A 113781-nucleotide genomic window follows, 5' to 3' on the forward strand; every position below is an offset into this window, starting at 1 on the left:
ATCACCAAAATGGTGTTGCCCTGATCGACCAGCGTATGCAGCACTTCCAGCAGCTTGCGGACGTCTTCTGTGTGCAGACCTGTGGTAGGCTCATCAAGAATGTAGAGCGTGCGACCCGTAGCCCGTTTGGCGAGTTCCTTGGACAGTTTGACGCGCTGGGCTTCACCGCCTGAAAGCGTGGTTGCCTGTTGGCCCAGGGCGACATAGCCAAGACCAACCTGCTGGAGAATGGCGAGGCGGTCCCGAATTCTGGGCGCAGCCTGAAAGAACGGCAACGCCTCGTCCACAGTCATGGCAAGTACATCAGCGATGGAATTGCCACGGAACTTCACTTCCAGCGTTTCACGATTGTACCGCGCGCCTTTGCAGGTGTCACAGGTGACAAAGACGTCAGGCAGGAAGTGCATTTCGATTTTCAGGACGCCATCGCCCTGACAGGCTTCGCAGCGGCCGCCCTTTACATTGAAGGAGAAGCGGCCTGGTTTGTAACCGCGTGCCTTGGATTCCGGGAGTTCGGCAAACCAGTCCCGGATAGGGGCGAACAGGTCCGTGTAGGTGGCGGGGTTGGAACGGGGGGTACGGCCAATTGGAGACTGATCGATTTCGATGATTTTATCGAGGTTCTCTACGCCTTCCAGTCGGTCATAAGGGAGTGGAGACTGGCTCGATTTCATGAGCTGCCGGGACAGTGCTTTGTAAAGGGTATCCACGACCAGGGTGGACTTGCCGCCGCCTGATACACCAGTGACCGCAATAAAGGTCCCCAGTGGGAAATCCACGGTCAGATCCTTGAGATTGTTTCCCTTGGCTCCAACCAATGTGAGTGTTTTGTCCGAGGTGCGTCGATTTTCCGGAACTGGAATAAACTTCCGACCCGAAAGATAGGCACCAGTCAGGCTTTCTTTATTCTTGGCTACTTCCGCAGGTGTGCCGATTGCGATGACGTTTCCGCCCCGCGTGCCAGCACCAGGCCCCATATCGATAAGGTAATCAGCAGCACGGATGGCATCTTCGTCATGCTCGACGACGATGACCGTGTTTCCAAGGCGTTTGAGGCGCTCCAGTGTGCCGAGAAGGCGCTCGTTGTCGCGCTGATGCAGGCCGATGGACGGTTCATCAAGCACATACAGAACGCCTGTCAGACCCGAGCCAATCTGGGACGCCAGCCGGATACGCTGGCTTTCACCGCCAGAAAGTGTGGCGGATCCGCGGGAAAGGGTGAGGTAGTCCAGGCCAACATCATCGAGGAAGTGTAGGCGATCCGTGATTTCGCGAAGAATGCGGCGCGCGATTTCGGCACGTTGTGGGGTGAGGGTAACTTCAACACCGGAAAACCAGTCCAGTGCCTTGCGGATCTGCATATCTGATGCTTCGGCGATGTTCAGGTCATTGACCTTTACGCAGAGGGCTTCAGGTTTCAGGCGTGCGCCATGGCAGGTGTGGCAGGGCTTTTCTGACTGATAGCGCGACAGTTCCTCGCGGACCCACATGCTGTCTGTCTGCGCCATGCGTCGGCGCAGGTTTTTGAGCACGCCTTCAAAGGGTTTTGTAACGGTATGGACCTTGCTGCCATCACGATACGGAATGGCGATGGGCTCTTTGGAACCGTACAGGATCAAATCCCTGGTTTCGGCTTTTAGGTCTCGCCATGGCGTGTTCATGGTGTCCCCGCAATGGCGAGCAAGAGCTGCAAGAGTCTGGTCATACCAGTCCGTGCTGGCACCACTCCAAGGGGCAATCACACCTTCAGAAAGTGTCAGGGTGTCGTCACTGACGATCAGGTTCTCGTCAAAATGGGTTTCCGTACCGATACCATCGCAGGTCGGACAGGCGCCCATTGGTGCATTGAAGGAAAACAGACGGGGTTCGATTTCCTCAATCGTAAAGCCTGAAACAGGGCAGGCGAAACGTGAGGAGAAAACGATGTGGGCGGGGGCAGCTGTTTCTCCCGCACGCCTGACTTCTTCCGCGTAGGCGAGACCGTCGGAGAGTTCGAGGGCTGTCTCAAAGCTGTCTGCCAGACGGGATTCGAGGTCAGGTTTGACGACAATCCGGTCCACCACGACTTCGACATTGTGGCGGGTCTTGCGATTGAGTTCGGGGGCTTCGGCAATTTCGTAAAGCTCACCGTCAATTTTGACGCGCGTGAAGCCCTTGCGAGCCAGGTCTGCCAGTTCGCGTTTGCAATCCCCTTTACGGTCCCGGACGACCGGCGCCAGCAGCATGAGGCGCGTGCCTTCAGGAAGCGCCATGACGCGATCTACCATTTGGCTGACCGTCTGGGCTTCAATAGGAAGGCCGGTTGCGGGTGAATAAGGAACACCCACGCGCGCCCAGAGAAGGCGCATGTAGTCATGGATTTCCGTGATGGTGCCGACGGTGGAGCGGGGGTTCTTTGAGGTCGTTTTTTGTTCGATCGAGATGGCCGGGGAGAGACCCTCAATGGAGTCCACATCCGGCTTGCCCATCAGTTCAAGGAACTGGCGGGCGTAAGCGGAAAGACTTTCCACATATCGGCGCTGACCTTCGGCATAGATCGTATCGAAGGCGAGAGACGACTTTCCGGAGCCGGAGAGACCCGTGATGATCGTCAGGGAGTCACGGGGAATCGTGACATCGATATTCTTGAGATTGTGGGCGCGGGCACCACGGACACGGATCGAATGATTGTCTGGAAAGCTCACGAAAACCCCGGAATGTGCAGAAAAGCGATTGTTAAAAATCGGAACGCGCCTGAACGGCGCTGGATCAATTATAGATGGGCGTTTAGGATCATATGAAAAGAACAATTCGAGAAAATTGGTTGGTACGGAATGGCAGGCAGCGTCAATAAGGTGATTCTGGTCGGGAATCTGGGCAAGGACCCGGAAGTCCGGAACACGCAGTCAGGCGGGAAGGTTGTCAATCTGACGATCGCCACGTCTGAAACATGGAACGACCGTCAGTCCGGTGAGCGCCGCGAGCGTACGGAATGGCATCGCGTCGTCATTTTCAATGATCGCCTGGGCGATGTGGCTGAGCGTTTTCTGCGCAAGGGGCGCAAGGTTTACCTCGAAGGTGAGCTGCGGACCCGTAAGTGGACCGACCAGTCCGGCCAAGAGCGTTACACGACGGAAGTGACGATCGATCGCTTCCGCGGTGAGTTGGTGCTCCTCGACAGTAACCGCAGTGGCGGTGATGAAGGCGGTGGCTTCGACGGTGGTGGTTCGTCCTACGGTGGCGGAAGCAACAATGGCGGCGGCTTTGGTGGTGGAAGCCGGAGTGGTGGCAGTGAAGGTGGCTTCGGCGGCGGCTCTCGTAGTAGCGGTGGTAGCGCAGGTGGCGCGTCGGGCAGTCGTGGCGGTGGCTGGGATGCTCCGCCAGATAACGATCTGGATGATGAAATCCCGTTCTAAGGGATTTTCCGGAGAACCGGGCTGGCAGTGTCAGTCCGGTTTTTTTATGCGTGAAAGGCCCGTTTTAGAGCGACAGATGAAGGAACTGGTTGAACTCAGAGGCCTGATAGTCAGCGAAAGGTTCGCCGAGTTGAAAGCCTCGGGCCTTGTAGAGCTTTAGTGCGGATTCGAAAGAAGAATTCTGGCCGGTTTCAGGGCTGAGCTTTTTCAGGCCCAGAGAGCGTGCCCTGTGAATGAGATGATCCAGAAGAGTGCTGGCGATGCCCTGTCTTAAAAAATCCGGATGAGTCCGCATGGATTTGATTTCACCGTCGTGAGCACTCAATCGTTTTAGCGCACCAATGCCAGCAACGTGGCCGTGGTGATGGACAGTCCAGACCTCGATATCTGATGAGATGAGAGCAGCCAGATCCAAGGCGAAGACGTGTCCAGCAGGGGTGTTTTCGTGCATTCCGGCAAGGTGAAGGGTCAAAAGGTCGCATGTTTCTTGGTCGGCAAAGTCTGCTGGGCGGAGAATGTGGTTCGGGTTCATAAGGTGGAATCCGGAGTGGCCGTGCTTTTGGACAGAATGACGAGTTTATAGCCCGCATGAGCTGTCGGGATGAACGTTGTTTGATCGTAGTGGAGAAGGCCTTGTGTTGGATGTTGAAAGCTCCGGTGCCCTCCTTCTCTGGGGAGGACGCCTTGGTCTTCCCAGAAACGGTTAAATTCCGGACTTTCTCTCTGAAGGGTTGAGACAAGTGTCTGAAAAGGTTCGGTACGGGCAATAGAAACTGTATCGGCTCGAAATTCGGCCAGAAGCCGCTGGGCGCGGGGTAGCCAGTCCGTAAGGAAAATTCGGGCATGGGAGTTCAGAAAAACATAGCGCAGCTGATTGGTCTCTGAGCTGTTCAGTCAGACATCGAAAAGAATTTTGGCTGCGGAATTTGCGCTCAGAACATTCCACAAGGGATCGAGCAAATAAGCGGGGCTGGAGATCTGTTCTGGGAGGCTGAGAAGTGTGGCTGGTGCAGTTGGCGCAGTGTGATCCCGCTGAGGGTCTCGCAGTTCTGCCAAAGTGAAAAGGTAGCGTCTTTCCGTCGTGGACAGTTTCAAAGCCGCGGCAATGCGCGACAGTGTGGCGGATGAGCATGAGACGTCGCGTCCCTGTTCCAGCCACGTGTACCATGTCGTGCTGATCCCGCAGAGTTGAGCTGTTTCCTCGCGGCGCAGTCCTGGGGTGCGTCTGCGTCGTAATGGAATCAGCAATCCTGCTTCTGACGGAGAAAGCCTTTCGCGGTGCGTGCGAAGAAACAGACCAAGAGTTTTACGGCTGGACGTAGGCATGGTGCAATTTATACCATGATAAAATAGGATCTTATACCTGATTGCTTGTTGTCTGATGATGATCTCCAAGGGAGAAAAATCAGATGGTTATGCAGGCAGGACAATTTGCTGCGAAGCATTATGAAGACAGGGCCTCATCTTACGTAAATAGCGTGGTGCATAGTCAGGGCGGTGACCTGGACGTGATGGTTCGGGCTGTTCAGGGGCGCGGGTTTGAACGTGTGCTGGATCTTGGCTGTGGCGGGGGTCATGTCAGCTATGCTGTGGCGCCACATGTCGGGCCGGTTGTCGCCTGCGATGTCACGGCCGGAATGTTGGCTGCGGTAAGCCGGTCCGCTCAAGACCGTGGCCTTGGCAACATTGTTGTTGAACAGGGCGCCGCAGAAGCGCTTCCATTTAATGATTGTGTATTTGACGCTGTTTTATGCAGGTTTAGTGCCCATCATTGGGAAGGCTTTGAGGCTGGTCTGAGAGAAGTGCATCGCGTTCTGAGGCCCGGAGGTCTGGCTATTTTCGGCGATGTTACGGCTCCTGAAGACGCTATGTCCGATAGCTGGCTTCAGACGTTGGAATTGATGCGGGATATCTCTCACGTGAGGGATTATGCCGTGACAGAATGGGTGTCTGCTCTCGGAAGATCCGGTTTTGTTGTGGATGGCCTGAGACGCAGCCGTTTGCGGATGGAATTTGAGAGTTGGGTATCGCGAACACGAACACCGACGGAGCGTGTGGAGGGTATCCGGTCGTTGCAGCGTGGTGCGCCTGTAGCTGTCCGTGAAAGACTGGGGTTGGAAGAAGACGGCAGTTTCCTGCTGGACGTGACCGTTTTTCAGTTTCACAGGCCATAATGGGGTGGGTGTGGCATGTAGGCCGCGCATGGGCTATGCTGTGCGGACTGTATTTTAGCGTGGTGGACCTGTCTTGACCGAGCTGAACGAGCCGACTGATATTGTACCTTCCGATCGTCTTCCGGTGACGATCGAGGAGGAGATGCGCTCCTCCTATCTGGCCTATGCGATGTCGGTGATCGTCTCGCGTGCCTTGCCGGATGTGCGTGACGGCCTGAAACCCGTCCATCGCCGCATCCTGTACGCGATGCGCGAGAGTGGGTTTACGTCTGATAAGCCTTACCGCAAGTCTGCGCGTGCGGTCGGTGACGTGATGGGTAAATACCATCCGCACGGTGACAGCTCGATTTACGATGCCATGGTTCGTATGGCGCAGCATTGGTCAATGCGCGTCAAGCTGATTGATGGACAGGGTAACTTCGGTTCGGTCGATGGCGATAGCCCGGCTGCCATGCGTTACACCGAAGCCCGTTTGGCCAAGTCTGCGTCGTTCCTGCTGGATGATATTGAGCGGGACACGGTTGATTTTCAGCCGAACTACGACGAGAGCGAGCACGAGCCTAAGGTTCTGCCAGCGACGTTCCCAAATCTTCTGGTGAATGGCGCTTCGGGTATCGCGGTCGGTATGGCCACGAATATTCCGACGCATAATCCTGGCGAAGTCATTGATGCCACGCTGGCGATGATTGCAAATCCGGCGATTGAGCTGGATGAACTGATGCAGATCATCCCTGGTCCGGATTTCCCGACCGGCGGCATCATCATGGGCCGTAGCGGCATTCGCAAGGCGTTCGAGACAGGCCGTGGGTCTGTTCCGGTCCGGGCTCGTGCTGAGATCGAGGAGATCCGCAAGGATCGTCAGGCGATCATCATCACGGAAATCCCGTATCAGGTGAACAAGGCAACGCTTCAGGAGAAGATTGCCGATCTCGTCCGCGCCAAGGAAATCGAAGGCATTTCCGATATCCGCGATGAGAGTGACCGTTCAGGGATGCGGGTTGTCATCGAGCTGAAGCGCGATGCGACGCCGGAAGTGGTGTTGAACCAGCTCTATCGCTTCACGCAGCTTCAGACGTCCTTCAGTGTCAATATGCTGGCACTCGATGAGGGCAAGCCGCGCACGATGGGGCTGATGGACGTTCTGCAGGCGTTCATTCGTTTCCGCGAAGACGTCATTCTGCGTCGCGCACGCTTCGATCTGAACAAGGTTCGGGATCGTGGGCATCTGCTGGTTGGCCTTGTGCTGGCTGTTGCCAACATCGACGAAGTAATCGCGCTGATCCGCTCTGCCCCTGATGCCTCGACAGCGCGTGAGCTGCTTATGGCGCGCGAGTGGGATGCGAGCGAAGTTGTGCCGTTGCTGGAGCTGATCCAGGACGAAGGCAATGTCATCTATGATGGCAAGGTTCGCCTCACAGAAGCGCAGGCTCGCGGTATTCTCGAACTGCGTTTGCAGCGTTTAACCGGTCTGGAACGTGAGAAGATCCAGGGTGAGCTGAGCGAAGTTGCGGCCAAGATTGCTGACCTGCTCGATATCATTGGCAGTCACAGTCGTCGCATGGATGTCATGCGCAATGAATTGCTGGCGGCTCGGGCTGAAATTGCCACCCCACGTATGTCGGAAATCTCCGATGCGCTGGGCGATCAGTCTGACGAAAGCCTGATCGAGCCGGGGCAGATGGTTGTGACCATCACGCGTGACGGCTTCATCAAGCGGACGCCGCTTGAGATGTTCCGTTCGCAGAACCGCGGTGGGCGTGGTCGTACGGCGTCTGGCCGTCGTGGCGATGACGTCATTATTCGTAGCTTCAATGCTCATACCCATCAGTGGGTGCTGTTCTTCTCTTCGGGCGGCAAAGCTTATCGCACCAAGGTCTGGCATCTGCCGGAAGCATCTCCGACGTCCAAGGGGCGCGCACTGGTCAATCTGCTGCCGGAACTGGGTTCGGATGCCATTACAGCGGTTCTTCCGTTGCCGCAGGACGAGGAGCTGTGGGAAGATCTGCACCTCACCTTTGCGACGGCCAGCGGCAATGTTCGTCGTAACCGCCTGAATGATTTCCGGAATATCCGGGCGTCCGGTCTGATTGCGATGAAGCTGGATGAGGGCGATTCCCTCATTGGTGTGGCGACGTGTCGTGAAGGTCAGGACGTGTTCCTGGCAACGAAGAACGCGCGCTGTGTCCGCTTCCAGATCACCGATGATACGCTGCGTGTGTTTGCAGGCCGTGGCAGCTCGGGCGTGCGCGGTATCCGCCTTGGTGACGGGGATGCGGTGATTTCACTGTGCATCCTCAACCATGTGGATGCTAGCGTTGAAGAGCGTGCGGCCTATCTGCGGATGGCCAATGCAAAACGTCGCGCCGAGAATGCTGTGTTGGCAGAAGGTGCTGAAGAAGAGGTGGTGTCCGGTGACGAAGACACTGTGGAGATCGCTGGCGATCTGACACAGGAGCGCTTCGAGGAGCTGGAACAGCAGGAAGAAATTCTTCTGACCGTGACGGATGGCGGGTTTGGCCGTCGTTCCTCCGCCTATGATTATCGTGTGTCGGGCCGTGGCGGTCAGGGCATCACGAACATGACCTTCTCGGCCAATCGTCGTGGCAAGGAAGTGGTTGGAACGCTTCCAACGCTGGATGGTACGGATGTCATGCTTGTGACGGATACGGGCCGTCTGATTCGTCTTCCGGTATCGCAGGTGCGTGTCATGGCGCGTCAGGCCAGTGGTGTGACGCTGTTCCGCCTGAATGACACCGAGACGGTGATCTGTGTCTTCCCGGTTGTGGAAGATGACGGGGAAGAAGGCGACCTGATCGAAGGGGATGTTGTGGCAACGCCGGACGGTACAGCGCCTGTTGATGGCACTGTGACGGACGGTGAGGCTTCTGTGGGTGATGCAGCCCCTGATGCCTGAGTGGCAGACTGATCCGCGTGTCGGGTTTTATCCCGGCACGTTTGATCCGGTGACGTTCGGTCATTTGGATATTATCGATCGTGCGTCTGCTCTTTTTAATCGTCTACTGGTTGGTGTGGCGGTCAATGAAGGTAAGCATCCGCTCCTGACACTGGAAGAGCGTCTGAAGATGATGCGGCATGAGGTGTCGAAATTGCCTCATGCTGACCGGATTGAGGTTCTGGGGTTTGACACCCTACTGGTTGCTGCGGTGCGTAAGGCTGGCGCGGGGACAGTTGTGCGCGGTCTTCGCTCTGCGGGGGATTTCGACTTTGAGAGTCAGCTCTCTGGGGCGTTGCGTCGTCTGGCGCCGGAAATTGAGACGGTTTTTCTGCTGTCTTCCGAAGGGCATCGCACGACGGCCAGTCGGATTGTGAAGGAAATTGCCCGTCTTGATGGCGATATTTCCTCCTTTGTCAGCGAAGATGTTGCAAGTCTCGTCTTGTCGAAACTGGGTCGAGGGGCGACATAGGAACCTTCATTGATTTCTGGAAGGTTCCAAGATGTCTGAGACCGCAGTACCCGACGGCAACAAGCTGGTTTTCGAACTCAAGAACGGCAAGGTCGTCATTGAGCTGCGCCCTGATCTGGCGCCGCTGGCTGTGGAGCGTCTGAAGCTTCTGGCGAGCGAAGGTTTTTATGACGGTGTGAAGTTCCACCGTGTAATCGAAGGCTTCATGGCACAGGGCGGCGATCCGACTGGCACAGGCACCAGCGGTAGCAGCTACCCGGACCTGAAGGCCGAGTTCACGGACAAGGCAAAGTTCGAGCGTGGCACACTTGGCATGGCCCGTACGATGGCTCCGCACTCTGCAAACAGCCAGTTCTTCATCATGTTCCAGGACGTGCCGTCTCTGAACGGTCAGTACACGATCGCTGGCCAGGTTGTTGAAGGCATGGAGTATGTCGATCAGATCAAGCGTGGCGCTGGCTCGTCAGGCGTCGTCAAGGATCCGGACACCATCGTTAAGGCCTACGTCGAAGCCTGAACTGCTTAGGCAGCGCTGAGCGCCTCCTTAAAAGGTGTTCAGGCGGCCTTTTGATTGTTCCCTGGTGCGCGCAGGACCGTAGCTCTTGCCGCATCATGAGGATAGGGTGTCCCGCACTGTGCGGTATAGCGCTCTGAAAAAGCCTCTCGTTCAAGGCGTTCACAATAATCCAGATATTTGATCAGGGCTCGCTCGGCACGCGGAGTGCGGCCGTAAATGCGCTTGTAGTGCTTCCACAGGATCAATGCGTTGACGGACCAGGCATCATAGACGTGTTCGTTCAGGCGTCTGCGAATGGATGCTGGAAGCTGGTCGAATGCATCCCACTCGTTTCCCTCAAAGCGTTGCCAGATTTCATGCCGTACAGTGCGATCGTTTAAGGCGCAGTGATTGGTCAGGTTGCTGTTTTTGGAGCACATACGAGGGCTTTTTCAGGCTCTGAATCGGTAATGTTTAATACGTTATAACATAACAAAAAAAATTCTAGTGCTGTTTTCCGGCTGCTGGAGGTTGACCTCCCTAGTGGTTGTGGGGTAGCCATCCGCTCGGATGAACCGGTAGCTCAGTTGGTAGAGCATTCGACTTTTAATCGAATGGTCCTGGGTTCGAGTCCCAGCCGGTTCACCATTTTCCCCAGAGATCGAATGTGTTTGGAAACCTTCGCCTAGGGCGAGGCAGATCCGCATCATTAGCGCGGAAAGCCGTCAAGCTAATATGATCGCCCTATGCCGATATGGGCCGGCTACCTTACGGAACGAAAATCGAAGATTTGTCACGAAGCAGGTTTGCAGAGCGTGGTTTCATCTTTTTTCGAATACTCAGGGCTTTGTCGAGGTGCGTAAGATGCGCATCCATGATCTTTACGGCATCCTTTACCCTATTCTTACGCAGGGCATTCACCAGCCGCCTGTGATTGTCGCAGGATTGCTGCGCGTCCGCCTTGGATTGATACAAGGTAGCGATCAGGACGATTCGGGTTGTTAGTTCTTCAAGAATGTTGGCCAGAATAGAATTGCCGAGTGCTGCGGCTAGGTGGACGTGAAAGTGGCCTAGAAGGTAGCTGCGACGACCCAGATCATTCTCATCAATGGCGCGCTGTTGCTCCAGAACGTGTGCTTCAAGCTGTTTGATAGTCTCGGCACTGATATTTTTCTGTGTCATGAGAAGACCGATTTCTACGGATCGGCGTGCTTCAATTGTTTCGCGAGCCTGTTCAACGGTGGGTTCAATGACGAACCACCCCCTCCGAGGGGAAACCGCAACGATGCCCCGACTGCTGAGGCGCATCATTGCCTCCCGGACCAGTGTTCGTGAAACCCCGAAGATCTCTCCCAGATCTTTTTCTCCGAGCCGCTCTCCGGGGGAGATCTGTTCGGAAAGAACGGCCTGAATAATTTTGTTTTCGATGACATTGCTGCTGGCGGGCTGCATCGATTTTTTCCGTTCTTCCATGTCAGCTTTTATGCGCCTCCTTCTTTTGAGGGACAAGCGCGACATAAGATGTGGAAAAGGAATATTCCGGATTCGATCATTTTTAATGTGGAACAAACATGCTTTGTATTCTATCTGGTATACAAGATTCGCCAACATGGTGAATTGCGACACATCCTGACTGCTTCACATCGCTGATCTGGAAATGCCCGATGTCCCCTGTTTCGCCCTGTCGACCCCGTTTTATTCTCTCTCTGCGCGTGACGCTGCTGTCCACCGCTCTTCTGTCTTGTGTTGGAAGCGCTGATGCCGCTGCAGTGGCAGCGAAGCGGAACGTGCATCCGATCGCCAAGCATGGGGCTGGAGCAGCAAGGCATCGTACAGTTGATGCTTCAGCGGCGAGTAATGAGGTCGTTCACGTTAATGCCCGACGCGGTGTGACGGGCGCAGGTCAGCACGAGGCGCATTCTGAAACGGTACTGTCCCGTCAAGAGCTTCAGAACCGCAACGTCCGTCAGTTGACAGACATCGTTCGTGTTGCGCCAAATCTGACTATTCAGCCATCTTTTGGAAGCTCTGCACTGAACTTTGCATTGCGCGGCGTCGGGTTGATGGATTTCACCCAAAACAACACCCCGTCCGTCATGCCGTATGTCGATGGTGTGGCCTATCCGGTGAGTATCATGACGTCGGGTATGCTGTTTGACATGGATGACATTTCTGTCGCGCCTGGTGCATCTGGTTTCACGCATGGACAGTCTACCACCGGGGGTGAGATTAATTTCCATACCGGTGATCCTACCCCTGAGTTTCATGCGGGCCTGACGGAAGACATTGCCAGCTATGGTCGCAATCGGGTCGAGGGGTTTGTCTCCGGGCCAATTTCCAAGTCGGTTTCGTTCCGTTTGGCAGGGCAGTCCATGACGGGGGGCGGCTTCCAGCACAATTCGCTGGGCGAAGGGTACGGCAACTCCAATATCGGAGCGCTTCGCGGCAAGCTTCGCTGGAAAATTGACGCAACATCGACACTGGACATTGGTGGGCACTGGACGACTGACCAGTCCGAGACGTCTTCGGGGCATAATTTCTATAACAGCTACGGCGTTCCTGTGACGTCGGATATCATGCAGACCGAATGGGGACTTGATCCGCGGTTTGCGAAAATTATCGGTATCAACGGAGCCAATCAGAAGCCAAGGGAAGACAATATCTTCTGGGGGGCGAATGTCCGCTATACGAAAGACTTTAGCTGGGGCCGGTTGTGGACGCTGAGCGCTTTTGAAGCCGTTGACGAGCACGAACTGACCAATCAGACGAACTCGGTCGCGTCCTATGGCAATATGTTCCGCAATAACCAGACGAATGTCTTCTCTCAGGAAGTCAAGCTTGAGTCCCGGGATCCGCATGCTCGCTTCCACTGGGAAGTCGGCATGTATTACAGCCGTGCACGGATGGCGCAGAATTTCTGGTATGATTCATCAGACCGGCCTGGGACGACGCCGCTGAATGAGACGTCCTATCGTCAGAATCAGCAGAACTTCAATCAGTATGTTCAACTTTCATATCGCATTCTGCCGAAGCTGACCCTGATCGGAGCGATCAGCCATGAGTCGGACGACCGGCAGATGCTGAATGTTGTCAGTGCTGATTACGATCTGAATACGGGTGCCAGAACGCATGTTCAGAACTTCGGCAATTCAGGGGCACTGACAAATCAGTTCGCTGGACGTGTCGGGGCACAATACCAGTTCAATCCCAGCGTGATGGGCTATGTCATGTTCTCGCGTGGCTTCAAGCCAGGGGGATTTTCGGCCAACATCACCCAGCAGGCCAGCCAGCTAAAGCCGTTCAAGGCCGAGCAGGTTCTGACGTATGAGGGAGGTTTTAAAACGATGCTGTTCAACCGGCGTCTGCGCTTTAATGCAGCCGGTTTCTATTATGATTATCGGGACCAGCAGCTGCTCGGGACCATCCTTGTGCCACCGTACGGTGTGCTGGGCGGCTACGTAAATGCACCGCGCTCCAACATTTATGGCGCTGAGTTCGATATGGAAGCACATCCGTTTCATGGGCTCGTGCTGACACAGAATTTTGGATACCAGAACGGCTCTTACTCTCAGTTCCAGAGCCTGAATCGCAGTGCCACAACCGCCCAGTTTGCCTCAACGGGTGTCTGGTCGCCTGTGAATACGAACTATAATGGCTACAACATGGGGCTGGCCAATCTGACTCTTTCGGGAGCGGCTACCTACACCTGGTCCATGTTCCATGATTACAAGATGACTTTTGACGTCGATTATAATTATCGTGGCGCACAGACACAGCCGCAGCATATCGGAGATGGTGGGTTCTACCGTGCTCCAGCCTACTTCCTTGTGAATTCTTTCCTGACGTTTGCGGCGCCGAAACAGCATTGGTCCGTAACGGTTTACGGGCAAAATCTTGCAGATCGCCGTTACTGGCTTTCTGGCGGGACGCAGGCCACTTTCTATGGTGTCATGCCGGGTCTGCCCCGTTTCGTAGGCGCAAAAATGAACGTAACGTACTGAACGAATAATCAGGGCCTGAACCGGAGCGCAGAACCTCTAGCCGGCGTCAGGTTTTCTGAAGGAACGACGGGAAGAAGGTCTGGATGACGAGCAATACGAGCCTTTCGACAGATGCGAAACGCAGGTTTCGTCCAGGGATTTTCTCTCAGGTTGTGGTTGCAACTCTGATCGGGGTTCTGGTTGGTCTGTTCGCCCCGCATGTTGCAGGGCAATTTCGATGGCTCACCGACCTGTTCCTTCGTCTGATTCTGATGGCGGTCGGCCCACTGCTTTTCTGCATTGTCGTGACGGGTATTACGGGTGCGGGATCGCTAGGTGCTGTGGGACGACTGGGCTTTCGGTCCCTGATTTATTTCGAGGGTATGACCACGCTCGTCCTGCTGCTGTCGGTTGGGGCAGCAATGCTTATCCGGCCCGGGCAAGGACTGACTTTTACGCCTAGTCCTGAGGACGCCCATATCGTGGCATCCTACGCTGCGAACGCTCACCTTCTGCACGGACAGGGTTTTACCGGGTTCATCCTGAGTCTTGTTCCACGGTCTCCGGTTGCGGCTTTCGCCGAAGGGAACATTCTCCAGATCCTGTTTTTCGCCATTCTGACAGGATGTTGCCTGAGCCGGATTGGGGACGCTGGTGCACCTGTTACACGCCTGATTGAAAGTCTTTCGACGCTTTTTTCAAGAATGATGCGCCTGATTATCGCTCTGGCACCGCTAGGAGTTTTCGGGGCCGTTGCGACGACGGTAGCAGAGTACGGACTGGATGCTATCGGTCGGCTTGCGTCGTTCGTTGTGCTCTATTTCGCAGCTATTGCAGTTTTCATCGTTGTGCTTCTGGGGGGCTGTCTTTTGGCGTGCGGTGTTCATCCGTGGCGCTTTGCCCGTTATTTCCGTGAAGAGATCCTTATCGTCACGGCGACGACCAGCTCTGATTCAGTTCTGCCAAGCATCATGGCAAAGCTCGAAGCCATGGGCGTTTCCAGGCAGGTGGTTGGCTTGGTCGTTCCTGCCGGGTATTCGCTCAATCTGGATGCACTATCGATCTATCTTGGCTTTGCTATTGTGTTTCTGGCCGATGTGACTGGTACGCCTCTGACGCTGACGCAAATGCTCTCCATGCTGGCGACGGCACTGATTACGTCCAAAGGGGCTCATGGAGTTCCGGGGATTGCGATCGTCGTTCTGGCTGCCACGTTGGCTGCTGCTCCTTCCATTCCGCTCTCCAGTCTTGTGCTTCTTCTGGCGGTAGACTGGTTTATCGGAATTGCCCGGGCTGTTGGTAACCTTGCAGGAAACTGTGTTGCTCCTGTTGTTATGGCGGCCTGGACTGGGGCGCTGGATCGTGAGCAGGCCCGACATATTCTGGCTCCCCGTGCGAAAATGGAGCTTCAGTCATGAGCAGCATGACAAAGCTTTTGTATTATCCGGAAGCGTTGCTGTCTGAGCGTGTTCACGCGTGTCTGGTGGAAGCCGGAGCGCAGGATGCAGACGCCGAAGCCACGACCCGGGCCTTGCTTCATGCATCTCGTATCGGGGTCGATAGTCATGGTGTTCGGCTGGTAGGCCATTATGTAAGGCTTCTGCGGTCTGGTGGTGTGAATTCCCAGCCTGTTCCTGTCTTCACCCGAACAGGGCCGGCAACTGGGCAGTTGAATGCTGACGGCGGGCTGGCTCATTCTGCGGCCTATCGCGCCATGGATGAAGCTGTGTCGTTAGCTCGGGGCGCTGGAATTGGCGCGGTTGGAGTGCATCATTCCTCGCATTTCGGAGCCGCTGGCGCGTATGTCGTTGAGGCTGCGAGGCAGGGAATGATCGGTTTGATCATGAGTAACTCTGACGCAGCCGTGTCTCTGTTTGGGGGCGCCAAGCCATTTCACGGAACAAACCCTATTGCGATGGCCGCCCCGACCAGTGGTTCTGATCCGTGGCTTATGGACATTGCGACGTCTTCAATTCCATTCAACCGCGTTAAGCTCTATCGCTCTCTTGGCTTGTCGTTACCATCAGGTGTGGCTGCGAGTGATGACGGACTACCCACACGGGATGCACAGTCAGCTGCGTTTCTTCAGCCACTCGGTGGGGAAGAGTTTGGTTTCAAGGGGGCTGCACTGGCTGGGCTTGTTACCATACTGGCAGGCGTTCTGACGGGGGCGGCACTGGACCCGGTTATGGTTGGAACTGATGAAGAGCAGAGCGACCGGAAGCGACAGAATGTTGGTCACTTTGCAATCGCCATAGATCCAGCAAGGTTTATTGGCCAAGCGGCCTATGATCTTGCAATGGGCTCTTATCTTGATCTTTTAAGGAATGACCCGTCCGTTAATTCGCACAATCCTGTTATGGCGCCGGGTGACCGGGAGTGGCAGGAGGCTCGAAAGCGTGCCGAGACAGGGATTCCGGTTGATCCCGATACACAGCGAATTCTCGGTTTGATCTGAGGGCATAATTTATTCCCGAACAATAGCGATCGGCACGTCTTGGTTAAGATGTGCCGTTTTTTTTTTGGTTCGGAGAGGAGGCAGTCAAACCGAAGCACATACACCTCTTCCCATGTCATCAGTTTGCGCTCGTGCTGCTTTTTTCCTGGTCCATTTGTCCTTTTGGTGGAGAAGGGGACGAGATTGTGAGAAGGAGACACCATGGTTGCGCTCACTCCTTCTCAGAAAACGGCTCTCGATGAAATCATCAAGGCGCATGCTGAAAAGCGGCCTACGCATTTACTGACGGGGTATGCCGGGAGCGGTAAGACGACACTGATGCAGGAAGTGGCCAGGCATTTCCTTCGTTTGAATGTTGTGACCGTGATTACGGCGCCGACACACAAGGCCACGGCTGTACTGCGAAGCAAGGTGGACAAGACCGTCGAGTGCCGGACCATCCAGAGCCATTTGAGCCTTCAGCCGTCATCTCAGGGTGGTAAAACCACTCTTGTACGCGCGAAGCGGCCGCAAACCATTCCGGATGGCGTGGTGATTGTGGATGAGTGTTCCATGATTTCGCGTGAGCTGATGGGGTGGATCCGGGATTTGCTCAAATACTGCTTCGTGCTGTTTGTAGGGGATCCAGCGCAGCTTCCGCCGGTGGGGGAAGACGCTTCGCCGTCTTTTTCTGTCCCGTCGACATCGCATCTTGAGACGGTGGTTCGGCAGGCGGCGGGTAATCCCATTCTGGAAGCTGCTACGATCATCAGGCAGAGTCAGGGTGGCGATGTGGACTGGAGCTGGGTTCAGGATGCCCGGAAAGGCTCCTCCGGGCTATTCGTTCCCAAGGATGTGGAAAGCTGGGTTCGCAAGGCCTTCACGTCTGATGCATTTGACGCGGACAATGATAGTTTTCGTTACCTGTGCTGGACGAATGATCGGGTTCATCAAGTGAACCAGATGGTTCGACAATGGCGGTATGGGGAGACGATTGATCGTCCCTTTATGCCGGGGGAGCGTGCCGTCGCGCGCGCGCCTTTTAGTCGACAGAACGAAGACAAGAGCCGACAGCAGATTGCGACCAATGAAGAAGTTCTGGTCATGGATATTCAGGCGTCTCGTTTGTCGTACCGCTTTGACGCCTGTGGATCTCTGGCGGCATGGACAACGGATCTGCCAGCTTGGGAGCTGACTGTGCTCACGCTGGCAGGAGAAGAAATTACTGCGCATCTGGTGCAGGATCCGCGGGATCTTCAGAGTGTGGACCGTCGGCTTGTTCAGGAAGCCAAACAGGAGCGCAAACGCTGGCAGCAACGGTTTGCGTTTCAGAGTGCGCTGCTTAATTTGCAGGCCATTTATGCCATGACGGTGCATACGTCTCAGGGCAGTACGTTCCGGAATGTTTTTGTGGATCTGGGTGACCTCCGACGTCGGGCAGGAGGAAACCCTCTTGAGACCCAGCAGCTTTGTTATGTAGCCCTGACCCGCGCGACGGATATGGTCTTTCTCGTCAATACTGGCTCTGCGAACTGAAAACTGACGGTTGATTTACTGAGATTTCCGTTGGTGAGCTCGAACGAAACAAGGAATAGGGCGATGCGGGTAAAAGTTGGTCTGGCTCTGGCACTTCTGGTGGCTTTGGCTGCTTGCGGGCCGGATTATGGTGGGCAAGGCTCACGCCAATATCGGGGAGATGGGTTCGGTAATACGGGTTCAGGTCGAAGCAGCTATGGATATCAAGGCGGCCCAACCTGAAAAGCGTTTGCTGGCCTGAGCGTCAGGCCAGCGCGTCCTGCACCAGTTTTTCCTGCTGCGCCGCATGTGCACCAGGAAGACCGGTTGCAGGAGAGGCAGCACTTTCGCGGCCCACATAATCGGGGCGCTGTACCTTGTGACCGCACTCTCGAAGAGCGCGCTCGATCCGACGATCAACGAAAATCCAGGCACCATTATTCTGGGGCTCTTCCTGACACCAGACAATCTGTTCAGCATCCGGATAAAGCTCCAGTTGCTGGATCAGGGCGTGATGAGGGAACGGATAGAGCTGCTCCAGTCGGATGATGGCCACGTCCGTGCATGACTTCCGCGCCCGCTCGGCAGTCAGGTCATAGAAGACCTTACCGGAACACAGGATAATTTTTCTAGGATTGGTAATGGTTTGCGGGTCCGCCAGGACTGGCTGGAAACGCGTGTGTGGCCCCATCTCAGCAAGCGCAGAAACGGCTTCTTTATGGCGAAGCAGAGACTTGGGCGTGAAGATGATCAGCGGCTTGCGGCAGCGGCGCGCGATCTGGCGGCGCAGAGCATGGAAATAATTGGCCGGGCTTGTGATGTTGCAGACGCGCAGATTGTTTTCTGCACACAACTGAAGAATGCGCTCTGGTCGGGCAGATGAATGTTCAGGTCCGCCACCTTCATATCCATGAGGAAGAAGGAGCGTCAGGCTGGATGTACGAAGCCACTTGGTTTCCCCTGAGGCGATGAACTGATCCAGAATGACCTGTGCACCGTTGGCGAAGTCTCCGAACTGGGCTTCCCAGAGAACCAGTGTGTCCGGGTCGCCGAGGGAATAGCCGTATTCGAAGCCTAGCACCCCGAACTCGGAGAGGGGGGAATTCCAGAGGTGCAGCGGGGCCTGATGGGGGGCGATATGGGCGAGGAGCGTTTCTTCCCGTCCCGTTTCCTGATCAAACAGGACAGCATGACGCTGGCTGAAAGTGCCGCGTCGGCTATCCTGACCTGACAGGCGCACAGGATGCCCGTCCATTGAGAGCGTGCCAAACGCAAGGGCTTCGGCTGTGGCCCAATCGAGAGGGCCACCCTCCGCGACGGCCTTACCGCGGGCGATAATCTGCCGTGCAAGGCGGGGGTGAACGTTCAGGCCCTCTGGAATAGTGCCGATGGCCTCCCCGATCATGCGCAGACGTTCCATCGGAACGCCGGTCATGGGTTGGATGCGTTCAGGTTCATCCTGGAGGCGGGTCGAATCCTGCGGTCCGTCCAGCCAGTCAGTTGCGTTTGGACGGTAATGCTCGGAGGCTGAGAATTGTTCTTCCAGTCGTCTCTGGAAGTGCTGCCACATCTCTTCAACCTGATCCGACGTCAGAATGCCTTTACGGACTAGGGTATCGGCATAGAGACGACGCGTCGTGGGTCGGGACTGGATGGCATGGACCATGGCAGGCTGGGTGAAGGCGGGTTCGTCGGTTTCATTGTGGCCATGGCGACGATAGCAGACGACATCCAGTACGACGTCCGCATGAAAATCGCGGCGCCATTCATGTGCCAGCAGGGCCGCCCGCGCGACAGCGTCCGGGTCATCGCCATTGACATGCAGGATGGGAGCCTGAACGGATTTTGCGATATCCGTATTGTAGATGCCGGAATGGGCGTCTGACTGGACTGTCGTGAAGCCGATCTGATTGTTGATGATAACGTGGACGGTTCCGCCTGTGCGGTAGCCTTCAAGCTTGGAAAGGCCCAGCGTTTCATAAACAACGCCCTGCCCGGCGAACGCAGCGTCGCCATGAACAAGAATGCCGAGGTGGCGATTGCGATTTTTGTCTTTCTCGCGATCCTGGTCAGCGCGGACGCGACCGAGCACAACAGGGTCCACGGCTTCCAGGTGAGACGGATTGGGCAGGAGCGAGATACGCAGTGTGTGGCCTGCGTGTTCCATCGTGGTAGAGGTGCCGAGATGGTATTTAACGTCGCCAGACCCCTGGATGTCATCTGGTTTGAAGGATGTGCCCGCGAATTCACTGAAGATTGCCGCAAAGGGCTTCCGCAGAATATTGGCCATGACGTTTAGTCGGCCACGATGTGGCATACCTAGGGACACAGATTTTGCACCATCGCGTGCGGCAGCATCGATCAGGGTCCGAAGGGCGACAATAACACTCTCTCCACCTTCCAGTCCGAAACGGCGCATTCCCATGAAGCGCTTCTGACAGAATCCTTCAAACCCTTCCGCACGCGTCAGGGCCAGAAGGATCCGTTCCGGTTCCATCGCGGGTGTCGAGGAGGGGGTCTCAAGCCGGTCAATCCACCACTGTCTCTGTTGTGGATCCTGAATGTGCATGAATTCAGCGCTTAGGGTGCCAGAGTAGGCACGGCGCAAACGAGCGAGCAGATCCCGGTCTGCGTCGGGTGGGCTGAGTTCCGGGATGTGTGGAGTTGGGGCGAGGCCCAGCGGGTCCAGACGTGCGAGTGCATGGCCGCGCAGACGGTAGGCATTTTTCAAAGTCTCAGCGCTACTATCCGACGTATCAGTTAGTGGACGTTCAGCACCAAGGGTTTCGAACAGTGCGGCGAACGCTGGGTCCACAGACGCAGGGTCGGTCTGCCAGCGGGCATGAAGCTCGGCCAGATAGACAGTGTTTGCGCCATTAATGGCATCGCGGTCGTCGCGGTGATCGCCCATGAAAAATCAGTCTCCAGTCACAGGGGCGCGAACTCTAGCCCATCAGAGCATGTGGGGGAACGCATTTGGATAATGCATTCCGTGTCAGTCTCTAGATGGGGTGAAGAACCGCTTCATGGAAGTCACTCGTTTGTCGAGAGTGCGTTTTGCCACAGGAGTTTCCGTCACATCAAAGGCGTGAAAGGCTCCGGAGACGATTTCCAGTTCCACGGATACGCCGCTTCGGATCAGTCGTTGGGCGTAAAGCAGGTCTTCTTCAAGAAACAGATCCAATGAGCCGATCGTCATAATGACAGGGGGCAGCCCTGAGAGATCGCTGGCGCGGGAGGGCGCGGCATAGGGAGAAATATCGTCAGTGCCGGGCAGAGCGGGAGTGAGCAGAATCTCCCAAGCGTAAGTGTTACTGGCGCGTGTCCAGACGAATTCGCCTGCAACAGGGGAGGGGTTTGCCTCGTCGTTGATCGTCCGGTCATCCAGCATGGGGTAGATTAGGTTCTGGAAGAGGATGGCTGGCCCGTTGCGGTCTCTGGCCAGGAGGCAGATGGCGGCCGCAAGGTTTCCGCCTGCGCTTTCTCCAGTAACGGCGATCTGATCGCGGCGGATATTCAGGGTGTCAGCATTGTCATGGATCCAGCAGAGGGTCGCGTAGGCATCCTCGATGCCGCCTGGGAAAGGTGTTTCCGGTGTGAGGCGGTAATCCGGGGAAATGACAAGGCAGCTCAGATCCTGGGCGAAGCGGCAGAGTTCGCCGGTGTTCTGTTCGGGACGTCCAGCGCAGTGACCTCCCCCATGGAAGTGCAGCAGAACTGGACGCGGGGTGGAACTCTTTTCTTGAGGTTGGATGGTTAGGAGGCGGATGGTCCGGTCGTCGTCTTGGGGAGCGGGGATGTGTCGTTGTTCAATGGTGACCTGAAAATCTTCGGCTTTCTGAAAAGCCTGTGCAGCACGGTTTTCAAGGGCGTTTCGTAGATCCGGAAGTGTTTCTGCCGACAGGTCAGTAGCGGGGAACTGGTTGAGAGTAGGAAGGAGTTCCGGAAGGACAAGCGGCGCTGTGTTCATGAGGACAGTCCTGGAAAGATGAGAAACCTAATCTGTGGTGGCTTCAACGTCTGCCTGAAGAGGAGGTTTAAGGGACCATGTTTTCAGGTGAAGCAAAGTTTGCCATAAAATTGCCGCAACTTTTAAGCGCCGCGTAGCGTCATAGACACAGTGCCTTCTGGCAGTTTCTCGAAATTGCGAAGGACGTGTCGAGGAGTTCAGCTCATGCGTGCTCTGCTTGTCTGTCTTTTTTTAGCTGTTACAGCTTTGATAACGCCTGATGCCTCCGCTCAGGGGCCGGAAAGCGGTATGTTGTCCGTACGGATGAGACTTGCTGAAGATGCAGGGATGTCTGGTGTGGACAGGCGATTGATTGTCTGTCGGATCAATCCGCGCCTGTTGCATACGGTCTGGGTTCCGAACGTGAAGGAACCGCGCCAGCCGCAGCTTTGCACGGGTGGAGCTAACCGGCTTGGGGCAGGATATGTCCGCTATCTGTCAACCAGTCGCGTTTCCAAATCGCAGAAACCACTTCGTGGGTAAGTTTCTTTCGTCGGAGTTGGCGCTGGCATATGTGGAATAGGTCTTGCCGGGCCGTTGGGGCAGGGCTAGCCTCGATCACTATGTCCGACATTTCTCTCGATTATGATGCTTTGGCGCATACGCCGATTGCGGAGAAGCCTTTCCCGCATGTGGTTGTGCCGCATTTCATCAGCAATGATGATCTTCAGTCCATTGTGGCTAATCTGCCGGAGATGCAGTCCGGCGGGTCGTTCCCACCAGAGGCATTGAATCTGACGCCTCGTGTGAGAGGCATGATCGAGGAATTGCAGGGGCCTTTGCTTAAGGACCTGATAGCGGAGAAGTTTGGCCTGGACCTGGCGGATGCACCGACCATGCTGACGGTTCGTGGTCGGACGCGTGAAAAAGACGGACGTATTCACCGGGATTCTGAAGCCAAGCTGGTGACTGTGCTGTTGTACCTCAATCCGCGTGGAGAAGACTGGTCTTCCCGGGATGGGTGCCTGCGTCTGCTGAATGGCCCGGATGATGTCGAGGACTATGACGTCGAGGTCACGCCTGCTGAGGGAACGCTGCTGGTGTTTCCCAATGGTCCTACAACGTGGCACGGACATCGGCAGTTTGTCGGGACGCGGTATGCGATCCAGCTCAATTATATGGCAACGGGCCGGAAGGCTCGGTACGAACTGGGGCGGCATCGTCTTTCGGCGCTGGTCAAGCGCCTGCCTTTCGTAGGCTGATTTTTTACAAGGGAACGGAAAACATCATGGGTTATCGGGTTGCGGTTGCGGGCGCCACGGGAGCGGTGGGGCGCGAGCTGCTGCGGATTCTGGCAGAGCGTAATTTCCCTGTGGACGAGGTTGTGGCATTGGCGTCGCCGCGCTCTGTCGGCCGGGAAATTTCCTTTGGCGACAAGGCAGTGCTGAAGGTTCAAAACCTTGAGACGTTTGATTTCAAGGGGTGGGATCTGGCGCTGTTTTCGCCGGGCGGAGAAGTATCGGCGATTTATGCGCCGAAGGCTGCTGCTGCGGGTTGTGTCGTGATCGACAACACGTCCCATTTCCGTATGGAGCCTGGTATTCCTCTGGTGGTGCCAGAGGTGAATGCGTCTGCGCTGAAAAAGGCGCGTCGTGGCATCATCGCCAACCCGAACTGCTCCACGGCGCAGATGCTTGTAGCGCTGAAGCCGCTTCATGATCTGTTCAAGATCAAGCGGATTGTCGTCTCGACCTACCAGGCCGTTTCCGGTGCGGGCAAAGACGGAATGGACGAACTGTTTGGGCAGACCAAGGGCACCTTCGTGAACGACCCGCCGACGGTGGCTCAGTTTACCAAGCAGATCGCCTTTAACGTCATTCCGCACATTGATCGTTTCATGGAAGATGGAGCGACCAAGGAAGAGTGGAAAATGGCGGTTGAAACCCGCAAGATTCTGGATCCGGACATTCAGGTTCTGGCGACCTGTGTCCGTGTTCCGGTTTTCATCGGCCACTCCGAAGCGATCAGCATTGAGTGCGAGAAGCCGATTGACCTGAAGAAAGCTCGTGAGGCTCTGCGCAAGGCTCCCGGCGTCATTCTGCGCGATGTACGTGAAGACGGCGGCTATGTGACGCCGATTGAATGTGTCGGGGAGGATGCAACGTATGTGTCTCGCCTGCGCATTGATCCGACAGTCGAGAATGGTCTGGCACTCTGGTGTGTCTCGGACAATCTTCGCAAGGGTGCAGCACTAAATGCCGTGCAGATTGCGGAAAGTCTGGTTGAACAGGGTCTTTTGAAGAACGGAGCCTTGTTTCCTGTAAAGGAATAAGGGAGTTTTCTGAAGTTCTGGCGCGTCTGAAGGGAAACTTTCAGACGCGTTTTTTATGTCGAGATGAAAAGGGTCATTCGTGACTGTTCCCCGCACAGAAACGGTTCTTGAAGCCAATCAGACTATTGAACTTCTGCCTTTGAATTCGCTTCTGGGGCGGCTGTTGGACTCTCAGAAAGAGGCTTTAGAGCGGGTCGGAGAGGCACTCCCGTCCATTGAAGCCGCAGTTGAGGCGAGTGTGCCCCGTCTTCAGGGTGGCGGTCGGTTGATTTATGCTGGGGCTGGAACGTCTGGTCGTATCGGGGTTCAGGATGGGGTGGAACTGACACCAACGTTTGGACTGCCGCCTGAGAGGCTGGTTTTGTTGCTTGCTGGTGGGGCTGGTGCAGGGACGCAGGCTGTCGAAGGTGCAGAAGACAGGGAAGATCAGGCGCGCGTTGATCTTGGAGCATATGGGCCAACGGCGCACGACGTGGTCATTGGTGTCGCGGCGAGTGGCAATACGCCTTACACCTGTGCTGTTGTTGAAGCCGGGCGTGAGGTCGGGGCTTTGACAATTGGGGTGAGTGGAAACGCGCATTCGCGTCTTCTACGCAGTGCTGAAATCGGGATCAGTATTCCGACGGGCGCTGAAGTGCTGGCTGGCTCCACGCGGATGGCAGCAGGGACGGCCCAGAAGGTTGCGCTTAACCTGTTTTCTACCGCTTTGATGACACGCCTTGGGCATGTCTATCGCGGGCGTATGGTCGACATGCGAATTAGCAATGACAAGTTGCAGTTGCGTGCCGAGCGTATGGTGTTCGAACTTGCTGGGGGAACGGACGAGGAAGTTCGTGACGCGTTGCGGTTGGTTGGCGGTAATGTAAAGCGGGCAGTTCTTGTGAGAAAGGGTGTGTCTGTCGAGAAGATTGAGACACTTCTTCAGGCGCATAACGGCAATCTGCATACGGTTCTGGCCTCTCTCTGAAGGTAAAAACCTGATGTCTTTCGAGAATATGCAGTGGGCCATTGGTCTCATGAGCGGCACGTCTCTTGATGGGGTGGATGCGGCTCTGGTGCAGACGGATGGGGAGCGGATTGCTCAGTATGGGCCAGCCGTGACGGTTCCCTACGACTCTGCTTTGCGGGCTCGGCTGCGCCATTTGCTGGATCATGCTGCACATCTGGCAGAAGATGATCCGGATATTCTGGCTGCCGAACGGGACGTAACGCTACGGCATGTGGATGCTGTTCGGGAGCTTATGACGCTGGCTCCAGATATTCGCCCTGATATCATTGGTTTTCATGGGCAAACTGTCCTGCATCAGCCCGAAAAAGGGCGAAGCTGGCAGATTGGTGATGGAGCGCTTCTTCAGGCGGAGTGTGGCGTCCCGGTTGTTTATGATTTCCGTGCACGGGATCTGGAATGTGGTGGTGAGGGTGCGCCATTGGTGCCAGTCCTGCATGCCGCGCTTTTGGAAAGTGAGACGCAGTCTGTTGCTGTTCTGAATATTGGTGGCGTGGCAAATGTCACCTTGCTCGGGCCGAATACAGAGGGGCAGCGTCAGGTCTGGGCGTGCGATACCGGGCCGGGAAATGCTCTTCTGGACGACTGGGCAGAACGACATACTGGCGTTGCGTGTGACGTCGATGGCGCGTTAGCGAAAAAAGGGATGGTAGACAGAGCTACTTTAGAAAGCTTGCTGGCAATGCCGTATTTTCAGCGTGAAATGCCAAAGTCGTTGGACCGTTTGAGCTTTCACGCTTCTGCCATGCAGGCCGTTGAAACGCTTTCTGCTGAAGACGGCGCGGCGACACTGCTGGAGTTTACGGTTGAAGCGATCGCTCGAACACCCATGCCAGTCAAACCCGCTAAGTGGTTTGTCGCTGGAGGGGGACGCCACAATCCAGTTTTGATGGAGCGTTTGCGCTCACGTTTGGGATGTCTCGGGTCCGTCGATGATCTTGGATGGGACGGAGACGCACTTGAGGCTCAGTGCTTTGCGCTTCTGGCCGTTCGTTATGTACGTGACTTTCCTTCGTCGTGGCCACAGACGACTGGGACGGAAAAGCCTTGTGTGGCAGGCCGATCAGCACGCTGAGCGGTCTGCCTGTTCGATCAGATTTCAGACTGATGCAAGTTCTGACCAGCCGGTTTCCGGACGGTCCAGATGCTTCAGAAGTTCATGATCCGGGGTGTTCGTCAGATCTTTTGTCAGGCTTTTGAAAAGCTTCTTGGAGGTTGGTTTGTCCAGGTTCTCACGGATGTCGTGAAGAGACTGAGCCGACGCAACAAGGAAGATCCCTTCGACATTGCTATCCTGTGCAGCCTTGTTGATGTGAGCCGCCAGATCTTTCGCGAAGTGCGTCTTGAGCTGCTCCTTGGGGCTTGTATGAGCAGCCTTGAGCGAACCTACATCCTTGGCTGCGTCTGAGCCCTTATGGATATCGAAGTTTTCAATGGTTCTGAGCTGTGAGCCTTCCAGACGAAGGAAACGAGCCTTTTCACCATCAGCGACGACGTAGATGACGGGGTCTTGGGTTGCCATTGTATCAGATCCTTTCCCGATCAATCAGATTGGTCAGGATCTAAACGTGGGCGGAGCGCTGGGGTTGCCCTTCCAGAAGGGCTCACCTCGATTCTTCAAGGCTTAGGATCATGATAAAAAAGGATATTTTTCAGTGGAGGTTATTTTTTTGACGTTTGGATGAATTTTTCTCTTGAATACCGACGGCGATATGATCACTCTCAGTATTGAGCCCACGGAAAACTTTCCCAGAGGGTTCAAGGAGGCAAATATGGCTCTGATGAATACTTTCATGCCGTATATCGGATCGATCGGTGCTGTAATGGCGGTGATCTTTTACAATGCTTCCCGTCGGGTTGAGCAGCCGAGTCTTTCCTATGCACGTGTAAAGCGCCGACGATAGCGTCCCGAAAGGGACGCGTATCCCTCGGTTAAGGTGTTTTTTCTCTTTCGCCATTTGTAGCCCTGTTTCACACTGAAGGGTACTATGGCCTTTCTTTTCAAAAAACCACGTCATGCCTCTCCTCCTCAGGGACGGACAGGCATCCTGCTTCTCAATCTCGGTACACCTGATGACACCAGCTATTTGGCGGTGCGTCGGTACCTGAGTGAGTTTCTCTCCGATCGGCGCGTTATCGAAAGTTCGCCGCTGATTTGGCAGCCCATCCTGCAGGGCATCATCCTCACCAAACGACCTTTCGCCAGCGGTGCAAACTATGCACGAATCTGGGATCGGGACGAGAATGCCTCTCCATTGCGGGTCTATACCCAGCGTCAGGCTGAAAAGCTTCGCCTTCGTCTGAAAGCAGACGGTGTCCCTGTTGAGTGGGGCATGCGCTATGGCCGCCCCTCTGTTGCACAGGCTGTTGAAAGCCTGATGGACCAAGGATGTGACCGTATCGTCAGTATTCCGCTATATCCGCAATACTCTTCAGCAACGACCGCCACGGCTAACGATCAGCTTTTCCGGGCATTGATGAGGCTGAGAAAGCAACCAGCTGTTCTGACGGTCCCGTCTTTTCCAGACCATCCGGCCTTTGTGCGGGCGTTGGAAACATCTGTGTTGAAGACGCTGGAAAGCCTTTCCTTCAAGCCACAACGAATTGTGGCGTCGTTTCATGGATTGCCAAAAGTCTGCATTGAAAAGGGCGACTCGTATCAGGACGAATGTGTTCGTACGATCGTTGCCTTGCGTCAGCCGTTAGGGCTTTCTGAAGAGCAGATGCCGCTGACGTTCCAGTCGCGCTTCGGGCCGCTTGAATGGATTCAGCCTTATACGGCCCCTTATGTAAGTGCTCTCCCGAAGCAGGGCATCACGAAAATTGCAGTTATCATGCCGGGCTTTATGGCGGACTGTATTGAAACGCTGGATGAAATTGGGAATGAGCTTCGAGAAGAGTTCATGGAAGCGGGCGGCGAAGAGTTTGCGCTTGTGCCCTGTCTGAATGATTCAGACGAGTCGATTGACCTTCTGGAGGCATTGTCTCGTACAGCCCTAAGAGGGTTTGGAGTGGCTTGAGACTGTTTCGATACTTATGAAAAAGGCCCGGCTGGTAACAGCCGGGCCTTTTTTGTTTTTAGTGCTGCGGCCCCTGAGGAGCTGGCGCATTCGTGCCTGGCTCGGGGTGTTCTGCGTCGTACCACTGAGCCTTCTGGTTCACGGACGTCGCATCGTGGTGGCTCTGCCACCAGCCACCGGTATTCGGGGCAGCTGGATGCTCTTTATCCCACAGAGCAGCCTTTTCGCGCAGATCCTTGCGATACAGATGGCGGCGATACATGCCAGCGGCGCACCCACCAACGGCGCCAATAACACCATGGTGGTTGGCCAGATGTCCGCCTACGGCACCGGCAGCACCATACTTGATGCAGCCGCCCGGTTCGGCGAGGGCCGGGGTAGCGGTGAGAAGGGCGGCCAGAGCCAGAGCAGAACGCATTGAGCGTGTCATGGAAGTTTCGTCTCTCTTATCGGTCTCTTGGGAGAAAGAGACTTTCTGAATGTCGAAACTAGGTATGTGGGGGGAAGGTTTCAACTCTCTGGCGAGCAGAGATGGTTTTTTAGGGTTGTGTTGCGGCCAGGTTTTTCATATAACTGTGGCATTGAGCCATAAATCGCTAAGCAGATGGCTCAATCATCAATATTAAAAAATGATTTTTAGAAGAGGCTGACTCCATTAGGGGCAGCCTCTTTTTTTATGAGCCTATTAGGATTTCAGGCTGTGGATATTTCGGGTTTTGATCTTTCGGGTCTGCTTGCTGACATTCCGGCCCGCTATGAACTTTGGGTGGCTCTGCTGATTATTGGCTGCAAGCTGGTAACGGTTTTCTTGCCTCCTCCACAAAATACATCACGGTTCGGCGGAATTTACCGCGTCATTACCCTTCTGGGGCTGAACTTTGGTTGGGCTGCCAATCGTCTCGAGCGGCAGGTCGGCAAGGTTACTTCAGCTTCTGGAAGTGGAGAAAGTGTGAAGAAGGGCGTTTCTCCTAAAGCGTAAAATACTCTGGCTCCTGAATTACTAGGAATTTTTTCCTGAGAGCCAGGAATTTTTAAATACTTATTCAGTATGGATCAGTAAAATTATGAATGCTATTTCCTCCCAGTCTCTGGTGCAGGCCAATTTTTCGCGTCCTGTTCCTGCCAAATATCCTGTTTCTCGCTGGACGATTGCGGATGCGCTGAAGGTTCGTACAGACGATCCGACGACGACCATGCCGCTGATCGATTACCAGTTTCCACTTATGTCCAATGACGTGATGATCTGGGACAGTGGAGCGCTGCGTGACATGCACATGCGTACCGTCACGTTCAAAGGCTGGTTCGTCCTGTGGTCGCTTGCCGTGGACAAGATCGACAAGACCAACGCCAAGATTTACGACGAATGGCACTCCCGCAATGACCGCGCTTATATCGGGTACTGGTATAGCCGCGATGGGGTGGAGTGGACCTGGGGCGGCCGACTGTTCCAGACCTCTGCCGATCTGCGCCCGTGGGAATGGTCCGGTTCTCTGGTGATGCGTGAGGGCACCGAGAATAAGGTGGACATGTTCTACACGTCCGTCGGCGCGCCTGATGGCAATTCTGTTCCGGCGGTCAGTTCCGGCACTATCCATGCGGACGACAAGGGTGTCTGGTTCGAGGGCTTCGCCACGAGCACGGAAATGTTCAAGGCGGATGGTGTTCATTACGCCAATGCGTCTGAAGATCCATACTTTGATTTCCGTGATCCGCAGCCGTTCATCAATCCGGGCGATGGCCAGCTTTATACGCTGTTTGAGGGTAACGTCCCGGGTGCGCGCGGCCAGTTTGTTATCGGCACGGATGAAATGGGTGCTGTTCCGCCAGGATATGCGGTGGATGCTGGCGCACAATATGGTGCAGCAGCGATCGGTCTGGCCCGGTGTGTCTCCGGCTGGCGCAAGGGGGATTATTCCCGGTGGGAACTGATGCCTGCTCTGGTAACGGCTCTTGGCGTGAACGATCAGACCGAACGTCCCCATTTCGTTTTCAAGGACGGTCTGACCTATCTGTTCACGATCAGCCATCATTCCACGTACACGGGCAAGAGCACGGGGCCTGATGGCGTTTATGGCTTTGTGTCCGAGAAGGGTATTTTTGGCCCATACAAGCCCCTGAATAGCTCAGGGCTTGTACTCGGTAATCCATCTTCGCAGCCGTATTCGACGTATTCGCACTTTGTGGATGCAGAGGGCTATGTTCAGTCCTTTATCGATACCATTCCGGCTGCCGGTCAGAATGCGGAAAATCCGGATACTTACCGGATTGGTGGTACGCTGGCACCGACGGTTCGTCTGGTTCTGGACGGTGATCGGACATTTCTGACAGAAGTCCATGATTACGCGCAGGTTTTTGCCCAAGCTTCGTGGCCGGCCTCTCTGGCGTATGACGTCAGAGCCTGATTGTCAGAGGCTCAGGTTAAAAAGACCTGAGATTTTTTGATAAGGCGTTGATGAAAGCCACTCCTCTACGGGAGTGGCTTTCATTTTTTTCGGAGCGTTTTGGCATGTGCCTTGGCTTTGCTTCGATCAGAACGAAGAACTCCCTGCAAATACGGCATGCCGCTCTGGTTTCTTCATTCTCTGTTCGTGGAGTGTTGATGAATGATTGAGCGTAGACTGGGCAAGTTGCCTCCGCGTCATGATGTACGAACCTATCGGCTTTCGCCCGTTCTGACGGCGCGGGTTCCCGAAGTTCCAGAGCACCAGGACTGGTCCCAGGGGGTGCCCTATCAGATGTGGGGCAATGATCAGTTCGGATGCTGTGCTTTTGCAGCTCATGCGGCTTTGACAGCAACCTGGACAAAAGTGGCCCAGGGGCTGGTGTTGCTTTCTAGCGAACAGGTTCTCCAGAACTATGGCGCTGTCACGGGATTTAATCCGGTAACGGGTCAAAATGATAATGGCACGATTTTGCTGGAGCAGCTGAAATACTGGAAGAGCAACGGATTTATTCGTCCGGGACAGACACGAGATTATCTGACGGCTTACGGTATTATTGATTCCCATTCAGTGAGCGGCATCAAACGCGGTATTTCCTATCTGGGCGGCGTTTTGGCAGGGGTGCAGGTTCCGCGCGGGTTCATGAGTCTTCCATTAGGTACCGATTGGGATTGGGATGCTGTGCAGGACCACGTTTTTGTCGGAGGGCATGCTATCGCCCTGACGGGGTACGCACCTGATGGTGTATTTTTCAATACGTGGGGCAGCCGGACCTTCATGCCGTGGAATACGTTCCTGAAGATTTGTGATGAGGCCTATGGGCTCGTTAGCAGACAGAACTGGCTCACGGTGCGAGGTCTTTCGCCAAAATCCGAAGACGTACAGGCCCTTGTTGCGGAAATGAGCGCAGCATGAAGCCGATATATTTTTTGCCTGTATGGTTGCTGCTTTCAGGCTGTGTCTTTGGTTCTAATGAACAGACTTCGGTGAGTGCAGCACTGGCCGGTGTTCAGAAGGATCTGGCCAAAGCCGGTGTCGTCAGTGTTTCCGAGGTTCAGGATTGGTCCGCAGAGCAGGCTCATCGCTTTGATGGGAACGTGCGTGCTTTACAATGTTCGCAACACACGTTGGACCCGGTTGTTGCGCTTGTTTCCGGGCCAGTGACAATGCAGCTAAACGGTAGTCTGACGCAGTCTGGCTCATTCTCTGTGTCTGCGCTGACAACTGTGCCTGTCATTGGCATTGCCGCAGATGCCAGCCGTTCAAAGACGCAACAGTTGAGTTTGCCTGTTCAGTTCGTGCCATTGTCTGCTCTTCCTGACGCGGAGATGCAGCGTGAAGTCGAATATGCCGGCGCTCTGCTCGGGCAACCCGGCGATGTTCGCGATAAAGAGGCTGGCAGAATTCTTAATGCGCGGCAGGCCTTGTACACGCATATTCACGGCCTTCAGACTCCGGAAATTCTAGCGGAATGTCAGCCGAACCAACCTTTGCATCCCTTTGTCGGGCTGAAACCGCTTTGAAATCAGGGGAGGTGGCCTGACATCGCCGTGGTTAGGAGCTCGAGCAGACGTTCCGGGAAAATGATTTCGGTCGTCTGTTCCAGCTCACGTCTAGACCACCAGTGATGGCCCTTGAGAACGTTCTTTTCGTTGGGCGTCCAGCCGGAAGAGGAGAGCGTGGTCTCTGGTGCACGAAGGGCAAAAAAGCGCTCGTCAGCTAAAACAGTTTCACCATTGGCGAGCGTTAAGGCGAATGTTCTCTGACCAATCTCAGAGCTGAGAAAGGGCGCGTTTAATCCTGTTTCTTCGTGCAGTTCGCGTTTTGCCGCCTGAACAAAATTTTCTCCATCCTTCAGGCTTCCGCCGGGGGTGGACCAGTAACTTCGCCCAGCCAATGCGCCTGAGGAGTGAAAAAACCTGAAGAGAAGGACGCGATCCTGCTGATCCAGAACCAGTAATCGGGCAGCGGGGCGTTGACGCATAGCAAACCTCCCGAGAACTGTTCGGGCTATGATTTTTGTATATGAAATTACGACACGGTTAGAGCGTCAAGTAACTACGCTCTGATCAGATTTTTCTGATAATCCGCTTATCGGCTGGTCGGAGTGAGAGGATTCGAACCTCCGGCCCCTGCGTCCCGAACACAGTGCTCTACCAGGCTGAGCTACACTCCGGCCGACGGCGCTTCTCCTACCGGGAATTTGCTTTCGTGGCAAGAGGATGGAGTGAAAAATCAGATGGAAAGCAATATTCTCTTGATGCTTCTCCACGAGAATAGAACAGTGATTGCGTGACCCTGAAGATTCCAGACTGGAAGCAGCCCTACACCACCTTCTGTTACGGGAACACGAGAGTCAGCTGAATTATCCCGGTTGTCCCCCATGACGAACAATCTTTCTGCCGGGACCGCAAATTCGGGGATGTTATCAAGTGGCCCATGGGCGGCCAATTTGATGATGTCATGGCGTACTCCGTCAGGAATCGTTTCTTCATAACGTTCACCGGAATGCGCTTGAGCACGATCTTCCTGATCAGAGCCCTCGTCTTTCCAAGGCAATATTTTCCCATTCAATACAATTCGGCCGTTTGTTAGTGCAATTCTGTCTCCGGGCAGGCCGATGACGCGTTTGACCCATGTTTCATGAAGATTTGCAGGGGCTCTAAAGACAACAATGTCGCCCCGGTGCGGCAAGTGACCAAAGATGCGTCTTTGCGTAACTTGGGCGAATGAGGAGCCAAAGGGTAGGGATGCTGTGCTCAGGCCATAAGAGGGTGCAGAAACAATAATTTCGTCACCGATCCTCAGGGTCGGTTCCATCGACGCTGATGGAACAATGTAAGCTGCACCGAGCGCGGTATGGATAAATAGCACACCCATAATTGGGGGCAGCGCAGCTAGAATTTTTTGGAAGATCTGACGGTATTTCATTGCGGTCTCTCCATGGCCGGAGAGTGCCATACGGCAGACGTTCCGCAACTTAAGCCTTGGGTAGGCTATGTCAGGAAAATTGCAGGTGACCTGTCATAATGGTCACCTGCAAAGACGTGTTAGAGAGCTTTTTCGAGTGCCGGAAGCACTTCAAACAGGTCGCCCACGATACCATAATCGGCAACGCGGAAGATCGGGGCTTCCGGGTCTGTGTTGATGGCCACGATCACGCGGCTGTCCTTCATGCCAGCCAGATGCTGGATTGCGCCAGACAGCCCGACAGCGATGTAGAGTTCTGGTGCCACGATCTTGCCGGTCTGCCCGACCTGCATTTCGTTCGGAGCAAAACCAGAGTCCACCGCCGAACGGGACGCACCAATTGCGGCATTCAGCTTGTCGGCAATTGGCTCAAGCAGCTTGAAGTTGGCTGCATCCTTCATGCCTTTACCGCCTGAAATAACCACCCGGGCGGATTCCAGTTCCGGACGATCGGACGCTGACAACTCAACCTTCACGAAAACTGACTTTTCGCTGGTTGGGGCTTCCAGTGTTTCGACTGCTGCAGAACCGCCATCCTTTGGAGCAGGATCAAAGCTGGAACTGCGAATGGTCAGAACCTTGATGCTATCGGCAGAACGAACCGTTGCCAGTGCATTGCCCGCGTAGATGGGACGCACGAACGTCTCGGCGTCCTTGATCTCCACAACATCCGGCACAGGTTGTACGTCAAGCAGGCCCGCCAGGCGCGGCAGAATATTCTTTCCGCTTGCTGAGGCAGACGCCACGATGTGGCTGTAGTCCTTTGCAATGGACGCCAGCAGGTCGGCGGCAGGCTCCGCCAGATCCGTGGCCAGAGCTGGCACGGACAGAACCCGCTTTACCCCAGGAAGGGCTGCGGCTGCGCTGGCACCTTCACCAAAAACGATGGCGTCTACATCGCCAAAGCGTGCGGCGGCTGTCAGGGCTGAACGTGACGCCTGACGAACTTCACCATTCTCGACTTCGAGCAGAACAAGAGCGGTCATCAGATCACCTTCGCTTCTGTCTTGAGCTTTTCGACCAGTTCGGCCGCGCTCTCAAGCTTGATACCTTCCTTACGTTCTGCCGGCTCTGCGACAGATATGACGGTCAGGCGGGAGGCCAAATCAACACCGAGATCGGCAGCCTCAAGCGTTTCAAGTGGCTTCTTGCGAGCTTTCATGATGTTCGGGAGGGACGCATAGCGCGGCTCGTTTAGGCGCAGATCGGCCGTCACCACGGCGGGAAGCATCAGGGAGACAACTTCCGTACCACCGTCGATCTCACGAGCGACTTCAATACGACCGTCCGCCACAGTGACTGCACTAGCGAACGTGCCTTGAGGCCAGCCGAGCTTTGCAGCCAGAATCTGGCCGGTTGCGTTCATGTCATCATCAATGGCCTGCTTGCCCATGCAGACAAGACCCGGCTGTTCACGTTCGACAATGGCTTTCAGCGCATTGGCGACGGCGCGAGGCTCAAGGGTGTCATCTGTTTTGACCAGAATGGCCCGGTCTGCACCCATGGCCATTGAGGTACGCAGAATGTCCTGCGCTGCTTGAACACCAATGGTCACCACAACCACTTCGGTTGCCACGCCTTTTTCGCGTAGGCGGATGGCTTCTTCCACCGCAATTTCATCGAACGGATTCAGGGACATTTTCAGTCCCTGCGTTTCGACACCACTACCATCGGCCGCTACACGTACCTTGACGTTGTAATCGACCACCCTTTTGACTGGGACCAGAATTTTCATCGTGATCTTTCGCTGCTGACGCCGCTGGAAAAACGGCCGCCACCGTAGCGGAAATGGATCAGGAAGTCACATTCCGGTCAGGAAGCGGCCCGTCTGTTTAGAGGATTTACATCCCGACAGGGTAGTTTGGGCCGCCACTGCCTTCTGGCGTGCACCATTCAATATTCTGCGTGGGGTCCTTGATATCGCAGGTTTTGCAATGGACGCAGTTCTGCGCATTGATGCGCAGCGACCAGTCATTGTCTCCACTCTTTTCCTGCTCATACACACCTGCGGGGCAGTAACGGCTTTCCGGTGCGTCAAACACGTCATGATTGACGGTGCGCCAGATGGCTTCGTTACGCAGCTTCAGATGGACAGGCTGGTTTTCTTCGTGATTTGTCGCACTTAGGAAAACCGAGCTAACACGATCAAAGGTCAGGACATTGTCTGGCTTCGGATAGTCGATCTGCTCGCACAGCGCCGCTGGACGTAAAGTCTCATTGTCTGCGTGCGGATGATGTAGCGTCCAAGGTGCGCGGCCGCGCAGAATCATGCTGTCGATGCCAGCATAGAGCGCGCCAGCCTTCATGCCCCACTTGGCGAAAGCCGGACGGATATTGCGGACATCGCGCAATTCGGACCAGAGCCAGGAATTGCGGACGCGCTCTGTCAGGCTTGAAGCTTCAGTACGCTCGGTCTGGAGCGCTTCGGCTACAGCCTCGGCGGCCAGCATGCCGGACTTCATTGCTGTGTGCGTTCCCTTGATTTTAGGAACATTCAGGAAGCCTGCCGAATCGCCAGCCAGAACACCGCCGGGGAATGTCAGGCGGGGAATGGACTGAAGCCCACCTTCCGAGAGCGCACGGGCGCCGTAGATCAGGCGCTTTCCACCTTCAAAATGTTCCCGGAATGCCGGGTGCAGCTTCGTACGCTGCATTTCCTCAAAGGGGGAGAGGTAGGTGTTGCTGTAGTCGAGGCCGGTCACGAAACCGTAGCTGACCAGATTTTCCCCGAAATGATAGAGCCATGCGCCACCGTAGGTGTGGTCGTCCAGTGGCCAGCCAAAGCTGTGCTGGACGAGGCCGGGACGATGCTTTTCCTTCGGGATCTCCCAGACTTCCTTGATGCCAAGGCCGTAAGTCTGGGTATCGACATCCTTGCGTAGGCCAAAACGCTTCATGGCATGAGCGCTCAGGGATCCGCGTGCGCCTTCGGTCAGGATTGTCTGTTTGGCACGCAGGATCATGCCGGGCGTGAAGTTGGAACCATGCGTGCCATCGCGTTCGATGCCCATGTCGCCCGTAATGACGCCAGCAACGCGATTGTTCTCAATGAACAGTTCAGCGCCCGCAAAACCGGGGTAGATCTCAACGCCAAGCGCTTCTGCCTTTTCACCCAGCCAGCGACAGACTTCCCCCAGAGACACCACATAATTTCCGTGGTTCGCCATATGGGGCATGACACGATCCAGATAGGGAATCTGAATGGCGCGCTTTTCCGTCAGGAAAAGCATGCGCTCTTCCGTGACTTCCGTGTTCAGGGGCGCACCGAGTGAGCGCCAGTCTGGCAGGAGTTCCTCAAGAGAGCGAGGCTCAATGACCGCACCTGAGACAATGTGTGCACCGATCTCGCTCCCTTTCTCAATCAAACAGACTGAGGCATCGGGAGCCACCTGTCGCAGGCGAATTGCCGCGGACAGACCGGCGGGGCCACCACCGACCACCACGACATCGAATTCCATTTCTTCGCGTTCGATCTGGGTCATGATGTCAGGAACTCACTGTAGTCAGATAAAGGGACGGCGCCTCAAGGGCGCCGGGTAAATGTCCAGTAGAAAGGCTGTCGACCTTCCCGGAAGGCTTTGGCCTCATATCGGGTTGGGGACCATCCTTCAGGACGTTCCGTTTCCGGAGGCGGTGCATCAAACAGATCCTGTTTGCCCATCACTTCCGTCACCCATTCCTGATAGACCGGATGATCGCTGGCGACGCGCCAGATTGCTCCGGGTTTCAGAACGCGGTGAACCTCCTTGAGGTTTTCCGGGTGGATGAAGCGGCGCTTCGCATGGCGTGACTTGGGCCATGGATCCGGAAACATCAGATAAGCCCGATCCAGGCAACTGTCCGGCATATCCTTCAGGAGTTGCCGAGCGTCTTCTGGCCAGATCCGGAAATGAGGCGGAGGCTCGGCTGTCTCGTCCTGTCCTTCTGGGACAAGACGCGACATAAGCGAGCACAGGCCGTTCTCGAAAACTTCAGAAGCAATGTACCCGACATCCGGGTTCATTTCAGACTGGGCAGCGGCATGCTCGCCGCCACCAAATCCGATTTCGAGAAAAACGCGCGATACAGGCGTGGAAAATCCGGCTGTCGGATTTTCAGCAGACGCAAATGTAAAGCGCGGCAGCACGTCTTCGAGAAGGCGCTGCTGTCTGGCCCGGAGCGGATGGCCGCGCTGGCGGCCGTACAGCCGCTCCGGCTGGGGTTTAAGAGACTGTGTCAGGGTCTTACCTGTTCAGTGCGTTACGGAGGGTGTCGACCAGATCTGTCTTTTCCCACGTGAAGTTGTCCAGAGCCTCATTCGGCACACGACCGAAGTGACCATAGGCAGACGTCGGAACATAGATCGGGCGGTTCAGGCGCAGGTGCTTGCGGATGCCGCGCGGGGACAGATCCACAACTTCATTGAGGAGCAGGCCAAGGCGTGCTTCGTCGATGTCCTTGCCTGTGCCATCGAGGTCCACATAGACTGAAAGCGGCTTGGAGACGCCAATCGCATAGCTGAGCTGGATCGTGCAGCGATCTGCAAGGCCAGCAGCCACAACGTTCTTGGCAAGGTAACGCGCAGCATAAGCAGCCGAACGGTCAACCTTCGTGGGGTCCTTGCCGGAGAATGCGCCACCACCATGAGGGGCTGCACCGCCGTAGGTGTCCACAATGATCTTACGGCCGGTCAGGCCAGCATCGCCATCCGGGCCACCGATGACGAAGTTGCCGGTCGGGTTCACATAGAACTCGTCTTCCGGGCAGCTCCAGCCATTCGGCAGAACGTCATTGACCACACCGCGAAGCGTTTCGCGGATCGTGTTCTGGCTCATGCCTTCAGCGTGCTGCGTGGAAATCACGACAGACGTGACGCCAACCGGCTTGCCATCGACATAACGCAGCGTGACCTGGCTCTTCGCATCCGGAAGAAGGCCAGCGCCACGGGCGTCGCCGTTCTTGCGGTAGTCGCGGATACGCTCAAGGATTGTCTGGGCGTAGAATAGCGGAGCCGGCATCAGGTTTTCGGTTTCGCGCGTGGCGAAGCCAAACATGATGCCCTGATCGCCAGCGCCTTCGTCCTTGTCGCTGCCACTGTCCACGCCCTGGGCGATGTCAGCAGACTGTGCGTGAAGGTAAGACGTGATGTCAGCCGTCTTCCAGGAGAAGCCAGCCTGGTCGTAGCCGATGTCCTTGATGGCCTCACGGACGCGGTCGATCAGCGTGTCTTCGACGGCCTCGGGGCCACGGACTTCACCGGCCAGAATGACACGGTTCGTGGTGACCAGCGTTTCACAGGCAACGCGGGCTTCCGGATCGGCTTCAAGATAAGCGTCCAGAACTGTGTCGGAGATACGGTCTGCCACCTTATCGGGATGGCCCTCGGAAACAGATTCAGAGGTGAACAGGAAATCGCCGTGATTGCGCACTCAGGGACCTCGCAGGGAATGAGTGGTGAAAAGGGCTGCAGGCGTCATGACGAACGGATGCAGCATTCAGGAGAGGCACGGCTTGGCGGAATTGAACGCAGGGGTCAAGGGGCTTAGGAAAACTTGGACATTTTTTCTGTGAAATCCAAAGAGAAGTCCTTGGAAAATCAGGAAAACCAACAGGGGTATTCACGTTTTCTCATGGTGCGAAATCAGGGGGAGACGACCGCCTTCGATCTCGATATTGTGGGCCGCAGGTGAAAGCACCGTATTTTCATGAGGCACCAATGGCATACGTCGTAAGTTTCTTTAGCGGTAAAGTTTGTCTCGTTACGGGCGCTGGGGGCAATATTGGCCTTGCGACTGCACTCCGGTTGGCAGAAATGGGCACGGAAATTGCTCTGCTCGACATGAATCCGGACGCTCTGGCCAAGGCAGAAGCCGCTGTGCGGGAGAAGGGCGTGAAAGCTGCGTCCTATGTCTGTGACGTCACATCCGAGCAGTCAGTAATTGATGTCGTCGGCCGCGTTGTCGAAGAGTTTGGAAAAATCGATTTCCTCTTCAACAACGCCGGGTATCAGGGTGCCTTTGCCCCGGTTCAGGATTATCCGTCCGAAGATTTCCCGCGTGTTCTGAGCATCAATGTCACAGGCGCCTTCCATGTGCTGAAGGCTGTCTCACGGCACATGATCGAGAACGGTTACGGTAGCATCGTGAATACTGCCAGCATGGCAGGTGTAAAAGGACCGCCGAACATGGCGGCTTACGGGGCATCCAAAGGTGCCATCATCGCCCTGACGGAAACTGCAGCCCAAGATCTGGCGCCCTACAACATCCGCGTTAACGCCATCAGCCCTGGTTATATGGGCCCTGGTTTCATGTGGGATCGACAGGTGGAGCTGCAGGCCAAGGCCAACACGCAGTACTTCTCCACCAATCCTGAAGAAGTTTCCAAGCAGATGATCGGTAGTGTGCCGATGCGCCGTTATGGCGATATCAGCGAAATCCCAGGCGTGGTGGCGTTCCTTCTGGGCGACGACTCCAGCTTTATGACGGGTGTGAACCTCGAAATCTCGGGCGGCTGACCACCTGGTTCTTCGTCGGAAAGATCAGTCTTTCCGACGAAGAACATCTGCCATGCCGTAAAGGCCAGGAGGCTGATGGGCCAGCCAGCGTGCAGCCATCAGTGCACCGCGGGCGAAAACCCGTCGATCCAGCGCACGATGAGACAAAGTGATCTGCTCGTCGGCTGCCATGAAGAGAAGATCGTGCTCACCCACAATCTGCCCTCCCCGCAGTGAGGCAAACCCAATAGCTTTATCCGGTCGCGGGCCGTTCTGATCCAGGCGAGCAACATCCTCGAACGCTACGTTTCGTCCTTCTGCAACTGCGCGTCCAATGGCCAGAGCGGTGCCGGACGGTGCATCAACTTTCTGCCGGTGATGAATCTCTACAATCTCCGCATCATAACCTGGCAGCCCTGCGCCAAGCTGCTTCGCGAGCTCCAGAAAGAGCGTTAGGGCCGGGGAGAAGTTGGCAGCCTGTAAAACCGGAATATGTTTCGCAGCCTCGCCCACGGCAGCTTGTGCCGTAGCGTCCAGACCGGTTGTTCCCAGAACCCAAGAGCATTTCGTAGCCGTGAAGGCCTCTGCGTGGGCTGCTACGGTTGAAGCGTGGCTGACGTCGATAATGACGTCGCAGCGTGTTGCTAATTCTGCCGGGTTAGTGGTGATGCTGCGTGCTGCATCTGCGTGACGGGACAGCCCGCCAGCCAGGGAGTCTCCCGCTTCTTCGGCGCAGAGAGCGCCCAGACGTCCAGTGATGCCAGCAATACCGATGCGGGGAGAAGTCGTCATAATCCGTGCCTGACCGTCAGAAACTATTGGGCGCAACCTAAGGGATTATTGGCGTGCGTCAAAACGGAGGCGGGCATTTTCAATCTGATCCCGGTGTGTGACAGCCCAGCGCCCAAAGGCTTCTGTGATGCTTTGCAGGGAGTGGCCAAGATCCGTCAATTCGTAATCCACGCGGGGCGGAGTAGTGGGGGTGACGGTTCGGGCGACCAGTCCATCGCGTTCCAGATTTCGCAGGGTCAGCGTAAGCATGCGTTGCGAAATGCCTTCGATGGATCGTCGGAGTTCACTAAAGCGCATGGAGCCGTCTCCCAGCATCCGCACGATCAAGATGCTCCACTTGTCTCCAATACGCGCCAGAATGGCACGGACAACAGCGCATGTGTCGCTTTCATGAGCTTCCGGAGGGGGAAGGGTACTAACATCCATGTGCCTATGATCCCTGAATGTGCCGTCTTGCGGAGGTGCAGAAAAGGTTTCTTATCATGTGCTAGTTACGATCAGGAACCGAAAGAAACTCCAATGAAACTGCTGCATATCGATTCCAGCATTCTTGGCGGATATTCCGCAACCCGCCAGCTGAGTGTGGCGATTGTGGACCGCTACCGTCAGAAGCATCCGGATCTGGAGGTTACGCCCCTTGATCTGGCGGTGAACCCGCTTCCTCACCTGGACGGCGAAGCTCTGTCTTTTCTGGGCAAGGACCTTACGGAAGACGCTGCCTCCAACAAGGATCTGGTAGCGGGCGCGAAAGCTCTCTCCGATTTTAAAGAGGCCGACATTCTCGTACTCGGTGTGCCGATGTATAACTTCGGCATTCCAAGCCAGCTTAAAGCCTGGATTGATCGCATTGCCATTGCCGGACAGACATTCCGCTATGGTGCGGATGGTGTTGAAGGGCTTGCTGGCGGTAAGACCGTCATTCTCGCTGTTGCTCGTGGGGGCATCTATTCGGAGGGTACGCCGCAGGCAGCCTTCGAGCATCAGGTGGCCTATCTCAAGGCCGTCCTCGGCTTCCTTGGTGTCACGGACGTGAAGGTCATCGAAGCGGAAGGCCTTGCAGTCAATAGCGGCAATGATCGCCCTCGCATCCTTGCGGAAGCGGAAAGCGCCATCGCCGCCCTCTGACAGATCAGTCTGTTACGCCGGTATCCGGTCCAAACGTCTCATAACGCAGACGATCGGCTGGGATGCCGGCCTTTGAAAGACCCTGAATCATATCACGCATGAACCCGGTCGGGCCGCACAGATAGCAGATGGCTCCCTCCGGAATGCGGGCTGCGACCCATGCCGCATCCGGGCGACCCTCAACAGACGTCAGACGCGTATGAAGCGTAATTGGGCTTTTCGCTTCCTTGGCGAGGCTGTTCAGTTTCCCTGGAAACGGTACGGCCGTTTCGGAATGGGCAATCTGAATAATACTGACCGCTGGTGAGCCTGACTGCGCGGCCAAAGACGCGATCATTCCAATCATGGGCGTGATCCCAATCCCTGCACAGATGAAGGCGATCGGCGCATCGTTTTTCTCCGGTAGGACAAACTCACCTGCCGGCGGCGATAGTCGAACCTGATGACCTTTGCAGTCCGGACTGTTGAGCCATGTGGAAACTGCACCGTTCGGAACGTGGCGCACGCTAATGGCGTAGGAATCGTGGTTGGGGCGCGATGTGATGCTGTAGTTACGTCGGGTCTGCCCATGTCCCGGAATATTTAGGTCCACACCCAGATATTGGCCGGGGATAGCCTGAATGACGGTTTTGCCATCCACAGGCTTCAGTTCCAGCGTCGTGACATTGTCGCATTCGCGCGTTGCATTGATGATCGTGAAGTCGCGCCAGCCTGCCCAGCCACCCTCGGCATGTGTGCTGGCGTCATAAAGCTGGCCTTCCCGGCCCATCAGAATGTCGGCCAGAGACCAGTAAGCACGGCCCCATGCATCCAGAATTGCAGGTGTCGCGGCGTCTCCCAGAACATGTTGAATCGCGCCGATCAGGGCAGTGGCAACATGTGGGTAATGCTCTGGCAGAATTTCCAGGCTGACATGTTTCTGGGCAATGCGCTCAACCGCTCCACCCATCACTCCGAGATTATCGATGTTCCGGGCATAGGCCAGGACGGCCATGGCGAGCGCGCGTGGCTGCGTTCCTTTGGATTGATGGGTCGGATCAAACATCTCAGCAATCGCCGGATCAGCCAGAAGGCGGCGGTACATCTCACTGGTGATGTCGAGACCATGCGCTTCGAGGGCCGGAATGGTCGCCTTGATGGTGGCAATGACGTCTGGCGTGAGGCTGCGGTCGGAAGAGGACATGATGGGTCTTCTTAAAGATGTATAATAAATACATCTTTAAGCGCGTGACTTCTGACTGTCAATCTGCCAGAGGACTCGTATGCGCCTGACCCTGCATACCGACTATGCCTTGCGGACCCTGCTCTACATCGGGGCACGCCCAACTGTGCGCGTCTCCATCCGCGAAATTGCCGAGGCGTACGGCATCTCGGAAAACCATCTGGTGAAGGTTGTGCATCGTCTGGGGCAGGGGCGTTTCATCACCACCGTACGAGGTCGTGGCGGTGGCCTGACGTTGGGCCGCCCGGCACGGGACATTGGTGTGGGAGAGGTCGTCCGGTTTACGGAAGACGATATGATGCTCGTAGACTGTGAGGGCCGGGCAGATGGAAGCCGCGCCTGTGTTCTGTCTCCTTCCTGCCGCTTGCGTGGCGTGCTGGGCGAGGCGCTTTCCGCATTTCTGGGCGTGCTCGATCGCTACACTCTGGCAGATCTTCTTCAGCCTGCGGATCTGGCCAGACTGTTTCCAGAATTAGCCGAACCGCCGTCCGTAAATATTGAAAAAAACTGATTTCCCTGCCGCTCCAGCAGGGTTGAACCGCGTCCTTAGGGGTGATCCGTGCAATGTGATTGGAAGAGTCTCCAATCCCGCGCGAAGGTCAGTCGTTACTTCTGGTCATGTGACTGAAGAAAAGGATGTAGTGTTCATGCCTGATGCAAAAATGGCCGAGCAGGTGTCAAAAACTCCCGGATTTATCGCCGCTCTTGATCAAAGCGGCGGATCGACTCCCAAGGCTCTGGCACACTATGGCATCGGGCCGGATGCCTACTCGAACGACGCGGACATGTTCCGTCTGATGCACGAAATGCGCGTTCGCATCATTTCCTCTCCTGCTTTCCAGAGCCACGAGATCCTTGCGGCAATCCTGTTTGAGAAAACAATGGATGGCACGGTCGACGGCACGCCAGTGCCGTCCTATCTGTGGAAAACCTGCGGAATCGTCCCGTTTTTGAAGATCGATAAAGGTCTGGAAGACGAAAAGGACGGCGTTCAGCTCATGAAGCCCATTCCGGGCCTGGATGAGCTTCTGGAACGAGCGGCGAAGCTGGGCATATACGGTACCAAGGAGCGGTCAGTGATCCGTCTGGCCAATCCTGCTGCCATTAAGAGCATTGTTCAGCAGCAGTTCGATATTGCGGCGCAGGTGGCATCGCACGGACTCGTCCCGATCCTTGAGCCGGAAGTGCTGGTGAAGAGCCCGGAAAAGGCTGAGGCTGAAGCGCTCCTCGAAGACGCTGTTCTGAGTGGACTGGAAGCACTTCCGGGAGATTATCCGGTTATGCTGAAGGTGACGTTGCCTGAAAAGCCGGACCTGTATGCCCGCGTGATGAAGCATCCGCGCATGCAGCGTGTTGTCGCGCTTTCAGGCGGTTATCCTCTCGATGAAGCGTGCCAGAAGCTCAAAGCCAATCATGGCATGATCGCCAGCTTCTCGCGGGCCCTTGTGGACGATCTGCGCGTTTCACAGTCCGATCAGGCGTTCAACGAAACCCTGAGCAAGGTCGTGGACAAGATTTACGACGCTTCTGTTCACAAGATCTGAACAGCGGCTTGAGAGGCGGGTGAGCATACGAAATCCGCGCGCCATTCGCCTCTGATCCAGAAATTTCAGCAATCCAGCTTCGGACTGGCAAAGGGCTTTCATTTACTGAAAGCTCCTAGGGAAGGCATGCGTCATGAGCACCACCCTCTGGCTAATTCGCCACGGCGAAACAGAATGGACCATAAGCGGCCAGCATACGGGCCGTACGGATATTGCCCTGACGGAAGACGGACGTAAGCAGGCGCTGTCTCTTAAGAGCCGTTTAGAACACCAGAACTTTGATCAGGTGTTCACCAGTCCGCTTCAGCGTGCGCATGAAACCTGCGTTCTCGCCGGGCTGGGCGAGCAAGCTCAGATTGAGCCTGACCTCATGGAATGGAATTACGGCGTTTATGAAGGGCTCACCACGCCAGAGATTTTGAAAGCCGAGCCCGACTGGTCTTTATGGACGTCTGACGTGGAGAATGGCGAAACGGCCGCTCAGGTTCAGAAGAGGGTCAGTGGCTTGCTGGAGCGGCTGACGGCACAGGGAGGAACGATTGCCCTGTTTGCGCACGGTCATATTCTCCGCAGCCTGATTGGTGTGTGGATCCATAATGATGTGCGACTTGGGGAAAATATGGCCCTGGATACGGCATCAGTGTCCGTTCTCGATATTCATCGGGGCGCACGGGTTTTACGCAGACTAAACGCCTGATTGGCCAGAAGGAGGAGTTGCCGCCACGTCATTGTTTGTATGGTGTTGTGCAACATAATGTCAGGGCACGAGATAGCCTCTTGGTTGTCTTCAAACAGACTGGCAGTCTCCTCCTCATTGAATACGATGGACATTGATGGAGCTGCCAGATGATTATTTCCTCAGCCACTGATTATCGTGAGGCAGCCCGCCGTCGTCTGCCGCCTTTTCTTTTCCAGTATATTGATGGCGGTTCCTACGCAGAGCAGACAATGCGGCGGAACATTACTGACCTGGCAGATATCTCCCTGCGGCAACGCATCTTGAAAAACGTGTCCGGTTTGACGACTGGGACAGAGTTGTTCGGGCGCAAACTGAATATTCCTGCGGTTCTTGCCCCTGTCGGACTGACGGGCATGTATGCTCGCCGCGGGGAAGTGCAGGCAGCAAGGGCTGCGGCGCGTAAGGGTATTCCTTTCACGTTGTCCACAGTATCGGTGTGTCCCATCGAGGAGGTGCAGGGTAGAAGCCCGGTGCCCATCTGGTTTCAGCTTTATGTGCTTAAGGACCGGGGATTCATGAAGAATGCCCTGGAGCGCGCGAAGGCTGCGGGCATTACGACTTTAGTGTTTACCGTAGACATGCCAACGCCGGGCGCGCGTTATCGCGATGCCCATTCGGGAATGTCCGGCTCCCATGCCAACATCCGGCGTTATCTTCAGGCTGTGACCCATCCCATGTGGGCTTGGGACGTGGGTCTGCGTGGCAGACCGCATGATTTGGGCAATATTTCGCGCTATCGCGGAAATCCAACCAAACTGGAAGATTATATCGGCTGGCTCGCCAATAATTTTGATCCGTCCATTAGCTGGAAAGATCTGGAATGGATCCGGGAATACTGGGATGGCCCCATGATTATCAAGGGTATTCTTGATCCAGAGGATGCAAAAGATGCTGTCCGCTTCGGTGCGGATGGCATTGTTGTTTCCAACCATGGTGGTCGCCAGCTTGATGGCGTCCTCTCCAGCGCCCGCGCACTTCCTCCTATTGTGGATGCCGTGAAGGGAGACCTGAAAATTCTGGTGGATTCCGGCATCAGATCGGGATTGGATATTGCTCGAATGGTCGCTATGGGAGCAGATGCCGTCCTGCTGGGCCGTGCCTTTGTCTACGCCCTCGCTGCGGGTGGGCAGAAGGGCGTGGAGAATGTGCTCGATATCATCGAGAAGGAACTCCGTGTCGCTATGACCCTTACGGGTGCGAGTGCTATTTCGGATCTGACGTCAAAAAGCCTGGCTCATTTGGTTCCGGCATCTGATTGAGCCTTTGCCACAAGATATCGGCTAAGGCGCAAGGCTATTCCCAGTAGGAGTTTCCTGTAGGTCAGTATGTCTTATAATAATCAAGAGCTGTGTTGTAAGGAGAACGGCACAGCTTCTATCTGTGCTCAAACATAAGTATAGTAGACATTTTCATTCGTCTAAACGGTATGCCGAACGATGTTGAAACCATCCTTTGGTGTAAAAATTTAAAGATAGAGTGTGATTGGTGATAATCGCACGGCACTATCCAGCGACAATCCGACCTTACGAAAGTCATCGAATGTTTGATTCAGGGAAGTTTGTGTCCGTTGGCGATACGAATTTGTTCGTTTCTGAAGCTGGAAATCCACAAGGAAGAGTCATCGTTCTGCTTCATGGCGGCTTGCAAAGCCGGCGCGATTTTATTCCGCTCGCACAGAACCTGGCAAAAGATTACAGGCTGATTGCTATTGATACGCGCGGGCATGGTCGATCTGGTCTCGGGACGGCCTCTCTGACCTATCGGCAACTCCAGGATGATTTTACTCTACTTCTCACCACGTTGGGGCTGCAAAAATTTGGTATCATCGGACATAGTGACGGCGGCATTGTCGCCTTGCGTCTGGCTGCATCGCGTGCCGTACAACCGGAGTTTGTCATAGCGGTTGGCGCGCATTGGGTGTTGCCCGAGAATGATCCTGCCCGGCAGATTTATCAGACGATCAATCTTGAAAAATGGCGTGGCATGTTCGGGAGTCAAATTGCAGTTTACAATACGGAAAATCCCAAGCCAGATTTCGGAAAGTTATTCAAGGCAGCGACGCAGATGTGGCTTGGCTGCGACGAAAATGCCTATCCCGGGGCATCTGTAAAAAACATTCAGTGTCCTTTGCTTGTAGTGCATGGTGACGACGATATGCTGGTGTCGCGGCAACAGGCGTTCGATCTTGCTGAGCAGGTCAAAGGTGCCAGGTTACTTAACATCCCCTTCGCGAGCCACACGTTACTTGAAGATATGCCTGAACGTGTTTTTCCTTTTCTACAGGATTTCATGAAGCTCGTCCCAGCTTAAGGACCATGTCGTTGCATCTCCCTAAAAAATGTTTGGCATGCAGGTGGAAGCGGTCGATCAAATATTCATCTTGCTGGAGAGCAGGCTGTAAGTGAGCGTCAGAAAATCGACTCTGGTAGACCACTTCGCTATAGGAAAAACATTCTTCAACGTGGTCTTCAAAAGGGCAGTTTGTGCAGTACGAATGGCGTCGATCTTACGACAGACTGGTTCCGATGCTGATCAAGGAACACTTCGGTGATCCGGGTGTGCTGACTCGGCAGTTCCCCTACATGAAATCGACGTTCCCCGGGAAAAGCGACGACTTCATCCTCACGGCAGAGACGCTTACCAATCCGAATAACAAGTACCACGGGCTTGAACGGCTCGCCTTGCAGCATCATCAGGCTGGATCCTGGCAACTTGCTGGTGAGTATTGGCTGATTGCAGCAGGCTGGCGTCGTAACACAATGGATGCCAGTAACGAGCGTCATGTAGAAGCACTGCAGTTTGTCCTGTGTCACGTCGAATATAACAGGGCGCTGGCTGACTGGAAAAAGAAGAAGCTAGGTAGAAACGCGATGCCGTACCCCGAACAGTTTGGGCTTTCTGACGACTGAAGTGTGAGATTTTTAGAGATATAGAGGTCTATTGCAGGCGCACACTCTATTTAGGGCGTAGAAAAATACTCCGTCTGCTTCAGATGAAGACGAAAGGTCTGTTCAAGAAGATAGATCGTAGTGAGTATGTCAAAAAAAATACCCCTCCGTTTCGGGAGGGGTATTTTTAAAATCAGCGACCTTCGAAGAAATCACGGACCTTGGCAAAGAAGCCGCTGTTTTCAGGGCTTGCCTTGGCGTGATCGTCGCCCGCTTCTTTCTCGAACTCTTCAAGAAGTTCGCGCTGGCGCTTGGTCAGGTGATGCGGTGTTTCCACCGAGACCTGAATGTACATGTCACCACGGGCCGAAGACCGCAATACGGAGAAGCCCTTGCCGCGCAGGCGGAAGGTTTCACCTGTCTGCGTCCCTGCAGGAATGCGGACACGGGTGCGACTGCCGTCAATGACAGGAACCTCAACCTCCGTCCCCAGCGCAGCCTGCGTCATGCGCAGCGGAACGCGGCAGTAGATATTGGCGCCATCACGCTGGAAGATGTCATGCGACAGGACCGAAACGTGCACATACAGATCGCCGGGCTGTACACCTTCTCCCCCAGCTTCACCGCGGCCTGCCATGCGGATGCGCGTGCCATCCTCAACGCCAGCCGGGATTTCGATCTGGAGGGTCTCAGTCTTTGCCTGCGTGCCTGTACCCTGACAGACCTTGCACGGATTGCGAACCGTACGGCCTGACCCATGACAGGTCGGGCAGGGGCGCTCGACAAGGAAGAACCCCTGCTGTGCACGAACCTTGCCCGCGCCATGACAGGTGGCGCAGGTCGTGCTGCCGCCACCGGCATCAGCGGAACCGGACCCATGACAGGATTCACACGCAACGCGCGTGCGGACTTCAACGCTCTTGGTCACGCCAGAAAAGGCTTCGGTCAGACTGATTTCAACCTGAACCTGAACGTCAGCACCTGTACGACGTCCACCGCCACGGCGGCCGCCCATCATGTCTCCGAACATCTGGTCAAAGATGTCCCCAAGACCACCGGCGCCGAAACCACCAAAGCCTCCGCCGCCGCCCATTCCACCCATGCCGCCATCAAAGGCTGCGTGTCCGTACTGGTCGTAGGCTGCGCGCTTCTGCTCGTCCTTCAGGACGTCATAGGCTTCGTTGATTTCCTTGAATTTCTGCTCGGCAGCATCATCACCAGGGTTGCGATCCGGGTGATAGCGCATGGCCTGCTTGCGGAAAGCTTTCTTCAGCTCATCTCCGGAAGCAGTACGCGAAACTTCGAGGCTTTCGTAGTAATCGATCTTCGTGGCCATGATCGGTCCTTGTCTGAGGGCCGGAAACAAGAATGGCGCCCACCCCCTTGCGGGAACGGGCGCCCTTCGGAAAACAGGTCAGGCGGGGCGGGAAGCCCCACCTGGGGAAGTCACCCGATCAGTGCTTCTTGCTGTCGTCAACGTCTTCAAAGTCGGCGTCGACAACGTTTTCGTCCTTGGCTTCCGCACCCGCAGCTTCACCACCCTGCTGGGCCTGATCTGCCTGATACATGGCCTGACCGACCTTCATCGCAACCTGCGTCAGACGCTCGCTAGCGCTCTTCAACGTCTCGGCATTGTCGCCGCCCAGAGCTTCACGGGCTGCTGCGATAGCGGCTTCTGCTTCAGACTTGTCTGCAGCCGGAACCTTGTCACCACCTTCCGTGAGGGACTTCTCAGTCTGGTGGATCATGCTCTCGGTGCTGTTGCGCAGTTCGACCAGTTCACGCTTGGCCTTGTCAGCAGAAGCGTTCGCTTCAGCTTCCTTGACCATGCGATCGATGTCACCGTCTGACAGACCACCAGAAGCCTGGATCTTGATCTGCTGCTCCTTGTTTGTCGCCTTGTCCTTGGCGGACACATTGACGATACCGTTGGCATCGATGTCGAACGTGACTTCAATCTGCGGAACGCCACGTGGTGCCGGAGCAATGCCCTGCAGGTCGAAGTTGCCAAGCAGCTTGTTGTCCGCTGCCATCTCACGCTCGCCCTGATAGACCTTGATGGTCACGGCGTTCTGGTTGTCTTCAGCCGTGGAGAAGGTCTGGCTCTTCTTGGTCGGAATCGTCGTGTTGCGGTCGATCAGACGGGTGAACACGCCACCCAGCGTTTCGATACCCAGCGACAGCGGCGTCACGTCGAGGAGCAGAACGTCCTTCACGTCACCCTTCAGGACGGCGCCCTGAACGGCTGCACCGATAGCGACCACTTCGTCAGGGTTGACGTTGCGTGCCGGATCCTTGCCGAAGAATTCCTTAACCGTCTCGATGACCTTCGGCATACGGGTCATGCCGCCAACGAGAATGACTTCGTCAATCTCGCTCGTGGATACGCCGGCATCCTTGATGGCCGAACGGCACGGACCAAGCGTACGCTGAACCAGATCGTCAACCAGGCTCTCCAGCTTGGCACGGGACAGCTTGACGACAAGGTGCTTCGGGCCAGACGCATCAGCCGTGATGAACGGCAGGTTGATCTCGGTTTCCTTGGAGGAGGAAAGCTCGATCTTGGCCTTTTCAGCGGCTTCCTTCAGACGCTGCAGGGCAAGCTTGTCGCCACGCAGGTCGATGCCCTGGTCCTTCTTGAACTCATCGGCCAGGAAGTCGATCACGCGGTTATCGAAGTCTTCACCACCCAGGAACGTATCACCGTTCGTGGACTTTACTTCGATCACGCCGTCAGAGATCTCGAGGATGGAAACGTCGAACGTACCACCACCAAGGTCATACACAGCTACCGTGCCGGAATCGCGCTTGCCAAGGCCATAAGCCAGTGCAGCTGCGGTCGGCTCGTTGATGATACGCAGGACTTCGAGGCCGGCAATCTTGCCAGCGTCACGCGTCGCCTGACGCTGTGCGTCGTTGAAATAAGCCGGAACCGTGATAACGGCCTGTGTAACCGTTTCACCGAGATAGGACTCGGCCGTTTCCTTCATCTTGCCGAGAACGAATGCAGCGATCTGGGACGGGGCGTAATCTTCGCCACGTGCGCGAACCCATGCATCGCCGTTGTCGCCCTTGACGATTTCATAAGGGACCATGCCCTTGTCCTTGGCGACGGTCGGGTCATCGTAACGACGACCGATCAGACGCTTGACGGCATAGAGTGTGTTGGATGGGTTTGTAACAGCCTGACGCTTCGCGGCCTGTCCGACGAGACGCTCACCGTTTTCGGTGAAGGCGACCATGGACGGCGTCGTACGTGCGCCTTCGCTGTTTTCAATAACGCGGGTCTCGTCGCCTTCACGCACTGCAACGCAGGAGTTGGTCGTGCCGAGGTCAATACCGATGACTTTGCTCATAATATGTCCTTTCAGCGGCTCGCTTCGGCCCTGTCAGGCACCGGGGCGAGCCCTTGTGACGTAAAATCCGATCCATCAAGGGATCGTGTTTCCGAGACCAGATTTAGGCGGGGCAGCAAAGTGTTTCAAGCCTTGGCAGTCACATCTTTCATGAAAAATATGCGTTCGCCTCATTCAGGAAACGGTTGTGACTTCCGCTTGGCCACGGAATGGTCCACTTTGAGATAAGTCATGAAAATTAATCTGATATTCCGGGCCGCGCCCCTGGCTGCACTTACCTGTCTTGCTGCCTGTGGGCCGATAGGGCCATCCAGGCTTCAGCATGACGAGCTTGAATACTCGCGCGCTCTGGGCGAATCCCAGAAGCATGAGATGCTCCTGAATATCGTGCGCCTGCGTTATGCCGATCCGCCGACGTTTCTGGATACGACGCAGGTCATTGCCGGATACAGCGTATCCAAGAGCGTGAGTGGCGGGTTCTATGCCTATCCTGCCACTGCTGTTGGCAATTATCTCTTCGGAACGGGGACAATGACATCGGGTGAAAGCCCGACCTTCACCTATCAACCGGTGACGGGGCAGCAATACGCCGAGAATATCGTGCGGCCGATTTCTCCCACCGTTATCATGCCCCTTAGTCTCGGTGGTCTTCCCATTGACACCCTCTTGCGCCTGACAGCGCAGTCGATCGATGGGCTGTCCAACGTGCGAGGGTTGGGAGCAGGGCCGTTTGGTGGAGGTTCTGTCCGCTTCTATCTTTTGCTGCATGATCTGCGTCAGCTTCAGATTGCAGGCGCGATGACAATCCGCATCACGACTGATGCGCCGCCTCCGACCGATGACAACAATAACAAGAAGAATTCTTCAAAGCCGGAAAACGGCAACGGCCAAGAGCATTCCTATCTGGTGCTGTCTTCGACATCTGATAGCAGCCTTCTCTCGACGCAGGCGGAAGTGCGCCGCCTCCTGCATCTGGACGCCCAGGCTGAAGAGGCGGAAATTGTTTACGGCCCCTATCCGAAACATCCTGGGCAGATTGCCATTCTGACGCGCTCTATGCTCGCGATGCTGACACAGTTGGCTTATGAGGTTGAGGTTCCGGAAGAAGACATCAAGGTAGGCCGGACACCGCCGACGATCGGGCAGGTGGGTATCGAGAACCGCCCGGAAGTTGTTATTCATTCAGGACACAAGGTCCCCGACCGCCGATATGCTGCGGTAGAATATAACGACATGTGGTTCTGGATTGATGAGAAAGATTTCCAGAGCAAGCTTGCCTTTACAATGGTTCAGGTCCTCAGTGCCTTGGCGGCCACGAACCATACAGGTGGGGCAGTGGTCACAATTCCAGCTGGATAATCCCAATATTTGCAGAAATATTCATTTTTCAAATAGTTCCAAGCACGTTTTTGTTACCGCAAACACGCCTTTGTTAAAGGATATTCAGAAGAACTCTAATGGACCTCGCTGGATAATCGACATACCGTCCCGGGTATTCAGTCTGGGAGGCATCCGGTTATGCCGAATATTAACGGCACGAAGACTCTGACGGAGTGGCTGACGCTGCTTCTGGGGGTCGTTATTCTTCTTGTGGGCCTGATCTTTGTCATCATGGGGGCAGACCTCGCGATGCTGGGTGGCTCTGTTTACTACGTCATTTGCGGCATCGTGTTGGTTGCCAGCGGGGTGTTCATGGTGATGGGACGCACGCTTGGCGGGTTCCTGTACCTTGGCGCGCTGGCCTACACATGGGTGTGGTCCTTGTGGGAAGTCGGGTTCAGCCCCGTTGATCTTCTGCCGCGTGCTTTCGGTCCGACCATTCTCGGCATTCTCGTGGTCCTGACCATTCCGGTTCTTCGCCGCCTGGAATCCCGCCGTACACTCAGAGGAGCCGTCTGATGCGTCGGTCTCACCTTCTCGCAACAGCCGCAGGCCTCGCGCTCGCCTGTTCGCCTCTCGCCGCACACGCTCAGTTCGCTCCCGCAGGCTCGGGTGGTTCTCCGACCGCCGCAGTTCCTGGTCCAGGCAATGCGAATGAGCCTACTGAGAGCGGTCCTAAAGAGCAGAGCTATTTTGCCGGACCGTCTCCGTATGCCCCGCAGGCTCCCGGCGTAAATGCTGCAAACCTGCCGGATATCGAGTCAATTGATCCGTCAGAAGTGCCTGCCATGGCACCCCAGCAGAGCGCAAATCCGGCTCCTGGAGACTGGGTTGCTTATGGCCGTGATGATCATCAGACGCGTTATTCGCCGCTGTCTGAAATCACGCCTGAGAACGCTGGCAACCTGAAGGTCGCATTCACCTATCATACGGGCAGCTACCCACGTCCGGGTCAGACCAACAAATGGGCAGCTGAAACCACACCGATCAAGGTGGGTGACGGCCTCTATATGTGTTCGGCCATGAACGACATCATGAAGCTGGACCCGGTCACGGGGAAGCAGATCTGGCGTCGGAATGTGGATGTGAAGTACCACTCCATTCCCTATACGGCAGCCTGTAAGGGCGTGACGTATTTCACGTCGTCCGTTGTGCCTGAAGGGCAGCCCTGTCACAATCGGCTTATCGAAGGCACGCTCGATATGCGCCTGATTGCTGTTGATGCGGCAACGGGTGAGTTTTGTCCGAATTTCGGTCACGGTGGTCAGGTCAACCTAATGCAGGGTCTTGGCGAGTCCGTTCCGGGCTTCGTTTCCATGACCGTACCGCCACCGGTCGTTGATGGCGTTGTCGTCGTCAACCACGAAGTGCTGGATGGTCAGCGTCGCTGGGCACCGTCTGGTGTGATCCGCGGTTACGATGCTGAAAGCGGCAAGTTCGTCTGGGCTTGGGACGTCAACAACCCGACAGATCACAGCCAGCCAACGGGCAATCGCCATTATAGCCGTGGTACGCCGAACTCATGGGCTGCACTGACGGGCGATAGCGCTCTTGGTCTTGTTTATGTGCCGACCGGAAACTCCGCTGCCGACTATTACAGCGCCCTGCGTAGCGATGCCGAAAACAAGGTTTCTTCCGCAGTCGTGGCGATTGACGTCAAGACAGGTGAAGAAAAGTGGGTTTTCCAGACCGCCCATAAAGACGTCTGGGATTATGATATTGGCTCTCAGGCAACCCTGATGGATATGCCTGGCCCTGACGGCCAGCCCGTTCCAGCCCTTATCATGCCGACGAAGCGCGGTCAGACGTTCGTTCTGGATCGCCGGACAGGCAAGCCAGTTCTTCCCGTCGTAGAGCGTCCGGCTCCGTCACCAGGCGTCATTCCTGGCGACCCACGGACCCCGACGCAGCCCTGGTCTGTCGGGATGCCTGCTCTGCGCGTGCCTGATCTGAAAGAGACGGATATGTGGGGTATGTCTCCCATTGATCAGCTCTTCTGCCGGATCAAGTTCCGTCGTGCGAACTACGTCGGTGAATTCACGCCGCCGAGCGTTGATAAGCCATGGATTGAATACCCGGGCTACAATGGTGGCAGTGACTGGGGTTCCATGTCCTATGACGAGAAGAGCGGAATCCTGATCGCGAACTGGAACATCACCCCGATGTACGACCAGCTCGTCACCCGCAAGAAGGCCGACAAGCTTGGTCTGATGCCGATCGACGATCCTAACTTCAAGCCAGGTGGCGGTGGCGCCGAAGGTAATGGTGCCATGGACGGAACGCCTTATGGCATCGTCGTGACGCCGTTCTGGGATCAGTACACCGGCATGATGTGCAACCGTCCGCCTTACGGCATGATCACGGCCATCGACATGAAGCACGGTCAGAAGGTGCTCTGGCAGCATCCGCTGGGAACGGCTCGTGCTAATGGTCCATGGGGTCTGCCGACAGGCCTTCCCTGGGAGATCGGAACACCGAACAACGGCGGTTCCGTCGTGACAGGTGGCGGTCTTGTGTTCATTGCAGCGGCTACGGATAACCAGATCCGTGCCATTGACGAACACACCGGCAAGGTCGTGTGGAGCGCAGTGCTCCCGGGTGGCGGTCAGGCCAACCCGATGACCTACGAAGCCAATGGACATCAGTACGTTGCCATCATGGCAGGTGGTCATCACTTCATGATGACGCCAGTCAGCGATCAGCTCGTGGTCTACGCTTTGCCTGACGCCGTTAAGTAAAGCTGACGACTGTGGCGGATGTGCTGTGCACATTCGCTACACTCCATCGTCAAAGGGGGACTTCTGTGCTAGCAGGGCATGGACGTCTCCCTTTTTCGTTTCTGCCTGTTTTTTATTCTGAAAACCTCAGGCGCAGACCGATCAGGAAGGCTTCTCGTTCGGATCAAATTTTCAGAATGGCCCGCCGAAACGCTCATGACTGACCGTTCTCCCGTGATCCTCCAGGTCCTTCCTGCACTCAGTACTGGGGGGCTTGAGCGCGGTGCCATCGAAATCGCCGCTGCCATCACTCAGGCGGGCGGGAAAGCCATTGTTGCTTCAAAGCCGGGGCCGCTGCTGATCCAGTTGAGGCACGCTGGCGCAATTCATGTGCCGCTCAACCTCAAATCCAAATCACCTGTTGCTGTACTGCGCCGGGCCCGTGATCTTCAGAAACTGATCCGCCAGCAGGGAGTGGATCTGGTGCATGCCCGCTCCCGTATTCCGGCATGGGCGGCCTGGCTGGCCTGTCGTCGTGAAGGGATCCCGCTGGTCACGACATGGCATGGTGTTCATGGTGCGGGCTGGTGGGGCAAGAAGCTTTATAATTCTGTTCTGGCCCGTGGCACGCGCGTGATTGCCATTTCGAATTTCATCGCCGGCCGTCTGTCCGGGCAATATGGTGTTCAGTCAGACCGCCTGCGGACTATTCCCCGTGGTGCCGACCCCTCTCTTTTTGACCCGCAAAAGGTCTCCGGCGAACGGATCCAGCGGCTTGCCGAAGCTTGGTCAGTCCCCCACGGTGCCCGCGTGATCCTGATGCCTGCACGTCTAACGGCGTGGAAAGGGCAGAGGGTCCTGATTGAAGCACTGAAGTTTCTCAAACAGGCCTCTGCTGCACCCTGGATCTGTGTTCTGGTTGGCCCGGAAACGGATCATAAATTTGCGCTCTCTCTTGGGCGAAGAATTCAGGAGCTGGGTCTGGAAGACAGGGTTCGCTTCGCAGGGACATGCCAGGACATGCCAGCGGCCTGCGCTCTGGCGTCCGTTGTCGTCGCGCCGTCTCTGCGGCCTGAACCCTTTGGGCGCACGCTTGTGGAGGCGCAGATGATGGGCAAACCCGTTATCGGCACGGCACAGGGCGCCATGATGGAGACGGTCCTGCCCGGACAGACAGGTCTCGTCATTCCTCCCGATAATCCTCAGGCATTGGCAGAAGCACTTGTCGGCATTCTGTCGGCCGATGATGAAACGCTTGCCTATCTGGCAGAAAATGCCCGTGAGCATGTCTTGCGAAATTATACGATCCGACAGATGCAGTCGGCGACACTCGGTGTATATGACGAGCTGCTTGGAACGCATCTTCGAGCATCTTTCGACGGACAGACTGATGACAACTGACAAGACGGAAAACGGCAAAGCTACGGCCCATCTGACTGATAAGGCGCAGGCTGCCAAAGAGGCACGCGCAGCTCGCGAAGCCAAGGCGCTCCGGGCCAATCTTCTGCGTCGCAAACAGCAGCAGCGCATCAGGCCCACAGCGCCCGCACCGTCTTCCGAAAGCTAAGGCCGTCATGAAAATCCGTCTGCCAACCCCGACACCACAGGAGCTGGCGTTGGCGGGCGTTACGGCGCTCTGGGGAGGCACTTTTCTGATCCTGCATCTGGCCATGCAGCATTGCGGACCGATGTTCTTCGTCGGTGTGCGGTTTCTGATGGCCGCAGCCATGGTGGCGTGTCTGGCAGGTCGTCACATGACGGGGCTGACACGGAAAGAAGTGCGATCCGGTATTCTGATCGGGATTGCCCTTTCAATCGGGTATGTTTTGCAAAGTGCAGGGTTGCGTGAGGTGACCAGCAGCCGTTCTGCATTCATCACGGCTCTCTATGTGCCGTTGGTGCCATTATTCCAGTGGGCCATTCTGCGTAAATCCCCGCACATCATGAGCTGGGTCGGAATCGGCCTGGCGTTTGCCGGATTGATTGCGCTGGCAGGGCCGGCAGCCCTGACCCTGACCTTTAGTCATGGTGATTTGCTGACGGTGCTTTCAGCATGCGCCATCGCTGCCGAAATTGTTTTGATCAGCCTGTTTGCCCAAGGCGTGGACAGTCGTAGAATCACGGTCTGCCAGCTTATTGGAGGCGGCCTTTTTGCACTTTTGCTCATGCCTGTCGCCGGGGAGCATGTGCCGACGTTTTCATGGATCTGGGTTGCCTGTGCTGCGGCCCTGGGAAGCCTGAGCGCTCTGGTTCAGCTCGTGATGAACTGGGCGCAGAAATCTGTCCCACCTTCAAAAGCTGCTGTGATTTATGCAGGAGAGCCTGTGTGGGGTGGTCTGGTCGGCTGGCTGGCGGGCGACCAGCTGCAGGCCACCACGCTTCTTGGCGCTGCTTTGATTGTCTGTGGTGTTCTTGCCAGTGAGATGAGACCGCGCTGGCTTGTCAAAAGGCAACAGCACCTCACGGAAAATGGCTAAACCGACACATTGCGTGATCGGGCGGCTGTCGCTAGAGCAGATCGATCCCCCCGTGTAGGAGTTAATGCATCCATGCCAATCATGCCTGATACCTGGATCCGCCAGATGGCCAAAGAACACGGCATGATTGAACCGTTTGTAGAAAACCAGAAACGGGAAGGCGTTATTTCCTATGGTCTGTCGTCATACGGCTATGACGCGCGCGTCGCGGAAGACTTCAAAATCTTTACCGATGTGGACAGTGCCGTCGTCGATCCGAAGAACTTCGCCGCGAACAGCTTCGTGACACGGACGGGCGACATCACGATTCCCCCGAACAGCTTCGCACTGGCGCACACGATCGAATATTTCCGTATTCCACGGGACACATTGGTCGTCTGCCTTGGTAAGTCCACCTATGCGCGCTGTGGTATCATCGTGAATGTGACGCCGCTTGAGCCGGAGTGGGAAGGGCAGGTCACCATCGAAATCAGTAACACGACGCCGCTGCCTGCGCGCATCTATGCGAACGAAGGCATCTGCCAGTTCCTGTTCTTCCAGGGCGCAAGCCCTTGCGAAGTCAGCTACGCGGATCGTGCCGGTAAATACATGCGCCAGTCCGGCGTAACCACGCCTCGGCTGTAAGGAGCGCATCACTCATGGACCGTTTCATTATTCGTGGTGGCCATCGCCTGACGGGCGAAATCGAGATCGGGGGCGCAAAGAACTCCGGCCTCAAGCTCATGGTCGCAGGCCTGCTGACCTCTGACCGTCTGGTGCTGTCCAACGTTCCGCAAATTGCCGACATCAAGACGATGCGCGATCTTCTCAAGGGACTGGGCATCGCCGTCGAGGCTGTGGGTGAGCGTACCCTCTCTATCGGAGGCGAAATCGGATCGGTGGAAGCCCCGTACGACATCGTTTCCAAGATGCGTGCTTCCATTCTTGTTCTTGGCCCGCTTCTGGCGCGTGCCCGTGAAGCCAAGGTTTCGCTGCCGGGTGGCTGCGCTATTGGCACGCGCCCTGTGGACATGCATCTCAAAGGGCTTGAAGCTCTGGGTGCTGAAATCCGCCTTGAGAACGGATACATCAATGCCCGTGCGCCCGAAGGCCTGAAGGGCGACCGGATTATCCTGCCGTTCGCCAGTGTCGGTGCGACGGAAAATCTGCTGATGGCGTCCACGCTCGCCAAAGGCCGTACCGAAATCGTCAACGCAGCGCGTGAGCCCGAGATCAGCGATCTGGTGCACTGCCTCAACGCAATGGGCGCACAGATCACGGGTGAGGGCTCCGGTACACTGATCATTGAAGGCGTAGAGCGCCTGCATGGTGCTAACTACGCCGTCATGCCAGATCGCATCGAGTGCGGCACCTATGCTTGCGCTGCGGGCATCACGGGCGGTGACCTTCTGCTCGTCGGTGGTCGTGCCGATGATCTGGGAGCTGTAATCCGCACTCTTCAGGAAACGGGTGTTGAAGTTGAGGAAGATCCGCGTGGTCTGCGTGTCCGTCGCACGGGCAAGCTGACAGGCGTGGACATCATGACGGAGCCATATCCGGGTTTCCCGACGGACATGCAGGCCCAGTTCATGGCGATGCTCTCTGTTGCGGATGGTGCGTCCATGATTACCGAGACGATTTTCGAAAATCGTTTCATGCATGTTCCTGAGCTGAACCGGATGGGTGCGCGCATCAATCCGCATGGTCGCTCGGCAATTATCCGTGGCGTTCCGAAGCTGTCCGGTGCTCCGGTCATGGCTACTGATCTTCGGGCGTCTTTCTCGCTCATCCTGGCTGGACTTGCTGCTGAAGGCGAGACGCAACTCAGCCGGATTTATCATCTGGATCGTGGGTATGAGGGCGTAGATCGCAAGCTTGCAGCATGTGGTGCTGATATCGAACGCGTTTCAGACTGAAGACTGTTCAGGCTTCTTTTGAGGCAAGCGGTGAGCCATTTTGGTTCACCGCTTTTTTTGTGGCTCGTGCATCTGAAGCCATCCGTTATGAAACGCTTCCTCTCTGTCGGGCGTAATACGTCAAACCCGAAAAGTCTTCCTTAGGCATTTGATAAATCCTCAAGGGATTGAATGCGGCAGAGTCAGGAGAAGCAGAGAATGACGATTCCGACAGTCACGCTGAATGACGGCACAACCATTCCGGCGATCACGTTCGGAACCTATAAGCTCAATGGCGCTGCGGGCGTTGAAGCCATGAACAGTGCCCTTAACGTGGGCTATGACGCTCTGGACAGTGCGTTCAATTATGAAAATGAAGGGGCAGTTGGCCGTGCTGTGCGTGAGAGCGGCCGCCCCCGGGAAGAACTGCGCGTCGCCTCAAAGCTGCCAGGCCGCCATCATGACTATGATGCTGCGCTGACAACGATCGAGGAATCCCTCTATCGCACGCAGCTTGACTACTTTGACCTGTATTACATTCACTGGCCTAACCCGAAGCAGGGCAAGTACGTTGAAGCCTGGAAAGCCCTGATTGAGGCAAAGAAGCGCGGCTATATCCGATCAATTGCCGTATGCAATTTTCTGCCAGAACATCTTGAGCGGCTGAAAGCCGAAACAGGCGTTCTTCCATCGATAAACCAGATTGAACTGCATCCCTATTTCCCGCAGGACGATATGCGGAAGTGGAACCATAGTCATGGAATCATTACGCAGGCTTGGAGCCCGCTGGGGCGCGCCAATGATCTTCTGACAAACCCGCTTTTAAAAACGATCGCTGAGCGGTTAGGCAAGGAAGTCGGGCAGGTTATTCTCCGCTGGCATCATCAAGTTGGTTCTGTGCCTATCCCCAAGTCTGCCACGCCTGAGCGCCAGATTAAAAACAGGTCCATCTTCGACTTTGCCCTGACAGAAGACGATATGAAAAAGATCGCCTCTCTGGCGCGTCCGGATGGACGCCTCGAAAACCAGGATCCTGCCACTTATGAGGAATTCTGAGGCAGGTCGGGGCTTCTGAACCGGAAGCTCCCTTTTTCGTTACCCGCGTGTCAAAGCCCGCTGAAACAGGGCATTCGTCCAGTTCATGGCCTGCAGGAAGAGAGCGGCGTCAAATCGTGGTGCTCCATCGCGGAGAAATGCATGTTGGGCGTTAACTTCATGCCACTCCAGCCTGACGCCTGCCTCCTCAAGTCGATCCCGGATTATGCGCCGTCCAGCATAGGGAACATGCGGGTCTGACTGGCCCCAGACCATCATCAGTTCCCCTGTGATGTCTGTAGCCCGAATGAGCGAGTCATCGGACTTGCCTTCACCGAGCGTCGCTGAATGTAGGTCTGTGGCGTAAAAACACGCAGTCGCCTTAACGGCCGGATGAAGAGCCGCCCGATAGGCGAGATGCCCCCCAAGGCATACACCGAAAGCACCAATGGCGCCTGTGCAGAAACTGCTGCCCTGTAGCCATTCGACCAACGCTGCCGTGTCAGAGTCAAAGGCTGAGACAGGCTTAGTGTATTTCAGGTCATTTCCGCGGTCGGTCCCATCCTTGTCATAGGCGAGGACAGTCCCGGCAGGTTCATATTCGTGATAAACCTCAGGGATTGCGACGAGATATCCCTGTCCCGCAATCATGGCGCCTAATCGTTCGATAGGTGCCGTGACCTGATAGATTTCCGAAAACAGCATGACAGCCGGGAAACGTCCATCCTGAACCGGACGGAAGATGTGAACACGCATTGAGCCAGTAGGCGTTTGGAGATCGATTTTTTCGTCAGTTCTGATGATCATGAGACGATCCACCCTGCGAGAGTTTGCAAGTAACGCATCTGGCTCTGTTTGTAGGCGGCCCACTGGCGTGCCGCAACGACTTCGTCTGAAGAAAGGGTTTTGTACCGGTGGTTAATTTCAACCGGCACAGGATACCCTGATCAGCCCTTTGGCGCGATGACGTCAGCGAGCGTTGCGGCTGTTCCACGGTCCTGCAAGCTCTGCCGCATTTCAGTGAAAAGCTGGACGAAGCCAGGGTTGTCAGTGAGGCCCCAGCCCGCAAAGACCCCCATATCCAGAGCGCGCGCCGGATCGGTGTCCGTCACCAGTGCACGATCTTCCCTGCTGAGACGAGGCTCTGTGACAGGGAAGTCCGCGTCCGTGTCGTCCCGGCCGTTCATGTAGGCGCAGTAGCACGCCAGCAGGAATGCGATCCGGCGCATGTCGCTATTGTCTTTCACCACGATCTCGGCTGTCGGGCGAATAAAGACCGGCAGTTTGGATGTGCTGTCCGACGCAATGCGGAGAAGCTGATCGCTGACAGCCTTGTTCCGGAAACGTTGGAGCAGAAGGGCTCCATATTCCGGAAGGCTGATGCCCGGAGGAGCGGTCAGGTGCGGTTCTGAGTCAAAACCCAGAAACTGCTGAAGCAGACGGAAAAGGTTCTCGTCTTCCATGGCTTCGCTGACGAAGCGGTACCCCATCAGAACCGCGGGGAGGGCCAACATGGAATGAGAGGCATTGAGCATGCGCAGCTTGACCTGTTCGTACGGCTCAACATTGTTCGTGAACAGAACACCCGCCTGCTCCCAGGCCGGGCGGCCTTCCGGGAATTTGTCTTCCACAACCCATTGGATGAAGTCTTCGCAGAACAGCGGGGCGCGGTCTTCAATGCCGCTCTCACTATTGAGGCGAGCAATATCCGCCGGTCCAACCGCTGGGGTAATGCGATCAACCATGCAGGCCGGGAATGAGACGTTCCGGGAAATCCAGTCTGCCAGTTCGTCGTCTCGCAGGCGTGCGAAGGACAGGACGGCGTGGCGCGCAACCTCTCCATTTGACGGAACATTGTCGCAGGAGAGGATTGTGAAGGCATTCACACCGGCTTCACGACGCAGACGAAGGGCTTCGGTGAGGATACCAAACGCTGTTTCCGGCACTTCCCGCTTGAGGTCCGCAACGATGGTCGGATGGTCAGCCATGAAATGGCCTGCCTCATCCATGTAATATCCGCCTTCCGTAATCGTCATGGTGACGATGCGGATCGCAGGATCTGTCAGGCGCTTCAGAGCTGCCAGACGATCTGCGGGAGCATGGATGTATTCCACCAAAGACTTCACAACCCGGACGACATCCGGGCGCCCCGAGGGACATTCCCGGAGGGTGTAAAGACCATCCTGAGCCTGAAGGGCCTCGGCTTTCTGCACTTCAGAGGGCACATCCATCAGCCCAAGGCCAACAATGCCCCAGCTTTCCTGGCCTGGAAGTGCCAGTGTGCGGTCCGTATAGACGGCCTGATGAGCGCGATGGAAGTTGCCGACACTGAGATGGGCAATCCCCGCAGTCACCTTCTGGCGGTCATAAGGGGAGGTGAGGATGGTCTCTGGAAGATGGACCAGAGTTTCCGGGGTCAGTTTCATAATGGTTCTTCCGAACGAAAGGCCCGACCCTTTTAAGAAGAAGCTGTGATGAGGAAACTCTTTTTATGGAATATAAATTTTTTCTAATATTCCTCGCATCAATGAGAGGATTGATTAGGAAAACGAAAATATTCATAACCTGAAATCAGATGCTTCCGCCATGGCAATAAAGTCCGGCAATGCTTCTATACGCTCCAGCCATTGCTGAATGGCGGAATAGGGCTCCAGGGAAACGCCTCCTTCAGGTGCGCGCTTGATGTAGGCGTAACAGGCCAGATCGGCGAGTGTCGGTGTTTCACCTGCAAGAAACAGCCGCTGTTTCAGCTCATCATTCATGAAGGGAAGCAGCTTCGCAGCTTTGGCTTGAGCCGGGGCAATATCTTCCGGGCGTTTCCAGAGTGTCGCGGCACGCGCCATGGCTGGCCCATAGCGCAATTCACCCGCTGCAATGGAAAACCACTTCTGAACCCGAGCCGCGCCGAGTGCATCCTCTGGCAGCCATGAACTGTCGGATGCATAGGTTTTCGCGAGATAGACCAGGATGGCATTGCTGTCCGTCAGGACGATATCACCATCTTCCAGGATCGGGATTTGCCCCAGCGGATTGAGCTTCAGCACCGCAGGGGACTGCATGGAGGCTTCTACAAAGCTGTAATCCAGCTTCAGGATCGACAGGAAAAGCCGGACGCGATGCACATGGCCGGACAGAGGAATTCCATAAAGACGTCTAGCCATGATCTGGTCCGGTAATGGTGAAAAGGACAGAGTGGCCATCGTGACGGAGACACGCAACGGCTTTATGGTCCTGTTTCATCTCATTTTAACTCAGGATCATCCGACATGAGTGCGCCTATCCATCGTCTGACCGTGGAAGATCTGGTGGAAACCGTTGAGTCGGTTGTCGCGTCTGAAACGGATCAGATTGCGAACATGGCCAATATCGCGGCCCTGCTGTTCGAGGCCTTGCCAGACATTAACTGGGCCGGATTCTATCTTTTCAAGGATGATCAGCTGGTCCTTGGCCCGTTTCAGGGGCGTCTGGCCTGTACGCGCATTCCGCTTGGGAAAGGTGTCTGTGGAACTGTTGCCCATCAGAAAACCACGCTTGTTGTCCCGGATGTGCATGCATTTCCAGGGCATATTGCCTGTGATGCTGCCTCGGCTTCCGAAATCGTGGTTCCCATCCTGCATGATGGAAACCTGATCGGAGTTCTGGATATTGATAGCCCTGTGAAGAACCGCTTCGATGCGGACGATCAGGCCATGATCGAAAAGATTGTCAGCGCCTTTGAAAAGACGCTGACAGCCTGATTTTCAGGCAGGAACGTTTTCGCGCAGATGGTTCATCAGCGCGGGAACGTCTTCTACAACGGTGAACAGCTTAAGTGTGTTGGGGGAGGCAAAGCCCTGCTCAACGGCATCGGTCAGGGTGCGGACAAGGGATTTTGCCCAGCCACCAATATTGACGATGTAAATCGGGTCCTGATGCAGGCCGAGCTGCTTCCAGGTCAGAATTTCCATAAGTTCATCAAAGGTGCCGAATCCGCCCGGGATGATGGCATACGCATCTGAAAGCTCGAACATGCGAGCTTTGCGGCTATGCATGTTGGGCGTCACCTCCAGCTCTGTCACGCCTTTATGCATGACTTCGCGGTCATGCAAGAACCCGGGAATAACGCCGATAACCTGCCCCCCTGCGGTTAGAGCGGCGTCCGCAACGGTTCCCATCAAGCCCACATGGCCGCCGCCATAAACAAGCGTAATTCCATTCTGGGCCAGAGCCGTTCCAAGTTCGGATGCACCTTCTGCATACACAGGGGAGTTGCCGAAGCGGGAGCCGCAGAAGACAGCGCAGGAACGGATGGTCATAGGAAGCAGGTCCTGTAAGGAATCGGGCAGAACGCTTAGACGGCAGGCTTCCGCCCGAGCGAACGGCTGATGAGCACACCGACCAGACAGCACACCGCAGTCGTGCCGAACATGGTCTTGTAGCCAGCAAACTCGATGACCTGCCCGAGCACAAGACCCGAACATGCAATCGCCAGATCAATGAAGATCGAATAGGCGCCCAAAGCGGCCCCACGGTTGTGTGGGCCAGCACTGTTGACGGCCAGCACGCCGAGGGCAGGGAACAGGAGGGAGAAACCTGCGCCAGTCAACGCCGCACCGATAAGAGCGGCCCCCTGGGACGGGAAAATCGCCAGACAGGCCAGCCCGACAGCTTCGATGAGCAGAGAGACGATCGCCACGAAGACGCCACCACGCCGGGCAATCTGTGAGGCGAAAAAGAACCGGATAACAACGAATACGATACCGAAGACGGACAGCGCTGTTGCAGCGCCTTCCCAGTGCAGAACGGCATAATACAACGCCAGAAAGGACGAGATGGCACCGAATCCGATGGAGCCAGCCGCCAGTGCCATGCCATGCGGCAGAACCACCCGAAGCGCGCGTGCAAACGGAACAGGCTTTTCCGTGGCCGGGAGAGGCTTGATCCCTTTGTAAAAGCCGATCAGGGCAAGGCCAAAAAGCGGGAGAAGGGCAGACAGGATGCCGACCGAGACAATGCCGCCATAAGGATGAGGAAGCTGTGAGAGCTTGGCGCCAATCGGTGCACCAAGAGCAATGCCTCCATAAGAACAGATACCGTTCCACGAAATGGCAATAGCTGTGTTTTCAGCTCCGGCCCGGCGGATATTCCAGACAATGACGCCCGTGGCGGCCCAGCTTTCTGCCCAGCCTAGAAACAGACGACTTAAGAGCAAAATTCCAAGGGAAACGGCTGGTGTCTCGCCTGACCAACCCGCACCGATCATCAGCAGACCTGAGATGAGGCATGTCACCAGTCCGCCTAAAACAACCGGTTTGGGACCAATACTATCGACTAGGCGCCCGGCAGAAGGGCGCGCTGCGAATGTCGCAAGATATTGCAGTGAGAAGGCCAGACCAGCGATCGTCGTGCTATAGCCCAGCGTATGGTGCACGAAGATCGTCAGGACGGCATTGGGAAGTCCAATAACGATGTAAACCAGAAGATTGAACAGAACGACGGTAAGAACCCGCTTCGTCGGTGAACTCACCGGCGTTTCTTCCGCAGTCATGTCTTCAGTCTCCCGTCTTTGTAAGTAACTAACTGGTTACGTCCTGTCAGGCATAGGACAGTTTGAACGATCCGTCACGGTCAATGGACCCCTCAGGTCCAAAAAACAACAGTATGTGATCTCTCGGGAATGAACATCCCGAGAGAAGGTGGCCTTAAAGCATGTTCTGCAGGCGGCTTGAAACCGCTGAGCACACTTTCTGGCGCAACGGCTCTGCCAGTGAGGACAGGGAGTATTGCTGGGACGTGTTCGTCTGGTTGCTGACGGCCTGAAGAATGCCCTGCTGGCCAGCACTGTATGCGGGGCTGTTGGTCACGCCTGCTGCCTGTGTGGCTGTGGAGAGAAGACCTGTGGCATTCGTGCCCGTGGCCAGGTTGTTCGTCACACAATAGTTCAGAACACCAGCAAGATTACTGGTGGATGTGGACGAAAGATTTGGCAGGCCGAGGGCACCCGTCAGGCCACTGGTTAGCTGTGAAGCCGTGCTCTGGGCTGCGGCCGTTGCAGCGGATGTCGCGGCAGCTTGCGTTTCCGGGTTCTGTGCAGCCGATACACCAGACGTGCAGCCTCCAAGGGAGAGGGCGGCAATGGTGGCAATTGCACCGGTTGAGAAAAGGGCTGGCAGGCGGAACGGAACCATGGAATTTCATCTCCTGTGAAGACAACCAAGAGGCGCGATATGCCTCTTTTGTGTCCTAACAACGCTCAAAAGAGAGAAAGTGAGCGAAAAACCTGTCGATTTTCGGGGAGCGTCGTTTCTGGCTGATCGAAAGCAAGCTGCATCTGTGAACTCTCGTCCGGTATCTCCAGCGATGGCGCCGCGAGAGCCGATAACGTGAGGCCGAGAAGACGCACGCCGGGCACTAAAGGAAAAAGCGGCGTCAGGAGAGACTGCCCAACTTCGGCTAGAAGTGCCTCGGACCCAACGGAGACAGGCAGACTGCGGGCTCGCGTAATTTGGCGGAAATCTGCATATTTGACCTTGAGAGTTATGGTTCGGCCTGTGATCTGTTTGCGCTGGGCCTGTAGCCAGAGTTTGGTGGCTATCATTCCAAGAGCATTGCGTGCGGCGGCTTCATCTCGCAGGTCTGTCAGATAGGTCTGTTCCGTTCCCAAAGACTTGCGCTCGCGATTAACCACGACGGGGCGGTCATCAATCCCGCGGGAAATGCCATGATAGAAGGAAGCGGCCTTTCCAAAGTGGCGCGTGAGCGTGAGCAGATCCATTTTTCGAAGGTCCGCACCGGTTTCGATGCCCAGAGCATTCATTTTTCGGGCAGTTGCCGGGCCAATTCCATGAAACTGGTCTACGGACAAACTTAGCACAAAATCTGGTCCCATTCGTGGCGTGATGACAAAAAGCCCATCAGGTTTGCGGTAATCGGACGCCAGTTTGGCCAGAAACCGGTTGTAAGAGACCCCAGCGGAAGCTGTAAGGCCGGTTTCTTTGCGGATGTCTGCACGAATGCGTTCCGCAACCAACGTGGCCGAACCATAGGCGCCCAGATAATCCGTGATATCCAGATAGGCCTCATCAAGTGAAAGAGGCTGGATGAGGGGCGTATATCGGGCAAAGATCTCGTGGATCTGCATGGAAACAGCGCGATAGACGTCAAACCTGGCCGGTACGAATACAAGATCCGGACAGAGGCGCTTGGCTTTCAGGGACGGCATTGCAGAGCGCACACCAAAAGGACGCGCTTCATAACTGGCAGCGGCAACAACGCCACGGGCCTCGCCCCGTCCAACCGCGAGGGGGCGGCCACGTAAGGACGGGTTATCTCGCTGTTCGACAGACGCATAAAAAGCGTCCATGTCGATATGCACGATCCGGCGGGACTCCATCTGTACAGTGTCGCCGATCAACAGGAACGAAACAAGATCGGATCAGTCCATGAGCATCGAAGACGCCCGTCGCGCCGCTGGTTTCCAGACAGTCTCAAGCCGTCTGGCTTACAGCAATCCGTGGACGGCCCTGCGAGAGGACATCATCATTCATCCCAACGGCAAGAAGGGCCTTTATGGCATTGTCGAGCGTGGAGAGTTTGTGGTGATCCTGCCCATGCATGCTGATGGCCGCGTGACCCTGATCCACCAGTTTCGGTACCCAGTTGGGGAGCGCCTGCTCGAACTGCCAATGGGAATGTGGGAGACCAAAGAGAACGTCGATCCTGTCGAGCTTGCTCTTGGTGAACTCCGCGAGGAAACGGGCCTGCGCGCGGGCGAGATGATTCATGTGGGAACGATGTATCAGGGGGCCGGATATTCGAACCAGAAAGGCCACGTCTTCCTGGCACGTAACCTCACGCGCGGTGAAAGCGAGCTGGAAGACACCGAGCAGGACATCACGACGCAAGACATGACGCTGGGCGAATTTGAAGACCTGATCGCCCGTGGCGAACTTAAATGCATGGTGTCTCTGGCTGCCTTTGCGCTGATTCGCGCAAAGGGCCTGATCTGACGTCCGTTCAGATTACCGTATCGAGAAACACAACTTTCGAGCCGCCGTCTTCAACCAGTGTTTCTATGGCCTTGTTGAAGACGCGGCCGTGCTCGTTGGAAATATGCGTTCTGAAAGCGGCTTCATCACGGTAGCTTTCCTCCACATAGAAAAAATCAGGGTCTTCTGCCAGTGTGTGCACAACGAAGCGCTCACAACCGGGCTCAGCGCGCACATCGGCAGCTAGCGCGATCAGAAGGTCACGGACCTTCTCACGGCAGCCCGGCAGGGCTTTCATCGTGGCGTACAGGGATTTGGACATCGATCTTATCCGCATTAATGGTCTGAAAAGCGTGTCATCATTGGGCCTCCTGACGATCTACATCAAGTGGGGCAGTGCTTAACCTTTCCCGATGAGTTCCTGACATCGCATGAATGACAGTTTTTCGCGAAAAATGAACAGGACATAGTAGTCCAGCTCACGGCTGCGGGTCTTTGTCGTGCGGGTATAGAATGGATAAATATCCAAAGGCCCCTGCAACCCTGCAGGGCGAGGCTCTGACTTTAAAATACAGTCCACCCGGAACAGCGGCATATAAACTGCATCTTCCCCAGGATTGCGCCGGACGTGCCACAGATTGCGCCGGAATTTCTTAAGCCGGTCAGGAAGCGCAAAGATCATTGTTTTTTCAATGAAGCCGGCTGGAAAGACTTCAGGCCGATAGTACTGCATGTCTTCGGGCATGTTGCAGAAGTAGGGGTGGTCCTGAACAATCATGACCACCCTTTACTCCATACATTCGCTCAGACGAAGAGGCGTGATCTTCAGTCGGCGGATGGCTTGTCTTCTGGTGTTTCACCGCTGATGTCGGCTGCAGCCTGCCGCAGGATCTGCACCACCCGGCGCAGTTCCTCCGCATTTGCTCCGCGACGGGATTTCAGTGCCAGCTTCAGAGCCAGACGTGCCTCATGCAGGTCCTGACCCAGGCTGGGATCAAGATCATTCACTCCACTGAAGGCATCCCGAACTTCCGACATCCGGGCACCAATCCGGGCGAGGACCTCGAGAATACGATTCGCCGTCTCCCGGTTCGCTTCATAATGGGTGCGTCCCTCATCCGTGAGACTGTAAAGCTTACGGTTGCCTTCCTGTGTGACGGCGGTCAGGCCAGCCTCTTCAAGATAGGTGAGGGAAGGGTAAATGACGCCAGGGCTCGGCTTGTAAAAGCCACCGGAGTGCTCTTCGAGGCGGCGGATCAGTTCGTAACCATGCGCAGGCTGATCATGGAGAAGGGCTTCAATGACAATCTGAAGTTCCTCAGCTGTCAGTTTGCGACCACGTCCGAAAGTGTCGTCACCAAAGCCGCCGCCACCGAACCGGCCGCCCCCGCGTGGTCCCCGACCACCAAAGCCGCGTCCGCCACGACCTTCGCCACCCCGGCCACCAAATCGGCGCCCTGCGTGTTCGCCACGCTCTGGAGGAAATCCGCCTTCGCGGAAGTCCGGACGATCCTGCATTTTTTCTCCTTCGCTGTTTAATGCGTCGCTGCGGCTTCGACCGCCCTTGCGATGCTTGTGTCCCCCGAAGCCAAAACCCCGGGAGAACTTTGAGAAACCGCGCTCAGCACGTTCGGTATCATGTTTGAACATTCTGTTTTCCTTCATTCGATATGTCGTACGATATAGTATCTTAAGATATATCTGCAAGTGTTTCTTTTTCAAAATCTGCGCGTGCCATAGCCGCGTGCCGTTTCCGCTGGTATCCGGCGGAGATGGGTAGCCCGATCTCTTCCCCTCCTGACCCCGAACTGCGGCGCACATTTCGTCAGCTGGTGCCCTGGCGTGCTGCTTTGACGATTGGTGCGATGCTGTTGTGTGTGGCGCTGTTGCAGCGGTTGCCTTTCATTCATCGTCTGCTGGAAAACGCGCCGCATTGGCACGAGACTCCCTATGCAGCCATCTGGTTCCTGCTACTGGCCATTCCGTATTGTGCCTGCGGTCTGCCGCGACAGGCGTTGTGCATTGCCGCGGGGCTGGCGTTCGGAGTCTGGGGCGGTCTGGGCCTGTGTTCTCTGGCGTATATGCTCGGTGCGATGGCGGCTTATGGCTGGGCCAGAGTGCTTGCACCGGTAAAATTTCGACAAAGGTTGCATGACCGCCTGCAAAGGAATTATGCAGCGCTGGCAAGAATCCTTCATCGCAAACCCTTCCGTGCTGTTCTGACCTTGCGGCTCATGCCTGTTGGGTCTGCTCTGCTGGTCTCCATGGCAGCCGGATTATTTGAACTTCCGCTTCCAGCCTTTGCGTTGGCAACCTGCCTTGGCGGTTTGCCTCAGAACCTGGTGTTTGTTCTGGTAGGGGCTGGCACACGTATTGGTCATATGATCCAGCTTGGTCTCGCGGGTGGCCTGTTTGTGGTTTCTGGCGTTCTGGGAGCATTGCTCCTGCGTCAGGCAGATGAATAACCGTTCGAACATCTCGTTCTGAACGATTCACTGGTTTGATCCGTTCGTGAGGGACGGGTCCTTTCTCATCTTCTGAACATTGCTTTTTCACAGGCAGAAACGAATGACAGAACAGAGCATGGCGTTCCGGCGTGGAGACACCATTCCGGGATGGTTGCCGCTTATGCTGGGTATCTTCACGGCAGTCGGACCTGTCTCCACAGATATCTATCTCCCGGCCCTCCCTGAAATGGAACGCCAGCTTCATTCTGCTCCCGGTTCAGGCAGTATCACCATGGCTGCCTGGGTTATCGGACTGGCCATTGGTCAGATCACGATTGGCCCGGTTTCAGACAGGTTCGGCCGACGGCTGCCGCTTCTGATTGGCATGATCGGATACACAATCGGCGAGATCGGCTGCGCACTGGCCCCGACCATGACCATCATGTGCATCTGCCGGGTTTTTTCAGCTCTGATGGCCTCGGCTGGACTGGTGATTCCCAATGCATGTCTTCGGGATCTCACGGAGGGTGATGAAGCATCCCGCCTCATGTCGCGCCTGATCGTTGTGCAAGGTGTTGTCCCGATTCTCGCGCCCATGCTGGGTGGCTTTGCGCTGAAGTTTGTGGACTGGCGGGTCATTTTCTGGGCCACGGCCGTGTACGGCGGGCTCTGTACCCTGATGCTCCTGACCGTATTCCCGGAGACGCTCCCCACGCAGGAGCGCCGGGACATGCGGCCTCTCTCCATCATCGAACGCTATATCTATATTCTGCGGACCCGCAGCTTCATCACGAATGGCCTCGTCTGGAGCTTTCTGGGCTTCGTAACCTTCACCTATCTGACAGGCGCTCCCACGCTGTTCGAAGAGCGCTTCGGCATGTCTCCGTTCCATTACGGAATGCTGTTTGGTCTGTTCGCCGTCTGCATGATCGGGGCCTCTGCCATTAATGGGCTTGTGGTGGGGAAGGTCAGTACGACGCACATGCTTTTCAGTGCGCTGGGAATCAGCCTGACAGGCAGTATCCTCTTCCTGGCGCTGGCCGTCATTTCCGCTGTTGATCTGACATCGGGCGGACAGCTTCGATCCTTCTTTCTCTGGCCGCTTATCATCTCGCTTGTCATCACAATGGCGCCAACAGGCATCATTGGACCCAATTCAATGGTTGGCATTCTGTCCGAACAGTCCGAACGTGCAGGCTCGGCTTCTGCTCTGGCAGGAACAATGCAGTACCTGTTCGGAGCGGTAGCAAGTGCGCTGTTCGGTCTGATGTCCCCCGGGACGGCCATTCCATTTGCGGGCTTTCTGGTGTTCGCCTTCTGCGCGGCAACCGTGTTTGCTCTGCTGAGGCCCAGACTGCCATCATCAGCGCCCTGAAGGAGTTGAGAGTGATGCAGGTACTTCTTGTTGAAGACGATGTGGCCGTGGCCCTCGTGGTAAAGACGGTTCTGACGCGGGAAGGATGGGACGTTCATCTGGTTGAGGATGCTGAAAGTGCCTTGGCATGGGACGGGTCCGCAGACCTGCTGGTGACCGACTACAATCTTCCAGGTGTGCTCAATGGTCTGCTGCTGGCCCGGAAACTGCGGGAACAGAATGCCAGCCTTGCCGTGGTTCTCATGTCAGGAGACTTCGAGGAGGGGCAACTGATGGGCGAAAGTGTCGCTGTTCTGCCCAAGCCATTTCGCAGGAATGCGCTGCTTGAAGCTATCGATCAGGCCCGGAACGCAATCCGGGCTTGAGTTGTAGGGGAAGAGTCCCCTACATGGCCCGCTGTTTGCCACGCCCAGAAGAAAGCAGTGCCGTCATGTCGTTTCAGGAACCCCAGCCGCTCAACCTCAAGGACTACATCCGTGAGGTTCCCGATTTTCCGAAGCCGGGTATCCTGTTTTACGATATTTCCACGCTGATCCGCTCTGCCGAAGCCTGGCAGGTTGCAACGGGCCGTCTGGCACGTATCATTTCTGCCTGGCAGCCGGACCTGCTGGCTGGCATCGAAAGCCGTGGCTTCCTGACAGCAGCGCCTCTGGCACAGCGCCTCGGCTGCGGCTTCACCATGCTGCGTAAGCCGGGCAAGCTGCCGGGTGAGACAATCTCCCTGAAGTACGGTCTCGAATATGGCGAGGACGAACTCCATATTCAGGCTGATGCCATCAAGCCGGGTCAACGCGTTGTCGTTCTTGATGATCTGTTGGCCACCGGTGGCACGCTCGCTGCCTCCATCGACCTCCTGCGCAAGGTTGGTGCAGAAGTTGTGGGTGCGAGTGTGTTGATCGAGCTTGCAGGTCTCAAGGGACGTGACAAATTGGATGTCCCGCTGAACGCACTCATCACTTACGAAGACTGAGGAACCACCATGTCCGGCATTTCTTCCCTGTGGCAGACCCGCTATCGCACTGACGCCCCAAAAGACCTGCCGGACAATCCGGTTCTCCAGACTCTTCTGAAACACCATTCTGTCCGGGCCTATCTCCCGGATGCGCTGCCTCCCGGAACGCTGGAAGCTGGAATTGCGGCATCCTCTTCTGCGGCAACGTCCAGTAATCTGCAGGTATGGTCCGTTGTTGCGGTCGAAAATCCGGAGACGCGGGCAAAGCTTGCCGAACTCTGCGGTAATCAGAAGCATATCGAAGTTGCACCGTTGTTTCTGGCCTGGATCGTCGATCTGGCGCGTCTGGAACGGATTGCGGAACGGGCAGGCAAGGGTAGTGAAGCGCTGGATTATGAGGAAATCTTCCTCATGAGCACGCTGGATGTCGGTATTGCTGCCCAGAATGCTGTGACGGCGTTCGAGTCCATGGGGCTTGGGACTGTTTACATCGGTGGTCTGCGGAATCATCCGGAAGACGTTGCCAAGCTGCTCAACCTGCCGCCCAAAACCGTTGCAGTTGTTGGTCTCTGTGTGGGACGTCCTGATCCGTCGGCTCAGAACGGTTACAAGCCGCGTCTGGGGCAGGATGTCGTGGTGCACCGTGAACGCTACACTTCCGCAAATGAAGCCGAAGGTGTCGCAGCTTATGACCGCGTTGCCGATGCCTATCAGCAGGAGCAGGGCCTTGCACCGCGAGCATGGTCTGAAACCGTGGCAAGTCGTGTGGATAGCTACCATGGGTTGAGCGGCCGCCATGTCATGAAAGCTGTGCTCAACCGGCTTGGGTTTGCTCTGAAATAAGATGGTGGTGACGGAAGCTGGACGTGGACGCTTGCACATCTGAGCACCCATTGAAGAGAGTCGGGTTTTGAGACATCTGTCTCCAATTACGCTCAGTGTTGCTGTTCCACGTCGAGCTCCTAATTCCGGAGTTTTGTCCTGAGCGATTTCCTTTCTCCGAATCTTCCGGTTGCGGCTGTTCTTCCTGATCTTCTGAAAACATTAGAGCGGCAGCCGAATGCTGTTCTCGTTGCTCCTCCCGGTGCCGGTAAGACAACCTTGACGCCGCTGGCACTGCTTGAGGCGGCATGGCTTGCGGGGCAGAAAATCATTCTGGTCGAACCTCGCCGTGTTGCTGTGCGAGGGGCCGCGGCACGGATGGCCTCCACGCTGGGAGAGCGACCGGGTGAAACTGTAGGCTTTCGTACGCGCACCGACAGTGCAGTCTCAGGCCGAACGCGTATTGAAGTTGTGACGGAAGGGTTGCTTGTACGGCGCCTTTTGGCAGACCCAACGTTGGATGGGGTTGGCGCTGTCCTGTTTGATGAGGGGCATGAGCGCTCGCTGGATCTGGATGCGGCTCTAGCGTTCTGTCTGGACCTCCAGCGTGAACTCAGGCCGGACCTCCGCCTTTTGGCCATGTCCGCAACGCCGGATGGGCGTGCGTTTACAGATCTTATGAATGCCGCCCTGATCGAGAGTGAAGGCCGACAATATCCCATTGATATACGCCACACCCGGGATGTAATGCACCCGCGTGACCTGCCAGAAGCCTGCGTACGCGCTATCCGGCAGGCTTTTACAGAGGAAGAGGGCGATATTCTTGCGTTCCTTCCCGGCGTTGGGGAAATTCGCCGAACACAGGCTCTGCTTGGAGATGCTGTGCCTGTTTTTCTTCTTCATGGAGAACAGACGACAGAAGATCAGGACCGCGCGATTGCGCCATCCGACAGACGGCGTGTTGTGCTGGCAACGTCGATTGCCGAAACTTCCGTGACGGTTTCCGGGGTTCGGATTGTTGTCGATGGTGGTCTGCGCCGGGTACCGCGTCTGGATTCCAACACAGGGTTATCCCGGCTGGAAACACTGAAGATTTCGCGTGCGACGGCCACTCAGCGCGCGGGGCGTGCGGGGCGTCAGTCTCCTGGTATCGCGATCCGTCTGTGGTCCGAGGCTACACAACGCTCTCTGCGGCCACAGGATGTGCCCGAAATCCTTGTTGCGGATTTAACGGACTTCGCTCTTGTGACGGCAGCCTGGCAGGACGTCATGGGAACAGCGCCCGACATGTTGCCACTCCTTGATGCGCCTCCTGCCGGAGTGCTTGCAGGTGGGCGTGAGTTGTTGCGTGAGTTGGGTGCCCTGAATGAAGCCGGTCAGATTACGGCTCTTGGAAAACGCATGGTGGGGCTTGGAACACACCCGCGTCTTGCGGCCATGCTCTGTGCGGCGAAAACCATCCCCGAGCGTGTGACGGCTGCCTGCCTGGCCGCTCTTCTGGAAGAGCGTGATCCTTTGCGCCCCAGACCGAATATGCCTTCCGGGGCATCTGCGGGAGCGGACATTCGCACACGTCTGGCTTTGTTTGAGCGGGATGATCCACGAGCGGACAGGGCCAGCCTGTTCCATATGCGTCAGGCGGCGAAGCGCTTTCTGCGTCGCATGGGTGGCAAAGACCTTCCACTAAGCCCGATGCCGTCTCATGCAGGGCCACTTCTGGCCGCCGGTTTTCCTGATCGTGTGGCGCAGGCTGCGGGAGAAATTGGACGATTTCGGCTTGCAGGCGGCGGGAGTGCCCGTGTGCAGGCCAATGACGGTCTTGCACGGGAGAAGCTTTTGGCTGCCGCAGCTTTTCACACGCGAACGTCGACGGAAATCACGCTTGCGGCGCCTCTGGATGCTGAACATTTGCCCCAGACGCTTCTGGATCGGACAACGGAGCAGGTTGAAACCAGTCTGGATGGGGCTTCAGGTCGGATTATCGCGCGACGCAGGCTGCGTCTGGGCGCGTTGATCCTGCGTGATCGCAATACAGAAGTAACGCCTGAGGAGGCGCAGGCACTTCTTCTGCAGCAAATCGCGGCTGATCTTGCCCGCACTCTGAACTGGTCTGACGCAGCCTTTCAGTTCCAAGCCCGTGTGGCGCATGCACGCGCGACCTACGCGCCTCATCTGCCGGACCTGTCGATGGCTGCTCTTGCTGATGATCTGGCATGGCTGGAGCCATATCTCGCAGGCTGCGATCGTCTGACTCAGGTGAAAGCTCTCGATCTTCTGTCCATTCTTCGGGCCCGTATGGACTACAGCGACCTTTCCGCACTGGATCGAAAGCTGCCGCCTCGTCTGACGCTCAAAGCCAGCACCCACGACATTGATTATACAGGGGCCGTGCCAACAGTGTCTGCACGAGCACAGGCATTCTATGGCACGGCCGGAACACCGTTGCTCGCTGATGGCGCCGTGCCGCTTCAGTGTGCATTGCTCTCACCGGCTGGCCGCCCACAGGCCATTACTGCTGATCTTGCCGGTTTCTGGAAAGGGAGCTGGTCAGATATGCGCAAGGACATGCGAGGGCGCTACCCAAGGCATGACTGGCCTGAAGATCCGGCAACGGCTGAACCGCCAAAGCCACGTCCCAAACGCTAGGTTCCATCAGGCCATCTGGAAAACTGCCTTACGGAACAGGGAACGCACGCCCTCGGCGTCCACCTCCGTGCAGATCTGAACAGATGGGCGATTGTCCCAGTCTCCGGGTGGATAAACCCGACCGTCTGCTTTTTGAACAGATTCACCCAGGGTAACGCCTTCCGTCGAGACGCGAACGGCACCTTTCTGGGTTTTGAACAATTCCGGCGCAATCACGTATGCTGCAGCAGAGGCATCGTTGACATAAATGCCGTCCAGACCAAGCCCTCGATGAAACGTCATGTAGACCCGCGTGATATCCCACAGGAAACGTCCTGACGGGCCTCCATGCTGGCGCAGGTTTTCGAAGTAGGCGTCTGTCATAAGAGTTTGTGTCGTGACATCGAGCCCTACGATTGTTACCGGCCAACGCGCGGCACAGATCTCATCGGCAGCTCGTGGATCGCCATGGAAATTGGCTTCCGCCGCGGGTGTCACATTTCCCCGTGCATCGTGATGCCCGAATGCGCCGCCCATCAGCACGACATCCTTCACCAGACTGGCAATGTCTGGCGCCTTGCGCAGAGCAAGAGCGAGGTTTGTCATGTGTCCTGTCGCGACGAGAGTGATCTCGTGTGGGTTGGCGCGCACCAGATCAATGATGAGATCATGAGCAGGGCGAGGATCGAGTTTTTTGTGGACTGCCGAGAGAGGAATATCTCCCAGAGCGTTTCGTCCATGAATGGTGACAGGAGGGGACGATGTCACACCATCCAGAGACGCGCCCTGGCCTTTTGAAACCGGGACATCGATCCGGAAGCGTTCGGCCAGATAGAGCGCATTGCGTGTTGTGGTGTCGATCAATCCATTACCGGCCGCAGTCGTAATGCCCATCAGCTCGATGTTTGGCGTGCCATGCAGCAAAAGAAGCGCCATTGCGTCATCGATGCCAGGATCTGTATCGAAAATGACTTTTCGTTGCGCAGGTGCAGCGCGGGTCATATTCGGGAGCAGAGACAAGGATGCAAACCCGGCGGACTGAGCGAGCAGGGAGCGACGGGACATGCGCATGACAGGTTATTCCTTGAGAAAACGAAGTTACCGTTACCATCAAGGAATGACCTGTCTGCGGCAAGCTTTTAGCGGAGCCTGATTGCGAAGCGTCCTGCGCCAGCGGCGGCAAGAGCGAGTAGGCCCCCTGCAATGCTGATGTTCTTATAGAAATGGATCATCATGTCGTAGCGGAGCATTCCGGACATCGTCCAGAAATGATGGCCGATCAGCCCTGTCACGATGGTGTAGAGGGCAAGAACAATCGCAATGGGTTCCACTAAAATGCCGCCAAGCAAAGCCAGTCCTGCCCCGAGCTCCACGACGATAGCGAGGATGGCTGACAGGGTGGGAACAGGCGCACCGGTCTGAATCATGTAGGACACTGCCGCGGGGAAGTCCGCGAGTTTGCCCCATCCCATCACGAGGAAGAGACCGGCGAGCAATACGCGACCTGTGAGGAGAAGGGCATCGCGAGGCAGAAGATTGGTGAGCATCGGGAAAATCTTTCGAAGCAGAAGAACTGCCTTGAAAATATGAAAAGTAGATATTCTAAAAAATAGAAATGATGGAATGATATGATTTCCAAAATGCTCATTATTAGGTTTTTACATCTCCCTCCGGCCTGGCAGGAAATCCCTGTCTGCGGCTTCTTTTAGGAGCTTTGACGGTTTTGTGTTAGCAGCTGAAACATGACGATGTTCGTGACCTGTTTCCCATGAATCGCTCTTTTCAGGCCGCTGCAATCGGGGCCGGAACAGCGACTGTCGTGACAGTAGGCCTGATGCTGGCATTGCGTCTGCACAGCCAAGGAGAGCAACACGCTCCCACATCTCAGCCCGCTACAACGACCATTCAACAGCAGGCCGTTAAACCGCTTTCGTCTATTAGTCCGGATAGCCCTCTGGCAGGAGAAAGCACGGACGCACACGGGATTCCGACGCAGCCTCCGGTTCCGGCCGCGGCACCGGCACTCCCTCCCTTGTTGGTTAAATACGGTCCTCTGAGTTTTGCGCCGCTTGTGCGTCAGGTCATTCCGGCCGTTGTGAACATTGCCATTACCCAGAGCAGCCCGGACGGGCATGATCACGTTCCACCGCAAATCAAGGGAACCCCGCTGGAGAAGCGTTATCATGACCGCATGAAGCGCCAGCAGGACGAAATGGTTGGGGCGGGCTCGGGCTTCATTGTGGATGCGACTGGAATCATTGTGACCAACCGGCACGTTGTCGGTGGAGCGGACAAGGTAGTCGTCTCCCTTTCCAACGGTCATGAAATGCCGGCCCGTCTTCTGGGAGCTGATCCGCTGACGGATATTGCCGTTATCAAGGTCGATAGTCCTGAGCCGTTGCCGCACGTCACCTGGGGCGACAGCCGTCAGACGGATATCGGAGACTGGATTCTGGTGGCAGGGAATCCGTTCGGGTTTGGCTCGTCTGTGACGGCGGGCATTGTTTCCGCCGTCGGGCGTGACCTGGGGATCGGCTCTCTGGACGATTTCATTCAGCTCGACGCCCCCATCAATCCAGGAAATTCTGGCGGTCCGGCCTTCAATATGCGGGGACAGGTCGTGGCGGTGAATGCTGCCATCGTGACGCCTGCCGGGGGCTCCGTAGGTATTGGCTTTGGTATTCCATCTGAAATCGTCGCCCCGATCGTGGCTGAAATCGAAGCAACCGGGCATGTCGAGCACGGCTGGCTCGGTATTACCCTTGATGACGGGGACACGGACGTCGGTATTGCGGGTGTCGATAACGGTGGACCGGCCCAGAAAAGCGGCCTGCGCCGTGGCGACATCGTGCGGCAGGTAGATGGAGCGCCCGTCATTAGCGCCCGTATGCTGTTGCGAAGCATCGCTGCGGCCAGACCGGGCATGGTTCTGAACTTTGGCGTAAGGCGTGGCGGCACGGACCTGACGCTTCCCGTTCATATCGGACCACGCCCCAAGAACGCGGATAACTGATCGAGCCTCCACTTTGACCCGTGGACACAAGCCGGTATTCTGAGACCCTGATACGGCGCCCAGTCGCCCGGAAGGAAGAGAGTAAAATCAATGCGTATCCTGCTCGTTGAGGACGATTCCACAGTCCGCGCCTTTGTGCTCAAGGGATTGCGTGAAGCCGGGCACGTCGTGGATGAGGCGGATAACGGCAAGGATGGTCTGTTTCTGGCTGTCAGTGAAAATTATGACGTTGTGATCCTGGACCGCATGCTGCCCGGCGGGATTGACGGCCTGCGTATTCTGGAAACGCTGCGTGGACAGCAGAATGCGACGCCGGTTCTGCTGCTGTCCGCTCTGGCAGATGTTGATGAACGAGTGGCTGGCCTGAAGGCCGGTGGCGATGACTACATGACCAAGCCATTTGCCTTCTCAGAGCTTCTGGCCCGGATTGAGGCGCTCGGCCGCCGTGGTCGGCCTGAATCTGCTCCTCAGACACGTTTGACTGTGGGCGATCTGGAGATGGATCTGCTTTCCCGGACTGTGAAGCGCGGGAACGAGAAGATTGATCTTCAGCCCCGCGAATTTCGTCTGCTGGAATTTCTGATTCGTCATGCGGGGCAGGTCGTCACGCGGACCATGCTGCTGGAGCGCGTGTGGGATTATCATTTTGACCCACAGACCAACGTGATTGACGTGCATGTTTCACGCCTGCGCCAGAAAGTGGACAAGCCGTTTGCAACGCCCCTTATCCATACGATCCGCAACGCCGGATACATCCTGCGCGCGGACTGACCCGTGAAAATCTGGCGCGGTTTTCGCCGTCTCGGGAAGCGTTTGCGCTGGCCGATCCGGTCTGCAGGGCTGAATTTCGCGCTGGCCTACGGGTTGGTGTTCATCATTTCTGCGGGTGTGTTCCTGTCGTTCATCTGGTGGAACACCACTGGCCAGCTTGACCGTCAGGTCGAAGCTGCCGTGCAGGTGGATGCCCACGATCTGGCACAACGCTGGGTTCATGGTGGCCCGGCGGCTCTGGCGCTCGCCATTCAGGACCGACTGGATCAGAACGTCGAAGATGACGAGCTTTATTTGCTCGTCGGGCCTGATGGTCGCAAATATGCTGGAAATCTACCGGGCTGGCCTGTGGTCATCACCCAGATGGATGAGTTTTATGAACTCTCCATCCGCCGGGATGGTTTTCGCACTCAAGCCAAGATGCACGCCTTTCCGCTGTCGGAAGGCTTTCGCCTGATTGTTGGGCGGGATGTTCGGGGCCGGCAGGTCGTCCGGCACGTTCTGACCGATACGCTTATCTGGGCCTGGGTTATGGTGTCGCTGCTGGCGGCGGGTGGGACGCTCGCCATTCGGCGGATTTTTCGACAGGTCGTGCGCTCCATTGCCCGCACGACGTCTGCTGTAGCGCAGGGAGACCTCAGTCGTCGCATACCGCTGACCGGCAATGAAACCGATCTTGTCGCTCAGACAGTCAACACCATGCTCGAACGTATCAACCGTTTGATGGATGGCGTGCGGCAGGTCTCGAATGCCATTGCCCATGACCTGAGAACGCCCATTGCGCGAGCGCGAGCGCGGTTGGAAGATGCGAGCCTGACTGCCACGTCTGAAGACGAGCTCCGTGCCGCGATTGATCGTGCTGTTCTGGATCTGGACCATGTCACGTCCATTTTCGAAGCTCTTCTGCGTATCGCCCAACTTGAAGCGGGGGCGCAGCGGGCGGCGTTTACAGTGCTGGACATTCCGCCTTTGCTGGAAGGTCTGAGCGAGCTTTATGAAGCATCCATGGAAGATGCTGGCCTGAAACTCGATTTCCGGATCGGGACATTGGCGCCGGTCAATGGAGACCCGCATCTTCTCCAGCAGGCTGTTGCCAATCTTCTCGATAATGCCATCAAGTTCGCGCCGGAAAATACGACGATCACCCTCTCTGCCGTTATGCAGAAAGGGCGTGTTGCCGTCAGTGTTTCGGATCAGGGCCCTGGCATGAGTGAACAGGATATGGCCCGTGCGTCAGAGCGGTTTTTCCGAGCCGAAACAGCGCGAAACACCCCAGGCGCAGGGCTTGGCCTTTCGTTGGTGCAGGCTGTCGTTCAATTGCACGGTGGAACTATGGAGCTTGCTGCTGGAAAGCCGGGGCTACGGGTAACGCTGCTTCTGCCCGCCATTCAGAATACAAAGACCCTCTCCGCATGACGGAAGTTTCATTCCTCCCTCACACGTGGCTTAGGTGAGACCGTGTAAAGAAGGCCGAATGCGCCTTCTGCCTCCAATGTCTGTCTGTCTTCTGGGTCTGGTGGGAAGCCTCGCGGCTGCCCCCGTTGGGCATACGCCATCGCAGAATGCGCCTGCCCGACCTGTTAGCGGGAAAGAAGAGGGCGTCATTTCCGTGACCTCTGACAGTACGGAATACTGCACGCAGCTTACACAAAATGTGGACCATCTTCTGGCGACGCCACATGGCATTCCTGTAGGAGCCATGGATGATGCGCGCCGCCTGCGCACAGAGGGCGATACACTCTGCAAGCATCACCATTTGCGCGCAGGGATCGCAAGGCTGCGTCGTGCGTTGGTGCTTCTGGAACATAGTGAGGAGCATTCATGAAGCGTCTTTTCCGTCTGGCCACGCCGCTAGCTGTCCTGTCTCTGGCGATTTTCTGTCAGGCACGGGCAGCGGAACCCCAGACAACTGGAACAGAGCTTGATTTTACCGTCACGGGTGAAGCCCATGCAGCGCCAACGCTTCTGACGGTACGTCTTTTCGGGCGGGCGGAGAGTGCCTCTGCAATTGAGGCTCAGAAAACCCTAAATGCCCATATGGCGGAAGCTATGAAAACGGCATCCGGGCTCTCAGGGATTGAAGCTCAGGCTGGCAGTTATTCCCTGTCGGACCAGACGCCAGAACACGGCCCAACGCGCTGGACCGCTCGTCAGGATCTGAGTTTGAGCGGTAAGGATGCTGTGTCGCTTCTTGATCTGTCAGGCAAGTTGCAAAGTCATGGCCTGATGATGGATGGGCTGGACTGGTCTTTGGACTCCGAAACACGGGAAACGCTCCTGCGTCAGGCCCGCACTCAGGCGCTTCAGAAAGTTCGCCAGGAAGCTGAAGAAAGTGCCAAAACGCTCGGCTTGCATGTGGTCCGGTTGAAGCAGATCCGTGTGTCCTCCATGGAGCCAGGGCCACGTCCGGTCATGTTGATGGCGGCTCGTGCGGCTAGCGATTCGTTCACACCGCCGCAAGGCACCCCGCAGGAACAAACTCTTCGCGTTACAGTAAGTGTTGAAGCCGAACTGGCTCCCTGACATGTCACGTTTGACGGTCTGGCATGACGGAAACTGTCCTTTATGCCAACGTGAAATCGCCTTGATGCGTCGGCTGGACCGGCGTGGAAACATCGACTTCATTGATGCCTCCGGAGAAATTACGGATTGCCCGTTGGACCGTGCAGCCTTGCTCGCCCGGTTTCACGCACGCGAGGGCGAGCAGCTCTATGACGGCGCGGCTGCTTTTGCGGCCATGTGGCGTGCCATTCCGGTTCTCCGGCCTTTGGGCGAAGTCGCCCGTTATCCGCTGGTGCTTAAAGGCCTGGAGGCCCTGTATGGGCAGTTTTTGAAGGTGCGGCCCGTACTCCAACGGCTGGTTCGCAAGGCCAGCCAATAAGGTAACCTTCATTTTTCGTTCGAAATGGTTGTGCAAATAGCAAAGTTCAGACATATTTTGACATGAAGCGTTGTGAAGGGCTGTTTCATGAAAGTCTGGATGCCTCTTGTTGCCGCATTGCTTGCCTTAGCGCCTTCTCTTCACGCTCAGGAGAAACTGGTCGTGCAGGGTTACTCTGCCGATCAGACCCGGCATGCCGTGGAAGAAATCGTCCAGCCTGCCAGTGGTCGTCAGATTGCTCGTTGGGATCAAACGGTCTGTTCACAGTTCATTGGTTTTCCAGCCGGGGTGGAAGAGCAGTTTCAGGGGCATCTGGAAGAGCGTTTTGCGAAATATGGTGTTCGCCTGCAGGCACATTGCAGGATACCCCGTCTTTTCATTCTCGCTACTGTCCATGAAGACGATCTCATCTCCCATATTCTGGATCGTGATCCTTATCTCATGCAGGGTGTCGATACGTCGCCCGTCTTTGCTGACAACATCCGCCTCCCATCGCCACGCGTGACAAAAGCCCTGCGGGACAATTATCCGGTTCGCTGGTTTGCGGATGTGGGGATTGAGGATAGCGACCACACGCCGATGCATGTCATTCCAACACTCATGGGCCCAACCTATGTGCAAGAGCCGTTAACGACGTCTTTCCTGGGATCACGGACGGTCGAAACGATCAAGTATATGGCGGTGACAGTAGACCTTTCGAGAATGGACGGCGTGTCATGGCCATCCCTCTACGAGTATGTGTCTATGATCGCTCTCACAAATCCGGCGCTTAAGGATTACGACACTACAGAGAGCGTTCTAGGTAGCTTTGTGCAGAAAAAGCAGCCGCAGCAGGGGAATTTTTCCATGACTGACCTTGATGATGCGATTGTCCATCAGGTCTATTCCTTGGACCCCGCTGAAGATGGCCGCTCCGAGACGCAGAAAATCACAATGGACGTCACGGCCAGTCTCCATCACTGAATGCTTTCAGGACAGAGCCATCGTGGTCAGATCGCCGCAGAATGCAGCCGTATTAACGGTCACGACGTGCTCTTCCAGAAGCCATTCGGGGCGCAGACAATCCAACACATGAATGGGCACAATGCGCCCTTCGCGTGCTGTTAGGGTTGAGGCAGCTTGCAGCGCACGGGGTGAGTGTCTTTCCATAATCATGACGGCGCATTCCGGCAAAGCTCCGGGGTCAACGCGCTGGATACGGTCAGCGAGTCCGGGGGAAAGGCGCTGCATCCAGTCCAGTGCGTGATCTGGGCCAAGAACCAGAGCAGGGTTGCCGGTTCCCAGAGCCATACCGACAGCCCTGAGAATGGCAGGCCAGCTTTCGCCTGCGCAGAGTACCGGACCACAGGGCTTGAGTGTCAGTGTGTTGGTCTCTCCAGCGGGGCCGGGCAGTGTCATTGAGAAGCCCGTCATGGCATGCGCAATATCCTGCCGGATCTGGCGGGCTGAGACGGCATCCCGGCTCTCAAGAAACGTCACCAAACTTTGCGCATGGCGCGGGATACTACCCGGATTTGCATCTTTAGGCGCAAACCATGGGGATGTGCGGGCACTCATGCGGCGGAGGGCAAAAGGACCACCTGCCTTGGGGCCACAACCGGAAAGTCCGGATCCACCAAAAGGCTGTGAGCCAATAACTGCTCCTGTTATGGCCCGATTGACGTAGATGTTCCCCGCCTGAATGCGGTTAGTCGTGCGATCCACTGTCATGGCGACACGCGAATGAACGCCAAAAGTCAAGCCGTACCCCATGGAATTTACAGCGTCGATCACGCCCTCCATTTCGTTGCGGTTGAAGCGACGCACATGCAGGACCGGCCCGAACACTTCATGCGGAATATCGGCAACACGGCCGATTTCAATCAACGTCGGCGGAAGGAAATGGCCGTATCGACAGTTTTCACCCAGTTCGGGGGACCAGACCGTTCGGCCAGCCCGACGCATCATTTCAACATGATCCATCGCTTCCGTTCGAGCTTCCGGAGAGATAATTGGCCCGATATCCGTTGAAAGGCGTGCCGGATTCCCAATAGCCAGATCCTGAATCGCGCCCTTCAGAAGCTCAAGAACATGGTCTGCACAGTCTTCTTGAATCAATAGGATACGAAGAGACGAACAGCGTTGCCCCGCACTGTCAAAAGCAGAACTCAGAATATCCTGCACGACCTGTTCTGCATGCGCGGAGCTATCGACCAGCATTGCATTTTGTCCGCCCGTGCGCGCCACAAGAGGAACAGGTGTGCCCGTGCGCCCCTGCCGGTCAAAGATCTGGCGTGAAACGGCTTTGCCAACGGGCGTTGAGCCGGTGAACATCACGGCATCGACCCGGTGATCGGCTACCAGACGCTCTCCCACCGATCCATCGCCTGGCAAAAGGTGCAGAACTTCACGTGGAATCCCAGCTTCATGCAGAAGCTGAACGGTGCGGCTTGCAATAAACGGGGTTTGCTCGGCTGGCTTGGCCAAAACAACGTTTCCCGCTGCAAGAGAGACGGAAATCTGTTGCACGAACGCCGCCAGCGGGCTGCTCCAGGGACTGATACACGCAACAAGGCCGAGCGGTGAGGCTTGCAAATGATAATCCCGCCCTTGCAGGCGTTCCGCATCATGGCGAAGAATACTGACGGCCTCACGGACTTCATCCTGAGCAGCCGGAAGAGTCTTTCCAGCTTCCCGTACCAGAAGCGCCATGAGCTCAATCCGGTGGGCTTCAATCAGATCAGCAGCTTTCACCAAGCAGGCAATCCGCACTTCAGGGCTGCTGCCTGCCCAACTGGCAAGCGCATGTTCCGCTGTCTCCAGTGCAGACAGCAGTGTCTTTCCATCAGTCTCGACAACGTCTCCGATCGGGTCATGTCGGTCTGCGGGGTTGTAGAGGAGACGGGAGCGGTCGTGCTGACGGGTGACACCCGGCGTCAGAGCGCGGGCGTGGAGGAAGGGCGCATCTCCATCGAGGGTTTCATGGAGGGCCCGAAGCGTCAGCTCATTGAAAAGATCGAGACCTGCCGCGTTGCGTCGCCCAGGCTGGAAAATATCTGAAGGTGCACGAACCGCACGATTAGGGCGCTCGGTTCTCAGAATGGCGCGTGTTGCCTCGACGGGGTCAGCCGTTAACGCTTCGATCGTAATGGCCGGATCTTCGTCGCGGCTGACAACGAGTGAGGCAGCTCCATTTTCCAGTAGCTGTCTGACGAAACTGGGCATGAGTGCCGCGACTTCCCCAATGGGAGCATGTACCCGGCAGGGCAGGTTCATGCCCTGTTGGTTTCGGAGATGCTGCGCGAGGGCCAGCCCCAGCCCATGCAGGCATGCGAACTCGAAATCTCCCGGTCGAACCTGCCCTGCGAGCGCCAGAATATGACCAATAGTCCGCGGGTTATGGGTGGCAAACTGCGGGTAGGTGGCATCCAGCGATTCAAGAAGCTGTCGGGCGCAGGCGAGATAACTGACATCCGTGTGGCAACGGCGCGTGAAAACAGGGAAGTCAGCCAGTCCGGTTTTCTGGGCTTGTCGAATTTCCGAATTCCAGCAGGAGCCTTTGACCAGTCTGACAAGAACGCGGCGACCGGTGCGTCGGCCTAGATCAATAAGAAAATCTACGACAGTTGAAGCACGTCGATCATAGGTCTGGACGGTCATGCCAAGCCCGTTCCAGTTCCCCAGTTCAGGCAACACACAGAGAGCCTCAAGCAGATCCAGCGTCAGCTCAAGATGCGTACTGTCTTCGCTGGAGAGCAGGATGCCGACATCCAGTTGCCGTGCCCGGATGGTAAGCCTTTGCAAGATCGGCAACAGCTCCGTCATGATCCGCTCGCGCCTGAAACGGCTGAATCGCGCGCTCAATGCGGGCAGACGTACATACAGCATCGGGCGGTCATGAAAGTCGCCGGTGATGCCCGCGTGTTGGCTGATATCTTCCAATGCGTCTTCATAGACGGTAAGGGCATCAAGGGCTTGATGAGCCGTCAGAGCGGTGTTGACCTGCGGATCATATGCATATGTCAGCCCATATTTTTCTGCAGGGGCGGACAGTCTCAGAGCCTGAGCCAGTGTAGAGCCCAGAATGAATCCGCTTCCTACGGCACGGATAGCTTTTTCCAGACTGCGACGAACCATGGGAGTAGATGTCTGAAGGGTTAGCCGACGAAGGCTGAACCCCTTGCTCTGGTTGAAACGCCCAGCAAGGGACAGGTTCAACGCAATCGAGTTCACAACCGACACACGGCGTTTACTGATATGCCGCCCCCAGTCGGTAGCTCCCACGAGAGAACGGATCAGCGCATCCTGAGTCGCAGAATCCGGAATGCGCAGGAGTGCCTCTTCCAGAGCCAGAACAGATTGCCCTTCAGGTGAAGACAGAGGGAATGCCTGCAAAAGGCTCCCCACAATATCGGGCGAGGAGTCTCGTGCGGCCTCAGCAAGGCCGTGGGCTATTCTGGTAGCTTGACGATCCTGCTCAGGTGTCAGGTCAGCACGCGGCAGCAGCGCGTCTACACATTCCGCCTCGGGGCGGTAGTGAGCAGCGGAAACAGCGTTGCGGAGCGGGGAGCGTGGTGCGCGTGAGAGTAGAAATTCCGCAAATGGCGCGGCGGGGCGTGAAGCCGGGTTCGTCGTCGGATGGGTCATGGAGTCCATTCCAGGCGGGTTAAAGCCCGGGGAGGCCTTTAAAACAGAATAGAAAGCGCTCTTAGCGCAACATCGTAGCCAAGACACCCAATGATTGATCTGAAATCGGATTTATTTCTGATCACAGCCTCTTTTTCAAACGCCCATAAGATGCACTGAGAAGCTGATTTTATAAATATTGGAAATATTTTCGGACTTGTAATGTCCAATTTGAAAAGAGAATTTCTTTTAAATTATTAATTTATTTAAATCGTATCAAAGATATGGTCTCAGAAACGATGTGATAAACGAATGGAGTTTGAGGAATTCTTAAGAATTTCCTCTTACAGACAAAGGACGAGGAGTCGGAATGACCACACTTTCCCCCAGCCCCTGTCTGCTTACACGTCGTACCTTCACAGAATATTTGCGAGTAGCAGTCGGTCTGGAAGAAGTGGGGCAGCGTGAGAGTGCTATCGACGTTCTGCGAGAGGCAGAAACGCTTCTGCCAGAAAGGCCCGAAAGTCTTTTTCTTCTTGGTGGCGTTTATGAGCGTCTTCAGTGCTGGGAAAAGGCATCCCTGTTCTATAGCAAGGCCCTCGAAGCGAGGCCTCATGCGGCAAGGGTCTGGCATCGACTGGGCATTGCCCTGCTCCATCAGGATGATCTGGGAGGGTCTATTAAAGCTCTGGAAACTGCCGTGCAGCAGGACCCGGCTATTCCTGAGTACGCTACCGACCTGAGTATGGTTCTCTCACGCGACGGACAGTTTGAAGCGGCGCTGGGTTTCGCGCAGTCTGCTTTGAAAATGCAGCCTGATGATGCAAATGCTCTCAATAACGCCGGGCATATTCTCCAATGTTTGAACCGCTCTGCAGAAGCCTTGCAGTTCTACGATGCTGCGCTTCAACGGTCTCCTGATCATCCCGTTATCCGTTTTGGCCGTGCGACGGCTCTGCTGAAATCGGGTGATTTTCTTCTAGGATGGCAGGAATACGAAAGCCGTTGGCTCTCTTCGAGAACAGTCAGGGCTGATATCGACGCGCCAGTCTGGGAAGGGGAATCCCTGAAGGGGTGCACCATTCTTGTTCATCACGAACAGGGATATGGAGACACACTGCATTTCATCCGCCTAATGCCGATACTGGCCCAGCGGGGTGCAGAAGTTGTGGTGCAGGTTCCCGTCCCTCTGGTGCGGCTTGTTCAGCGTGTAGCTGGCGTATCTCGAGTAGTCTCGGTTCTCGATCCTACCGATCACTTTGACTATCACTGCCCGATGATGAGCCTTCCGGTAAGGCTTGGACTGACGGCAGAGTTTGTTGGACAGTTTCCCTATCTGTCTGTGTCAGAAGACGACATGGCAGCGCAGGGCAGTAAGCTTCGCCTTCAGGTTCAAAGCTCCCGTCAGACGCCGAATTTCATCGTGGGGCTCGTTTGGAGCGGAGACCCGAGACCCCATGATCTTCGCGCTACACAGACGGATCGCCGCCGCAGCATAACATTAAGCACGTTGGCGCCTTTGTTTTCGGTGGAAGGCGTGCGCTTTGTCAGTTTCCAGATGGGAGCAGCCCGTCATCAAGTTGCTGAAACCGGATTGCCGCTGGTTGATGGGACGGAGAATATTCTCGATTTTACTGATACCGCTGCCCGACTCTCAGGTGTGGATCTTCTGATTACGGTGGATACGTCCATGGCTCATCTGGCGGGTGGGCTGGGCAAACCTGTCTGGATGCTGTCACGCTCTGACGCTTGCTGGCGTTGGGGAGATGCAGGCACTCAGACCGCTTGGTATCCGGATATGCGAATTTTCCGTCAGCCTGTGGCAGGAGATTGGGGGAGTGTGGTTGACGATGTCCGGCTCACTCTTGTCCAGCTCATGGATTTGTATCGCGGCTATCAGCATGAGTCCGGCGAATAGGCGAGTTCCAAGACTAAAGGCATAAAAAAAGCAGCCTTCCGAAGAAGGCTGCTTTTCCTGTGGATCTCGTAAGAACCTAGGTTTTAGCGCGGAGCTATAACCATGAGCATCTGACGGTTTTCCATACGGGGCATCTGCTCAACCTTGGCCTTTTCTTCGACCTCGATGCGGATGCGCTCCATCATCTTTGCACCCAGCTCCTGGTGAGCCATTTCACGGCCCTTGAAGCGAAGGGATACCTTTACCTTGTCGCCGTCATCCAGAAACGAGTTGATGGCCTTGAGCTTCGTCTGGAAGTCATGCTCGCCCGTACCGGGACGAACCTTCACTTCCTTGATCTCAACGACCTTCTGCTTCTTGCGGGCTTCGTTCTTCTTCTTCTGCTGCTCGTACTTGAACTTGCCGTAGTCCAAAATCTTCACAACAGGGGGAACAGCGGTCGGGCTGATTTCCAGGAGGTCAAGGCCAACCGAGAAAGCACGCATCAGAGCATCCCGGGTCGTCATGACGCCTTGCATTTCGCCTTCTTCGTCAATCAGACGAACCTGCGGAACACGGATTTCCTCATTGACGCGCGGCCCCTCACGTGTGGGCGCGGCCTGCATCGGCGGTCTAGCTATGGTCAGCTCCTGTCGTAATTTTCATACAAGGACCAGCCCCGACCCGAACGCCTGCACCTCATCAAAGAGGGGCGGGTTTCGATCTTTGCCGATCCCATTCCTTTTGCACATAGTCCTGCGCCCTTCCGGGCGCAAGGGTATTACGCTCAATCCTTCGAAAACCGGGCGATATCAGGTGGGGTGGCCTCGGCTGTGAGGGCTTTTACGGCGTCTTCGAGTCCCAGAATTTCCTGATTGGCGCCCCCAAGGCGACGCATCGCCACTTTGCGCTCTTCTGCTTCACGGCGTCCAACCACCAGAATAACCGGAACGCGCGCAAGGCTGTGTTCGCGGATCTTGGCGTTGATCTTGTCGTTACGAACGTCGGTTACAACCTGAAGCCCGGCTGCTTTCAGTTCGGCAGCAACCTCATTGGCGTAATCAGCAGCATCAGAAACGATGGACGCCACCACAACCTGCGTCGGTGCCAGCCAGAGCGGGAACTTGCCAGCATACTGCTCGATCAAAATGCCGATGAAGCGCTCGAAGCTGCCGAGGATGGCGCGGTGCAGCATCACCGGGCGATGACGCTGGCTGTCCTCGCCAATATAGGACGCATCCAGACGCTCTGGCAGAACATAGTCCACCTGAAGCGTACCGCACTGCCAGTCACGACCAATGGCATCCGTCAGAACAAACTCCAGCTTCGGGCCATAGAAGGCACCTTCGCCAGGGTTGTACTCGTACTCAACACCAGCGATTTCACAGGCTGTCTTGAGCGAGCCTTCGGCCCGATCCCAGACTTCGTCAGAGCCGGCGCGCGTCTCCGGACGGTCAGAGAACTTCACGCGGAAGCTTTCAAAGCCCAGATCCGTGTAAACCTCGGCCAGCATCTTCACGAACTTTGCGGTTTCATCCGCAATCTGATCGTCCGTGCAGAAGATATGAGCATCATCCTGCGTGAAACCACGAACGCGCATAATGCCATGCAGCGAGCCGGACGGCTCATAACGATGGCACGCACCGAACTCAGCCATACGCAGCGGCAGTTCACGGTAAGACCGCAGACCATGGCGGAAGATCTGCACATGGCACGGGCAGTTCATCGGCTTCAGGGCGAGGGTTTTGTCCTCATCCTCAACCTGCGCGATGAACATGTTCTCACGGTACTTGTCCCAGTGACCGGAGGCTTCCCAGAGGGCACGGTCCACGAGTTGTGGCGTGCGGACTTCTTCGTAACCATTCCGGGACTGAGCGCGGCGCATGTAGTCCTGAAGGACCGTGTACAGACGCCAGCCCTTGTGGTGCCAGAAGATCTGTCCGACGGCTTCTTCCTGAATGTGGAAGAGGTCCATCTCGCGGCCAATGCGGCGATGATCGCGCTTCTCGGCTTCTTCCAGACGCATCAGATGAGCGTCCAGCTCCTTCTTGTCGCGCCAGGCTGTGCCGTAAATGCGGGTCAGCATGGGGTTGCGATGGTCACCACGCCAGTAAGCACCGGCCACGCGCATAAGCTTGAAGGCCGTGCCAACGTCTGCTGTGCCGCGCAGATGCGGGCCGCGGCAGAGATCGAGCCATTCGCCCTGACGGTAGATCGAAATCTGCTCGCTTTCCGGCAGATCGCGGATCAGTTCGGCCTTGAAGTCCTCACCCTTCTCTTCAAAGAAGCGGATGGCTTCGTCACGGTCCCACACTTCACGGGTAAAAGGGGCGTTGGCAGCGACGATTTCGCGCATCTTGGCTTCGATGGCTTCGAAGTCATCCGGCGTGAACGGTTTCTCGCGGGAGAAGTCGTAATAGAAGCCGTCCTTGATGCTCGGACCGATCGTGACCTGCGTTTCCGGCCAGAGCGACTGCACGGCTTCTGCCAGAACATGCGCCGCATCATGGCGGATCATCTCAAGTGAGGCATCGTCTTTTTTCGTGACGAACTTGACGGCCGCGTCGTCCGCAATCTCGGTTGAAAGATCGACGAGCTTGCCGTTCACCTCCATGGCCAGGGCAGCTTTTGCCAGCCCCGGACCGATGGAGGCGGCGATAGTCGTGCCCGTCACGGTCCCGTCGAACGTGCGGACGCTTCCGTCGGGGAGTGTGATGGCGGGCATGGGATCGCTCCTCTGCGATTGCTCCCGGCAGCCCTCTGCCGGGAAAAAGACACGCGTAAATGGCCCCAATCGGGGATTGGCCGCAAGCCCTGCACCGGCCGGAAAGCGGATTTATACGGTAGGAACTGCCGCCTGAAGCAGAAATGGCTCCATTCCGCTGGCATTCGGGCGCCGTCCTTCGCGCCATCCGGCGTCCATGTAATGGATCAGCGGCCAGATGCCATAAAAGGCGTCTTTCACCACATCTTCATTCTCGTAGGCGTAGGCGAGGGGATCAAACAGGCCGTATTCGTGCTGTGATCCATCTTCCAGTCGACGATGAGTCAGAAAATTCTGTGGAACATGCACTGGGAACTGCGGCGCGGCCGTATCTCCGAGGATTGGCGCAGGATCTACGCCTAACGCCCGGAAATGGTCTGCGATGACGGGCGCATAAATATCGGGCGTGTACAGGTAGCTGCGGAGGAAATCTTCCTGGCTGGCCTGAAAATAGTACCGAAGATGATATCCCTCCTTTGGGTTCTCGGGTGTGATCTGGCCCGCTCTTGGCTTTTCCCCTGGAATTGCGCCAGCGATATGAGCGAGCTTCTGACGGGCAAAGCGGCGTATGTCTTCGTAGTCAGGTCGATTGTGCAGATGAAGATGCACAAAGGGCGTCCGCACGCAGCGCTCTGGGTAGATGGTCTGCGGGGCATGCAGGCCCCGATCCAGTCCCACAATCGTATGAGCCTTGAACAGTGCCCTCGGAACCGACTGGGGGCGGTAGTAATTGGGAGCATTTGGCACGTTCAGAAGGAGGCGATCGGTAATCAGGGTCGCCTGTTCGTTTTTCAGAAGCTCGAACTGCGCGCGGATTTCCGCCGGGTCCACCGAGAGGCGATCGAGGAAGAACGCAAGAAATTCATCGCAATCCATGGGAAGTGCGAAATCACAGGCATTTTCCGCATCCCAGCCTCGGATAATGTCCGTGAAGATTTCACCTTTCCGCAAAAAATCCTTTTGGGACCGATATTTGCGGATGATCTGCACACCCTGCGCTTCATAACGCTTCTGCACATCTTTGACGTGTGGGTCTGTAGAGCCATTGTCGACAACGGTCAGATTGGAGAGGCCGAAAATGGCCCCGTGCCAGAGGATCCATGGCTCAAGAAGCGCGGCCTCGTTTTTCTGCATCGTGACGCAACGGATAACTGTCATCTGGGGAGTAGAGCCTCTATGCGCGATGCAGGTAACAGAGCCAGATCTGGAACATCCAGAATGGTTGTGCGTCCCGGTGTGAGTGAAAGTGGAGCGGTCAGGCGCGGATCACTGTCTTGGGAAAACAGGGCGATGATAGGACGATCCATAGCTGCGGCGAGATGGATCGGACCTGTATCGTTGCCAATGACAAGGTCAGCTCTGTGGAGAACGCCCGCCAGCTCAATCAGACTGGTCTTGCCGGTGAGGTCCAGGGCGCTCGGGCAGTCCTGCAAAATCTGTTCAGCAAGAGGCTTTTCGGCCGCACAGCCTACAATGACCGGAGTCAGGCCACGGGAAGCAACAGCTTGAGCAATTTCTGCAAACCGTGTGACGGGCCAGCGTTTCTGAGGGCGATGTGGGGCCGCTCCGGGAATAAGCACGACGGATCGACCGGAAATTTCTGGCCCATGTCCTTTCAGCCAGTCCGGAACCTCTCTGGGGATGGGCTGGACGCCCGCAGCGCGTAGCTGATCTTCAAGACGCGTTAGCGTGTGCATCTCATTGCGGGACGGATTGGCATGCGGATGGCAGCAGCCATCAGAGATGCCGGACCAGTTGCGTGGTCTGCCTGCCAACCGGAAATAGGTGCGAGACCGCCCGGAGGTCTGGAGATCAAAAATGCGGTCAAATCCGCGCAGCGCAAGCGACAGGCGAAGCAGAGCGACTGGGTGTGCCAAAGACGGGCGACGATCTGTCGTGACGTCATCGAACCAGGGGGCGGCTTTTGCCAGCTCCACGAACGGAGGGGTCGTCAGCAGGGTGATGCTGTCGTGCGGGAACGCGGCCCGGATCGAAGCGAAGGCCCCAAACGCCTGAACGAAATCGCCCAGAGCACCGAGCTTGATGACAAGAATGCGACTCATGACCCTATTTTCTAACAGGGTCTGACGGAACGCCAACCATTAGAGCTGACGTTCCGCAAAAAGAAATCCTGCGTGAGCGGGATCAGGCGGTTGTGTCGAGACCTGGAGACGCCTTTGCTGCATCAGCTTCCGGCGTTCCCTTAGCGACAACAACCATGGCTGGCTTCAGCAAACGGCCCTTCAGAAGCCACGCTGGCGTCCAGGATTGCATGACGTGGCCGGGCGTATGCTGATCAGAGGGCTGTTCCGCCATGGCCTGATGCAGATTGGCATCAAACGGCTTGCCGGTCGGGTCTTCACAGGTGATGCCGTGACGCTCAAGAATGTTGATGAAGGACCGTTCCGTGCCTTCAATTCCTTCACGCAGCTTTGCGATGAGGCTGTCTTCGCCTTCGGTCTTCGTCGGAAGGGAGGCAAGGCCGCGCTGAAGATTTTCAGCTGCCTCGACAACGTCACGCGCAAATTTCTGAATGGCGTACTGACGAGCGTCTTCCACATCCCGCTTGGCGCGGGCGCGGATATTCTGGTTCTCTGCTTCAGAACGGACCCAGCGATCCTTGAGTTCGGCCACTTCGGCTTCAAGAGCCTCAATGCGCGCTTCCGGCGTGGTTTCTTCCAGCGTTTCGCCGCCGGTTTCGTTCATGCCGGGGGTCTCGACGCCCTGCTCAGGCACGTCGTTTACAGTTTCCGGCGTAGTCTTCTGGTCTGTCATGTCACGACCTTATCTTGTGGGACGGGCCAACTCATGGCCCCGTTCTTCTTCAGGAGATAACGCGGATTGTCTCAAAGACAAGGGTTGCAACGTGGTAGGATGTCATTGAAATGCCTATTTCCCGCCACAGTGCGCCATGCGTTATAGATAATCTACGCATCAGATTTTAGCAGACGGACCCCATATGGAGACGCCACACACTTCCTTTCCGCCTCAATCGGCCAACTGTCAGACGCCTTCTGGCATCGCTGCAGCACCGATTATCGCGCTTGTGGATGACGATCGGAACATTCTTGCTTCCGTCCAGATGACCCTCGAATCCGAAGGGTTCACCGTTCACACCTATACGGATGGTGAAAGTGCGCTTCAGGGAATCACCAGCCGCCCGGTCAGCCTGGCGGTGCTGGACGTCAAGATGCCGCGCATGGACGGGATGGAGCTGCTTCAGCGCCTGCGCGCCCGATCCAACCTTCCTGTCATTTTCCTGACGTCGAAAGACGAGGAGCTGGATCAGCTCATGGGGCTGCGCCTCGGGGCTGACGATTACATCACCAAGCCGTTTTCCCAGCGTCTGCTGATCGAACGCATTCGTGCATTGCTGCGCCGACAGGATGCCAGCCGCGCCGAAGCGGCAGGCGCTACAACTGTGGGCTCAGCCATCGTCCGTGGTCAGCTCTCTCTGGATGAAACACGCCATCAGTGCCTGTGGGGTGGTCAGGATATTGCCCTGACTGTTACGGAGTTTCTTCTGGTGAAGGCGCTGGCCATGCGCCCGGGAATGGTGAAGTCCCGCGATCAGCTGATTGATGCGGCATACGGCGACAACATTTACGTCGATGACCGGACGATCGACAGCCACATCAAGCGTGTTCGCAAGAAATTCCGGCAGGTGGATGACAGCTTCAATCAGATCGAAACGCTCTATGGCATTGGATACCGTTACAAGGATGAGTGAGGCGCTGTGACGGGTTTGCTTGTGAGGCAGAAGATACGTCATGGGTCGTAGAGAGCCGGCCCATGCACTCCCCTACGATCTGGACTCGGATCGCCTCGAACAGGGGCGTGACCGCCGCCGCGCGGCTACCGTCAGAGCAGGAGTCTGGCAGTCTATCCGTCGTGTGCTCAATGCGGGAACGGGGGGAGACGGGGATCGCAGTCAACGGCGCAGGCTTGCCTCACCCCTGCTGGGGCGTATCCTTCTTCTGAACATACTGCCCTTGGCTCTTTTGGCTGTGACATTGCTGTTTCTGGACCAGTTTCAGAACGGCTTGCTCGAAACGGACGTCAATGCCCTGCGCGAGCAGGCTCACATTTATGCTGCGGCTATCGGGCAGTCAGCGGTCAGTGCTGCGCCCAAAACAGGCGGGAAGCCTGCGCCAGGCGGGGACTATGTTCTGGATTCCCGCGCAAGGCCGCTCCTTGCACGCCTGACAGAGCCAAGCCCCAATGCTCATGCCCTGTTGTTTGATCCGGATGGCAAGCTGGTTGCGGATAGCCGGACGGAACCCAAACTGCCCCCTAAAGCTGTGGCACCCGACGCAGTTCCTGAGGGAGAAACATGGCATCCACCGCGAAACAACGCGCTGGAAACCTTTTATGACTGGCTCCTGTCGCTGCTGCCGCTCACATCCAGTGAAGGCATTGTCACACTCGACACGCCAGATGCCGCAACTGACGGTCCCCATGATGCACAGCCGCTCAGAGCGCAGTCTGAACTGCCGCCCTTCATTCGTCGGACTAAGGATCATCAGCTGGTCGTGACGGTTGTGGAGCCCGTGGTGCATGACGGGCTGACGGTCGGGGAAATCCAGCTGACCCGGCATGCCCCGGAAGTAGATCGATCCTTGTTTGCGGTTCGCTCTTCCATCCTGTCGCTTGTGCTGGCGGCGTTGATCGTAACGGTCCTGCTGTCCTGGTATCTGTCCCTGACAATTGCTCGCCCGCTGCTGACGCTGGCGCGTGCCTCACATGAAATGAGGGAATCTGACGGGCGCAAGGACCTCGTCCCGGAGCGCCTCTTGGCCAGACGTGACGAAATCGGTGTTCTGGCGCGCTCACTGCGTGGAAGTGCTTTGGCTTTGTGGGCGCGTATGGATGACATCGAACGCTTTGCTGCGGACGTCAGTCACGAAATCAAGAATCCGCTTTCATCTATCCGGTCAGCCATTGAAACACTTCCCAGAATTGCCATTCCGGAGCGTCGGGATCGTCTGTTGGGGATCATCAACAGTGACGTTAAACGGCTGGATCGTTTGATTACGGATATTTCGGATGCAAGCCGGATCGATGCTGAGCTTTCACGCGTGCGGCCTGAACCCGTAACGGTCGTGGCGCTGTTGGCTATTCTTGCCGAGATGCACCAGACTACGCGTAAGGAAGATGCGCCAATTTTGCGTCTTGACGTGAGAGAACAAGAGCCACCTCTCAGGGCTTTTGCTGTTGAGGACCGTCTTGTTCAGGTGTTGCGAAATCTGATTGGAAATGCCGTTTCGTTTTCGCCTCCCAATGGGATCATCGCGCTTCATGCCAGTGCGCGCGAAGTGGCCGGCAATGGCCCCGGGACTGGTAGCGTGGTGGAAATCACCATCAGCGATCAAGGACCTGGAATTCCGCCGGGCAAGCTCGAAAGCGTCTTTGACCGCTTTTATTCAGAGCGGCCGCAGACTGAGAATTTCGGGCAGCATTCCGGCCTTGGTCTGGCGATCAGCCGGCAGATCATTCATGCTCTGCGTGGCAGTCTGTTTGCCGAGAATATTGTGGATGCTTCTGGCACAATCTCCGGTGCATGTTTCGTGGTCAGGTTGCCCCGCGCTTCCTGATCTGCGCAGCGAAACATGCTGATACGCTGTGTGTCCAAATTGATTTCCGCTGACGATAATGCCCGTCTGCTGTTCCGTGCCGCCTTCCTGCAAGAGAAGTGTAGCGGCAAACGGAATCGCCAGCGTAAGGATGCACAGGGGCGGAATAATATCCTTAGCCATGCGGGTAGGCGTCGGGCTTGGCAGCAAGCAGAACGTGACCAATCCGATGGTTGTTTCTTTGTTCGGATCTGATGTCCCGAAGAGTCTCTAAAGCGCCTTTACGGGCTTCTGCCGCGCAGGACGCAACATCGTCCGGCGTCGCCATATCCATCGGATTCGAGATGTTACATACGGCTCGGGATGCATCGTCAATTCGATTTTCTGCGGTTCGCCACCCCTGTTTGGATGTCAGATCCAGACCGGAGACGCTGATTGTCTGGCTGGACGTCGTAGGCACGACAGCGGGCAGAAGGGGAGCTGCCATGCTCTGGGAGAAAGGAACAAGCGAAAGTGCAGCTACAAGGACAGTGCAGGCGGAGAAGGGAATACGAGACATGACGAGGGCCTTTCTGCGTGAAAGAGGAAGCAATTATTTCGCTCAATTTTCACTATGCAGAAGGCGTGCCAAACGTGATTTTTGGCGATAAAAATTATCTAAAAAGCATGCGGAATGAGAGTGTGTCCGAAAAAATGGTTTCTAGGGCTATTTTGTGGTGCGTTACGCCATTTAAGGTGATGGACTGGCAATCAGGCTAAGAGCAATCCGCTGATTGGTGTCTGGAAAACCCTGAACAATCCGCAGCGTCAAAGCCGGTCTGGCTGCGGCCAACGCTTCCCCAAGGGCGCTTTGACACTGACTGAAGCCATCTCCTTCACGTAGCATCGCAGCGACATGGCGGGTCTGATCAAGGGTCAGTCCATGTTCCGCCAGAGCATCGGAGATCGCATTGAGCGCAGCCTGACACTCTTCGGCCAGTCGCTGCGGGCGTTCTCCCTGCGGGCCAAGACCGTCAAAGTCCGTGCACGTCACTTCGTCACCGTGAACGGTAACAATATCATTCCTGGAAAAATCGCCCATAAGATCCGTATTTCCGATTCATCATCGGAGGCTGCGGTAGCCTCCCCAGACTCTTGATGAGCTGATGGCGATACAGCTCAATCTATCGCAACTGCTTCTAGCTCTGTCTTGAAAAGGTCGCAATCAGTGTCATCTCAGAAACGGTTTCCTGAAAGCGAAACATTTTATGCGTCCTGCGTGGCACGTGACGGGGATGCGATCCTTCTGTGTGGCCCTCCCGGCTCTGGAAAGTCGACGCTTGCCCTGCAGTTGATGGAGCGTGGCTTCTCTCTTGTGTCTGATGATCGCGTCCAGCTGAAGGGACGATTGGTGAGGGCCCCGTCTGCGCTGGAAGGGCTACTTGAGGTTCGGGGAGTAGGAATAATCAGGACACCCTTTGTCACAAATGCGAGAGTGATTCTCAAAGTGCTGCTGGGGGGGCAGGGTGCCCGTTTGCCGAGCGCGGAAAAAGACCCTCAGACCGGGGCTGTTGTTCTGCATATAAATGGCTGTCTTCCGGGGGATTCGTCCCGTGTGGCCGCGGCCTTTCTGGCCTGCCGCGGAACCTATGACTGGGTGGTGGGAGCAGGGGGCGATACTGCGGGAATCTGAAACTGCGAAATAGTTCCTTCTGTTCTGAAAAAGGGCTAGAGTAGGGCACATGACACCGGCGAATATTCCCGAGTCCGAACCTTCGGCAGGATATGGTCCTGGTTCCAGACAGATCCTGATTGTCACAGGGCTTTCCGGTGCCGGAAAATCATCCATTCTACGTGTGCTTGAAGATCTGGGCCACGAAGTTGTGGACAATCCGCCATTGCATCTGCTTGACGCTTTGGCTTCGCGAAGTGGCAAACGTCTAGCTATCGGCATTGACGTTCGAAGTCGCGGATTTGAAGCGTCCGGTGTTCTGGATGAAATCGACAAGCTGAAAGCCTTGCCGGGAAGTCAGGTCCAGCTCCTTTACGCAACAGCAGAGCCGGAAATTTTGCTGCGCCGTTTCACGGCGACCCGTCGTCGTCATCCGCTGGTCACCAGTGGCACTGTTCTTCCTGGCATCGAACAGGAAACGCGTCTGTTGGCACCTTTGCGTGCTCATGCGGACTTTGTGATCGACACGTCTGATCTGCCTGCTCCGGAGTTGCGTCAGCTCATCGAAACGCGCTTTGGCAGCCACACAAAAGATGGCCTGACCGTGGCTCTCATGTCCTTCGCCTATCCATCTGGTTTGCCGCGTGAAGCCGATATGGTGTTTGACGCCCGCTTTCTACGAAACCCTCATTATGACGCCACCCTCCAGCCTATGACGGGTCTGGATCCGGCCGTGGTGCAGCACGTCAAGGCTGACCCAGCCTACCATGCCTTCTTCAGTCATGTTCATGGCTTGCTCGATCTGGTGCTTCCGCGTTTTGTTGAGGAAGGCAAGAAATACGCCACGATCGCTGTTGGATGCAGCGGCGGCCGCCATCGTTCCGTAACCATCATTGAAGAGCTCGCTCGCCTTTTGCCAAAAACAGCCCCTGTTGGCCCGATGATGGTTCTACATAGGGAACTCGCCCGAAAGGGACTGTCCTCATGGCGATGGGCTGTTCCCCCGTATGATGCGTCGGTGCAGGACAAGCCTGCATGATTGGTCTGATGCTGGTGACGCACGGCAGGCTGGGCGAAGTTTTGCTTGAAACGATGGTGCACGTGGTCGGGCCTCAGGCCCAAATCGGAATTGTCGGCGTTGGCGATGACGATGACCCGGCACTTCTGCGGCCAGAGGCGGACAAGCTCCTGCATCAGCTTGATACAGGCGAGGGTGTTCTTGTCCTGACGGATATTTTTGGAAGTTCGCCGTCCAATCTGGCCCTGTCACTTCGGGAACCGGGGCATGTTGAAGTTGTGTCCGGTGTGAATGTTCCCATGCTGGTCAAGCTGGCCAAGACCCGTGTGGGTTTGGATCTTGAAGGCTGTATTGAAAAAGCAACCATGGCTGGGCGTAAGTATATCGCGGTGGCTTCCCAGCTTCCTGACCCCTGTTTGCACGGGGGGCCGCGCCCCTGTGTGATGCCGGTTCCGTAAAATGAGCGAAACAACTCTCTCACCCCGCACTTTGACCATCGTCAATCGCCTGGGGCTTCATGCACGCGCCGCCGCCAAGCTCGTAACCACGGCTGAGCGATTTGATGCGGAAACCACAGTGGAACGCGGCGGCAACGTTGTCTCGGCTCTGTCCATCATGGGGCTCATGATGCTGGGTGCTGGAGAAGGCGAGACTGTGACCCTCAGGTCGCACGGGCGGCAGGCCGCTGAAGCGCTGGATGCGGTGGAAGCGCTGATTTCTGACGGATTTGGTGAGCGTGACTGAAACGCCACTCCGGGTGCCACGCCCAAGAGTAAGCCGTTCCCGCAAGGTGTCCAACATCTCCCTGACCCTTCAGGGTAAAGCCATTACTCAGGCAATTGGCCTTGGCCCGGCAGGGCGTGTGGAAGAGCTCCCCCTTCCAGAAATCGTCGAGCGATACAGTCAGATTGGCCCTGAGGCAGAACTAACAAGGCTTCAGAGCGCCATCACCCGTGCCCTGCGCCAGATCGAGAAAATGCGGGACAGGCTTGTCGGGCTTCCTGAAGAAGGGCGCGAAGAGATCGCGACCCTTCTGACGGTTTATGAGCGCATGCTTGGCCCCTCCCGTCTGACGCGGCAGGTCAGAAAGCGGATCGAGGAAGAGGGGCTCTGCGCTGAGGCTGCGGTCGCGGATGTCAGCGAGGCTTTGGCGCTTCAGGTTCTGAGAACGGCCGAAGCCATGGCTGGAGAGAACGGCGGGCAGGAACAGGACGCCAATCTGAGGCTGGCAGGCGAGTTTGAGGAAATTGGCCGCAGGTTGATCCGTAACCTCACGGGCGTCTCTTACCGTGCGTTTTCCAGCCTCCCTCCTGGGTCAGTGCTGGTGGCGGAACAGCTTCGTCCGGCTGATGTCGCGATGATTGATCCCGCCCGGATTGCCGCCGTCGTAACAGAAGGCGGCGGTGGCGCTGATCATACGGCCATCTTGCTGCGTGCGCTCGATATTCCAGCCATTCTGGCCGTGCCAAATCTTATGGCGCAGGTCACGGAAGGCGATATGCTTGTCGTCGATGGGCATCTTGGCACTATCACGCTGTCTCCCAATGAAACAGAGCTGCGTCTGGCACGAGAAGCTGCCCAGAAAGAAGCCAAGGAAAAGCGGACTTTTGGTCGCCTGAAAAAGCTTCCTGCCCAGCTTCAGGGTGGCGAACCCATTGAGCTTCTGGCCAATCTGGAGCTCCCGGCCGAATTGCCCATGCTGTTGCGCAATGGTGCCAAAGGAATTGGCCTTCTGCGTAGTGAATTTCTGTTCGGCGAGCGGGACGATCTGCCTGATGAAGACGGGCAGACAGCAACGTATCGCTCCATCATTGAAGGCATGGACGGCCGACCGGTCACAATCCGCGTTCTGGACTGGGGCGGTGAAAAAGGGCGGGCCTGCATGCGTCGCCTGGGTCTCGCGGAACAGGTGGCGGATGGAGACAACCCCGCGCTCGGTTTGCGGGGTATCCGCCTTCTTCTGCGCGTTCCAGATGTGCTGGAGACGCAGTTTGCCGCCATTCTGCGGGCGGCTTCGCCTGCTGACGGCAATACGGCCATTGGCCCGGTCCGCATTCTCCTTCCGATGGTAACATCGGCGGATGAGGTGATTGAGGCGCGGGAAATTTATGACAAGGTCGCTCGCCGCCTCAAGCGCCGTCAGATCATTCTGCCGGACCCGCTGCCGCCCCTAGGCATCATGGTTGAAACGCCCGCAGCAGCTTTGACAGCCAATACCATGGCCCAGCATGCGGACTTTATGGCCCTCGGGACCAACGATCTGACGATGTACACGCTGGCTGTAGATCGGGCCGATTCCATGGTGGCAGACCGCTACAGTCCGCTGCACCCTGCCGTACTTCAGCTGATTGCCCTGACAGCAGAGTCTGCTTTGCGGGCTCATCGTCCTATCTCGGTATGTGGAGAAATGGCGTCGGACCCGCGGGTGGTCGCGTTGCTGATCGGGCTTGGCCTGCGGTCATTTTCGATGAATTCTGCCTCTCTTCCACGCGTGAAACGCCTGATCAGAACGCTGAAGATGGAAGACTGTGATCACCTCAGACGCCATGTGATGATGGAGACTGATCTGGCTTCCATTCAGTCGCTGATCCGTGATTTCGCACTCTGATTCCGGTCCGCTTCAAGGCTCTCTATCGAAAAACAGTCGGCATGATGCCATATAGGAGAGACCATGCCGGATTCGTCTTTTGAGACCTCCTCTGCGGAGGACCTGTCCTTTTCCCCATCCATCACCTCCCGTCTTGAGCGGGCTGGGGACTGGTGCCGTCACCGTGGGCAACGCCTGACGGAGACGCGACGTCAGGTTCTTGGGCTGATCCTGTCTTCCGATAAGCCGTCTGGTGCTTACGATTTGCTGGCGCGATTGCGGCCAGCGCACCCCAATGCCGCCCCTCCGACCGTTTACCGTGCACTGGATTTCCTTCTGGAACAGGGGCTGATCCATCGGCTTGAAAGACTGAGTGCTTTCGTTGCCTGCTCCCATGCGACAGACTGCCACCATGGGTGCGATCATGGAGAATGGGGCGTTCATCGTGCTCAGTTCCTGATCTGCAAATCCTGTGGCCGGGCGTGGGAGCTTGAGCAGGAAACGATTGTCCCGGCTCTTATGCTGGCGGCCAAAGACGTTGGCTTCCGGGCTGAGGCCGCGACTGTAGAGATTGAAGGCGTTTGCGCCGCCTGTCAGAAAACCGGCGCTCGAAGCGGGAACTGACCCATCATGGGCGTGAGACGTTCTCGACCGCCCGCCCTGCCGTTTGACACTCTTCCAGAGCGCTCATCACCTTCGCCCCAGGTCCGCCGGGTTAAGAAGACCCCGGATATCCCTCAGCCTGACCTTCTGGACTGGCAGCCTCCGGTAACGCATCTCACTGCTGAGGACGTGGGCGCTATCATGCTTGATGCTGTGGCGTTCCGCCCTCCGGCAGGCGAGACTTTTCTGTACGCCTTGATGGATTTCGCTCAGGGACAAGCCATTTTCAAAGACGGATTGTCCCTCGCAGATCGGCTGGTTTTTCTCGAAGGCCCTCAGGCAGTATTGGCTCTGGCTGACATTCCGCCAGAGCAGGAAATTGGTATTCTGCGTGTGCGACGTCGACTAATCCACTCCTGGCTGGAGGTGGCTCATGAGGGCAACGGGCCCTGCTATGTGCTGGTCGTAAAAGATCCATCACGCAGCTGACAACAGAGGTTCAGGGACATGGCAGAACAAGCGGGCTCAGGATTGCTCGCGAAAGTCATGCGCGGGAAACAGGTTGAGTCACGGTCTCTCGGTCGGGCGGTGGTGGTGGATGCAGATGGTTCTGTCGTCTGGTCCTGTGGGGATGCGGAGAAAGCGGTCTTTCCACGCTCGACCGTCAAGTCCCTGCTGGCAATTGAACTCGTCGAAAGTGAAGCGGCTGATCGGCTTGGTCTTTCCGACGAAGCTCTTGCCTTCGCCTGTGCCTCTCACAATGGCGAAGAAGCTCCTGCCAACCGGGGTAACGGATGGCCGTTCAATGCCAACATATGCAGTGCCTCTGAAGGCTCTTGTCCATGGTTTTGCCCGGTTTGGGAGTGGTGTCGGCCTTTCTTCTGAAAGAGCCAAAGCGACACAGCGGCTTAGGGAGGCTGTGGCAGCCCATCTGTTCATGATGGCCGGAATCGGACGATACGACACAACGGTCATGAACAATTTCGAAACTCGTGCGTTCATCAAACGGGCGCTGAAGATGTCATGATCGCAGCATTGCCGGAACAGGGACTGGGTTTCGCCATCAAGACGGATGACGGTTCCAACAGGGCGGCAGAAGTGGCCATGTTGGCTCTGCTGCATCATTTCGGGGGTGAATCGCTCTGCCGGATGCCGGAAGATCATGCGGTTTTCGTTCGTACCAAGACGCACACACTGCGAAACTGGTAGGGCGTCACAGTCGGTAAGATCAGGGCTGCCCTCACGATCTGAGTCAGATCGTGTATATAAAGTGACTATTCAGGCATCCACCCCAACAGGTGGATGTCATTTTTTTGCGAAGGATACCCGCCAAGCATGACGGATCAGGTCAGGACCGAAGAGACCATCCAGCCAGATAACAGTGGAACATCTGTTTTTGATCCAACACGGTTCAAGATCATCGCCATTGGAGTGATTGCTGCCCTCGCAGGGTTAATGTCCGGTCTGGATATCGGTGTTGTTGCGGGTGCTCTGGATCTGATCGGTCAGGAATTCCATACGTCTACGCTGGCGCTGGAATGGGTCGTCAGCTCCATGATGGCAGGTGCCGCCGCTGGTGCTTTGGGTGCAGGCTGGCTCTCCCATCATCTGGGCCGTAAGCGATCCCTTATTCTTGGCGCAGCAGTGTTCGTGGTTGGAACGCTGGGCTGTGCCATGGGGTGGTCCATTCCTTCCATCATTGTCTTCCGCGTTATCATGGGGATTGCGGTCGGTATTTCAGCCTTTACGGCGCCGCTGTACCTGTCGGAAATCGCCAGCGAAGAGTCTCGTGGCGCCATGGTCTCGACCTACCAGCTGATGGTGACGGTCGGTATTTTCGTTGCCTTCCTGTCAGACACCTATTTTTCCTACAGTGAAAACTGGCGCTGGATGTTCGGTGTCGCAGGTATTCCTGCGGTCCTGTTTCTGATTGGTGTTCTGTTTCTGCCATACAGCCCGCGCTGGCTGATTATGCAGGGACGTCACAAGGAAGCCCGTGAAATCCTCGTGGATCTGCGGAATGACCCGCTGGAGGCTGCCAAGGAAATTCGCGCCATTCGTGAACAGCTTGAAACCAAACAGGAAGGCTTCAAGCTGTTCCGCACCAACAGCAATTTCCGTCGTTCTGTCGCTCTTGGCATCATGTTGCAGGCGATGCAGCAGCTCGCAGGCATCAATATCGTCATGTATTACGCCCCTAATATTTTGGCGGCGGCTCATTTCGATGCGCATTCCCAAATGTGGTGCACGGCCATTATCGGCCTGGTCAACATGCTGGCAACGTTCGTGGCGGTTGGTCTTGTGGATCGCTGGGGCCGTAAGCCAATCCTGTATGCGGGCTTCACGGTCATGGCGATTGGAATGGGCGTGCTTGCCATGCTGCTTCAGGGCGGCATGACAACGCAGTCTTCCCAGATTGCAGCCGTGTTCCTGCTGATGATCTTCTGTGCCGGATTTGCGATGTCTGCTGGCCCGCTGATGTGGGTTCTTTGTGCGGAAATTCAGCCTCTTGGCGGGCGCGATTTCGGTATTGCGATGTCAACATTCACAAACTGGATGACCAATCTTCTGGTGGGTGTGAGCTTTTTGTCGCTTATGAAAGCTATTGGAACAGGCGGAACATTCTGGCTCTTCGCAGGCCTGAATGCACTGTTTTTGCTGCTGACAATTCTGTTTGTGCCAGAAACAAAGGGCATGTCTCTGGCTGTTATTGAGAAGCGACTGATGCAGGGCACAAAGCTGCGCAAGCTCGGCCGCTAATCTCCCAAAACATATTCTGCCCGATAGAAGCGTTCGGCCTTTGGTCGGACGTTTCTGCTATAAAGGGGACCAGCTGAAGGAGGCTGTCATGACCAATTTTTCTCTCTCGCCCGAAGGTCCGGGTCGTGGAGGCGTTCTCCTTGTTTATGGGCTCTATATCGCCCGGTTTTTCACGGGCATTTCCCTATTGGCGGGAGTGATCCTCGCTTACGTCCTGAAAGGCTCCAGCCACGGTGTGGTCCGAACGCATCTGAGCTGGCTCATTCGCCTGTTCTGGTATGACGTTGCCTTCATTATTGGATGTGCTGCTCTTTTCGGCGCCTGCTTCATTACCGAACCTCCCGGAAGTTCCGGGCCAGGACAGCTCCTCTTCCTGATTCCGATTGGTATTTTTGCTCTGTGGAACATCGCTCTGCTCGTGTCGCTGTTTTATGGCGTACGATCCCTGACGCAGAACCAGGGGCCACTGCCTGATCGCTTCCGGGTGCTTGGCGAATAAACTGGCGAATTACGCCATTCTCAGTCTGTCTTGCATTGAGTGGTAAGGCAGGCTGATAGGAAAATCAGGAACTGGCACAGTTTCTGCATGAGCTCTTCTGTTGAGGATCATCCTCCAGAGGAGTTCATTCATGTACACCACGACGATGTCCGGTTATGGAGCCGCCCGACAGGATACGGGCCGTGACTACGTCCTGCTGATTTATGCGCTGTATCTCGCCGGCTTCTTTACAGGAATTACGGCATTCGTGGGCGTAACACTCGCCCATGTAGCGCGCCGCTCCGCAACTGGCCTGAAACGTGCCCAGCTGGACTGGCAGATCAGACTGTTCTGGTACGGTGCATTTGCGCTGACAGTTATTGGCCTGATTCACCTGATGGTCGCAGGGCTTGGTGCCATCACGGGTGGTCTTGGTCTGGTCTTCATGGTCGTGCCGTGGGGACTGACCCTGACATGGGGTATTCTCACCGCCTGGGCCGTCGTGCGTGGAATGTATGCAGCATTGATGAACCGCCCGGTTGCATCATCCAACTCCTTCTGATGCCAAAGAAAGCGAATACAATGCCTGTTGTCCGTGCCGTTTTCCCTGTGCTGCTTGCTGCAACCTGCCTGACTTCCAGCGCGCTCGCTGCTCCGCTCAGTCAGAGCACATCCAGCGAAGATCTATCTTACGCAACCCTGCCGGAAGGGGGGATCATTTCCACCATTAGTGGGGATGTGGAGGTCAAAACCTCTTCTGGGCCACTGTCCATCCGAAGTGTCAGTGGTGATACGGACGTTTCATCATCCAATGGCCCCGTATCCGTCTTAACGGTCAGTGGTGATACCCAGATTGGTCAGATTCAGGGTGCGCTTCAGATCAAGTCCGTTAGCGGCGATATCACTGTTGCCGGGGCAGCTGGAGCCGCGATGCTGATGACCGTGAGCGGTGACGCGCATCTTGAGAAAGCAGCCGGGGACGTCACGGCCAAAAGCTCCAGCGGCGATCAGGACATCACCCTGACCTCAGCACCCAATGCACGCACTGTGCTTTTGGAATCTGCGTCCGGCGATATCACGCTTCACTTGCCGAAGGGTTTTGGTGGCACCTTCGACATCCAGCTTCGTCAGGGACGTTCGCAGAAAGACTTTCCCCTTGAGCAGTCACTGGGTCTGGCTGTGAATGTTGGTCCGTGGGAGAAACCGAGCCTTGTCTCAAGTGAATCCCGGAAGATTACAGCAAGTGGAAAGGTCGGTGACGGCAAAGACCATGTGACGCTCCGGGATGTCTCCGGAACCATCCGTATCGTTCAGGACTGACCGTCCCATCCTAAGTGGCGTAGCGCCTCAGCCATAGCTGGGGCGGGCGGCGCAACAGCGTCGAGGGTTTCTTCAGCCAACGGTACGTGAAGGTTACGGGCCAGAAGATGCAGGCCACCCGCATTCTCTGAGCCGTAAACCCGGTCACCCACAATCGGTGTTCCGAGATGCGCACAATGGATGCGGGCCTGATGGGTACGCCCTGTCAGAAGTTCCAGCTCCAGCCAGCTCCTGCTGCCTGCCTGGCCCAGAACGCGCCACCGTGTGATGGCAGCATCACCTTTCGGGTCCACAATCATACGCCAGCCTGAGGGCATCGAATGTCGGAGCAGGGGAGCGGAAATTTCGCCTTCCTGCTGAGTTGGGACGCCTTCAACAACGGTCCAGTACAGTTTGCGGACCTGGCGCGCCTGAAAAGCATTCTGGGCTTCGATCAGAGCCGTCTTGCGGCGTGCAATCAGCAGGCAGCCAGATGTATCCGCATCAAGGCGGTGGGCCAGCCAAGGCCCTCCGCGTGGATGGGTCACAAGGCGCGTCTCTACGGAATCCTGAGTGGATGGACCGGGGTGAACAGCCAGCCCGGCAGGTTTGTTCAGGATCAGGAAGCGCGATGTTTCCAGCAGAACAGGAAGATCCTGCCCCAGATAGAAAAGACCACGCGGGGCAGGGGAGGGGGAAGTTTCGCCGCGGCCTCTGCGTCTGTCAGTCCTCATGGGATGCCGGACGACGGGCTAGAATTTCACGTTTGCCCACATGGTTGGCTGGCCCGATGATGCCTTCTTTTTCCATCTGGTCGATCAGCTTCGCTGCGCGGTTATACCCGATCGAGAGATGGCGCTGGATAAAGCTGGTCGAGGCGCGACCTTCCGTCATGACAATGTCTACGGCCTGTTCGAACAGGCTGCCTTCACCATCTCCACCGCTTCCGCCGCTGCTCATGCCGCCACCGGAGGAGCCACCTTCTTCATCTTCCCCGGAGACAACGTCATCGTTGTAGATCGGATCGCCCTTTGAGCGCAGATCTGCCACGACTTCTTCAACCTCATCATCCGCCACAAACGGGCCGTGGACACGCGTAATACGGCCACCACCTTGCATGAACAGCATGTCACCCTGACCAAGAAGCTGCTCGGCACCCTGTTCCTGCAGAATGGTACGACTGTCGAACTTGCTGATGACCTGGAAGGAAATACGGGTTGGGAAGTTGGCCTTGATGGTGCCGGTAATCACGTCCACGGACGGGCGCTGCGTTGCCATGATGACGTGAATACCAGCCGCACGCGCCTTCTGCGCAAGACGCTGCACCGCCGTCTCGATTTCCTTACCAGCGACCATCATCAGGTCAGCCATTTCGTCGATCACCACCACGATATACGGCAGGTTTTCCAGCGGAACCTGCTGTTCGTCAAAGACGGGTTTGCCTGTCTCAGGGTCAAAGCCGGTCTGAACGCGGCGGGTCACCATCTCCCCGGATGCCCGAAGCTGGCTGACGCGTTCGTTGTAGCCGTTGATATTACGGACCTGAAGCTGCGCCATCAGACGATAGCGACGGTCCATCTCCTGCACGGTCCACTTGAGAGCACTGACAGCCTTTGCCGGTTCCGTCACCACTGGGGTCAAAAGATGCGGAATTCCGTCGTAAATCGACAGTTCCAAGATCTTTGGATCAATCATGATCAGACGGCACTCTTCCGGACTAAGCCGATAGAGCAGTGACAGGATCATGGAGTTGATACCGACGGACTTACCCGATCCAGTCGTACCAGCGACCAGAAGGTGCGGCATTTTTGCCAGGTCCGTATAGACCGGAACGCCAGCAATATCCTTGCCCAGCGCAATCTGGAGGCGGCCCACGCCATTGGTCCATTCCGGCGTCATAAGCAGTTCGGAGAAGAACACCATCTCGCGCTTGGCGTTCGGAACCTCGATACCAATGACATTTCGGCCCGGCACCGTCGCGATGCGCACACTGAGAACGGAGAGGGAGCGCGCCACGTCATCCGCCAGACCGATCACACGTGACGATCGGATACCCGGAGCCGGTTCAAGCTCATAAAGCGTGACAACCGGGCCTGCGTGAATGTCGCCAATCGTGCCCTGAACGCCGTAATCCGCCAGAACGCTTTCCAGCAGTCGTGCATTGGACTGAAGCGTTTCCTGCGAGGGACCTGTGGAGGCGTGTGCAGGCGGTGGGTTCAGCAGAGACAGCGGGGGAAGTTCCCAGCCTGTTGCTGCGGGGGTGCGCGGTGGCATCGGGCGGGCGGCAGGTTGTGGCTGAGCCGGGCGCTCAGGACGACGCATTCCGAAGAGGCTGCGGCGCTGTTCCGGCTCTGGTGCAGGCGGCTCGATGCTGCTCTGCGGCCCATCTTCATCCGTATCGTCTTCAACATGCGAACGCTGGATCGTTTGAACGTTCCGCTGGCGCGCAATCTGTGCCAGTCGTTCCGCATAAGGGTTGGACGGCGCTTCTTCCTCTTCCGGCACCTGCGGATCTGGGGCCGCGGCGCTGGCAGCCTCTTTCCGCATGACTGCCGGATGCTCGTAAGGGTCTTCCGCCGTTTCCATGGGAGGCTGCATCCAGCCCGTATTCTGCGGCACGAAGGGAGACGGGCGCGTGCTCGGGTCGCTCTTGCCGAAGCTGCGACGCAGAAAAGACAGGGGCGCTGCATCTGGTGCAGGGCTGCTTCCCGTATTGCCACGCTGGAATTCGTACTGACGCGGGTCCGGAGCAGGACGATCGGACGTCTGCGGGCCGTTCATGCGTCGGGCAAGGGCCACGGGCTGGCGGGCCAGCAATGCGGCGCCCTGTCCCATGGCACGCCATTCGCGCCACTGAAGCCCCATGGCAAGTGGCATCAGAATGCCCATCAGGAGCAGAACAAGAAACACTGCTAGTGCGCTGCCTGCTGAACCGGCTTCAGCATGTGCGGCGTCAAGCAGACGATGAGCACAGGACACGCCCATTTCGCCGCCCAGACCAGCCGCGGTCGGCCAGGCCACTTCAAGCCCCGGAATAAGCAGCTGGAGCGTGCCAATGAACGTGGCGCCGGCCGGAAGCAGCAGCAGTGCAGCAATAATCCGGACGATGGGGGCGCTCATGCCGTGATGACGGACCATACGCCAGGCCCAGGCGAGCAATACGACAATCGGCAGACCGCTTCCTAGGCCCAGCCACTGCACCAGACCATCGGAAATGGTGGCGCCGGTCCGGCCCAGAAGGTTCGTCGGCTCTGTTCCTGTGGACGTATTGAACGACGGATCGTGCGGGTTGAAGCTCCAAAGCGCGATGCCGATGGCAACAGCCGCAATCAGAAAGCCCAGTCCCAGAAGCTCCATGAGGCGGGCGTTCAGCGCACTCCGGAGCTTTGGTGTCATGTGACGGTCGTGTGCTTCACGAACGATGTTGCGCACTGTGCTGGTCGAACGGCTGAACACGGCCAAGTCTCGTCACCCCGTCGGTTTTCTGGATTACGGCTTTCAGATCAAGACTGAATTATACCTGACAGGCCACTGAATACAGTAGGAAAATTAAGGAACAGTGGATGAATGTCGCCAGATGGTCACCTTTGCCGCGCCGAATTTCCGGATCACGAGTGGCTCGGCAGGAAGTGTGGGAGAAAAGTGTTCGGAAGGTGGCACAAACGGGGCAAAATCTTCAGTTGCTCCCGTCTCTGCAACGATCAGTGCACCTTCAGCAATCCAGCCCCCTCGTGCCAGAGCGCGCAGACCCGATTCGACCAGTGTTTTCCCGTAAGGTGGATCCAGGAAAATCAGCGTATGCGGCTCTGTCGCACGGGGCGGATGCGTCACGCTGCAACTCAGCACGCGGGAGATGTTCCGGGCGCGACAGATATCGAGATTGGCGCGCAGGGCGTTCAGGGCATTACGGTCCCGCTCGATGAAAGACGCACGCTGAGCCCCGCGGGACAGGGCTTCCAGGCCCATCGCCCCTGTCCCGGCATAACCGTCCAGGACAATGGCCTCTTCAAGCTCATCATGCCCGTACCATGGGGCATGAGCGAGCATGTCAAAGATGGCCTGCCGCGTCCGATCAGATGTGGGGCGCGTTCCTTCTCCCCGTGGGGCCATAAGTGCACGGCCCTTGTTCTCTCCGCCAACAATCCGCATGAATCAGCGGGTCCGCTTGCGGGTCGGAGCAGGTAGATCGGGGATCTGCTCGCGCAGCGTCTTACCGTTGACTTCCTCAAGCTCGCGCGCCTTCAGGGAGCCCAGCTGAAACGGACCATACGACAGACGGATCAGTCGGCTCACATGCAGGTTCAGGCCGCGCATGACCTGACGGATTTCACGGTTCTTGCCTTCACGCAAAGAGACGGTCAGCCAGGAGTTGTCACCCTTGACGGAATCCAGTTCGGCTTCGATCGAGCCATAACGGATGCCTTCAAATTCAAAACCATCGACCAGAGAGGCCAGACGTCTCTCGTCCACCATGCCAAAGACGCGCACACGGTAACGGCGGACCCAGGCATTGCCGGGTAGTTCCAGACGACGTGCCAGTTCGCCATCGTTTGTCAGCAGCAGCAGACCTTCGGAATTGATATCCAGCCGGCCGACGCTGATAACACGCGGCATTCCCTCAGGCAGGGAGTCAAAAACTGTCCGGCGTTCCTGCGGGTCACGATGCGTGGTCAGAAGGCCGTCAGGCTTGTGATAACGCCACAGACGGGTACGCTCGGGATTATCCACGGGCTTACCGTCAACCAGCACGATGTCACCCGGCTGAACGAATGTTGCGGGATGCGTGACGGGCTGGCCGTCCATCTTGATCCGGCCGTCTTCGATCATGCGTTCCACGTCACGACGGCTGGCAACGCCAGCGCGCGCAAGGAACTTCGCGATGCGTTCGCCTCTTGGGCCGTCGGATGTTTCAGGGGTCGGGTTAAGTTCTTC

The 113781-nt window shown here is 56.4% G+C and carries 113 protein-coding genes, 2 tRNA genes and 1 pseudogene (2 of these 116 running past the window's edge); 69 read left to right on the top strand and 47 right to left on the bottom strand.

The window, feature by feature from the left end:
• Nucleotides 1-2684 carry the 5' portion of an excinuclease ABC subunit UvrA gene (gene uvrA / locus JN414_RS05165; RefSeq protein ID WP_202206990.1) on the bottom strand. The gene continues 349 nt to the left of window position 1, outside the view, so 2684 of the gene's 3033 nt are visible here — the first part of the coding sequence; the start codon lies at nucleotides 2682-2684; its stop codon lies beyond the left edge, outside the window.
• A 129-nt stretch (nucleotides 2685-2813) separates the two neighbouring features.
• Here uvrA and ssb point away from each other — a divergent pair, with 129 nt between their 5' ends.
• Nucleotides 2814-3395: a single-stranded DNA-binding protein gene (gene ssb / locus JN414_RS05170; protein WP_202206991.1), complete on the top strand. Its 582-nt coding sequence runs from the start codon at nucleotides 2814-2816 to the stop codon at nucleotides 3393-3395.
• A gap of 64 nt (nucleotides 3396-3459) precedes the next feature.
• Here ssb and JN414_RS05175 read toward each other — a convergent pair whose 3' ends face one another.
• From JN414_RS05175 to JN414_RS16800, 3 genes are read right to left on the bottom strand one after another with little or no spacing between them, the layout of a single operon-like run.
• Nucleotides 3460-3867, bottom strand: coding sequence for a GNAT family N-acetyltransferase (locus tag JN414_RS05175; RefSeq protein WP_237389881.1), 408 nt, complete (start codon nucleotides 3865-3867; stop codon nucleotides 3460-3462).
• A 56-nt stretch (nucleotides 3868-3923) separates the two neighbouring features.
• On the bottom strand, nucleotides 3924-4289 hold the full coding sequence (locus JN414_RS16795) for a hypothetical protein (protein ID WP_255494181.1): 366 nt from the start codon (nucleotides 4287-4289) through the stop codon (nucleotides 3924-3926).
• Nucleotides 4290-4721 (bottom strand): helix-turn-helix transcriptional regulator, encoded by a 432-nt coding sequence (locus tag JN414_RS16800; RefSeq protein WP_237389882.1) that lies wholly within the window; start codon nucleotides 4719-4721, stop codon nucleotides 4290-4292.
• A gap of 83 nt (nucleotides 4722-4804) precedes the next feature.
• Here JN414_RS16800 and JN414_RS05185 point away from each other — a divergent pair, with 83 nt between their 5' ends.
• The 4 genes from JN414_RS05185 (at nucleotide 4805) to JN414_RS05200 (ending at nucleotide 9511) form a co-directional block, all read left to right on the top strand.
• Complete coding sequence (locus tag JN414_RS05185; RefSeq protein ID WP_202206993.1) at nucleotides 4805-5569, top strand: class I SAM-dependent methyltransferase; 765 nt, start codon at nucleotides 4805-4807, stop codon at nucleotides 5567-5569.
• Nucleotides 5570-5642: 73 nt separating this feature from the next.
• Nucleotides 5643-8483 carry a DNA gyrase subunit A gene (gene gyrA, locus JN414_RS05190; RefSeq protein WP_202206994.1) on the top strand — a complete coding sequence of 947 codons (2841 nt, stop codon included), beginning with the start codon at nucleotides 5643-5645 and terminating at the stop codon, nucleotides 8481-8483.
• Entirely contained in the window at nucleotides 8476-8994 is a 519-nt protein-coding gene (gene coaD / locus JN414_RS05195; RefSeq protein WP_202207254.1) for a pantetheine-phosphate adenylyltransferase, read from the top strand. Before gyrA ends, coaD begins: the two co-directional genes overlap by 8 nt.
• A gap of 31 nt (nucleotides 8995-9025) precedes the next feature.
• Complete coding sequence (locus JN414_RS05200; protein WP_202206995.1) at nucleotides 9026-9511, top strand: peptidylprolyl isomerase; 486 nt, start codon at nucleotides 9026-9028, stop codon at nucleotides 9509-9511.
• 38 nt (nucleotides 9512-9549) lie between these two features.
• Here the strand turns inward: JN414_RS05200 and JN414_RS05205 are convergent, their stop codons facing one another.
• Entirely contained in the window at nucleotides 9550-9930 is a 381-nt protein-coding gene (locus JN414_RS05205; RefSeq protein WP_202206996.1) for a DUF6525 family protein, read from the bottom strand.
• A gap of 132 nt (nucleotides 9931-10062) precedes the next feature.
• Between JN414_RS05205 and JN414_RS05210 the strand changes: the two genes are divergently transcribed.
• Nucleotides 10063-10138, top strand: a tRNA-Lys gene (locus JN414_RS05210).
• Nucleotides 10139-10258: 120 nt separating this feature from the next.
• Here JN414_RS05210 and JN414_RS05215 read toward each other — a convergent pair.
• Entirely contained in the window at nucleotides 10259-10942 is a 684-nt protein-coding gene (locus tag JN414_RS05215; protein ID WP_237389883.1) for a GntR family transcriptional regulator, read from the bottom strand.
• 212 nt (nucleotides 10943-11154) lie between these two features.
• On the opposite strand from JN414_RS05215, the gene JN414_RS05220 reads away from it, so the two are divergent.
• From JN414_RS05220 to JN414_RS05240, 5 genes are all read left to right on the top strand, one after another.
• A complete protein-coding gene (locus tag JN414_RS05220; protein WP_202206997.1) occupies nucleotides 11155-13491 on the top strand; it encodes a TonB-dependent receptor in 2337 nt (778 codons plus the stop codon).
• Between the two features lie 83 nt (nucleotides 13492-13574).
• Nucleotides 13575-14888, top strand: coding sequence for a cation:dicarboxylate symporter family transporter (locus tag JN414_RS05225; RefSeq protein WP_202206998.1), 1314 nt, complete (start codon nucleotides 13575-13577; stop codon nucleotides 14886-14888).
• Entirely contained in the window at nucleotides 14885-15928 is a 1044-nt protein-coding gene (locus tag JN414_RS05230; protein WP_202206999.1) for an Ldh family oxidoreductase, read from the top strand. The genes JN414_RS05225 and JN414_RS05230 overlap by 4 nt, the downstream gene beginning before the upstream one ends.
• 201 nt (nucleotides 15929-16129) lie before the next feature.
• Complete coding sequence (locus tag JN414_RS05235; RefSeq protein WP_202207000.1) at nucleotides 16130-17443, top strand: ATP-dependent RecD-like DNA helicase; 1314 nt, start codon at nucleotides 16130-16132, stop codon at nucleotides 17441-17443.
• A gap of 63 nt (nucleotides 17444-17506) precedes the next feature.
• A complete protein-coding gene (locus tag JN414_RS05240) occupies nucleotides 17507-17665 on the top strand; it encodes a hypothetical protein (protein WP_167386119.1) in 159 nt (52 codons plus the stop codon).
• 22 nt (nucleotides 17666-17687) lie between these two features.
• On the opposite strand, the gene JN414_RS05245 is transcribed toward JN414_RS05240, so the two are convergent.
• Nucleotides 17688-20333: a 2-oxoglutarate dehydrogenase E1 component gene (locus JN414_RS05245; RefSeq protein ID WP_202207001.1), complete on the bottom strand. Its 2646-nt coding sequence runs from the start codon at nucleotides 20331-20333 to the stop codon at nucleotides 17688-17690.
• An 84-nt stretch (nucleotides 20334-20417) separates the two neighbouring features.
• Complete coding sequence (locus tag JN414_RS05250; RefSeq protein WP_202207002.1) at nucleotides 20418-21392, bottom strand: alpha/beta hydrolase; 975 nt, start codon at nucleotides 21390-21392, stop codon at nucleotides 20418-20420.
• Nucleotides 21393-21596: 204 nt separating this feature from the next.
• Here JN414_RS05250 and JN414_RS05255 point away from each other — a divergent pair, with 204 nt between their 5' ends.
• The 5 genes from JN414_RS05255 (at nucleotide 21597) to JN414_RS05275 (ending at nucleotide 25784) form a co-directional block, all read left to right on the top strand.
• Nucleotides 21597-21914, top strand: coding sequence for a hypothetical protein (locus JN414_RS05255; RefSeq protein ID WP_202207003.1), 318 nt, complete (start codon nucleotides 21597-21599; stop codon nucleotides 21912-21914).
• Between the two features lie 80 nt (nucleotides 21915-21994).
• On the top strand, nucleotides 21995-22633 hold the full coding sequence (locus JN414_RS05260; RefSeq protein ID WP_202207004.1) for a 2OG-Fe(II) oxygenase: 639 nt from the start codon (nucleotides 21995-21997) through the stop codon (nucleotides 22631-22633).
• 26 nt (nucleotides 22634-22659) lie between these two features.
• Entirely contained in the window at nucleotides 22660-23703 is a 1044-nt protein-coding gene (locus JN414_RS05265; protein WP_064275290.1) for an aspartate-semialdehyde dehydrogenase, read from the top strand.
• A gap of 79 nt (nucleotides 23704-23782) precedes the next feature.
• Nucleotides 23783-24670 (top strand): N-acetylmuramic acid 6-phosphate etherase, encoded by an 888-nt coding sequence (locus tag JN414_RS05270; protein ID WP_202207005.1) that lies wholly within the window; start codon nucleotides 23783-23785, stop codon nucleotides 24668-24670.
• Between the two features lie 13 nt (nucleotides 24671-24683).
• Nucleotides 24684-25784 (top strand): anhydro-N-acetylmuramic acid kinase, encoded by a 1101-nt coding sequence (locus JN414_RS05275; protein WP_237389884.1) that lies wholly within the window; start codon nucleotides 24684-24686, stop codon nucleotides 25782-25784.
• A gap of 24 nt (nucleotides 25785-25808) precedes the next feature.
• Here the strand turns inward: JN414_RS05275 and JN414_RS05280 are convergent, their stop codons facing one another.
• On the bottom strand, nucleotides 25809-26231 hold the full coding sequence (locus JN414_RS05280) for a host attachment protein (RefSeq protein ID WP_202207006.1): 423 nt from the start codon (nucleotides 26229-26231) through the stop codon (nucleotides 25809-25811).
• A gap of 466 nt (nucleotides 26232-26697) precedes the next feature.
• Here JN414_RS05280 and hemH point away from each other — a divergent pair, with 466 nt between their 5' ends.
• Nucleotides 26698-27729 carry a ferrochelatase gene (gene hemH, locus JN414_RS05285; RefSeq protein ID WP_202207007.1) on the top strand — a complete coding sequence of 344 codons (1032 nt, stop codon included), beginning with the start codon at nucleotides 26698-26700 and terminating at the stop codon, nucleotides 27727-27729.
• 58 nt (nucleotides 27730-27787) lie between these two features.
• Here hemH and JN414_RS05290 read toward each other — a convergent pair whose 3' ends face one another.
• Entirely contained in the window at nucleotides 27788-28159 is a 372-nt protein-coding gene (locus JN414_RS05290) for a hypothetical protein (RefSeq protein ID WP_202207008.1), read from the bottom strand.
• Between the two features lie 246 nt (nucleotides 28160-28405).
• On the opposite strand from JN414_RS05290, the gene JN414_RS05295 reads away from it, so the two are divergent.
• From JN414_RS05295 to JN414_RS05310, 4 genes are all read left to right on the top strand, one after another.
• Nucleotides 28406-28708, top strand: coding sequence for a hypothetical protein (locus JN414_RS05295; RefSeq protein WP_237389885.1), 303 nt, complete (start codon nucleotides 28406-28408; stop codon nucleotides 28706-28708).
• 85 nt (nucleotides 28709-28793) lie between these two features.
• Nucleotides 28794-30131: a glycoside hydrolase family 68 protein gene (locus tag JN414_RS05300; protein WP_237389886.1), complete on the top strand. Its 1338-nt coding sequence runs from the start codon at nucleotides 28794-28796 to the stop codon at nucleotides 30129-30131.
• A gap of 201 nt (nucleotides 30132-30332) precedes the next feature.
• Entirely contained in the window at nucleotides 30333-31085 is a 753-nt protein-coding gene (locus JN414_RS05305; protein ID WP_202207009.1) for a hypothetical protein, read from the top strand.
• Nucleotides 31086-31156: 71 nt separating this feature from the next.
• On the top strand, nucleotides 31157-31693 hold the full coding sequence (locus tag JN414_RS05310) for a hypothetical protein (protein WP_237389887.1): 537 nt from the start codon (nucleotides 31157-31159) through the stop codon (nucleotides 31691-31693).
• 2 nt (nucleotides 31694-31695) lie between these two features.
• Here JN414_RS05310 and JN414_RS05315 read toward each other — a convergent pair whose 3' ends face one another.
• From JN414_RS05315 to metK, 8 genes are all read right to left on the bottom strand, one after another.
• Nucleotides 31696-32154 (bottom strand): NUDIX hydrolase, encoded by a 459-nt coding sequence (locus JN414_RS05315; protein WP_202207011.1) that lies wholly within the window; start codon nucleotides 32152-32154, stop codon nucleotides 31696-31698.
• Between the two features lie 115 nt (nucleotides 32155-32269).
• A tRNA-Pro gene (locus JN414_RS05320) sits at nucleotides 32270-32346 on the bottom strand.
• 59 nt (nucleotides 32347-32405) lie between these two features.
• Complete coding sequence (lepB, locus tag JN414_RS05325; RefSeq protein WP_202207012.1) at nucleotides 32406-33101, bottom strand: signal peptidase I; 696 nt, start codon at nucleotides 33099-33101, stop codon at nucleotides 32406-32408.
• Nucleotides 33102-33220: 119 nt separating this feature from the next.
• Nucleotides 33221-34126, bottom strand: coding sequence for an electron transfer flavoprotein subunit alpha/FixB family protein (locus JN414_RS05330; protein WP_202207013.1), 906 nt, complete (start codon nucleotides 34124-34126; stop codon nucleotides 33221-33223).
• On the bottom strand, nucleotides 34126-34875 hold the full coding sequence (locus JN414_RS05335; protein ID WP_202207014.1) for an electron transfer flavoprotein subunit beta/FixA family protein: 750 nt from the start codon (nucleotides 34873-34875) through the stop codon (nucleotides 34126-34128). Before JN414_RS05335 ends, JN414_RS05330 begins: the two co-directional genes overlap by 1 nt.
• A gap of 106 nt (nucleotides 34876-34981) precedes the next feature.
• Nucleotides 34982-36622, bottom strand: a complete 1641-nt coding sequence (locus tag JN414_RS05340; protein WP_202207015.1) for an electron transfer flavoprotein-ubiquinone oxidoreductase — start codon at nucleotides 36620-36622, stop codon at nucleotides 34982-34984.
• 41 nt (nucleotides 36623-36663) lie between these two features.
• Complete coding sequence (locus tag JN414_RS05345) at nucleotides 36664-37359, bottom strand: tRNA (guanosine(46)-N(7))-methyltransferase TrmB (protein ID WP_202207258.1); 696 nt, start codon at nucleotides 37357-37359, stop codon at nucleotides 36664-36666.
• Nucleotides 37360-37363: 4 nt separating this feature from the next.
• On the bottom strand, nucleotides 37364-38548 hold the full coding sequence (gene metK / locus JN414_RS05350; protein WP_064275660.1) for a methionine adenosyltransferase: 1185 nt from the start codon (nucleotides 38546-38548) through the stop codon (nucleotides 37364-37366).
• 287 nt (nucleotides 38549-38835) lie between these two features.
• Between metK and JN414_RS05355 the strand changes: the two genes are divergently transcribed.
• Entirely contained in the window at nucleotides 38836-39633 is a 798-nt protein-coding gene (locus tag JN414_RS05355) for an SDR family NAD(P)-dependent oxidoreductase (RefSeq protein WP_202207016.1), read from the top strand.
• A 24-nt stretch (nucleotides 39634-39657) separates the two neighbouring features.
• On the opposite strand, the gene dapB is transcribed toward JN414_RS05355, so the two are convergent.
• Both dapB and JN414_RS05365 read right to left on the bottom strand, forming a co-directional pair.
• Nucleotides 39658-40404, bottom strand: a complete 747-nt coding sequence (dapB, locus tag JN414_RS05360; protein WP_202207017.1) for a 4-hydroxy-tetrahydrodipicolinate reductase — start codon at nucleotides 40402-40404, stop codon at nucleotides 39658-39660.
• Between the two features lie 45 nt (nucleotides 40405-40449).
• Complete coding sequence (locus tag JN414_RS05365) at nucleotides 40450-40830, bottom strand: helix-turn-helix domain-containing protein (RefSeq protein WP_202207018.1); 381 nt, start codon at nucleotides 40828-40830, stop codon at nucleotides 40450-40452.
• 93 nt (nucleotides 40831-40923) lie between these two features.
• On the opposite strand from JN414_RS05365, the gene JN414_RS05370 reads away from it, so the two are divergent.
• Nucleotides 40924-41529 carry an FMN-dependent NADH-azoreductase gene (locus tag JN414_RS05370; protein ID WP_202207019.1) on the top strand — a complete coding sequence of 202 codons (606 nt, stop codon included), beginning with the start codon at nucleotides 40924-40926 and terminating at the stop codon, nucleotides 41527-41529.
• 4 nt (nucleotides 41530-41533) lie between these two features.
• Here the strand turns inward: JN414_RS05370 and JN414_RS05375 are convergent, their stop codons facing one another.
• A complete protein-coding gene (locus JN414_RS05375) occupies nucleotides 41534-42712 on the bottom strand; it encodes a globin domain-containing protein (RefSeq protein WP_202207020.1) in 1179 nt (392 codons plus the stop codon).
• A gap of 79 nt (nucleotides 42713-42791) precedes the next feature.
• Between JN414_RS05375 and JN414_RS05380 the strand changes: the two genes are divergently transcribed.
• The 6 genes from JN414_RS05380 (at nucleotide 42792) to JN414_RS05405 (ending at nucleotide 47943) form a co-directional block, all read left to right on the top strand.
• Nucleotides 42792-43262, top strand: coding sequence for an Rrf2 family transcriptional regulator (locus JN414_RS05380; protein ID WP_202207021.1), 471 nt, complete (start codon nucleotides 42792-42794; stop codon nucleotides 43260-43262).
• A 136-nt stretch (nucleotides 43263-43398) separates the two neighbouring features.
• A complete protein-coding gene (locus JN414_RS05385; RefSeq protein ID WP_202207022.1) occupies nucleotides 43399-44295 on the top strand; it encodes a fructose bisphosphate aldolase in 897 nt (298 codons plus the stop codon).
• 133 nt (nucleotides 44296-44428) lie between these two features.
• Nucleotides 44429-44992, top strand: coding sequence for a histidine phosphatase family protein (locus JN414_RS05390; protein WP_202207023.1), 564 nt, complete (start codon nucleotides 44429-44431; stop codon nucleotides 44990-44992).
• A gap of 149 nt (nucleotides 44993-45141) precedes the next feature.
• A complete protein-coding gene (lldD, locus tag JN414_RS05395) occupies nucleotides 45142-46293 on the top strand; it encodes an FMN-dependent L-lactate dehydrogenase LldD (protein ID WP_202207024.1) in 1152 nt (383 codons plus the stop codon).
• 280 nt (nucleotides 46294-46573) lie between these two features.
• A complete protein-coding gene (locus JN414_RS05400) occupies nucleotides 46574-47344 on the top strand; it encodes an alpha/beta fold hydrolase (protein WP_202207025.1) in 771 nt (256 codons plus the stop codon).
• A gap of 173 nt (nucleotides 47345-47517) precedes the next feature.
• Nucleotides 47518-47943: a hypothetical protein gene (locus JN414_RS05405; protein WP_237389888.1), complete on the top strand. Its 426-nt coding sequence runs from the start codon at nucleotides 47518-47520 to the stop codon at nucleotides 47941-47943.
• 172 nt (nucleotides 47944-48115) lie between these two features.
• Here the strand turns inward: JN414_RS05405 and dnaJ are convergent, their stop codons facing one another.
• Together dnaJ and dnaK are read right to left on the bottom strand one after the other, a co-directional pair.
• On the bottom strand, nucleotides 48116-49258 hold the full coding sequence (dnaJ, locus tag JN414_RS05410) for a molecular chaperone DnaJ (protein WP_064275651.1): 1143 nt from the start codon (nucleotides 49256-49258) through the stop codon (nucleotides 48116-48118).
• Between the two features lie 118 nt (nucleotides 49259-49376).
• On the bottom strand, nucleotides 49377-51278 hold the full coding sequence (gene dnaK / locus JN414_RS05415; RefSeq protein WP_202207026.1) for a molecular chaperone DnaK: 1902 nt from the start codon (nucleotides 51276-51278) through the stop codon (nucleotides 49377-49379).
• Between the two features lie 231 nt (nucleotides 51279-51509).
• On the opposite strand from dnaK, the gene JN414_RS05420 reads away from it, so the two are divergent.
• The 9 genes from JN414_RS05420 to JN414_RS05460 all read left to right on the top strand — a co-directional run bounded on the left by JN414_RS05420 (nucleotide 51510) and on the right by JN414_RS05460 (nucleotide 60782).
• Nucleotides 51510-52637: a hypothetical protein gene (locus JN414_RS05420; protein WP_202207027.1), complete on the top strand. Its 1128-nt coding sequence runs from the start codon at nucleotides 51510-51512 to the stop codon at nucleotides 52635-52637.
• Nucleotides 52638-52796: 159 nt separating this feature from the next.
• Nucleotides 52797-53177 (top strand): glycerol dehydrogenase, encoded by a 381-nt coding sequence (locus tag JN414_RS05425; RefSeq protein ID WP_202207028.1) that lies wholly within the window; start codon nucleotides 52797-52799, stop codon nucleotides 53175-53177.
• Entirely contained in the window at nucleotides 53177-55396 is a 2220-nt protein-coding gene (locus JN414_RS05430; RefSeq protein ID WP_099211551.1) for a pyrroloquinoline quinone-dependent dehydrogenase, read from the top strand. The genes JN414_RS05425 and JN414_RS05430 overlap by 1 nt, the downstream gene beginning before the upstream one ends.
• 195 nt (nucleotides 55397-55591) lie before the next feature.
• Entirely contained in the window at nucleotides 55592-56776 is a 1185-nt protein-coding gene (locus tag JN414_RS05435) for a glycosyltransferase family 4 protein (protein ID WP_202207029.1), read from the top strand.
• Nucleotides 56766-56942 (top strand): hypothetical protein, encoded by a 177-nt coding sequence (locus JN414_RS05440; RefSeq protein ID WP_202207030.1) that lies wholly within the window; start codon nucleotides 56766-56768, stop codon nucleotides 56940-56942. The genes JN414_RS05435 and JN414_RS05440 overlap by 11 nt, the downstream gene beginning before the upstream one ends.
• 7 nt (nucleotides 56943-56949) lie before the next feature.
• A complete protein-coding gene (locus tag JN414_RS05445) occupies nucleotides 56950-57852 on the top strand; it encodes a DMT family transporter (RefSeq protein ID WP_202207031.1) in 903 nt (300 codons plus the stop codon).
• 72 nt (nucleotides 57853-57924) lie between these two features.
• Nucleotides 57925-58476: a dCTP deaminase gene (gene dcd / locus JN414_RS05450; RefSeq protein WP_064275649.1), complete on the top strand. Its 552-nt coding sequence runs from the start codon at nucleotides 57925-57927 to the stop codon at nucleotides 58474-58476.
• A gap of 14 nt (nucleotides 58477-58490) precedes the next feature.
• Nucleotides 58491-59747, top strand: a complete 1257-nt coding sequence (gene murA / locus JN414_RS05455; protein ID WP_046900589.1) for a UDP-N-acetylglucosamine 1-carboxyvinyltransferase — start codon at nucleotides 58491-58493, stop codon at nucleotides 59745-59747.
• Nucleotides 59748-59945: 198 nt separating this feature from the next.
• Complete coding sequence (locus JN414_RS05460) at nucleotides 59946-60782, top strand: aldo/keto reductase (RefSeq protein ID WP_202207032.1); 837 nt, start codon at nucleotides 59946-59948, stop codon at nucleotides 60780-60782.
• 39 nt (nucleotides 60783-60821) lie between these two features.
• On the opposite strand, the gene JN414_RS05465 is transcribed toward JN414_RS05460, so the two are convergent.
• The 3 genes from JN414_RS05465 to JN414_RS05475 all read right to left on the bottom strand — a co-directional run bounded on the left by JN414_RS05465 (nucleotide 60822) and on the right by JN414_RS05475 (nucleotide 63922).
• Nucleotides 60822-61568: a dienelactone hydrolase family protein gene (locus JN414_RS05465; RefSeq protein ID WP_202207033.1), complete on the bottom strand. Its 747-nt coding sequence runs from the start codon at nucleotides 61566-61568 to the stop codon at nucleotides 60822-60824.
• Nucleotides 61569-61708: 140 nt separating this feature from the next.
• Entirely contained in the window at nucleotides 61709-63187 is a 1479-nt protein-coding gene (locus tag JN414_RS05470) for a mannitol dehydrogenase family protein (RefSeq protein ID WP_202207034.1), read from the bottom strand.
• A gap of 132 nt (nucleotides 63188-63319) precedes the next feature.
• Complete coding sequence (locus JN414_RS05475) at nucleotides 63320-63922, bottom strand: glutathione S-transferase family protein (protein ID WP_202207035.1); 603 nt, start codon at nucleotides 63920-63922, stop codon at nucleotides 63320-63322.
• A 105-nt stretch (nucleotides 63923-64027) separates the two neighbouring features.
• Between JN414_RS05475 and JN414_RS05480 the strand changes: the two genes are divergently transcribed.
• A complete protein-coding gene (locus tag JN414_RS05480) occupies nucleotides 64028-64498 on the top strand; it encodes a GAF domain-containing protein (protein WP_202207036.1) in 471 nt (156 codons plus the stop codon).
• Nucleotides 64499-64501: 3 nt separating this feature from the next.
• Here the strand turns inward: JN414_RS05480 and JN414_RS05485 are convergent, their stop codons facing one another.
• From JN414_RS05485 to dinB, 4 genes are all read right to left on the bottom strand, one after another.
• Nucleotides 64502-65056, bottom strand: a complete 555-nt coding sequence (locus JN414_RS05485; RefSeq protein WP_086633532.1) for a TIGR00730 family Rossman fold protein — start codon at nucleotides 65054-65056, stop codon at nucleotides 64502-64504.
• Nucleotides 65057-65091: 35 nt separating this feature from the next.
• Nucleotides 65092-66288, bottom strand: a complete 1197-nt coding sequence (locus JN414_RS05490; protein WP_202207037.1) for an MFS transporter — start codon at nucleotides 66286-66288, stop codon at nucleotides 65092-65094.
• Nucleotides 66289-66442: 154 nt separating this feature from the next.
• Nucleotides 66443-66928: a DUF2501 domain-containing protein gene (locus JN414_RS05495; protein WP_202207038.1), complete on the bottom strand. Its 486-nt coding sequence runs from the start codon at nucleotides 66926-66928 to the stop codon at nucleotides 66443-66445.
• Nucleotides 66929-66993: 65 nt separating this feature from the next.
• Nucleotides 66994-68133, bottom strand: coding sequence for a DNA polymerase IV (gene dinB / locus JN414_RS05500; RefSeq protein WP_202207039.1), 1140 nt, complete (start codon nucleotides 68131-68133; stop codon nucleotides 66994-66996).
• 49 nt (nucleotides 68134-68182) lie between these two features.
• Here dinB and JN414_RS05505 point away from each other — a divergent pair, with 49 nt between their 5' ends.
• Complete coding sequence (locus tag JN414_RS05505; protein WP_202207040.1) at nucleotides 68183-68749, top strand: NUDIX hydrolase; 567 nt, start codon at nucleotides 68183-68185, stop codon at nucleotides 68747-68749.
• A gap of 7 nt (nucleotides 68750-68756) precedes the next feature.
• Here JN414_RS05505 and JN414_RS05510 read toward each other — a convergent pair whose 3' ends face one another.
• From JN414_RS05510 to JN414_RS05520, 3 genes are all read right to left on the bottom strand, one after another.
• On the bottom strand, nucleotides 68757-69050 hold the full coding sequence (locus JN414_RS05510) for a putative quinol monooxygenase (RefSeq protein WP_202207041.1): 294 nt from the start codon (nucleotides 69048-69050) through the stop codon (nucleotides 68757-68759).
• 78 nt (nucleotides 69051-69128) lie between these two features.
• Nucleotides 69129-69506: a hypothetical protein gene (locus JN414_RS05515; protein ID WP_202207042.1), complete on the bottom strand. Its 378-nt coding sequence runs from the start codon at nucleotides 69504-69506 to the stop codon at nucleotides 69129-69131.
• Between the two features lie 47 nt (nucleotides 69507-69553).
• Nucleotides 69554-70378 (bottom strand): PadR family transcriptional regulator, encoded by an 825-nt coding sequence (locus tag JN414_RS05520; RefSeq protein ID WP_202207043.1) that lies wholly within the window; start codon nucleotides 70376-70378, stop codon nucleotides 69554-69556.
• A 122-nt stretch (nucleotides 70379-70500) separates the two neighbouring features.
• Here JN414_RS05520 and JN414_RS05525 point away from each other — a divergent pair, with 122 nt between their 5' ends.
• The 6 genes from JN414_RS05525 (at nucleotide 70501) to hrpB (ending at nucleotide 76970) form a co-directional block, all read left to right on the top strand.
• Nucleotides 70501-71193, top strand: a complete 693-nt coding sequence (locus tag JN414_RS05525; protein ID WP_202207044.1) for a TVP38/TMEM64 family protein — start codon at nucleotides 70501-70503, stop codon at nucleotides 71191-71193.
• Between the two features lie 103 nt (nucleotides 71194-71296).
• On the top strand, nucleotides 71297-72550 hold the full coding sequence (locus tag JN414_RS05530; protein WP_086633529.1) for a multidrug effflux MFS transporter: 1254 nt from the start codon (nucleotides 71297-71299) through the stop codon (nucleotides 72548-72550).
• Between the two features lie 14 nt (nucleotides 72551-72564).
• Complete coding sequence (locus tag JN414_RS05535) at nucleotides 72565-72915, top strand: response regulator (RefSeq protein WP_064275635.1); 351 nt, start codon at nucleotides 72565-72567, stop codon at nucleotides 72913-72915.
• Between the two features lie 65 nt (nucleotides 72916-72980).
• Entirely contained in the window at nucleotides 72981-73520 is a 540-nt protein-coding gene (locus JN414_RS05540; protein ID WP_202207260.1) for an adenine phosphoribosyltransferase, read from the top strand.
• A 9-nt stretch (nucleotides 73521-73529) separates the two neighbouring features.
• Complete coding sequence (locus JN414_RS05545) at nucleotides 73530-74345, top strand: NADPH-dependent oxidoreductase (RefSeq protein ID WP_202207045.1); 816 nt, start codon at nucleotides 73530-73532, stop codon at nucleotides 74343-74345.
• Nucleotides 74346-74483: 138 nt separating this feature from the next.
• On the top strand, nucleotides 74484-76970 hold the full coding sequence (gene hrpB, locus JN414_RS05550) for an ATP-dependent helicase HrpB (protein ID WP_202207261.1): 2487 nt from the start codon (nucleotides 74484-74486) through the stop codon (nucleotides 76968-76970).
• A gap of 6 nt (nucleotides 76971-76976) precedes the next feature.
• On the opposite strand, the gene JN414_RS05555 is transcribed toward hrpB, so the two are convergent.
• Nucleotides 76977-78020, bottom strand: a complete 1044-nt coding sequence (locus JN414_RS05555) for a nucleoside hydrolase (protein WP_202207046.1) — start codon at nucleotides 78018-78020, stop codon at nucleotides 76977-76979.
• A 68-nt stretch (nucleotides 78021-78088) separates the two neighbouring features.
• Complete coding sequence (locus tag JN414_RS05560; RefSeq protein ID WP_202207047.1) at nucleotides 78089-78496, bottom strand: DoxX family protein; 408 nt, start codon at nucleotides 78494-78496, stop codon at nucleotides 78089-78091.
• 221 nt (nucleotides 78497-78717) lie between these two features.
• Between JN414_RS05560 and JN414_RS05565 the strand changes: the two genes are divergently transcribed.
• From JN414_RS05565 to JN414_RS05595, 7 genes are all read left to right on the top strand, one after another.
• On the top strand, nucleotides 78718-79962 hold the full coding sequence (locus JN414_RS05565; protein WP_202207048.1) for a S1C family serine protease: 1245 nt from the start codon (nucleotides 78718-78720) through the stop codon (nucleotides 79960-79962).
• A 90-nt stretch (nucleotides 79963-80052) separates the two neighbouring features.
• Nucleotides 80053-80733, top strand: a complete 681-nt coding sequence (locus JN414_RS05570; RefSeq protein WP_046900612.1) for a response regulator transcription factor — start codon at nucleotides 80053-80055, stop codon at nucleotides 80731-80733.
• A gap of 3 nt (nucleotides 80734-80736) precedes the next feature.
• On the top strand, nucleotides 80737-82149 hold the full coding sequence (locus tag JN414_RS05575; protein WP_202207049.1) for a HAMP domain-containing sensor histidine kinase: 1413 nt from the start codon (nucleotides 80737-80739) through the stop codon (nucleotides 82147-82149).
• A 58-nt stretch (nucleotides 82150-82207) separates the two neighbouring features.
• Complete coding sequence (locus tag JN414_RS05580) at nucleotides 82208-82558, top strand: hypothetical protein (protein WP_202207050.1); 351 nt, start codon at nucleotides 82208-82210, stop codon at nucleotides 82556-82558.
• Nucleotides 82555-83256 (top strand): SIMPL domain-containing protein, encoded by a 702-nt coding sequence (locus JN414_RS05585; RefSeq protein WP_202207051.1) that lies wholly within the window; start codon nucleotides 82555-82557, stop codon nucleotides 83254-83256. The genes JN414_RS05580 and JN414_RS05585 overlap by 4 nt, the downstream gene beginning before the upstream one ends.
• A gap of 1 nt (nucleotide 83257) precedes the next feature.
• Complete coding sequence (locus JN414_RS05590) at nucleotides 83258-83614, top strand: thiol-disulfide oxidoreductase DCC family protein (protein ID WP_202207052.1); 357 nt, start codon at nucleotides 83258-83260, stop codon at nucleotides 83612-83614.
• An 87-nt stretch (nucleotides 83615-83701) separates the two neighbouring features.
• Nucleotides 83702-84577, top strand: coding sequence for a hypothetical protein (locus JN414_RS05595; protein ID WP_202207053.1), 876 nt, complete (start codon nucleotides 83702-83704; stop codon nucleotides 84575-84577).
• A 6-nt stretch (nucleotides 84578-84583) separates the two neighbouring features.
• Here the strand turns inward: JN414_RS05595 and putA are convergent, their stop codons facing one another.
• Nucleotides 84584-88240: a bifunctional proline dehydrogenase/L-glutamate gamma-semialdehyde dehydrogenase PutA gene (putA, locus tag JN414_RS05600; protein ID WP_202207054.1), complete on the bottom strand. Its 3657-nt coding sequence runs from the start codon at nucleotides 88238-88240 to the stop codon at nucleotides 84584-84586.
• Nucleotides 88241-88589: 349 nt separating this feature from the next.
• Here putA and JN414_RS05605 point away from each other — a divergent pair, with 349 nt between their 5' ends.
• Nucleotides 88590-90137, top strand: coding sequence for a tetratricopeptide repeat protein (locus JN414_RS05605; RefSeq protein WP_202207055.1), 1548 nt, complete (start codon nucleotides 88590-88592; stop codon nucleotides 90135-90137).
• Between the two features lie 83 nt (nucleotides 90138-90220).
• Here the strand turns inward: JN414_RS05605 and infC are convergent, their stop codons facing one another.
• The 5 genes from infC to JN414_RS05630 form a co-directional block, all read right to left on the bottom strand.
• A complete protein-coding gene (gene infC, locus JN414_RS05610) occupies nucleotides 90221-90742 on the bottom strand; it encodes a translation initiation factor IF-3 (RefSeq protein WP_046900620.1) in 522 nt (173 codons plus the stop codon).
• 161 nt (nucleotides 90743-90903) lie between these two features.
• Nucleotides 90904-92841, bottom strand: a complete 1938-nt coding sequence (gene thrS, locus JN414_RS05615) for a threonine--tRNA ligase (RefSeq protein ID WP_202207056.1) — start codon at nucleotides 92839-92841, stop codon at nucleotides 90904-90906.
• A gap of 111 nt (nucleotides 92842-92952) precedes the next feature.
• Nucleotides 92953-94038, bottom strand: coding sequence for a glycosyltransferase family 2 protein (locus JN414_RS05620; protein WP_202207057.1), 1086 nt, complete (start codon nucleotides 94036-94038; stop codon nucleotides 92953-92955).
• A complete protein-coding gene (locus JN414_RS05625) occupies nucleotides 94035-94943 on the bottom strand; it encodes a glycosyltransferase family 9 protein (protein ID WP_202207058.1) in 909 nt (302 codons plus the stop codon). The genes JN414_RS05620 and JN414_RS05625 overlap by 4 nt, the downstream gene beginning before the upstream one ends.
• Before the next feature lie 82 nt (nucleotides 94944-95025).
• Nucleotides 95026-95655 (bottom strand): nucleotide exchange factor GrpE, encoded by a 630-nt coding sequence (locus tag JN414_RS05630; protein ID WP_202207059.1) that lies wholly within the window; start codon nucleotides 95653-95655, stop codon nucleotides 95026-95028.
• A 184-nt stretch (nucleotides 95656-95839) separates the two neighbouring features.
• Here JN414_RS05630 and JN414_RS05635 point away from each other — a divergent pair, with 184 nt between their 5' ends.
• Entirely contained in the window at nucleotides 95840-96610 is a 771-nt protein-coding gene (locus JN414_RS05635; protein WP_086633513.1) for a response regulator transcription factor, read from the top strand.
• 40 nt (nucleotides 96611-96650) lie between these two features.
• Nucleotides 96651-98474 (top strand): stimulus-sensing domain-containing protein, encoded by a 1824-nt coding sequence (locus JN414_RS05640; protein WP_202207060.1) that lies wholly within the window; start codon nucleotides 96651-96653, stop codon nucleotides 98472-98474.
• Between the two features lie 154 nt (nucleotides 98475-98628).
• Here the strand turns inward: JN414_RS05640 and JN414_RS05645 are convergent, their stop codons facing one another.
• Both JN414_RS05645 and JN414_RS16805 read right to left on the bottom strand, forming a co-directional pair.
• On the bottom strand, nucleotides 98629-99012 hold the full coding sequence (locus JN414_RS05645) for a UrcA family protein (protein WP_202207061.1): 384 nt from the start codon (nucleotides 99010-99012) through the stop codon (nucleotides 98629-98631).
• Between the two features lie 171 nt (nucleotides 99013-99183).
• Entirely contained in the window at nucleotides 99184-99534 is a 351-nt protein-coding gene (locus tag JN414_RS16805) for an endoribonuclease L-PSP (RefSeq protein ID WP_237389889.1), read from the bottom strand.
• Nucleotides 99535-99660: 126 nt separating this feature from the next.
• Between JN414_RS16805 and JN414_RS16810 the strand changes: the two genes are divergently transcribed.
• From JN414_RS16810 to JN414_RS05710, 13 genes and pseudogenes are all read left to right on the top strand, one after another.
• Nucleotides 99661-100125: an HPr kinase/phosphorylase gene (locus JN414_RS16810; protein ID WP_237389890.1), complete on the top strand. Its 465-nt coding sequence runs from the start codon at nucleotides 99661-99663 to the stop codon at nucleotides 100123-100125.
• Nucleotides 100126-100174: 49 nt separating this feature from the next.
• Entirely contained in the window at nucleotides 100175-101143 is a 969-nt protein-coding gene (gene rapZ, locus JN414_RS05660; protein WP_202207063.1) for an RNase adapter RapZ, read from the top strand.
• Complete coding sequence (locus JN414_RS05665; RefSeq protein WP_086633509.1) at nucleotides 101140-101580, top strand: PTS sugar transporter subunit IIA; 441 nt, start codon at nucleotides 101140-101142, stop codon at nucleotides 101578-101580. The genes rapZ and JN414_RS05665 overlap by 4 nt, the downstream gene beginning before the upstream one ends.
• Before the next feature lies 1 nt (nucleotide 101581).
• Complete coding sequence (locus tag JN414_RS05670; RefSeq protein WP_086633508.1) at nucleotides 101582-101866, top strand: HPr family phosphocarrier protein; 285 nt, start codon at nucleotides 101582-101584, stop codon at nucleotides 101864-101866.
• Nucleotides 101853-103730, top strand: coding sequence for a phosphoenolpyruvate--protein phosphotransferase (gene ptsP / locus JN414_RS05675; protein ID WP_375781678.1), 1878 nt, complete (start codon nucleotides 101853-101855; stop codon nucleotides 103728-103730). Before JN414_RS05670 ends, ptsP begins: the two co-directional genes overlap by 14 nt.
• Before the next feature lie 63 nt (nucleotides 103731-103793).
• A complete protein-coding gene (locus tag JN414_RS05680; RefSeq protein ID WP_046900634.1) occupies nucleotides 103794-104333 on the top strand; it encodes a Fur family transcriptional regulator in 540 nt (179 codons plus the stop codon).
• 6 nt (nucleotides 104334-104339) lie between these two features.
• Complete coding sequence (locus JN414_RS05685; protein ID WP_202207065.1) at nucleotides 104340-104801, top strand: hypothetical protein; 462 nt, start codon at nucleotides 104340-104342, stop codon at nucleotides 104799-104801.
• Nucleotides 104802-104819: 18 nt separating this feature from the next.
• A complete protein-coding gene (locus JN414_RS16815) occupies nucleotides 104820-105197 on the top strand; it encodes an asparaginase (protein WP_237389891.1) in 378 nt (125 codons plus the stop codon).
• Nucleotides 105118-105521 (top strand): annotated as a pseudogene (locus tag JN414_RS16820) (asparaginase). Before JN414_RS16815 ends, JN414_RS16820 begins: the two are co-directional and overlap by 80 nt.
• A gap of 126 nt (nucleotides 105522-105647) precedes the next feature.
• Nucleotides 105648-107072: a sugar porter family MFS transporter gene (locus JN414_RS05695; RefSeq protein ID WP_237389892.1), complete on the top strand. Its 1425-nt coding sequence runs from the start codon at nucleotides 105648-105650 to the stop codon at nucleotides 107070-107072.
• Nucleotides 107073-107160: 88 nt separating this feature from the next.
• The gene (locus tag JN414_RS05700; RefSeq protein ID WP_202207066.1) at nucleotides 107161-107571 is read left to right on the top strand and encodes a hypothetical protein; all 411 of its coding nucleotides are present in this window, start codon (nucleotides 107161-107163) and stop codon (nucleotides 107569-107571) included.
• A 130-nt stretch (nucleotides 107572-107701) separates the two neighbouring features.
• Nucleotides 107702-108112, top strand: a complete 411-nt coding sequence (locus tag JN414_RS05705) for a hypothetical protein (protein WP_099211614.1) — start codon at nucleotides 107702-107704, stop codon at nucleotides 108110-108112.
• A gap of 20 nt (nucleotides 108113-108132) precedes the next feature.
• Nucleotides 108133-108870: a DUF4097 family beta strand repeat-containing protein gene (locus JN414_RS05710; protein ID WP_202207067.1), complete on the top strand. Its 738-nt coding sequence runs from the start codon at nucleotides 108133-108135 to the stop codon at nucleotides 108868-108870.
• Here the strand turns inward: JN414_RS05710 and JN414_RS05715 are convergent.
• The 4 genes from JN414_RS05715 to JN414_RS05730 all read right to left on the bottom strand — a co-directional run.
• On the bottom strand, nucleotides 108861-109583 hold the full coding sequence (locus JN414_RS05715) for an RluA family pseudouridine synthase (protein WP_202207068.1): 723 nt from the start codon (nucleotides 109581-109583) through the stop codon (nucleotides 108861-108863). The genes JN414_RS05710 and JN414_RS05715 overlap by 10 nt on opposite strands.
• Nucleotides 109573-112281 (bottom strand): DNA translocase FtsK, encoded by a 2709-nt coding sequence (locus JN414_RS05720; protein ID WP_202207263.1) that lies wholly within the window; start codon nucleotides 112279-112281, stop codon nucleotides 109573-109575. Before JN414_RS05720 ends, JN414_RS05715 begins: the two co-directional genes overlap by 11 nt.
• A gap of 117 nt (nucleotides 112282-112398) precedes the next feature.
• On the bottom strand, nucleotides 112399-112998 hold the full coding sequence (gene rsmD, locus JN414_RS05725; RefSeq protein ID WP_202207069.1) for a 16S rRNA (guanine(966)-N(2))-methyltransferase RsmD: 600 nt from the start codon (nucleotides 112996-112998) through the stop codon (nucleotides 112399-112401).
• 3 nt (nucleotides 112999-113001) lie between these two features.
• Nucleotides 113002-113781, bottom strand: the 3' portion of a protein-coding gene (locus JN414_RS05730; protein ID WP_046900642.1) for a pseudouridine synthase. 6 nt of this gene lie beyond the right edge of the window; 780 of the gene's 786 nt are visible here — the last part of the coding sequence; its start codon lies off the right edge, out of view — the gene reads right to left on this strand; the stop codon is at nucleotides 113002-113004.

This window comes from Gluconobacter sp. Gdi, assembly GCF_014132155.1.
In the GTDB taxonomy this organism is placed as follows: domain Bacteria; phylum Pseudomonadota; class Alphaproteobacteria; order Acetobacterales; family Acetobacteraceae; genus Gluconobacter.

Bases quoted from the DNA above. Each gene is read 5' to 3' on its own strand.
- ssb (WP_202206991.1), top strand. From the start codon at position 2,814: ATGGCAGGCAGCGTCAATAAGGTGATTCTGGTCGGGAATCTGGGCAAG.
- JN414_RS16800 (WP_237389882.1), bottom strand. From the start codon at position 4,721: ATGCCTACGTCCAGCCGTAAAACTCTTGGTCTGTTTCTTCGCACGCAC.
- JN414_RS05185 (WP_202206993.1), top strand. From the start codon at position 4,805: ATGGTTATGCAGGCAGGACAATTTGCTGCGAAGCATTATGAAGACAGG.
- coaD (WP_202207254.1), top strand. From the start codon at position 8,476: ATGCCTGAGTGGCAGACTGATCCGCGTGTCGGGTTTTATCCCGGCACG.
- JN414_RS05200 (WP_202206995.1), top strand. From the start codon at position 9,026: ATGTCTGAGACCGCAGTACCCGACGGCAACAAGCTGGTTTTCGAACTC.
- JN414_RS05205 (WP_202206996.1), bottom strand. From the start codon at position 9,930: ATGTGCTCCAAAAACAGCAACCTGACCAATCACTGCGCCTTAAACGAT.
- JN414_RS05215 (WP_237389883.1), bottom strand. From the start codon at position 10,942: ATGCAGCCCGCCAGCAGCAATGTCATCGAAAACAAAATTATTCAGGCC.
- JN414_RS05220 (WP_202206997.1), top strand. From the start codon at position 11,155: ATGTCCCCTGTTTCGCCCTGTCGACCCCGTTTTATTCTCTCTCTGCGC.
- JN414_RS05225 (WP_202206998.1), top strand. From the start codon at position 13,575: ATGACGAGCAATACGAGCCTTTCGACAGATGCGAAACGCAGGTTTCGT.
- JN414_RS05230 (WP_202206999.1), top strand. From the start codon at position 14,885: ATGAGCAGCATGACAAAGCTTTTGTATTATCCGGAAGCGTTGCTGTCT.
- JN414_RS05235 (WP_202207000.1), top strand. From the start codon at position 16,130: ATGGTTGCGCTCACTCCTTCTCAGAAAACGGCTCTCGATGAAATCATC.
- JN414_RS05240 (WP_167386119.1), top strand. From the start codon at position 17,507: ATGCGGGTAAAAGTTGGTCTGGCTCTGGCACTTCTGGTGGCTTTGGCT.
- JN414_RS05245 (WP_202207001.1), bottom strand. From the start codon at position 20,333: ATGGGCGATCACCGCGACGACCGCGATGCCATTAATGGCGCAAACACT.
- JN414_RS05250 (WP_202207002.1), bottom strand. From the start codon at position 21,392: ATGAACACAGCGCCGCTTGTCCTTCCGGAACTCCTTCCTACTCTCAAC.
- JN414_RS05255 (WP_202207003.1), top strand. From the start codon at position 21,597: ATGCGTGCTCTGCTTGTCTGTCTTTTTTTAGCTGTTACAGCTTTGATA.
- JN414_RS05260 (WP_202207004.1), top strand. From the start codon at position 21,995: ATGTCCGACATTTCTCTCGATTATGATGCTTTGGCGCATACGCCGATT.
- JN414_RS05265 (WP_064275290.1), top strand. From the start codon at position 22,660: ATGGGTTATCGGGTTGCGGTTGCGGGCGCCACGGGAGCGGTGGGGCGC.
- JN414_RS05275 (WP_237389884.1), top strand. From the start codon at position 24,684: ATGTCTTTCGAGAATATGCAGTGGGCCATTGGTCTCATGAGCGGCACG.
- JN414_RS05280 (WP_202207006.1), bottom strand. From the start codon at position 26,231: ATGGCAACCCAAGACCCCGTCATCTACGTCGTCGCTGATGGTGAAAAG.
- hemH (WP_202207007.1), top strand. From the start codon at position 26,698: ATGGCCTTTCTTTTCAAAAAACCACGTCATGCCTCTCCTCCTCAGGGA.
- JN414_RS05290 (WP_202207008.1), bottom strand. From the start codon at position 28,159: ATGACACGCTCAATGCGTTCTGCTCTGGCTCTGGCCGCCCTTCTCACC.
- JN414_RS05295 (WP_237389885.1), top strand. From the start codon at position 28,406: ATGAGCCTATTAGGATTTCAGGCTGTGGATATTTCGGGTTTTGATCTT.
- JN414_RS05300 (WP_237389886.1), top strand. From the start codon at position 28,794: ATGAATGCTATTTCCTCCCAGTCTCTGGTGCAGGCCAATTTTTCGCGT.
- JN414_RS05305 (WP_202207009.1), top strand. From the start codon at position 30,333: ATGATTGAGCGTAGACTGGGCAAGTTGCCTCCGCGTCATGATGTACGA.
- JN414_RS05315 (WP_202207011.1), bottom strand. From the start codon at position 32,154: ATGCGTCAACGCCCCGCTGCCCGATTACTGGTTCTGGATCAGCAGGAT.
- lepB (WP_202207012.1), bottom strand. From the start codon at position 33,101: ATGAAATACCGTCAGATCTTCCAAAAAATTCTAGCTGCGCTGCCCCCA.
- JN414_RS05330 (WP_202207013.1), bottom strand. From the start codon at position 34,126: ATGACCGCTCTTGTTCTGCTCGAAGTCGAGAATGGTGAAGTTCGTCAG.
- JN414_RS05335 (WP_202207014.1), bottom strand. From the start codon at position 34,875: ATGAAAATTCTGGTCCCAGTCAAAAGGGTGGTCGATTACAACGTCAAG.
- JN414_RS05340 (WP_202207015.1), bottom strand. From the start codon at position 36,622: ATGACCCAGATCGAACGCGAAGAAATGGAATTCGATGTCGTGGTGGTC.
- JN414_RS05355 (WP_202207016.1), top strand. From the start codon at position 38,836: ATGGCATACGTCGTAAGTTTCTTTAGCGGTAAAGTTTGTCTCGTTACG.
- dapB (WP_202207017.1), bottom strand. From the start codon at position 40,404: ATGACGACTTCTCCCCGCATCGGTATTGCTGGCATCACTGGACGTCTG.
- JN414_RS05365 (WP_202207018.1), bottom strand. From the start codon at position 40,830: ATGGATGTTAGTACCCTTCCCCCTCCGGAAGCTCATGAAAGCGACACA.
- JN414_RS05370 (WP_202207019.1), top strand. From the start codon at position 40,924: ATGAAACTGCTGCATATCGATTCCAGCATTCTTGGCGGATATTCCGCA.
- JN414_RS05375 (WP_202207020.1), bottom strand. From the start codon at position 42,712: ATGTCCTCTTCCGACCGCAGCCTCACGCCAGACGTCATTGCCACCATC.
- JN414_RS05380 (WP_202207021.1), top strand. From the start codon at position 42,792: ATGCGCCTGACCCTGCATACCGACTATGCCTTGCGGACCCTGCTCTAC.
- JN414_RS05385 (WP_202207022.1), top strand. From the start codon at position 43,399: ATGCCTGATGCAAAAATGGCCGAGCAGGTGTCAAAAACTCCCGGATTT.
- JN414_RS05390 (WP_202207023.1), top strand. From the start codon at position 44,429: ATGAGCACCACCCTCTGGCTAATTCGCCACGGCGAAACAGAATGGACC.
- lldD (WP_202207024.1), top strand. From the start codon at position 45,142: ATGATTATTTCCTCAGCCACTGATTATCGTGAGGCAGCCCGCCGTCGT.
- JN414_RS05400 (WP_202207025.1), top strand. From the start codon at position 46,574: ATGTTTGATTCAGGGAAGTTTGTGTCCGTTGGCGATACGAATTTGTTC.
- dnaJ (WP_064275651.1), bottom strand. From the start codon at position 49,258: ATGGCCACGAAGATCGATTACTACGAAAGCCTCGAAGTTTCGCGTACT.
- dnaK (WP_202207026.1), bottom strand. From the start codon at position 51,278: ATGAGCAAAGTCATCGGTATTGACCTCGGCACGACCAACTCCTGCGTT.
- JN414_RS05420 (WP_202207027.1), top strand. From the start codon at position 51,510: ATGAAAATTAATCTGATATTCCGGGCCGCGCCCCTGGCTGCACTTACC.
- JN414_RS05425 (WP_202207028.1), top strand. From the start codon at position 52,797: ATGCCGAATATTAACGGCACGAAGACTCTGACGGAGTGGCTGACGCTG.
- JN414_RS05430 (WP_099211551.1), top strand. From the start codon at position 53,177: ATGCGTCGGTCTCACCTTCTCGCAACAGCCGCAGGCCTCGCGCTCGCC.
- JN414_RS05435 (WP_202207029.1), top strand. From the start codon at position 55,592: ATGACTGACCGTTCTCCCGTGATCCTCCAGGTCCTTCCTGCACTCAGT.
- JN414_RS05440 (WP_202207030.1), top strand. From the start codon at position 56,766: ATGACAACTGACAAGACGGAAAACGGCAAAGCTACGGCCCATCTGACT.
- JN414_RS05445 (WP_202207031.1), top strand. From the start codon at position 56,950: ATGAAAATCCGTCTGCCAACCCCGACACCACAGGAGCTGGCGTTGGCG.
- dcd (WP_064275649.1), top strand. From the start codon at position 57,925: ATGCCAATCATGCCTGATACCTGGATCCGCCAGATGGCCAAAGAACAC.
- murA (WP_046900589.1), top strand. From the start codon at position 58,491: ATGGACCGTTTCATTATTCGTGGTGGCCATCGCCTGACGGGCGAAATC.
- JN414_RS05460 (WP_202207032.1), top strand. From the start codon at position 59,946: ATGACGATTCCGACAGTCACGCTGAATGACGGCACAACCATTCCGGCG.
- JN414_RS05465 (WP_202207033.1), bottom strand. From the start codon at position 61,568: ATGATCATCAGAACTGACGAAAAAATCGATCTCCAAACGCCTACTGGC.
- JN414_RS05470 (WP_202207034.1), bottom strand. From the start codon at position 63,187: ATGAAACTGACCCCGGAAACTCTGGTCCATCTTCCAGAGACCATCCTC.
- JN414_RS05475 (WP_202207035.1), bottom strand. From the start codon at position 63,922: ATGGCTAGACGTCTTTATGGAATTCCTCTGTCCGGCCATGTGCATCGC.
- JN414_RS05480 (WP_202207036.1), top strand. From the start codon at position 64,028: ATGAGTGCGCCTATCCATCGTCTGACCGTGGAAGATCTGGTGGAAACC.
- JN414_RS05485 (WP_086633532.1), bottom strand. From the start codon at position 65,056: ATGACCATCCGTTCCTGCGCTGTCTTCTGCGGCTCCCGCTTCGGCAAC.
- JN414_RS05490 (WP_202207037.1), bottom strand. From the start codon at position 66,288: ATGACTGCGGAAGAAACGCCGGTGAGTTCACCGACGAAGCGGGTTCTT.
- JN414_RS05495 (WP_202207038.1), bottom strand. From the start codon at position 66,928: ATGGTTCCGTTCCGCCTGCCAGCCCTTTTCTCAACCGGTGCAATTGCC.
- dinB (WP_202207039.1), bottom strand. From the start codon at position 68,133: ATGGAGTCCCGCCGGATCGTGCATATCGACATGGACGCTTTTTATGCG.
- JN414_RS05505 (WP_202207040.1), top strand. From the start codon at position 68,183: ATGAGCATCGAAGACGCCCGTCGCGCCGCTGGTTTCCAGACAGTCTCA.
- JN414_RS05510 (WP_202207041.1), bottom strand. From the start codon at position 69,050: ATGTCCAAATCCCTGTACGCCACGATGAAAGCCCTGCCGGGCTGCCGT.
- JN414_RS05515 (WP_202207042.1), bottom strand. From the start codon at position 69,506: ATGATTGTTCAGGACCACCCCTACTTCTGCAACATGCCCGAAGACATG.
- JN414_RS05520 (WP_202207043.1), bottom strand. From the start codon at position 70,378: ATGTTCAAACATGATACCGAACGTGCTGAGCGCGGTTTCTCAAAGTTC.
- JN414_RS05525 (WP_202207044.1), top strand. From the start codon at position 70,501: ATGGGTAGCCCGATCTCTTCCCCTCCTGACCCCGAACTGCGGCGCACA.
- JN414_RS05530 (WP_086633529.1), top strand. From the start codon at position 71,297: ATGACAGAACAGAGCATGGCGTTCCGGCGTGGAGACACCATTCCGGGA.
- JN414_RS05535 (WP_064275635.1), top strand. From the start codon at position 72,565: ATGCAGGTACTTCTTGTTGAAGACGATGTGGCCGTGGCCCTCGTGGTA.
- JN414_RS05540 (WP_202207260.1), top strand. From the start codon at position 72,981: ATGTCGTTTCAGGAACCCCAGCCGCTCAACCTCAAGGACTACATCCGT.
- JN414_RS05545 (WP_202207045.1), top strand. From the start codon at position 73,530: ATGTCCGGCATTTCTTCCCTGTGGCAGACCCGCTATCGCACTGACGCC.
- JN414_RS05555 (WP_202207046.1), bottom strand. From the start codon at position 78,020: ATGCGCATGTCCCGTCGCTCCCTGCTCGCTCAGTCCGCCGGGTTTGCA.
- JN414_RS05560 (WP_202207047.1), bottom strand. From the start codon at position 78,496: ATGCTCACCAATCTTCTGCCTCGCGATGCCCTTCTCCTCACAGGTCGC.
- JN414_RS05565 (WP_202207048.1), top strand. From the start codon at position 78,718: ATGAATCGCTCTTTTCAGGCCGCTGCAATCGGGGCCGGAACAGCGACT.
- JN414_RS05570 (WP_046900612.1), top strand. From the start codon at position 80,053: ATGCGTATCCTGCTCGTTGAGGACGATTCCACAGTCCGCGCCTTTGTG.
- JN414_RS05580 (WP_202207050.1), top strand. From the start codon at position 82,208: ATGCGCCTTCTGCCTCCAATGTCTGTCTGTCTTCTGGGTCTGGTGGGA.
- JN414_RS05585 (WP_202207051.1), top strand. From the start codon at position 82,555: ATGAAGCGTCTTTTCCGTCTGGCCACGCCGCTAGCTGTCCTGTCTCTG.
- JN414_RS05590 (WP_202207052.1), top strand. From the start codon at position 83,258: ATGTCACGTTTGACGGTCTGGCATGACGGAAACTGTCCTTTATGCCAA.
- JN414_RS05595 (WP_202207053.1), top strand. From the start codon at position 83,702: ATGAAAGTCTGGATGCCTCTTGTTGCCGCATTGCTTGCCTTAGCGCCT.
- putA (WP_202207054.1), bottom strand. From the start codon at position 88,240: ATGACCCATCCGACGACGAACCCGGCTTCACGCCCCGCCGCGCCATTT.
- JN414_RS05605 (WP_202207055.1), top strand. From the start codon at position 88,590: ATGACCACACTTTCCCCCAGCCCCTGTCTGCTTACACGTCGTACCTTC.
- infC (WP_046900620.1), bottom strand. From the start codon at position 90,742: ATGCAGGCCGCGCCCACACGTGAGGGGCCGCGCGTCAATGAGGAAATC.
- thrS (WP_202207056.1), bottom strand. From the start codon at position 92,841: ATGCCCGCCATCACACTCCCCGACGGAAGCGTCCGCACGTTCGACGGG.
- JN414_RS05620 (WP_202207057.1), bottom strand. From the start codon at position 94,038: ATGACAGTTATCCGTTGCGTCACGATGCAGAAAAACGAGGCCGCGCTT.
- JN414_RS05625 (WP_202207058.1), bottom strand. From the start codon at position 94,943: ATGAGTCGCATTCTTGTCATCAAGCTCGGTGCTCTGGGCGATTTCGTT.
- JN414_RS05630 (WP_202207059.1), bottom strand. From the start codon at position 95,655: ATGACAGACCAGAAGACTACGCCGGAAACTGTAAACGACGTGCCTGAG.
- JN414_RS05635 (WP_086633513.1), top strand. From the start codon at position 95,840: ATGGAGACGCCACACACTTCCTTTCCGCCTCAATCGGCCAACTGTCAG.
- JN414_RS05640 (WP_202207060.1), top strand. From the start codon at position 96,651: ATGGGTCGTAGAGAGCCGGCCCATGCACTCCCCTACGATCTGGACTCG.
- JN414_RS05645 (WP_202207061.1), bottom strand. From the start codon at position 99,012: ATGTCTCGTATTCCCTTCTCCGCCTGCACTGTCCTTGTAGCTGCACTT.
- JN414_RS16805 (WP_237389889.1), bottom strand. From the start codon at position 99,534: ATGGGCGATTTTTCCAGGAATGATATTGTTACCGTTCACGGTGACGAA.
- rapZ (WP_202207063.1), top strand. From the start codon at position 100,175: ATGACACCGGCGAATATTCCCGAGTCCGAACCTTCGGCAGGATATGGT.
- JN414_RS05665 (WP_086633509.1), top strand. From the start codon at position 101,140: ATGATTGGTCTGATGCTGGTGACGCACGGCAGGCTGGGCGAAGTTTTG.
- JN414_RS05670 (WP_086633508.1), top strand. From the start codon at position 101,582: ATGAGCGAAACAACTCTCTCACCCCGCACTTTGACCATCGTCAATCGC.
- JN414_RS05680 (WP_046900634.1), top strand. From the start codon at position 103,794: ATGCCGGATTCGTCTTTTGAGACCTCCTCTGCGGAGGACCTGTCCTTT.
- JN414_RS05685 (WP_202207065.1), top strand. From the start codon at position 104,340: ATGGGCGTGAGACGTTCTCGACCGCCCGCCCTGCCGTTTGACACTCTT.
- JN414_RS16815 (WP_237389891.1), top strand. From the start codon at position 104,820: ATGGCAGAACAAGCGGGCTCAGGATTGCTCGCGAAAGTCATGCGCGGG.
- JN414_RS05695 (WP_237389892.1), top strand. From the start codon at position 105,648: ATGACGGATCAGGTCAGGACCGAAGAGACCATCCAGCCAGATAACAGT.
- JN414_RS05700 (WP_202207066.1), top strand. From the start codon at position 107,161: ATGACCAATTTTTCTCTCTCGCCCGAAGGTCCGGGTCGTGGAGGCGTT.
- JN414_RS05705 (WP_099211614.1), top strand. From the start codon at position 107,702: ATGTACACCACGACGATGTCCGGTTATGGAGCCGCCCGACAGGATACG.
- JN414_RS05710 (WP_202207067.1), top strand. From the start codon at position 108,133: ATGCCTGTTGTCCGTGCCGTTTTCCCTGTGCTGCTTGCTGCAACCTGC.
- JN414_RS05715 (WP_202207068.1), bottom strand. From the start codon at position 109,583: ATGAGGACTGACAGACGCAGAGGCCGCGGCGAAACTTCCCCCTCCCCT.
- rsmD (WP_202207069.1), bottom strand. From the start codon at position 112,998: ATGCGGATTGTTGGCGGAGAGAACAAGGGCCGTGCACTTATGGCCCCA.